The following is a 115,343-nucleotide window of genomic DNA, read 5'->3' on the forward strand; positions in this document are numbered from 1 at the left end:
ATGACTCAATACAATTGTTATTTAGTAGGTTTGATAACAACAAGGATCGAGTAAATTTTTTATTAAGCTTTTCTAACATTGCAGATTCTGTTATTTTTTCGGAAGCTGAAATAAGAAAAATAAAGTATAAATTTGACAGAAATCAAGAGATTCCGGATAGTCTTAAAGATCGATCTGACCGTGATATAGTAACTTATTTAAATGGTAAAGACCTTGGGGGATTAGTGGATATCTCAGATGAAGAATTTAAAAAGCTTTTGTTGCTGGATGAAGTTGAAATCTTCTATAAGTACAATTGGCAAAATATAAAAAATGGAGGTTATTCAGTTAAATATAATTTCTCAAATTCTATTTATAATAAAAGTGGTGTTGATGGAAATTTTAGATCAGAACCATACTTGTTTTTATCTGATACAGTAAAAAAATTATCTAATATAGATAGATTAAAAAAGGAATTAGCGGATACAATAGACGATCTTAAAATAACGAAACTTAAAGAATATAACATATTATAATGGATTTTTCAAATAGTACAATATTAAAAGCAATAGTTCACGAAATAGGGAATAAATTTAGGGATGAAGGAATTCTTTATTCTGAGGCGGATCTCGATGTAGAAAATGATGATACGCAATTATTGTTTTCTAGGTATCTTTTGGGATCTTTTAAAGGAACTGAATTTTATAATTTTTTTCATTCGACTGATTTAGATATGAATGAAGTCTATTCGTATGTTAAAAATATTTTTAAAAATAATGAAGAATTTAAAGAACAGTCTAAAAAGATTTCGCTCCATCTTTATAATGAGTCAACCCATCCAAAAATAAATAAGGGAGAAATTTATATAGTATACTTTCAAGATTGTAGAATTGATGATGAATTAATTGATGCAGTCGGTTTGTTCAAATCTGAAACAAAAGAAATGTATCTAAAAGCCCAGAAAAAACATGCTAATTATGTTTTAGCTTCTGACAAAGGGATGAATGTAGATAAACTAGATAAAGGTTGTATAATTTTTAATACTGATGCAGATAGAGGATATAAGATTGCTTTAGTGAATAGTTCTCGCTCCGAAGATGCTCAATATTGGAAAGAAAAATTTTTGAATGTTGTACCTGTTCGTGACAACTATTACTCAACTAAAAATTATCTTTCTTTAGCTAAGTCTTTTGTAACTAGTCAATTAACGGATGAAACTGAAGTAAGTAAGGCTGAGAAGGCTGATTTGCTAAATAAATCAGTAGAATATTTTAAAAATAATAGCCAATTTGTAGAAGAGGAATTTACATCAACAGTTTTTCAGAATTCTAAGGTTGCCGATTCTTTTAAAGAATTCAAAGAGAGTCATGAGAAACAAGGAGAAATTCTACCAAAAGATTTTGAGATTTCTCCACAAGTTGTAAAAAAGCAGGCTAGAGCTTTTAAAAGTGTTATTAAACTTGATAAAAATTTTCATATTTATGTACACGGCAAACCTGATTTAATTCATAAAGGATTTGATGAAGAAAGTGGAAAACATTTTTATAAAGTGTTTTTTGATAGTGAAACATAATTAAGTATATAATTATTGTCGACATTTTAGCAATCAATCTTAATATTTAAATTAGATAATTTACTCTTTATAGTTTAATTATCTGATGATTATTCAATAATATTTTTTTTAAGGAAAAAGAGAAAAAAGAGAGCAGTTTAGGAAGGTAGGGCAGCCGCAAGTGAATTGCTATAAATCCCGAGGGGGTTAAGTATTTTTTCACCGCTTTATCGAAATTACATTTATGACTGAATAAAAAAGATAAAATGAATTGCCCAAAATTTATTCTCGTGATAGAAGAAATTTCTTAAACGCAACAATATCGGATTCGCTTATTGAATAATATGTTTTAGCAAAATCGGTTAGAGAAAATCCCATAGCTTCCAAAATTAAGATTAATGTTGTTGATTTAGCTACAGATTTAGCATTAAGAATGTTTGAAACAGTAGCTTTTCTAATATCTCCCTCATCGGAAATTTTTCCGTAACTTTTTACAATAATATCCACATCATTCTCATTATGAGGATAATTTTTATTGCTTTCTAATAACCTTCTCAGGCTAAGTGCAGTTTTTAATTTTATATTTTCTTCACTAATTTTTTTCACATTGCAATTAACCATATCTAAAATAAATAATCGGTACGCTTTGGCGTACCGATTATTTTTAATATATTTGATTTTGTAACTAGTCAAATAGTAACTTTTTTGTTAAATTTGCGATTCTTCAATAAAAAATTTGAAGCATTCGCTTTGAATCTCGTATAGGAAAACTGGCGTTTTTAAATTACCACGAGATGATAAGTGCAAATGCTCACGCCATAAAGGGCGTGGGCTCACTTATTTGTGGTAAAGGTACCGCCAGTACCTCCTATACAATAAGCTGAGTTCCGCGCCTCTTTTTTTTGGACATACCTCAACTTCTCAAAGCAGTCTCCTTAGATATTAAAGAAACGCAGCCTTTTTGTTTAACCTGTAAATAGTTTGAATATGATGTAGCTGTTAATTTATTATTTGTAATACCCGGCCTACTAGTTTTATTATTGTTGAATTAGTAAAAGCAAATGCCGGGTTATTACCCTATCGATTCTATATCTTGTAACATTGACAGGTTAGAAAATCATACCTTTTTTATTTTAAAATATTAAAATCATAAAACTTATGCCAATGAAATAATACTGTTATCATCTAAATTGAAAACTCAATATCAGTTTCAACAAAAATAAAAATGGCCCTCTATGACAGCGACCAAACTAATATAGAGGACCATAGTCAATCAAACCAACGTTTAACTAACCAATCCAATATTATGAATAATTTTTCATTTTACAAGGATAGGAAAGCTCTATATTGCCTAATTTTTATCTGGCTGTGTACGTCTTTCTTATCCTCTTTTGCCGCAAAGCCAAAAGGGCATTTCTATAACATTTTACAACAACATCAAATAGAGGGGGCTGTAAGTGACGGAAGTTCTCCCTTGCCGGGTGTTACAATAGCGGTAAAAAACAAATCAAATAATACTGTGATATCTGATTACAGTGGAAAGTTCTCTATTTCTACTGCTCCTTATGATACTTTAGTTGTTTCATTCATCGGATTTAAAACGGCTTTAATTCCTCTTGCGGGAAGGAAAAAAGTGGATATTTCGCTCCAGTATGATTCTACTACTCTTCAGGAAGTTCGTGTCAATACAGGCTATTATTCAGTTAAGGATAAAGAGCGTACTGGGAGCATTGCGAAAATTAAAGCAGGAGATTTCGACAAACAGCCTGTCAACAATCCATTAGCAGCAATGCAGGGACGTATGGCAGGGGTAAACATCACTCAAAACACAGGCGTGCCGGGTGGAGGCTTTAATATTCAGATCCGAGGTCTTAACAGTATACGGGGAGACGGCAATGATCCATTGTATATTGTAAACGGAGTTCCGTATTCTTCACAGTCATTAGGAGACCCGACTGTTTCGGCATCCGCTATTTCCGGTGTTACAAATCCGCTGAATAATTTAAATGTATCCGACATAGAAAGTATTGAGGTATTGAAAGATGCAGATGCAACAGCAATTTACGGTTCTCGTGGGGCAAATGGTGTGGTATTGATCACAACAAAAAAAGGAAGATCGGGAGAAACTCGTTTTAATTTAAATGCATTTACGACTGTCGGCAAAGTGGCAAGAAAAATGGATTTAATGCAGACCAACCAGTATCTGGCGATGCGTGCAGAAGCTTTTGCTAATGATGGTATCACTGAATATCCTGAAGGAGCTTACGATATTAACGGCACTTGGGATCAAAATCGCAATACGGATTGGCAGAAGGAATTAATTGGAGGCACATCATACATTCAAAGTATTCAAACATCCATTTCAGGCGGTAATAAAAATACACAATTCCTGTTAAGCGGAACTTATCACAAAGAAACAACTGTATTTCCAGGTGATTTTCATTATGGAAAGGGCTCAATAAACAGCAGCATTTCACACCAATCCGATGATAAACGCTTTAGCCTTAATTTTTCAGCCACCTATTCAGGGGATAAAAATGCACTGCCGGGCAGGGATTTAACCTCGCGGGCTTATACTCTTGCTCCAAACGCACCGGAGCTTTATAAAAGTGATGGCAGTCTGAATTGGGAAAACGGCACATTTATCAATCCATTGTCATTTCTAAATGGAACATATCTTACCACAAGCCAGAACCTTATTGCAAATGTAGTATTGTCTTATAATCTGCTTCCTGGTCTTCAGGTTAAGGCCAGCATGGGATATAACGATACCAGACTGTCCCAAAACGTAACCAGCCCACTAAGCATTTATAGCCCCTATGATACAAGTGAACATGAATCAACTCTATTTGTGTCTACCGGTACTGGCAGATCCTATATTTTCGAACCGCAGTTAAACTACCAAAAAGAATTGGGTGACATAGATCTAAATTTCTTGGTAGGCACAACATTCCAGAGCCAAAAAACGACGAAACTGGCACAATCTGCCTTTGGATTTGCAAGTGATGCCCTGCTTAACAGTTTGGCGGCGTCCAATACGGTGACTGTACTGAATCATGAGGTAACGCAGTACAATTACAATGCATTATTTGGCAGACTCAACATCAACTGGCAAAAAAAGTACATTGTGAACCTAACAGGTCGTCGCGATGGTTCAAGCCGTTTTGGCCCAGATAATCGTTTCGCTAATTTTGGCGCTCTTGGCGCAGCTTGGCTGTTCTCTAATGAAAATATATTCAAACAGAACAATTCTATAATTAGTTTTGGGAAGCTCCGCGGGAGTTATGGCATTACCGGCAATGATCAGATTGGAGATTACCAGTATCTGGATACCTATAAGGTTTCTCCTTATTTGTATGACGGGGTGGTAGGACTTTTACCGTCTCGTCTTTACAATCCTGATTTTGGCTGGGAGACAAACAAAAAACTTGAACTCGCATTGGAACTCGGATTCTTAAAGGATAATATTTTCCTTTCTGCTGCTTGGTTCCAAAATCGCTCATCCAATCAATTGGTCGGGGTGCCTCTTCCCGGGACGACAGGTTTTTCTTCTATCCAATCAAATTTTGATGCTACCGTGGAAAATACCGGTGTGGAACTGGAACTTCGCACGACCAATTTGAAGGGCAGGGATTTCTCATGGACAACTGCAGTAAACCTTACTGTACCAAAAAATAAACTGGTTTCTTTTCCAGGGCTTGAAAGTTCAACGTATGCAAACCAACTCGTAGTTGGTGAATCACTTTTTATCAAGAAAGTTTTTAATTACACTGGTATAGATCCTCAAACTGGGGACTACACTTTTCAGGATTTTAATGGCGACGGACAGATAACCTATCAAGACGATCGTCAGACAATCGTTGATACTTCTCCAAAATATTATGGAGGTCTAAGTAACCAGTTGACTTATAAAAATTGGTCTTTCGATTTTTTATTCCAGTTTGTAAAGCAGATCGGAAGGAATTATCTCTACACTTCAGCTCTGCCCGGATCCTTTGTAAATCAGCCTGTAGCTATGGGAAATCACTTCCCACAAGACGGCACGAGTGCAGTGTCGCAGCAGTACACCACTGGTCAGAATAGCACATTACTCGAAGGGCATTACAATTTGATTGACAGCAATGCAGCATTCAGTGATGCATCTTTTGTGAGACTAAAGAGTTTGACACTCATGTATGTAATACCATCAGCATGGTCAAAAACCTTTACAGGAAAGGTGTACTTACAGGGGCAAAACTTATTAACCCTCACTGATTTTCGCGGAGCTGATCCTGAAAATCAGTCTGCTTCGGCACTTCCACCATTGCGCCAGTTTACAATGGGCATTCAGCTTGGCTTTTAATTTAATCATCATCACATGAAAACAAGATTTAATATTATAAGAATAATTTTTGGAGCTGTATTTTTCAATCTTACAGCCTGCGAAGGCTTTACCGAAGTAGATACGCCGCAATCACAGCTGACGACCCCTGCTGTATTTGAAAATGTTAAAACCGCTGATGCGGCTATGGCTGACATTTATGCCCGTCTTCGTGAGGAAGGAATGGTTGCGGGCACGCTGAATGGACTGTCGAGTCTTTTATCAAACTACTCTGATGAAATGCAGTATACAGGTTCAAGTGTCGAAATTATGCAGTTCAATAACCATACAATTACGCCTTCAAACAGTTTAATAACAGGATTATGGAACAGCACTTACAGTGAAATCTATGCTGTGAATCTTATGCTGGAAGGACTGCAGAATTCAAAGTCATTAAAAGAGAATGAGAAGGCGCGATTATCTGGTGAAGCACTGTTTATCCGTGGATATCTTCATTTTTATCTGGTAAACCTCTTTGGTGATGTTCCCTACATAAAAACTACTGATTACAGCGCCAATAAAGCAGTCTCAAAAACAGCCCAGGAACAAGTGTGGCTCAATATTATAGATGACGTAACTGAAGCTGAAAAATTATTAACTGTTGAATATCCTTCCCAAGAAAGAGTCAGAGTAAACAAAGCAGCTGCCTCCGCTTTTCTATCAAGAATATACCTTTATCGTGAAGACTGGGGCAATGCAGCGGCCAAGGCGACAGCTGTAATTAATAATCCAAAGTACATATGGATTAATGATCTTTCAAAGGAATTTCTGCGCCAGTCCACTGCGACAATCTGGGCACTTCATCCAGGAACGGCCGGGCTTAATACTAAAGATGCACGTACCTTTATCTTTTCAAGCGGACCACCTTCCAAGCCGTCATTGTCTGCTTCATTTACAGCCAGTTTTGAATCTGGTGATCTGCGCCGTATTCAGTGGGTGCGCACCGTTTCAAATGCCACTGGCTCTTGGTATTCATCATACAAATACAAACAGCCTTTAGGCACTGCCTCTTCACAGGAATACACCATTTTGTTTCGATTAGCGGAACAATACCTGATTCGTGCAGAAGCCAATGCTCATCTGTCACATATATCTGATGCCAAGGCTGACTTAAATAAAATTCGCAGTCGTGCCGGTTTGGGGGATACAGCCGCAGATACGCAGACAGAATTATTGGACGCAATCGCAAAAGAGCGACGTTTTGAGCTTTTTACAGAACAGGGGCATCGATGGCTCGATCTGAAACGTACAGTAAAGGCAGCAACTGTGCTGAGTCCAATAAAACCGGGATGGAAAGACACACAGATGATCCTACCTCTTCCGCAATCAGAACTGCTGTTAAATCAGAATCTGCTGCCTCAAAATCCAGGTTATTAAAATGAGGACGTTTTTCAACAAAGCCGGATATTGGATAGCGCTGCTTTTTACAGCGTTATCCCTGTATGGACAAAAGCAAAAAAAGCTGGTAACTGCTGCTGACTATGCAAAATGGAGCTCCATACAAGCAGAGACATTATCCCCAGATGGCAGATGGATTTCTTATAATCTGCATTATGATTACGGCGTAGATACCTTGTTTGTACAGGATATAAAATCTGCTAAGCGACTGTCATTTCCTAAATGTTCTGATGCGCGTTTTAGCAGTGATGGCAGGTGGCTCACATTTTCAGATCCGGAAAAAGGATTAGTTTTGAATGACCTTATCACCGGTAATAAACAGTATTTCAAGGATGTGATTCGTCACGAATTCAATAGTGAAGAAAATTTCCTGGCTTTATTAAATAAGAATGGTTCATCTGATTACTTGACGATAATTGCGTTATCCACCTGCAAAAAATATAATTTCAATGATGTCATAGAGTTCATTATCAATAGTTCTGGCATTTTGGCTATAAGTACTGGTTATGAAGTGCGACTTTTAAAACCGAAAAATGGATTTATAGAAAAGACCATTGCACAGGATGAGGATGCAGGATTTAAAAAACTATTCTGGAGCAAGAGCGGTGAATTTCTTTCTTTTCTTCAGGAGATTAAAAACCCGCAGCAAACTGCCAAAAATCACAGAATATTCTATCATGATACAGCATCGGGGACAAATGCTATTCTTGACAGCAGGGAAACAGAAATATTGTCGATGGAGAATATAACCCCATATGGAGCAAGTTCTGCGCTGAGGTTTTCAGAAGACGGTAAAAGTATATTTTTCAGTTATATCAGCCCTGAACAGGAGCAAAAAACTACAGCTTATGAAATATGGGATTCTGCTACAGCGCTGGAATATACCCAGAACAAAATGTCTGGAGATCCTAATCGCTTACCAAAAACGGCTGTATGGACGCCTTTTAATGGTAAAATTTTGAAGATCGGAACAATCGAGAATCCACAAACAATCCTTACCGCTGATCGAAAACATGCATTGTGTTACAATTTGTTGAAATATGAACCGCAATACGAGTACTACGCTCCGGCTGACATGTATGTAAAAGATATCCAGACAGGAGCAGAGCATCTAATTTTAGAGAAGCAGTCAACAGCAGTTGGAATGATAGGAGGTTCTTCCACTGGAAATTTTATACATTATTTCTGCAATGGCAATTGGCAGGGTTTCGATATTGCTAAAATGCAGCATATTAATCTAACAGAAAATCTCCCAGTCTCTATGATTGATAGTATTCAAAATGATGCGGGTCCACCTGCGCCGTATGGCAGTCCGGGCTGGTCCTCTGATGATAAATATTTTATAGCGTATGATCAGTACGATATCTGGATGATTGAGGTCAGTTCAAGACAAGCCAGAAGAATTACCAATGGAAGAAAGCATAAGATTACCTATAGAATTTGTCTGGATCTATATCCCGTTATCAAAAAGCCTACTCAGGATGAATTTTTGATCAGAAAATTTGATTTTTCCTCGGGTTTGGTTTTGCAGGCTGTTGGCAGAGATGGATCCAGCGGCTATTATAAATGGAATACCGATGGCAGATTAGAAGAATTGGTGTTTGGGAATTCCGGAAACAGCAGGATGCAAAAAGCAAAGAATGCTGAACAGTACATCTACATCCAGCAGTCAGCTTCAAATGCCCCAAAATTAATGGCTGTTTCAGGAAAGCAGAAAAGCAAAGTACTCTTTCGATCCAATACTCATGCCCCTAAATTCAAATGGGGAACGGCTGAGATGATCGCTTACAGCGATAAAAAAGGCAAAAATCTTCAGGGGATTCTTTACAAACCTGCAGGGTACATAAAGGGAAAGAAATATCCGATGGTAGTTCATGTTTATGAAAGACAGTCCCAGGAAATTAATAATTATTCTATACCCACAGAATATGGGCCGATTGGCTTTACACCGTCAAGCTATTTTCTGGATGGTTATCTGGTGCTGTTGCCGGATATACATTATAAATTGGGAGAGCCTGGAAGGTCTGCCCTTAATTGTGTGCTTAGTGCGGTGGACATTGTAAAACAGATGGGAATTGTTCAGGAAAATCATATTGGAATTATCGGCCATTCCTTTGGAGGTTATGAGACTTCGTTTATCATTACCCAGACCGATGTTTTTGCTACAGCCGTCTGCGGTTCGGGACTTATGAACACTATAAGCAGCTATTTTGTGCATTCAGCTGGCATACCGCGTTCAAATGCATGGCGGTTTGAATCGCAGCAGGGGCGAATGCCATTTTCACCTTTTGAAAATTGGAAAGCTTACGAACGAGACGCGCCATTTCCAAATGCAGCGAATTGCAGAACACCGCTGCTGAGCTGGGCTGGGAAAAAAGATCCGACTATCTTCTGGACACAGTCTGCCGAATTTCATATGGCACTTCGAAGACTTGGAAAAAGGAATATTTTTATTCTTTATGAGAATGAGGCGCATACTATTGCCACCCCTGAACTTCAAAAAGACTTGACAATAAAAACTAGGAACTGGTTTGACTATTATCTGAAAGAACAAAAGGAGGCACTTACAAATGGCATCCCTTAAATCTATAATTACTAAAGCAGGAGATTAAAAACCTCCTGCTTTTTTAAAATTAGTTAATTGATTTTTCTGTATAATTCGACGTTACATTCAGTCGGACTGCTCATATTGAACAATTGCTGTCCTCCAGAACTAACTCTACAAACATTAGGATTTTGTATCGTGCTACATTGTACTGTTGTAACATCACAATCCTCTAAAGGGTTATGCCCATAAACATCTATCAGTTTTCCTTTTTCAGGAACAGCTGAAAATGCAAAGGCCCCAAATACAGCAAATGCGATTGCTGATATTGAAAGCGCCGGTCTTAAAACTTTATTATTCATAATATTAAAATTTAATGTTAACGGTCTACTCTTTTTCAGGTTTTCGACCTTCCCCTGGACTGTACAGTTTATTTTAAAAGCATAAATGCTGATCTTATCTTGATGGGTAAAAGGGCTTGTAATAGTTGGTTTTTAATTTTTCAACTGTGAGATGTCTTCCATTGAGCGAAACAATCCTGTCGTTTAAAACCACAAATTCATCCATTGTCCGACCCTCTAAATTGTATACATAAAAACTAAATGCATAAGTGTTTTCTTTTACATTATATACATCTATTATGGAAGCCTGTTTCCACATAATTTCAGGTTCGTATTTTCCAATGAGAGCTGCATTGACAAAAAGATAATTGCCGAAAGTTGCAGTGAGTTTATTCACTAGTTTAGGCTGTCTGGCCAGAGTCTTGATGTTTTTTGACTTAATGCTGGCTACCGAAACCTGTGCTCGCGAAGTCGTATCAATGGTATGCCCCGAAGTATGACTTCCAATCTTAGAGTCAATTATCAGAAATTCATTTCTATAGGCATACGTATAAATTATCTTATCCAGATGGGAATTATAAAGCAATGATCCGTCAGTATCAAATACACCGTCTACCTGTTTCTGCAGCAGCCCGCCGTTAAGTTTTAATGCTGTATTGTTATTAAAATTAAAAAGTCCCAGCGTATTGTTTTTTGTTTTAGAATCTATGGCCCTGATAACTGCTTTGTTATTATCAATTGGCTTTAGGATAGAAAAATATGCTTTTCCATACATCTTAAGCTCTGCTTTCCATGAGACAGTATCTCCAATAAAAATGCAGGGCACGCTCCCGTCGCTAAAATAAAAATAGGGGGTATTTACAACAAGACGCGGTACAGTATAAGGAAAATTATATTTTGGAAGATTGATATGAATTGTCTTTTTTTCAACAAGACTCGTATCAAAAATAGTCACTGCCAGCGGTTCAGCACGATTGCCTAAATAAATCTGTCCTTTGTCATAACCGGCAATATAATAGGCTGCGTGTGGAAGCAGGATTGTTTTTTTGCCAGTAGTCGGGTGTTTGGGAAATCTCCGTACAAAATTATTGCGGTGATGAATTATGTCTTCTGATAGTATAAAGAGCAAAGCAACAAGACCAATGCTAAATAATGTAGTCACAGAAAAGGCACTGGCCAGTGCAGCAGGTTTTGAAATAAGATGCACTTTTGGCACCATACCGGCCAGTATCAGAATACCTGCTGCGGCCAGGATCATGAAAACAAAATTAAAAATAAAATGCTCCTGCCATCCCATCTTTTCTAAAATTCCTCCACAGGAACATGGAACAAATGGGCTGTAATTTAAAATGATAAAAATGTATGCGGTAAAAATGGTCATTAAGCTGAATGCGGCCCACAGCGCCAAGAACCGCGTTGAAGAAAACAGCAGTAATCCAGCAATCAGCAGTTCTATAATTGGTACAACCCATGATACAATTCCTGCAAAGGAACTAACCAGCGGTGACTGTCCTAATTGAACCTGAAAATTTTCAAAGTCGAGCAATTTACTTATTGCCGCATACACAAATAACAGGATATATAGAAAGGAAATTACTTCTATAAAAATATACTTATGCTGTGGGCTAAATTTCATGGCGATGTAATTGAAAAATTATAATGTAAAATTCTGTAAATTAATTGGTTAAACTGTTGTCGATTTGGGATTACAACTTGTCAATAAAGAATTAAATTCATACTATAATCGACAATCTTTAAAATCTTCTCTTTAATGATCCTCATTTTATCAGTTTTAATAGGAGTAGAATGATATGAATTACTCCGACTGATTATTACGAAAAATGATCCAAAAATTTATCAAAAGCTATCAAATTTATACTCTTCTCAAATCTAAACGCAAATAAAAGGCTGGCAAATCCCAGACTAATTGCTGGAAAAAAAGTGCTTATTTATAATATTAGAAGCCTATGAATAGCTTTATTGAATATCAGATATTGAGAATCTGAAAGTATGTCCAGATTTTATAACTGAGTGAATAAAGAACTTATAAAAAAAGAAAGCCGGAAGATAAAACTATGGATATAACTAATAAACGCCGACTTCGGAGGTGTTTTCCAGCCCCCGGCAGGGCAAGTGGTTTTGAGCTGCGGAAAGTATTTCAAGCAGCTCAAAACACAACTTGCTATTTTCTCTCGAAAATATTATTGCAATAGTTTTAATTGAAAGGGCTTGATGCCCTTTTTAAATTTAGCAGGTATTTCATGCTTTATAATTAATTTTTAAAATCAACCTTTAAGGCTTAAAAAAAACATAATAGTATTGGCAGTTCTAACTTCAATCTTTTCTAGTAGATTCCAAATATCTTAAGTTTAGTTTTTCTCTGAATTGTAACTATATTGCTATGTACAATAAAATTTACATACTCATTTACAACTGCTCATACTTATTTGGTTATGTGCATAAGGCTAAAAGTATAGACAGATGTACAGCTATTTGTAAACCTGTGAGCAAATGAAGTTGTAGAACTGTACTGATGTAGATATGTATTTACAGTTTTACTCTTTTACATATTTATGCTTTTACGTAAAGACATAAATGCTCCTTTATGTAAATACGCAAATAAGCTTTCAGTTAAAGCCTTATCTACCTGTATAAAACCATACATATATTTCCAAAAGAAACAGAAAAACGGAAAAAAGAAAAAGAAAGCAATTTAAAAGGACGGGATGCAGACAGACCAAAAGGAAACGGAATAAGTCCCGAAGGGTGTTTTGTGCGCACGCGAGCAAAACATTATGCCGTAGTCTTTTGGTCAGGCTGATCCAGCACGTCCTACCTTGGTTTTCTTTTTATTGTTTCTTTGATTAAAAAAATAAAGTTACATGTAAAAATATCTATCCTTTCTTTTGAGACACATCAGGCCAAATGCTTCCAAAGATTTCCAAATCTAAGAGGAGTTACTGATAATAAAATATATTGGTTTTTATTTTTAAATAATAACTAGTACGTATAGGAATGGAAAACAAAAGTACAGCCAATCCCCGTAAAGGTGGCAGACATCCTAAAGATGACCCTGCTGTCCATCGCTATTCTATCAGTCTTACCGCTGAGGAAAATGCACGATTCCTGATTCTTTTTGAGAGCTCGGGCATGAATGTTATGGCACATTTTATTACAGCGTGTATTTTTCAAAAAGGGATCAAGACAGTTAAGATTGATAAAGCAACAATGGATTATTACATACTTCTAACTGCCTTATTCGGACAGTTTCGGGCTATTGGGGTTAATTACAATCAGGTTGTGAAGATTATGTACCGTAATTTTTCCGAAAAGAAAGCTCCCGTGTATCTCTACAAATTGGTAAATCAAACAATGGAATTTGCTCTTTTAGCTCAAAAGATAATACAGCTTACAGCGGAATTTGAAGAAAAACACCTAAAAAAATGATAGCAAAAATAGGAAGAGGAAGCAGTTTGTACGGAGCATTAGCCTATAATTATCAAAAACTTGAAAAAGAAAGTGCACAGGTTTTGTTTACCCAAAAGATAATCCAATCCCCTGATGGTAATTATTCCGTAGAACAGCTCTCCCGTTCTTTTGAATTACACTTATTGGCTAATCGTAAAACGGAGAAACCTGTACTTCATATCTCCTTGAACCCAGATCCGAAAGATAATGTAAGTAATACTGATTTTGAGAATATGGCACAAGACTATATGAGTCAGATGGGCTACGGAAATCAGCCTTTTGTCGTATTCAAACATACTGACATTGACCGTACGCATATCCATATCGTATCTGTCTGCGTGGATGCGGAGGGGAGGAAAATATCCGATAAATTTGAAAAAAGGCGCTCGATGGCTGTCTGCAGGACGCTGGAAAAACAATACGGTCTTATATCAGCTATAGAAAAAAAGCAAGAAGCGCACGACCAAATATTTAAGTCTGTTGATTTTAAGGCTGGCGATATAAAAAGCCAGATGGCTTCGATACTGCGACATCTGCCTAAATGTTACCAGTTCCAAACTTTTGGGGCGTATAATGCATTGCTTTCTCTTTTTAAGATTACTGCCCAGGAAGTGAAAGGCGAATATAATGGAATTCCAAAACTGGGATTGGTATATTTTGCGTTAAATGAAAAGGGAGAAAAAATAAGCATTCCCTTTAAGGCTTCGCTGTTTGGTAAAAGTGCAGGATTAGCACAGCTGCAATCCCACTATGAGCGAAGCAGGATAAATCTAAAAGATAGTCCGCCTAAACAATCAGTTAAAAGCAGGATCGAATCAGTAATGCAGTCTGTTTCTAACGAATCTGAATTTAAGAAAAAACTATTAGAACAGGGTATGAATTTCGTGATACGCCGAAATGCTGAAGGGCGTATCTATGGCATAACTTTTATCGACCACAAATCCCGCAGTGTTTGGAACGGATCAGAGCTTGGCAAAAACCACTCGGCCAATTCATTTAACGACTGGTGGAATAATAGTAGTAAACCAGAAAATCCCGTACATAAAAGCTGTGGTTCCGAAAAAGATGTTATTATGAAAACAGAAATAGACCAATCGCCTAACATGCCTGACTTTTTAAGAAAGGAAAATATATCCCATACTTATGAACAAAACAGTTTTGACGTATTGGGCGGTTTATTGCCACACGCACAGACAGAGGATTACGAGGAACAGGCATTTGACAATAGGATGAAACGAAAGGTTAAACGCAGAAGATTGTAGGTATAAATTTGCGTTTCCTTCTCATAAAAGAACAACCTGAACTCAATAAAAGAAAGGCTGCAAAAAAATCCTGTGATTTAGTATTTTAATCAGTCTGCGATCTTTTTTAATTTTTTATTTCAACAGATAACCTACCTTCAGGCATCACCTGAAAAACAAATTGGTATAAACGTTATGCCATTGAAAGACAAAGAAAGCAAACAATGACTATAGTCCGATTGACTTCAAAAAGCATTTTTATATTTGTCTTATAAATACATACGTAAGTTTTATAGGTGCAAATATTTCATGTATATAACAAGGAGTAAAATAAACGCAGCAGTGTATATTTTCATTTACAGGATGGTGACTAAATTTTAGAGACAATGAAAAGTGGTAAGCTAATAAAGTGCTTGAATGTTATATTAAAATTTGATGAAAGGCTCCGGTTAGTAGAACAGCTAATTAGTGTAAGTGACCGGGAAAACAAAATGCAATCCATTTCTTCAAATGAAAAATGTAAATCCTGTTATAACAAAATTGACTTTGCCCAGCTGTTTTATGTTTTGATGGATGAAGGTTTATTGTTTTTTGATACTGCAGACCAAAAAAATAATAGAAGCAAGTTTCAGTTTTTTCTCGAAAATAATTTCACATATGCCGGCGATGAGGGTGGGCAGTCGAAAATTAAGTCGATCAGCAGACAGTTCTCCGAATGTAAAGGCTATACCTATAAGGTAAAACAGATTAAATTTTTAGATGAATTTATTGCAGTAATGCAGGAGCGTAAGAGAAGGCTGGAGAGCTGGTAGAATGGAAAGTAGAAAAAACTAATAACTAAGTAAAAAACTCACCAATGATGAAGAAAGAAAAGTGGCAATCTTATGTAATGAAAGTGAAGGAGTTGATAGAGCCTGTGCTGGCAAAAATGGAAACAATTGATTCAAAAATCAGCCAGGGGAAAGTTTTGAGACCTGAATACTACAGAAATGAAGATTTAAAAAAGATATTTGGGCTGTCCAATAACACTATTATTAAATACAGACAGACCGGAATTCTGCCCTATACTAAGCTGGGAGACATTTTTTTATATGACAGCGGCAAGATCGATAAAATACTGAGAAGCAACCAATCATAACCCACCATTTATCCAGTTACCCAGATTTAAAAAGCAACACAAAATAGAGAGGGTAACCACAATGGTAACTGTTTTTCAAGCAGGGTTCGATTCCATTCCAAATGAAAAATCCTTTAAACACTGATGTTTAAAGGATTTTTATTTTTTAAAGTCACTTTTCGGACTTTATTTGGCGGAGGAAGAGGGATTCGAACCCCCGGACCTGTTACAGTCAACAGTTTTCAAGACTGCCGCATTCGACCGCTCTGCCATTCCTCCAGTAAGACGCAATCATTTTCTCATTGCGGGTGCAAAGATAGGATGTTTTTTCGATTGCAAAAATTTTTTTGATAATATTTATTCAGAAAATAGTAATAAATCCTAAAGCAAGTAAAACATTAGAGTGATCAAAAAGTGTGTCATATTGTTGATATAAAATTTAGGATAATAATTAAGAATAAAATTAAGTTTGTTAAACAAAAAATGTATCCTTGGTTTTTTAAAATATGTCAATTATAAGTTGATGAGTAAGAGATAACTCAGCGCTCCAGATTGCGTGTGGAACGGATATTTTTACGGTTTCAAAGATACTTGGGCATAGGAATTTCAAGACAACGCAGATGTCCGCTAGAGTGATCGACCAGAAAAAGAGGGATGTAGCAAATCGGATTTTGCTGAAGTAGATTATGCTTTATTAGAAATAAGAAGGTTCGATTGTTGGCTATTCCTAAAAGAAAAGGCTGCCAAATGGCAGCCTTTCGTATACTTTGTAAAAACTAGGGATGAACTTCGACTGTACTCTTAACTGTTCTTTTTTTTGCAGTTTTTGACTGACCTGCTGCAGTTCCTTTTTTTAAAGTTTTTTTCTTCATCTTCGTCTCAATTTTTAAGGCTTTGTTATCGAAAATTTTTCCATTTGGCATTTCGATATCCACCGTTTTGTTATCTAAAGGTTCGTTATCTAAAGATTCGTTGTTAAATGTTTCATTAACTAACGTTTGATTATCTAATATTTGTTCTTCAAATATTATTTCTTCAAGTGATTCATCTTCAAATGACACGTGTTCAATTGTTTCGACATTTGCTGAAGCATCTGTCTGGTGCTGTTCTGTCGTTGCGATGATTTTATCGAAATGTTTAACAGATTCACAGTCATATCCTATTTCTAGGAGAAGGGAAGCTAAGAGTACAATAATTGTATGAACGTTCAAACCAGGTATTTGTCTGGTTCAATTTTATATTGCAAAAGTACGAAAAAGTTTTCATATTTGCAAATTGATTAACTGTTTGAAACAGCAGATTTTGAGGGTTAATGGGTTAAATGCTTGGTTATTATTGGTTTGAATCCAAAACGGAAACGGCAAATTATCAATTCTAAAATCATTTTATGGAAACACCGGCAGAAGCGTACAGGAACCTGCAGTTTGCGAGTGTGGGAGCGATGAAGAGCTGCACCTGCATCATCATGCTGGACAAGGCCAACTATAAAGCCCATGGAACAGGCGTATTTATTCAGATTCAGGAGCACTATTTCCTTGTATCGGCCGCCCATGTTATGGATAGGCACGGAGAGTTTTTCATTTTCCTGTCCCAGGAGTATGAAATAATCTATCCGGGAGGCGATACCTACATCAATCGGACAGAGAATCGCGAAAAGGATGAGCTGGATATTGCAGTCCTCCGATTGGACGACGACTGCCTGCCGCATATCAAGAGGTCCTACAGTTTTGTTCAGGCCGAGGATCTGGCCGTCAACCACATCTTCCAGCCTTGGGAATATTATTCATTTCTGGGGTTTCCCGCCAGCAAGGCAAAAGTCAAATATAAAACAGATATTTTCGGTATCACTATACTATTCCATTTCACAGCTCCCATCGGAGCCGAGTATTACGAAGAGTTTGGACGAAATCCTTACGTGAACGTTGTGGCGACGTATAATAGAAAACAGGTGTATGACGGCAGCAAAGGAACTTACGGCACGGGTCCGGACCTATACGGCATCAGTGGATGCGGCTTATGGTTCACCGATCCATCGGATCTAGCAGCTGGAATTATAAAACCTAAACTGACTGCGATAATGACCGATTGGTCCACTAAAAATAGAAATATAATAATTGGGACTCGCATTGATGTCGTCACGGCTATGATCAAGAAATTTCTGGATATTGATTTTCCGGATTCGAGCATTCTAAAGATACGTTAATTTAATACTCTTGTTGTTTCCTGCTCGAAGGGATTAAATTAGACTTCAGGAATGCCGAGACCATTGGAGATTTCAAGATGACTAATTATTCATCAGGACTATGGTAGGTCTCGAAGACTGTTCAGGAGAAACATGCTATTACGGAACTTTTAGCAGTCGAACTTTAACAATATTTCTTAATTACGAAAACCGCAGTAGAAATACTGCGGTTTTTTTATGTGTACTGCTTGCCATTACTGGGCAGCTACTGAAATATTTGCATTAGTTCAAAGCATGAAATTGGATGATAAAGTTAGGTTTATACGTGAATCAGATCAAATCCATAATTATAGTTGATTTTGCGTTTGCCTTTCTCGTTTTCTATCCAGGCTTTTTCTTGATGGCTAATGTCTTTAATTTGGCTAGCATTACATTTTGAAAATGTAGACGCAATCGTCTGTAGTGATTCTAATTCAATTTCATTAAATAAATCTTGATTAAATGATTTTGTTGGCGGTAAAACAAATTTCTCCCCAACGTACTCTCCAAAAGCCTCAATTTGAGTATCAACCATTCTTTTGTTTGTTATATAATCAAACAATCCATTAAATCGTACAGGAACAGGACCATAATTATGAGCCATGTATCTAGCCCCACTTATTGAATAGGCAGATTTTTTATAATTTAAAAAATCTGCATAAAACAAAAGTTTGTTCATTGTAGTTACAGTTGGCTGTAGCTTTTCAGAAAAATATACTACCATTTCAGAAAATTTCTGAATGTTGGGTTTTCTATATCCAGAAAAAACATTTGGCAGCATATTTTCAAACAGCATGCTTACGTATTTATTCTCATCTGAGCAAGCCTGTTCAATTTCTATTGCTGCATCTACTTTAGCAAGCACTTTGGCTTTTTCACCATCTTCCAGATCACTACTTCTAAGGACCAGATTTCTAAATATATTTGAGTCTTCTGATATTGTCTGAATTAAATTAGCATTAGCCATACTAGGAACTTCTCCCTTTTCATAATTTCTATAGCTGTTAGGTCCAAATCCTAATATTTGGGACATCCTATTTGCGGATAACCCATATTTTTTTCGGATGCTTATAATTTCATCTGCAAAAAGAATGTTATGTTTGGCTCGGTATTGATTGTAAACTTGATTTAGATTCATCTCATCTAATTCTGTTGTAGTAAACAGCTCATCGCTGTCTTCGCAATAATAACCTAAATGAAAATATTCAAACTCTTCTTTACGGAAAACCAGACGGCTTGTGCTGGCTCTCAAGGTCATTTCCTTGCCTGTAATTGGACTTTTCATAATTTTTCTATTTCTTGTTTAAACGGGAATTCCATAGGGTCCTCTGCCTTGTGAAATGAAATGCAAATGGCATTATTGGTGGCGCTTGATATGGTTAGTTTGATGTAAACTTCTTGTTTTTTAATAATTTTTCCAAAAACCCATAATTCCTTTCCATTAAATTGGGTTTCAGGTAGTGGTCCTTTGCAATAATCTTCAACTTCTAATTGAGCAATTATTTCTTTTCTGGAATTAGCGGTAATTCCTAAGTCTGCTAAATCCTGCACGCTGTTTTTGGGTCTATTGACAAAAAATATATCCCATGTCTTTATTATTTGTTTGAGTTCCTGTAAAAAAGACTTGACAATGGCTTTAGTAGACATAATTTTGATTTTACAAGTCGCAAAAATATCTATTAATATTTAAAAATACAACTTTATAGTTGATTATTAATAAATAAATAATAATTATGCCACTTTAAAGTTAGTTATTTTTATTGAATTTTCCAAATAAAAACATCAAATTTGAATAGTGAATTGTATAGCATAAAAATCTAATACAGTTTTGAACTTAAGCTTAAGGAGTACTGTTTTTACTAAGGTTTTGCTTTTTGCAAATGTACTGTGCGAAATAAATCGACTTGTGACTTCACTTAGACAACAGTCAATTGTGGATATATACAATTTGTTTTTGTAAAAAAAAACATTGAGAAGTAGAAAATAAAAACAGGAGCTTCAGACTCCGCAACATAAAGATAACTTGGTTAATTTCCTAAAAAAAGAAATATACATCCGATTCGAAGCTGAACTCCAAAGCCACTGATTTTGCAGACTTTTTATTTTGTCAAAAATCATTGTACCACGATTATCGCATGAAACTTATACAGGAGGAAAATTCTCCTTAACTTTTTATGTAAAAAAAGTATGAAGTCCAAGATTATATTTATTTTTTGATTGGAGGAAAATTGGGTTCCCTCACGTTAATTTCAAATCTTAAGAGTTGTTTGATAGGAAAAGGATATATTTTATTTAACTATTCTTAAAGTTGCGATGTAACTAGTTTTTATGGAGTCCTTTTCTTAAATACAAGATTACTGAAAGAAGGATACCAAAAAAGATTATTCCATGGGAAAATGATTTTTTGACAGCCATATAAGAGATTAATAATGCAGCAAATAATATTTCTCATTTCTTAATCAAGTGTAAAAGTAATTACACATATTTGCAATTTATTTTTTTTGGATGATTTTGCTAGAATAGTATTTTTTAAACCAATCGGGATATGATTTTTGATCAAGTTTATCCCATACTTTTTCCCCTTCTGCGTTTAATTTAAAATGCGCAAACATTGTCTGGTCGTGACCATTTTTAGAATTGTCAAAAAAATAACATTGATAACAATATTGTGCTGCTTCAAACAATAGATCCATAGATCGATAGTATCTTGATCTAATCTTTTGTTCATCCACGTCATGTCCTTTCTGAGCAACTCTAACCTCCTTGACGCGATAAACATTAATTTCAGGATCTTCGGTTGAAACAAAATATAAATATACTTTATATCCAGCTTCTTTCGCTTGTTTGATTATTTCGACTTTTCCCTGATGAGAAAATACCGTTTCAAATGAGAATTTTTTTTCTTCGGAGAGTAATTTTTTCCTCAGGTAATCTGCAATAATTTGCGCTATTCGTTCATAAGGATTATCCTCTTTTTCTAAAGCAGCCTCCTTTATAACAGTAAGCTTGTTTTTTTGTATGGATATACATTTTTCAAACCTGCTTTTGTCAAAATCATCGTTAATTAATCCTGAATCGAAAACGATTTGATAAAACTCATTTTCATCAAGTTTTATTTCATATTTTGAGAAACCGCATCCCTTTTTCAAAAGGTCTTTGGCAATATCATCCGCATTTATGTAAATGCCAAAATCTAATTTTACTCCCTCTTGAACATCTGTATTAATAATTTTCCTAATTATACTGCTTTTTCCAGATCCATTCGGACCAGCAAAAATCCTCAATCTCTTAGTCATCTAATCAAGAATAAGTTCTAAATCCTGGTTGTTGTTATCAAGTTCTTTCATTTTTTCAATTCTTCCATCAGAAAACTTTTTGACAACCCATCCATCATGGGCTTCTATAACATAACCATTTACTCGCATAGCAAATTTTGCGCCTTCTTGAAATGCACTTCTTGATTTTCGGGAAACCATTCTAGTGCTTATATATTTTATTTTTTTTGCTTTTCTCATAATGATGCAATTTACGCAAAAAAGATCATTGCCCAAAATTTAGTTGTTTTAAAAATTTGAAGGTGATATAAATTTTAGAATAGTCATATCGTACTTTTTCAAATAATAACAAATAAAACTAGTCAAAGTTTACTGGCCATAAATAAAATTTAGGAAATGATTTAATTAAAAACTAAACTTTTTGAAAGTGAAAAAAAGAAAATCACATACATTTGAAATTGCAATTTTCTGATCAGCATTTTTTGAGGGACTATTTTTGTCGAATCCCCAATCACAAATACCTTTGATCAAAATCCATTCTTTGGATTTATCTTGACAGCTTGATTGCAGTCCTGCGCCTTCCATCTCTCCGCCGATAGCTTCCGGAAAAATTTCTTTCAGCTTTTCTACAAACTTTTTAGAATCGGCTAAAGTCCCGCCTGATAAAATCTGTCCAAATTCCACTTCATGGGAGGAAAAGACCATCGCGGCATTATCAAAACGGTTAAGTAAGGTCGGACCTGCTGGAATTCTGTGTCCTCTTGCTATTGTAACTTCTTCGGAGATTTTCTGTGAATCATAATCCTGAAGTTCCCTAGATACCAGTATATCTCCGATTTTCTGTTTATCCTTTCGCAGACCAAACGCAATCCCGATCATAATGATGAAATCCGGGTTAAGGTGCGTTATGGAATTCATAATTGAAATTGCAGATCCACCACTCTTAGAAGATCCCATTTCTGTGAGTTTGATCATTGTTATATCGATGTTATTAATTATTCCATAGTGCCAGAAAGTCAAGGTGTCCTTTGTTGAGAATCTGGGTTCCAGACCTTCAGTTTCCATCCTTGTCTGAAATTCTGTCGTTTCAATTTTGGTTGTGGTAACGACCAAAACTTTTTTGGTTATTTGCGGCTGGCTATTAAGTTTTCCTTGATTCTTTACTTCAGGTTGGATTTTCAAAATGTGCTCATTAATATTGCTGATATAGAATTTCTTCTGCGACTGTGAGATGTTAGTTATAAGTCCTTTCTGTAATGGGAAAATTAAGTGCTCTAAGTTTTCAGATTTGATTTCTTGTTCAACATTGAAGTATTCGACACCTGTGAATTTGGTAAGAATTAGTGCCGGGATATTGAGTTTTGCCTCTTTGTAAAACTGAATTCCATTTGTTTTCTTGCAGCCTTCATCAAGCTGATAATCTAAAAGAACTCCAGTAAATTTATTAACCTGCAATTTTTCAAAGTAATCTTCAGCCTCCTCACAGACAAGTGTTTCTCCAGAAAATAATTTTCGAAAATTCTTTCTCAATAAATCATGTTCATCAATATTTCCAGGATAGATTTCAATATCATCATAATTTTCCATTAAGATATTATGCAGTACTTTGTAATCATCATAATTATCTTCAATAAGTAAAAGTTTTATCATATGTTTTTTGTATTAATTGGGATTTGAATTTCAAAATTTTCTCCGTCTAGCAATAAGATGCAGTTTTCACGATATAATATTTCGGAGATAGTGTTTATCAAGCTTATTCCTTTTTTCTCTTTACGATTATACATTGAATTTTCTAGCTGTGTTTTTGTCTTTTTGTTTTTTGATAGAAGATTATACAGGTTGTTTTTCACTGTTAGATAGGAACAGGTTTTACTGTTTTTTATGCTGATCTCTATTTTTAGTCTTCGATTGTTTTCAACATATGCATTATAGGATTTACGAATGTTGTAAAAAATTTCAAATATTAGTTCTCTATAGAAAAATTCATAAAGCTGAATTTCATAATCATCTTCGATCATAACGATAAGATCTACATTAGTGATATCTATTCTGCTATGATTGTTCAGCTCCATATTAAATATCAGCTTCGAATACAATGTTATCATTTTTTTAAACTCAACTCCATTTATTGTAGTTTCATATAAACGTAACTCATGTAATGTACGCTGAAGATTATTATCCTTAAGGAATTCAGCTATAAATTTCAGTAGTAAATGTTTATTAAGAATTAAAGTGCCTAGAACTTCAAACTTGTTCTGTAAATACTCGTCATCAATTTCTGTTACTGCTCTTTTATACTGATTTACATAGGTATCAAAGCTATGCGTTATAGCTTTATTAATAATAGTTTGGTTCTGTTGTTCAATATAGGCTCTAAGGCTGTCATTATTGAGTTGATTATTTATAAAATTTGTTAAGTCGTTTCTGAGTAGCAGCAACTGCCTTATCCTTTTGGGATCGAATCGTATAAATTTAGAATCTTCGGGCACTGTAATGTTATCATAGAAGCAAAGCACAGCAATAGGAACTGCTGCAAACTTTTTGCTTTTGTATTTTTTTATCTGCGTAATTCGCAGATAGTAATAATTCCGAAAGTTGGCATCTTCAATTTCAAACAAATTATTTACATTATCGTTGTTTAGGGTTTCATTTTCAATAAATACATATTTGCCATCAGTATTATAAGACAATTCGAAGGAAGAAAGCGATCTGTCACTTTTTTTTTCCTTTATGCCATTAAAAACATGATATAGAATACTTTTGGAATTTATATCAGATGTCTTAAGAAAGCTGCCTGAGCTAGTATAAAAATCTCCTACGATACTAACATCATCTTCTTTTGTTTTTTCTGAAGCTTTGTTTTTGTATTTTACAGCAAAAAACGCACCGCCGTTTTCAATATTCAAAATCCTACTGCAGTAGTTTAATATCGTCTCAATTTTTTGTTTTATTGTATTTGTACTGCTTCCATTATCCGATCTATCAGAAATAAGGGCAGATTTAAGTAATAGCATATTGGAAAATGATTCAAACATAGGAAGATCATTTGTGAAAGCTATTTGTTGAGGCGATTCTTTTTCAATTCTTGACAGCATTTTTGAGGTATATGCAAAGCTGTAATTTTGTGCAAAATCAAAAAGTTCTCCTTTAAAAATTGCTGTTTTGGTTATGCTCTTAAGATCATGTAGTGAAATTTTTAGATTGCTCTTTTTGAGGAATTTTTCTGAAGAGCTATTGAAAATGAATGTATTTTCAAGAACGAGCATCCTTAATAAGTTTATATACCCGGGATCATAATTGTTTTTTAGGTTTTTGCTGAATAATGCTATCTGTCTGTCGATGATAGCTTTTACATTTATGACTGTCTGTAAAGCTTTAGATTCATGGTCAATTATCAGTTCTTGCAAGAGACCAATATAATATACAATCAGCTGATGCTGATAAATGGGTTTTTGCTCGCCTTCAGAAAGTATATTTTTGGTAGCTGACTCCAATTTTTCATCAAACAATGAAGTGAGAGGGTGAGGGTCAGGAACAAGATTGTAATATTTAATTAATTTGTAGATCTTAATTCCTTCGAGAATTTTTTCAATTGCCGAAAGGATTTCAATGGAATAAATATAGTTCATCTTAAGCTTTGTACCTCTTTTGAGCAAAAACTTAAACTCATGGTATTGGCTGTAACGTGTTGGTTTTCCGTTTATCTTAGCTTGAAAAAAATCTTCAGGTATCACCTTGTCGAAGCTTAGTATATAATCTGCTAGTTTCTTAAGGTCAATCAACACCCACGAAAATGCAATCTGTCTGATATTCTTAAATTGTATAAATGGCTCGGAGCAGCAGATTTTGTAGAGACTATTTTTCAGTTCATATTTATATTCAGGATGGTCATAAAGAAAAGATTGGACCGCTTTTGATTGTTGAAGTTCTTCTATCAAATTATGCGCACTGTTTTTATCATTACTTTCAAAGATATTTGCTATAAATAGCTCCCTAACGTATTTACTAGAAGAGGAATCATAGCAGAAAATCTTATTGAATTCGTTCAATACTATAAACTGGAAGAAAGCTTTAGAAGTAGCATAACTCTCAAGGTTGTGAAATGTTTTAGATAGATCGACAGCTTTAAAGTCATTTTCTTTAATTTTAAAATGAATCCTCATTTCATCCAGTACCGATTTGTCCGAAAGGTCTTTAAATTTTTCAGTTAGTTTAATATACGGATAGGTTTTGCGATGTAAAATGGGCGCGACATTTATACTTGTAAAGCTATGAACCTTAAACTCTTCATTTTCATTGAGTTCGTAAAGCTTTTTATTGTTGTAAAAACCTGCTCGGTTAATAAGGGTGAAACAAAGATCAATTCCCAGAAGTTTTTTCTTTCCTGTAACGCTTTTTACGTAATAATTTATTTCCGAGAAAGTATTTGTGGTAAATAAAATGTCATCTACAAAAATTACATAGTCTGCAAGTTCCAGAATTCCCGAATAAAATGTCTTAAAATTATATAAATAGTCTTCTGATGGATTGTATTGTATAATTGTTGCCGTCTCGGAAAACAACATTTCATTGACCAAATTGACAAAACCTGAATTAGAACCTTTTGAGGGCGTGATCAGGACTATATTCTTTTCATTCAAAAAGTGATACTCATCTTTTTTTAAGCGAAGCCAGTTTTCGATTGAGTCTTTGTTTTTTTTGAGGAATATTCCAGCTCGTATATAATAAATAAAATTATTACCATGTTTAACAAAATGTTTTCTATATACGATAGGTTCCTTTGACGGTCCTGGTTTAAAAAGATGATAAGCGTTATCGTCCTTTTCTTTTAAAACTGCTTTTGGATAGTTAAATATTAGATTTGGCGTTACTGGATCTGTTTTGGTTTCAAACAGACATTTTTCATCTGCCTTAATCAAGGGATAACATAGTGAACATTCATTTATTTTCTGCCATTCTGTTGGTAGGCTGATGAAATATTTTTGATAGATTTTTTCTGCTGGGAAATCGAAATTTTTTATTTTTATCAGTTTTGAATCAACAGATACTTCTTCCCAACCGAATCCATGTTCGATGCTTTTCTCTGCGATAACCACGGAGTTTTCAAGATTTCTGTTTGTAATTATCAAACAGTTGATTATTGGATTGTGGAAAATAACGTCTACATTTTTAAATTGCACTTCACTAAGGATTTCCCGTACTTCATTTAGGATCTTAACTGATGTGGAGAAGGTTGTGCTGATTGGAAAAATGGATATAATGTTCTTTCCTATATTTTCTGGATTTTTAAGAAATAGGCTGTCTTTTGTAAATATTTCATGGTTGAAGCAGACTTGTTCCAAGCCTCGCAATTTAAGATAATCATTAAGCATTTTACGAACATTGCTTACAAGAAGCTCGCTATAGTTTTCGTAGCCGAGCAATGTAATTGTTTTTTCCTTTAACCCGGGTGAAGGAATTTTATTTATATCATCGATCAACTTTTCAAACTGCAGTACTACGTAGCGTGCTATTAAAAAAGCGAAACGATTGGTATAGAAGCTATTGTAGAAAAGCCTTTTAGTGTAGTAATAATCGGATATATGAAGATTAGAACCCAATTCAAAGTGTGAGTTTGTAATTTTATATCCGGTAATTTTTCGAAAGTATGCCTCTTTGTTAATTTTCATTTACTGTATCATTAATTTCGACATTCACTAAAGACCGCAAAGTTTCCTCAAACAATGTTTCTCCATTTTTGTTTCTTATTAAAAGTTCAAAATTTAGTAGTTTTTTGCTTGTTGAGAACATCTGACTGGTAATTATACTGTGATCAGCTGGACCATAAACGACTTGGTCACTAGTTAATTTGGATAGATTTTCGTGATAAACCCCAATCTCTTCATTTATTTTTCTAAAGAAAGAATATTCAGTTGAACAGAGCATGCTATTAAACCAAAAAATATCGCCATTAAAATTATCAATTGGTAGAAAGAATAAAACATACCTGTCAACCTGCCAAAAGCCGCTGCTAATATGGTTATCAAAAATTCGTAGAATGTTGATTATTTCCAGATATAAGTCAACATTAAAATTAAAAATAATAATATCTTTCTGGTAATCTGCAGCAAATTGCAGACTTGCTAGAAATCTTACCCAGTCACTGGAATTATTTAAAATTTCTCCTAATAACGATGCATCGATGAGTAAAATGTCATCCTTTAGTGCTAGTGCATTGCATTCTGATTTTAGAATTTCAATTTTTGAATATTTATCAAATCCGTCATAGATTCGATTAATGGAGAGATTTTTTAGTCTAGTACCATCTGCAAATTCGTGGAGTTCCCTATACACGGAAGACGATGATCCTGATTTGTCGTTTTCATCAGTTCCAGAGCTGGTTTCTCGTTCGAACATTTCTTTTAGAGGAATTATAAAATTATAACTTGTGCCAACTGCAAGAAAATTATGGTTGGGCTCATTAACTATACTCTGGTTATCTTTAAATAAAAAGAAACCTACCGTGTCATCGTTATCTATACTGTTTGATGCAAGGCTAACAAATGCATTTTTTTCGTAAAGTATAGTCTGTGAAAATATGAGAAGCCCTAATCTGGCTTTTGTTCTGTTTATCTGGTGCATTAATTTGATCGAATCGAAATTAAAAAGGTTGTTCAACATATAGTTGCCAATTTGATTAAGATCCTTTTTATAGGCATCAATTAGATCATCTTTAAATTCGCTATCACTACTTTGCAGATTATTTATTTCATGATCTAAAGTTGCGGAATAAGACTCTATTACGCTTTTAAGTCCAGAGTCAATAAGATTGATATCCATAAACTTATGTCTGTCCTCATATCTTTTGAGCCATTTTGGAGTAATGTTTTTTAACAAACTAATTTTTTCATGTGAATAAGATCTTGCGGTAAGCATCCCATATCCTGAATTGCGCTCGTATGCACTGTGCTCAATGATATTTTTTGCAAGTTCTTTCAAGCCATATGAAATATCTTTAACATAGTTTATGATGCGTATAAGATTATAGATATATACTTCAATGAATTTGGATTTAAGATATTTTTCAGATGTTTTATTGTTTAGATGACTTTTAGACTTCTTTATTTCATCGACTGATAAAAGACTTTCAATCTGAGTGTACATAGCGGAAATACTTGTAGGGATTTTAAATAATTCACTGTTTTGGATGATAAGTGAAAAAAAGTAGCATTCCACATCACTGAACTGAAAAACGCCATTACTTTGAAGTGTAGCTAATACTCCCTCACGGAATAATTTTGTATTTTGTTTGTCATGTTGAGTTTCAATTATAGTTTTACCAATTTGATAATCATTTTTTCTTCCTATTGTTAAATTAATGAAAAAGGGTAAGATAAATAACTCTGAAAGAGATTTGATAAGATACAGGCAACTTAACTGACGGGAAGACCAATTCTCAATTTTTCCAATCTTAAAAGAATACTGATCTTGAATGAACGAATGTACAGTTTCTTTCTGCTGTTCTATCAAGGATAGCTGTGATTTGTTTTCATCGATAAGGTTGGAAATTTCAGTACTGTAATCATTTAAAGCGGTTTTCTTTTCAAAAAGGTCAGTAAATGTTTCCTGGCAAATAAAAATAGGAGGTATATAGGATGAGGACTGTAAAATTTTCTCGCTGTTAAATACGGTACCTTTTTTAAGAATTTTAAAGATTTCTCGTTGGCAGCTAATTAATAGATGTGTACGATGTTGCGTAAGTTTGAACAAATATGCATTTGAAACTCCCGTTTCAACAAAATTTACAAAATCAATTTGTATATTCAGATTTGGAAAATCCTCTTTTATTAATACCAGATAAGATAAAAACATAAGGTCAAAATCTTCATCATCACTAAAGTTATTATTTAGAATATTGAATTTTAGTATTCTTGAAGCTACAGTAAAACCTGAACCTTTTTTGGCCTTTTCTTTTTGTAGAAGTTTATATTCCTTAACAAATTCTTCAATAAATGTCGCATCGATAGAAGCATTTACATTAATGATAATATCAGATGTAAATTTGTATTGGGAAACAAGATTTAATGACATAATAGCGATTGTGGCAAAGATTAATAATAAAAAAAATAATGGACTAACTCTGCTGTATATACAGGGAGAACAAAAGAGTATAGTAGTTTTTCTGCTAAATTTTTATTCAATGTTTAAAAATTTAATTAAAGATATATTAATTTCTAAAAATATCAATTTCCATAATACTTCTTTGTCTTTAAAATTTGTAAAGTTTTTTTTGACAGATACTTTATTTATTTTTTATTAAATATTAAAAACCTTAATTAATTGCTCAAATAATTCTTTTACGTTTACATTTCCAGCACCCATTTCTTTAAAAATTTGTTTATCTGGTAAATCTGTTTTTACAGTTTCAGCAAAATTTGCTATATCTGCTTTTACACTTATAGGAATTGTGAAATTATCTTCAGGTGTTAATAATAATAACAATCTGAATACATCCATTTTGTGCTTACGTAACTGTCTTTCATCAATCTTTTCTCCATTCTCTTTTCGGGTTTTATAATCTAGGAATGCTTTTGCTTTTAATCCTATTAAAGCCTCTGTATTGGCTAAATGGATGCCGTTATCTAATTGGCTGTGTTTGATTGTAAAATTGTAATAATCATTATCCATTAATATTGCTGAAAGGCTTGAAATTTCGGTATCTACTGGAATTGGCGTTAGATGTGCTTGTTCTTCTAAATCTAACAAATCTTGAATTCTTGAAAACAATTCAATTTGAAATGGAAATTCTTCTGCTTGAGGTTTTTGAAAACGATAGTATTTTCGGTCTTCTTCACTTTTTTCTTTTACTTCATAGTTTCCTTGTTTAATAAACTCCCAAAAGTGAGTTACAAATTCAGAATTTAAAGCTTCGATTACTAAAATGATATCGATGTCTTTTGTTGCTCTTGGTGTAAGTCCTACATTATTAATAACAATATCACAAGCGGTTCCGCCAATGATAATATAGTTGTCTGTGAATTCTTTAAAGTGTTCTCTGAAAATTTCTAAACCTCTTACCATATGTATTTTTCAATTATTTGCTCTAATGCCATATCTGTTCGTTCGTCAATAAATCCGTCTTTTAAACTTAAATATAAAGACAGTGGATCTACATTATTTTTCTTTGTTATTCCTTTTGTGATTAGTTCCGGATTGTATTTCCAAACTTCTAATGCAAAATTTCCACTTTCATTATTCAGATTAACTAACTTATTGTTTTTCTCTAACTCGTAAAATTGTTTTTTCTCTATAGCAAAATATTCTAATGCACTTGGATTCATATCCGTATATTCTTCTAGTGCAGTTGTATTAGATTTTAATAATCCTTTTGGCTTTTCATCAACATAAACAGTTTTCATAACTGGGTTAATTAATAATCGTTCACTATCCCCCCAAAGCTTTTGCAGGTCTTTTTCGAAAATAATATTCTTTTCTTTTGTTCCTTCAACTTTCACTATCGCTAATCTTCTCAGATTTTCTATTGCTTTAGTTATTCCCATTTGGGTGTATTGTAACTTTTCTGCTAGTTCTTTGAATGTATATTGGCTTAAGTTATCGTCTTTGTGTAAAATTTGATATAGTAAGATTAGCTGAGATGAAGGCAGTAACAAGAAAGATTTTTTAAACTCCTTTTCTTTCTCGTAATCTTGAATATCTATTAATAATTCTGTTAGATACATTTGCTTCCCAGGAATAATGAAACTGATTTTATGCTCTATTAGTCGTTTACGATTTAGTGCGGTTATAGTATCAGTAACTATAATTATTCTTTTTTCAAGCTTTTTTTGAATTTCTACTATTTGCTTTCTCAATTGGCTTGCATTGAGAGTATCTTCTTTATTAAGTTCCAATAAAATTAATTCGTGATGACTTAAAGTAGTGCTATAGAATTTAAAATTGCTCTTGAATATAAAAGGCAATTTATTTAATTGTTCATTTTGCAACTCCTTTATTTCGAGTTTTACGCCAAGTATTTGTTGGATATAGTCTTTTAATTTTTCCATAATAAACTAGAATAAACTAATAAAATTGATAATAAACCATTAAGGTTTATTGTGCAAATATAGGTTTATTATATTGAAAATTACTTTATTAACGAGTGATATAAACTGATTTTTGTATTAAAAAAATCAGTTTATATCAAAATAATAGCTTTATCATTAAATCCTGTATTTTCATTGTATTTAATATATCCTAGTTGATTGGTTATTAGCTTTGTATTTCCAATCTCAAAATCAGCAAGGTTGACGTGGTGGTGTCCGTAAATCCAATAATCAATATTACTATCTTCAATGAGTTTGTCTAATTCCGAAGCAAAAGCTTCGTTGATATTGCTATTGGCATATTTCTCAGGATAGTTAATAAATGTTGGCGCATGATGGGTTACAACAATTGTTTTTTTATTTGATTTTTCATTTAATGCGTTTTGTAAAAATTCTACACTTTTTTGGTGTAATAGATTGTAATCATCAACATTTAATAATCTATCAGTACAATTAATTACTTTAAAATCGGAAAGGCTTTGTTGAATTACCCAGCGCCTTGTTTCTGAAATATTTGACCAAAGGGTAGAAAAAATAATATTTACACCTAAAATTTCTTTCATACAGTTGTTTACTAAAATTATGTTCTCTCTGATTTGGATATCTAAAGAACCACTTTTTTCAGCAATGTTATAATAGTAATATTCATGATTTCCTGGTATCCAGAAAGTCATTTTGAAATTACTAGAAATATAATCGAAGAAATCTTGATGTTTATCAATTATAGCAAATGGAACTATATCTCCAGCTAAAATTAGAATATCGGCTTCTGGGTTTATAGGATTGTCAACTATGTGTTTTTTGTTCTCTGGGAACTCTAGATGAAGGTCTGAACAGTATTGGATTTTCATTTGCAAAATAGGTTTTATTTTTAATCAACAATAGTTAATTTATCAGAATCGCTTTTACAATTTAATATTGTTTTGAAATATAATACATATTGCATTGTTGTATTAGAATTAGTAAACATGGTCAATTAAATAAACTAAAAAAGGATATACATTTTTAGTATCCATTTCAATTGCGTCCGCACTGCGGACGCAATTGGAAATATATTACAAAACTTATGATATCTTTCAACTCGTTTTTTTGCTCCAAATGGATTGAAGTTCTTCAAGATTCTTCAAATTCAGAAGTCTTGTGGTAAGCGAATGTCACCTAAACTTGGATTTCAGTTTTTCCATGTCTTCCATAATATTAACATCCAAAACTTTTGCGTAATGCTGTGTCTGTTTGGTGTTCGTATGTCCCATCATCGCTGATACGTTTTCCAGCCTTACTCCATTCCCTAAAGTGACAGTGGTGGCAAAAGTATGTCTGGCAACATACCACGTAAGATGTTTATTAATGCCGCAGACATCAGCAATTTCCTTAAGATAGGCATTCATTTTCTGATTGGAAATTTTTGGAATAAGACCTTTCTGCTGGTTTTTATATTTAGAAATAATTTTATCAACAGTAGGCAGTACCGGAACATTGGCTCTAATGGCAGTTTTAGCCCTGCTGGTCATAATCCATAAATTTCCAGTAGAATCTGCGGATAAGTTTCTTTCGGTCAGTTCCAAGGCATCGACAGGGGCGTAGCCAGTATAGCAGCTAAAAAGAAATATATCCTTAACCTTTTCCAAACGCGGAGTTGAGAATATTTTATTCTCGATTGTATTCAGTTCCAGCTGGGTTAAGAAAACAGCATCTTTTACGCTTAGCCTTCCGTCATAAATGTTGAATGGGTTTTTTATGATCAAATCCATTTTAATGGCGTAATTGCAGGCAGTTTTATACATTTTCATATATTTTACCACCGAATTGTTTTTAATACCTGTCTGCTCTTTAAAACTGCTCTCATATTTAAGGTACTGTTCCAGTTTAAAGACAAACGAGCTTGATAGCTCAGATGCGTGCATATCTTCCTTTTTATAGTTACTATTGATGAAATCCAAAAGTAAATCTTTTGCTCTTTTATACTTCTGCAGTGAAGCGGGTGCGCGCTCTCCAGTATTTACTCTTTTGCAGAAGAATATGTTGTATGTATCCATAATCTCAATTATGGTCGGACCTTGAGGCTGGCCGATTTTGACTTTTCCTGTAAGTTCAGCTTTTAGCAATTCCAGATCAACGTCAGGGTCAATTCTGAAGAGTTCTGTAAACTTCTTTTCGGCGTTCAGCTGCATGAGATCAAGAGAGCTTTTGATTACCTTTTCTTTTTCTGCCTTCAGTGTATTTTTCAGATGGTTTGTCTGAATCCATCTTTCTTTCGAGATGAATTTTCCCGAGGCGATTGTAATTCTTTTGTTTTTATAGGAAAGTCTTAGAATAATAGAGGATTCTCCGTCTCGGTTAACCCTCTCGGATTTTAGCAAGAAAATTGTTTTTAACATGTTATCTAGTTTTAAAATTAATAATCAAATTGAATTAAAAATTTTAAGAGAGCCCATTGATACCAGGGAATTCCCGGGGAATTCTTTTTATTTTGGTCACCAATTTTGTAAAAAGTGACCCAAAAAAAAAGTGGGTACTCATTGGGTGACTACTTTTTGATAAAACATGTGCTTTTTGAAAAGTGTGTAAAAACGAAAAAGCCTTTAAACACTAGTGTTTAAAGGCTTTTGACTTTTAAAGTTTCTTTTGAAACTTCTACTGGCGGAGAAAGAGGGATTCGAACCCCCGGACCTGTTACAGTCAACAGTTTTCAAGACTGCCGCATTCGACCGCTCTGCCATTTCTCCAGTATGTCGCGATCATTTTGTGATTGCGAGTGCAAATATAGTGCGTTTTTTCGATTGTGAAAACTTTTTTTGCGCTTTTTTTAAGTTATTTTTCAAGTGTCTAATTATCAGTATTTCCGAAAAGAGGTTTTTGAAGAAATTATTCTAAATCGTCTAAAATAGGCACTGGTTTTTTGTTTTCATCAACAGCGACAAATGAAAAAGTTCCTGAAACAACAGTTTCGCGAAGTTCTGAATACATTTGTTCCATGAAAATATCAACGTGAATTTTACAACTCGTTCTTCCCACACTGATTACTTTTGCAACCAATTCGATTAAAGTTCCGGCTGGAATTGCTTTTTTGAAATCAATTTGACCAGTTGAGATCGTAACAACTTTCTTTCTACTGAATCGTGTAGCGCAAATAAAAGCGACTTCGTCCATAAGATGAAGTGCAGTTCCTCCAAATAAAGTGTCGTAATGATTTGTTGTACTCGGAAAAACAGCTTTAAAAATACGTGTCTCAGATTTTACAATTCTTTCTTCTATTGTTCCCATAATTTAATAGCTAACGTATTCAGTAATTTCTAATCCGTATCCAATCATACCAACACGTTTTGTTTGTTCTGTATTTGATACTAATCTAATTTTGGAGATATCCAGATCGTGTAAAATTTGAGCTCCAATTCCGTAATCTTTACTGTCAATAATTATTTTAGGTGCTTTTAAAGTTCCTTGCGACTGTAATGCTTTAAGTTCAGAAATTCTGTTTAATAAATTAACAGCTGTCATATCCTGATTGATAAAAATAACAGCGCCTTTACCGTTCTCGTTAATCACCTTAAACATATCGTCTAACTGTTGTTCGGCATTATTGGTTAAAGTGCCCAATAGGTCATTATTTACCTGTGAAGAGTGAATTCTCGTTAAGATTGGTTCTCCCAGATTCCATGTTCCTTTTGTTAAAGCAATATGTATTTGTTTATTTGTAGTTTGCTCGTAAGCTCTTAATCTAAAAGTACCAAAACGGGTTTCGATATCAAAATCTTCTTTTTTAACAATCAGGCTATCGTGCTGCATTCTGTAGGCAACCAAATCTTCAATCGAAACTAATTTTAAATTGAATTTCTTTGCCACTTTTACCAATTCAGGCAAACGTGACATTGTTCCGTCTTCGTTTAAAATTTCGCAAATCACACCAGCCGATTTAAATCCCGCCAATCTTGCAAAATCAATAGCAGCTTCTGTATGCCCGGTTCTTCTTAAAACACCACCTTGTTTAGCAATTAGAGGAAAAATGTGACCAGGACGTGCTAAATCATGTGGTTTTGTATTTGGGTCAACTAATGATTGTACCGTTTTAGATCTGTCAGCAGCTGAGATTCCTGTAGTAACTCCATTTCCTTTCAAATCTACAGAAACAGTAAAAGCAGTTTCCATATGATCTGTATTATTGGTAACCATGGCACGTAAATCAAGTTCTTTACAGCGGCTTTCTGTAAGTGGCGTACAGATTAATCCACGACCGTGAGTAGCCATAAAATTGATCATTTCCGGAGTAACTTTTTCGGCTGCAGCCAAAAAATCACCTTCGTTTTCACGATCTTCATCATCGACTACAATGATTACTTTACCTTGACGAATATCTTCTATAGCTTCTTCAATGGTATTCAGTTGTATTTTTGTTGTTGACATAATTATTGTTTGTTTTGAGCAGGAAAGAACCGCTCAGCAATTTTTTGAAATAGTTGTGATATGGGAGTTGTTATGGCATCAAAGTTTATTAATCCGTTATCGTTGGTAGCACGATAGGTTAATAGTACAGCCAATGGGGATAATATAAAAGAAGACATCCACGATCCCATAAACGGAGACATACCACCTTCTTGCGAAAGCCTTTTTCCAAAAGTATTGATAAAATGGAATGTAATAAAAATTAAAACGGCAAAAACAATAGGTAAGCCAAGTCCTCCTTTTCTAATAATAGCTCCTAATGGCGCTCCAATAAAAAACATTAAAAAGCAGGCAAAAGCAATTACGAATTTCTCGTATAAAGCAGTTAAATGTTTATTGATTTCACGTTGCTTGTCTTTTAAGTCTTTTTGAGTTGTTTCTATAGAATAGATGTTGCTGGTTACATTGCTGCTGGCCATTTTTAAAACATCTGATTTCTGTTTGTTAGTAGTATACAAAGACAAAAGATCATTAGGTAAAGGTTTTTTCTTTTTGTCTGTTTTTATTGGTATAGATGGTTTTTTGATACCTACACGCTGATTTATATTTTCTGAAAAAGAGATAATTTCGTTGTTCAGATTTTTATTTAAAGAATCTAATGTATAACGAAGTTCGTTCACATTAAGCATTGTATTGGTGCCGTTAATATTTTCTTTGTCTTCGTCAACTTTATTTAACTCAGACAAATCAATATTAATGATTTGCTTTTTGAATTCTCCCTTTATAAAAGGTAGTTTCGCACGATCTTCATATTTTTTTGGAGTAACATCCTGATAGTAATAACCATCATTCAAGACCAGTTTTAAAATGCTGGATTTTTCGTTACTCATTAATTTACCGGTTTTTGCCTTAATTACTGTTTTGTTTTCGCCAATATTATTAGGCTTTTCGTGAATTGTAACTCCGGTTAAATTGTTTCCGTTTTCACCTGATTTTTTATTGACTTTAATATTGTAAAAACCAACATCATTAAACTGACCTTCGGCAATTGCCATTGCAGGTTTTGCCTGTGCGATGTTTTTTCTGAAATTAATAAATTTATATTCAGCATACGGAATCACATTATTGGCAAACCAAAAGGCTACAATACTTAAAAAGAAAATAAAAATTACAAGACCACGCATTGCTCTTTGTAATGATATTCCGGATGATTTCATAGCGGCGAATTCGTAATTCTCAGCTAAATTTCCGAAAGTCATAATAGATGCTAATAAAACCGATAGTGGTAAAACTAAAGGGATTATTCGCGGCATTGAGAATAAAAGAAATTTTATAACCAACATCAGATCCAGATCTTTACCTGCAAGTTCAGAGATAAAGAGCCAGACAGTTTGTAGTATGAATATAAAAAAAAGGATTACGAATACCGTAGTAAACGTAATCAGAAATGTTTTTAGTAAGTATTTGTCTAAAATTTTCAACCTCGTAATTAATCTAATTTATTGATGTAGTATTTTGGATATTTGCTCGCTACAAAGGTAAATTGATTTTTTGATAAAGGCTGATTGGTTTTAAAAGAATTAACGGTTAAAGTAGTTTTTGTTCCGTTTTTTCCTGTTTCAATCAAATTGTAGATGTGTTTTGTCTGAACGTCAATGCCTAAAAGAATTTCTTTTCTTTGATCTTTAGCACTTGTTGGAGCTAATTTGATGTATTGAATTTTTCTTCCTTTAACATTTTGAACAATATCCATATTGTATTTGTAGCCGGAATTAAAGAATGTAAGCATTTTTGAAGGTGTAATAGCATTGTCATCCTTTTCGTTTACTTTAGAAACAGTAACTTCTTCGTCTTCCGGGTTAATTGTGTATGTTTTTTGTCCGTCGAATATTTTAGTAACACCCATAAAGTTCAATACATATTGATTTCCTTTCATGGTTACATTTCCTTTACTGTCCTGATTAATATTTTCTTTTGCGTTGTTCAGAGAATATTTAAAATCAATAACAATATTATCGTAGCTTTTTATTTTAGTAGTTACTTCGTTCAATAAATCTTTGGCTTTTTTATCCTGAGCCTGAATAGAAGTGAAGCTCAAAAGCAATACGATTGCCATTTGAAAGCACTTTTTAGTCATCTTAGTAATAGAATTGTTTTGGATTTCCTGAATTTTTTTCATGATGGGATTAATTTTGTTCATTATTAAAAAATTGATCAAGAGCACTTAAATCGGTGATGTTCACACTTCTTGCTTTACTGCCTTCAAACGGACCAACAATTCCGGCTGCTTCCAGCTGATCGATTAAACGACCGGCTCTGTTGTAGCCTAATTTTAGTTTTCTTTGCAATAACGAAGCAGAACCTTGTTGTGCGTTGACAATAATCTCAGCAGCTTCTCTAAATAAGGTGTCTCTTTCGGAAATATCCACATCAAGATTAATGCCAGTTTCCTCTCCAACAAACTCCGGAAGCAAATAAGCAGTAGAATATGCTTTTTGTGAACCAATAAAATCGGTAATCTTTTCAACTTCTGGTGTGTCGATAAAAGCACACTGAACACGAGTTACATCATTTCCATTTGTGTATAATAAATCTCCTCGTCCAATTAACTGATCTGCACCTTGTGTATCCAGAATAGTTCTTGAGTCAATTTTTGAAGTTACTCTAAAAGCAATTCTGGCAGGGAAATTGGCTTTGATTAAACCTGTAATAACGTTCACCGATGGTCTTTGTGTTGCAATAATTAAGTGAATACCAATCGCACGGGCTAACTGTGCCAGACGCGCAATAGGAATTTCGACCTCTTTTCCTGCGGTCATAATTAAATCTGCAAACTCATCGACTACCAAAACAATGTAAGGTAAAAAACGATGTCCGGCTTCAGGGTTTAATTTTCGGGATTTAAATTTCTCGTTATATTCTTTAATATTACGAACCATCGCATCTTTCAATAAAGAATAACGATTGTCCATTTCGGTACAAAGTGAATTTAAAGTATTCACAACTTTTGCATTATCTGTAATAATAGCATCTTCTGTATCCGGAAGTTTGGCTAAATAATGTCTTTCAATTTTATTAAAAAGAGTAAGCTCTACTTTTTTCGGGTCAACCAAAACAAATTTTACTTCTGCTGGATGTTTTTTGTATAAAAGTGAAGTCAGGACAGCATTTAATCCAACAGATTTTCCTTGTCCGGTAGCACCTGCCATTAGCAAGTGAGGCATTTTGGCAAGATCGACCACAAATGTTTCGTTCGAAATAGTTTTTCCTAAAGCAATTGGCAATTCCATTTCAGCTTCCTGAAATTTAGCTGATCCAATAACGCTTTTCATGGAAACCATAGTTGGGTTTTTGTTCGGAACCTCGATACCAATAGTTCCTTTTCCCGGAATTGGCGCAATAATACGAATTCCCAGTGCCGAAAGTGATAACGCAATGTCATCTTCTAAACTCTTAATTTTAGAAATTCTGATTCCTGCTTCAGGTACAATTTCGTATAAGGTTACCGATGGACCAACGGTTGCTTTAATCTGTGCAATTTCGATTTTATAGTTACGAAGTGTATCTACAATTTTGTTTTTGTTTTCTTCTAACTCTTCCTGATTGATCGTGATTCCTCCGGTCGAATATTCTTTTAATAAATCGATGGTTGGAAATTTATAATTGGATAAATCCAATGTAGGATCAAATAGTCCGAAATCCGCAACAAGGCGTGAAGCCAGATTTTCTTCGATAATATCTTCTTCTTCTGCTTTTTCGATAACAAATTCTTCTGTATGGTGTACAGGAGGAGTTATCGTTACCGGATTAATATCCATTTGAAGTGGTTTTAAAACCGGATTTAAATCAATTTCTGATGCATGATTGATTGTTGGTTTTAAAGCTTCTTTGTTGATCTCGAATTGGCTAACATCGGTTTTTAAGTGAATGTTGTCTAATTCCGGATCTTCTTCGATGGCAAATTCTTCTAAGTTATAAGCGCTTTCTGCCTGTTGTTGTGGTTTTAAAGTACCTAATTCTGATTTGAACTCTTTTTTGGTTGAATCAAAATAAGACTGGATTTTCTCAGGAGATAATTTGATTTTAAAAATCAAATAAATAATCACTCCGAAAAGTAAGGTAAGCAAAGTACCTGTTTTTCCGATATAATCCTGTAGAAATAAATTTAATTCATATCCGATTGTTCCGCCTAGTTCAGGAGCTGAAGTGGCAAAAAATCCAAATAAAACAGAAACAATAATAATGGCAAATAGGTCCCAAAACCAAATACTTTTGAGTTTTTTAGTAGACATTTCTAAAGCCAGAAACAGTCCGGTTAAGAAAAATAAACGGATTAATATAAATGAAGCAAGACCAAAACCTCTGTAAACAATAAGATCTGCGAGGTAAGCTCCAAATTTTCCGAGCCAGTTTTCAACTATTTCTGTACGATCGCCCAGTTGGCTTACAGCACTTTGATCTGTTTGCCATTGTCCGTTTACATAAAAAGAAATAAATGCAACTAACAATGCAACGGAAAAGAGTACCAAAAGGCAGCCCAAAACAAAACGTTGTTGCTTATTGGGTTGCCAGGATATTATATTCCTGGGTTTTGATTCGTTTTTTTTATCTACAGTTTCTTTTTTTGTTTTTGCCATTCTTGCGTTCCTTGCCTAGATGAATTTTGGAATATAAATTATTAAGCCGATTGCTATTGCTGTCATTGCAGCAAAAAATACTGCTCCTGCAGCAATATCTTTAATAAATCCGATACGTTTGCTGTAGTCAGGATGAATAAAATCAGCAATTTTTTCAACGGCTGTATTAAGTCCTTCAACAGCTAAAACCAAACCAATTGCTAAGGTTTGGCAAAGCCACTCGGTTTGTGTAATGTGAAAATAGAACCCGGCAATTGTCATGATAATTCCCAATGAGAATTGCACCATGATGCTGTGTTCTGTTCGAATAAGTTTTACAGCTCCATTAAAAGCATATGTCATGCTTTTTAAACGACCTGTAACAAAAGTATTGTCTTTTTGAAATTCCATTTATAGGTATTATAGTGCTGCTAAAGCTGCTTCGTAATTTGGTTCGTTTGCAATTTCTGCAACTTGTTCAGTGTGTGTGATTTTTCCGTTTTCGTCAACAACAATAATAGCTCTTGAGTGTAAACCTGCTAAAGGTCCGTCAACGATTTCTAAGCCATTTGTTTTACCAAAAGATCCTTCCTGAAAATCAGATAAGTTTACTACATTTTCTAAGCCTTCAGCTCCACAAAAACGTTTTTGAGCAAATGGTAAGTCTCTTGAAATACACAATACAGTTGTGTTTTCTAAATTGCTGGCACTTTCGTTGAATTTTCTAACAGAAGTAGCGCAAGTTCCTGTGTCGATACTTGGGAAAATATTTAAAACTAATTTTTTTCCGGCGAAGTTACTTAATGAAGCAACTGATAAATCGTTTTGTACTAATTTGAAATCAGCTAGTTGTGATCCAACTGTTGGTAACTCTCCTGATGTATGAACTGGATTTCCTCCTAATGTTATTGAAGCCATGATGTTTGTTTAAATTAATGAGGCTCAAAAGTAAGGATTAATATTTGAATCTAAAAGTATTTGTTATGGGTTTAAGTAGAGATTAAGGATGGTTTTTGGATAGCCACGAATTCACGAATTTGCAATTTATTTCTAATAATAACTTTTGTTTTGGCAGAATATTGTTCTTAATAGTTTTACTCTCAATTTTATCATTCCGGGGAACAGGAATCTCCGTTAGAGACTCGACAAAGATTGACAAAAAAGATTGTGAAGATTCCTGTTCCCCGGGATGACAGGATTGCGTGGAATAAGCTAATAAAAATATTTACTGCGACTAAAAACCGAAAACATCTATTGAAACCGATTGCCCGCGAGAGGGATGGGAGCTGGCTACCGAAGTAGCACGGACAGCCCGACAGCATTAGAGAAAGGGGCGAATACAGACAAAGTTGGTTAGCCCCTTTTTCTAATGGTGGCTCGCCCTGATGATTTTAGATTTATCGTAGTTGTTGATAAAAGAAAGAACAGATAAAATTAGAAACTAAAAAAAAACGCTCCCTTGGAATGAAAGCGTTTTTTGAGTCATGTTTTTTTGTTTTTCTTAGGAAAAGAGGCCGATTATTTATCGATTGAACCTAAAACACGTTTCATAAACGCGTTTAAAGCTTCTTTTTTATCTGTGCCCTGAACGACCATTTTATGAACTTCAAGTGCACCGTACATATTAGATATTAATTCGCCAATTACATCTAATTCTTCGTCTTTTAAAGACGGAATCTCAGTCATTGCTTCCAGAACTTCGATCGTTTCAATGATATAATCCTGATCGTTTTCTTCGATGAATTGGGTTAATTGCTTTATTACAGGTAATTTCATTTTTTTTGATTTTTAGATTGTTGGATGATTGGATTTTTAGATAAAGATTCGAAAAATCTAACAGTCTAAAAATCTAAAATCTGTTTATGCGATAGCGTTTACCAGATCAATTAAAACTTCTTGTTTGTTGGTTTGTGTTTCACCAACTAATTGCCCGTTTACGAAAGTTGCAAATGTTGGCAGGTTGCTCACATTAGCTAATTTTCTTGATTCAGGAGAATTTTCTGCATCAACCAAAACAAAAGTGATAGCTTCATTTTCTGTTGCTAGTTTTTTGAATTTTGGTTTCATAATACGGCAATTTCCACACCATGAAGCTGAATATTGTACTACTACTTTTTCGTTTTTAGCAACTAAATCTGCTAACGTATCTTCGTTTAAGTCGATTAACATTTGTTTATTTTTTAAGGTTCAAAGTTACAAAGGCTCAAAGGGACAAAGTTTTTGGAAACTTTGTATGAAAGTATTTTGCAAAACCAGATTGTTTTGTATTTTAACCTTTGTATGTGTTTAATTGAAAGGATTTTTTTTAAGTAACAAAAGTTCAGGGGCAAAGTCTTAGACTTTGTTTATTAGTAGCAAAAAAGCCTTTGCCACTTTGTACCTCTGAACCTTTGTACCTTTATAAAAATTAATTAGCGCTTAAGTATTCAGCAGTACTAACTCTGTCTGCAGACATAGCTTCTTTACCAGCTTCCCAGTTTGCAGGACAAACTTCACCTTTAGTCTGGATATGAGTATAAGCGTCAACCATTCTTAGGTATTCGTTTACGTTACGTCCTAATGGCATATCGTTTACACTTTCGTGGAAGATTTTTCCAGTTTCGTCAATAAGGTAAGTAGCTCTGTAAGTTACGTTTGAACCTTCGATGATTACTGAATCAGTGTCTTCGCTGTAGCTTGTAGATTCGATATCAAGAATACCTAAAATGTTAGCTAAGTTACGGTTTGTATCAGCTAAAATTGGGTAAGTAACACCTTCGATTCCACCATTGTTTTTTGGAGTATTTAACCAGGCAAAGTGAACTTCGTTTGTGTCACAAGAAGCACCAATTACGATAGTATTTCTTTTTTCAAATTCTGGTAATGCAGCTTGAAAGGCGTGTAATTCAGTTGGACATACAAAAGTGAAATCTTTTGGGTACCAAAACAATAATACTTTTTTGTTGTTGTTTACTGCTTCTTCAAAAATGTTGATTTTTAAGTTGTCACCCATTTCTGAGATAGCATCTACTGCAATACTTGGGAATTTTTTTCCTACTAAAGACATATTTTTCGTTTTACGTTAAAAATTTATTTCTGGTGCAAAAGTAGGACATAAGTACAGGTTCTTACAATAAGATGTGATTATAAAAATTTATAAGTTGATAAATTTTGATTATTTAATGTTTTAACTTATTGAATTTCAATGTTTACGGGTAAAATGCCTTTTGAACTATTTTTTTCTAAAAATTGAATTCCCGCAGTTTTTTGAAATTCTTCAAAATCCTGATATGCCTGAATCAATCCTGAAGCCTTTTTAAGATTTGGGATTACAGGTAAAACATACGGATTTCCGAAAACGTAAACAATGCATTTTTTGGTTTGAAGCAAATCAGAAAGCAATTCTAAAACTTCATTACCAATTTCGAAATTATTCATTGGTTTTGCTTTTGGAACAAATAATGAAATCAAAATTGTTTCGAAATTTTCTAATTCTTTTTGGATTGCTGTAATATCTGAAACCTCAGGGTTCTCAAAAGCAAATTCTGGTGATTCTAATTTTGAGCTTAAAGTTTTAAAGAAAGTGTTTTCGGTATTTTTATATAAACTTAGTTTGGCAAGTTTGTTTTTTTTCTGCGCTTCAAAAGCCAACTCTGAATTTGAATTATCAATAATAGTTGTAATTGCATTTTGAGCGATTTCAAGATTTAGTTCTGATGTTTTTTCGAAATCTAATTCGCCTGAAGCCGCAGTGTTTCCAGAAAGGATTCCAACTTTTTCTTTGGCTTTCATGATTCGGCTATAACTTTCGAATATACGGTCTGGTGATGCATTTTTAAAAATGGCTTCAATTCCTTCGGGAACATTTTCGGCAAAGCATAAAACATCGTTTCCGGCATTGAAAGCTTCCCATTCCAGTTGGCCTTTTGTTTCATACAATTTAGAAACGCTGTGCATGTTTAAGGCATCAGAAATTACTAAGCCATCGTAACCTAATTTATCACGCAAAAGATCCTGAATAACTGCTTTTGATAAGGTTGCAGAAGTATCTTTCCCATCGTTTAAACTTGGCACGGCCAAATGTCCAATCATGATCGAATCGACATTGTTTTCAATTCCTTTGATAAACGGATACAATTCGTTCTCCATTAATTCTTCCAGCGTTTCGTTTAAAACCGGTAATCCTAAATGCGAATCGACATTAGTATTTCCGTGTCCGGGAAAGTGTTTCAGGCAGCCTAAAACGCCAACTTCTGACATTCCCTTTAGATATTCAATAGAAAAATCGGCAACTTTTTCTTTATTTTCACCAAAAGAACGATACCCAATTACAGGATTATTCGGGTTGTTGTTGATGTCTGCCAAAGGCGATAAATTATACTGAATTCCGGCAGCTTTAAGATCTAAACCAATTTGTTTTCCTACCTCGTAAACCAGATTGGATTTGTTTTCCGGTAAAGCGCCAAGTGTAATGGCGTATGGATATTGCGGTGTTTTTTCGATGCGCATTGCCAAACCCCATTCGGCATCAATACTAATTAAAAGTGGGGTAGAAGCTGCTTTCTGATAACGAACAATTAATGCTTTAATTTTTTCGTAGCTGTCATCATTAAAAACAACTTTTTTCTTGCTTTCGTAATTGGTTGCAGCGCTGGCACGACTATGAAAAAAGGTCAGTCCGCCAATATTGTGTTCTTTGATTAAACGTTCAGTTTCCTGAATATTTTCTTCGGTATCGTTAATAAAAACGGCAGGGAAAAAGAATTGTCCTATTCTTTGGCGTAATGCTTCGGCAGTAATTTTCATTATTATAAAGTCTTTTTCATACAGACACTATTATCCATTTTTTCGTAAGGCGGATAATTTGGAATGATGGTGTAATTTAATTTTTGGTATAAGTTGATGGCTTCCGGCTGATTTTTACCGGTTTCTAAAATGGTATAAGTATAACCTACTTCTTTTGCCCAGATTTCTAATGCTGCTAAAACAGCAGAGGCAATTCCTCTTTTTCTGTAATCAGGATGAACGTACATTCTTTTGATTTCGGTCTTGTCGCTTTCTTTTTCGCGGAAAGCACCACAACCAACAGGAATGTCATTTTCGTAATAAACAATAGTATGTTTTATTTTATCGGTTTTATTGAACTGATTGTAAAAAGCGTGATCGTCTCCATCTCTAATCGCTAAATCTTTATCTAATAAAGCAACCAGATTTATAAAATCGATATCGTCTGAATTGGTTCGTTTTATTGTAATCATATGTCAGTTTATGTTTTTTACTTAAGGAACATTTCCTGTAAACCAATCAAAACCTTCAATTTTTGTATATTCGGCAGGGATTGAATTTAGTTTTTTTATGTCTTTTATATTTTTGCTGTATGCTTTGTTTTTTGAAACAATTATTTTTCCGGTTTTTTTACCTTCTTTATTGGTATCATAATAAACGTATTCTAAAGTATCAACTGTCTCACCATTCCACTTATATTTATAGATTTCAGTTGCTCCAGGATGACCATATTGAATTCCTCTAATTATTTTCTCTTTAGGAGAAAAACTCGGATTAATAAATTCAAAACCTTTTGAGAATTCTTTTTTATCTTTTCTGAGCAAGTAAATGTCGCTAAATGCTTTTAAGCAGCATCCGGTTGCACCATACCAGTTTACAACAAAATCTTTTAAGCCATCTCCATTAATGTCTCTGATGGTGTCATTCGTATAAGTTAAAGCCCATTGCTGATGAGAGAGGACTTTTTTGAATGTATTTCCATCTTTCGAATAAATATCGATATATAGATCATCAGGTCCTAACCTTCGGATAATAAGATGGGAATTATTTTTTGAAAAATAGTGATCTATATTTATTTCAACCTGAATATCATATTCGTCATCAGGTCTGACTTTATATTTCTTTTCAAATTTGGTTTGGTTAATTTCCAGAGTGGCAATTCTCAAAGCATTAGATAAAACGGTATCCAATTTTAAGCTATCTATTTTTTCCTGTTTGTCAATTTCAGCTCTTTTCTCTAAACGTTTTTTTTCACTTTCCTCAAATGTTTTTGTAACAGGTTGTTTTTTATCCGGCAGTTTATTTTTCTTTTCATTAGTCTGTCCACAAGATAATAGTAACATCATAATGAATGTTGTTATGTAAACCTTTGCTTTCATCCTTTTGCCAGAGATTTTGAGATTGGTGTTTTATTTTAATTTTGCTTTCTTTTGTTTGGCTAATTGTTTTTTGGTTTCAATTGCTTTTTCTAATCTATTTTTAAAACGAAAAAGCTTTGGTAAGCCTTCGAGTCGGTCTTCGAGGGTTATTTCTTCATAAACAATAATGGCTTTTTCTAAAACCCTAATCTCATTATCGAGGTCGGTTTGGTTTTTGTAGATGGTTGCCAATCGGTCATAAGGATGATTTCCTTTAAAACCTTCACTAATATTTTCTTCGTATAACGCAATTGCTTTTTCAATTTCTCCTGCTTTTTCCAATTCAATTGCTTTCAGGTTTCGTTCAACCTGGATGTTTTCATTGATTTCCATGGGCGTTATATTATATAGCTGTTATTCTGTTTTTTTACCAAAATCTTTTGGGAAATCTAAAAATCTGGAAAGCACCAAACCTGGAATTGTTGCCAGTAATACCCAAATAAAGAAATTTTCGTAGCCTAAATATTTTTGTATAAAACCACTTAACATTCCCGGCAACATCATTCCTAATGCCATAAAACCTGTTGCAAGTGCATAATGTGCTGTTTTTGATTCTCCTTCGGCAACATGTATTAAATACATCATGAAACCTGTAAAGCCAAAGCCATACCCAAATTGTTCCAGAATTACAGTAATACAGGTATAAAGGTTAAGAGGTGAATTGATTTCGAAAAAATACAGGTTTAAATGCAGGTGAAAAATTTCCTGAGGCTGAAAATGGGCTAACCCAATAAAACCAAGAATAGGAAGATGCATGGCCAGAAACATAGGAAGCATCCATTTGGTAAGACCATGTTTGGAGATGGCAATACCACCTAAAATACCACCAATTGTTAAGGCAAAAATTCCTAAAGTTCCATAGATTATTCCAACGGCTTCAGTATCTAATCCCATTCCGCCCAGTTCTTTCCCGTCGAGTAAAAACGGACTTAACATTTTTAGTAATTGAGATTCACCAAGTCTGAAAACAAGGATAAAAGCTAAAATTAATCCGATTTGTTTTTTTTGGAAGAAACTGATGAATATAGTTCCAAAACTTTGATGATTGGCTTTATCTGTACTTTCGGATGCATTTATTTCGTTTTTTGGAGTAAAGATGAAATTGTAAACGGTAATAAATGTCATCAGTAAACCAACAAAAATCATGGTATACGACCAGGCTTTTGTATTGTCTCCGTATTTATGTTCAAGATAACCGGCAAACAAAACAATTAAACCATTTCCGGCAAGCATCGAAAGTCTGTAAAAAGTACTACGAATTCCCAAGAAGAAAGATTGTTGCTCTTTTGGTAAAACCAATAAATAAAATCCATCGCTGGCAATATCATTTGATGCCGAAGCAAAAGCAGCAACCCAAAAAATAGCCAGTGTCATCATGAAAAAGCCATTTGCAGGGATCGTAAATCCTACTAACAAAAAGGCAATCGAAATAAGCAATTGCATCGATAAAAACCATTTTCTTTTGGTTCCTGTAAGTTCAATAAACGGACTCCAAAGCGGTTTTATGACCCAAGGCAAGTATAATAAACTGGTATAAACGCCAATATCTTCGTTTGAAATTCCCAGATTTTTGTACATAATTACAGAAACTGAGATGATTACGGCATAAGGCAAACCGGATGCAAAATTAAGAAGCGGAATCCAAAACCAGGGTTTATTATTATCTGTTTTCATTAGGCTGTGCAGGTGAATAGATTTTAAATGTCTTTTTTAAGTCGATAGCAGTTGGGGTACTTTCGTTTGCAAAATAATCAATAAATGTTACAGCACAAGCTTTATACTGATTCATTTTTTCGACAGGAATTGAAAATAAAAATGTTCCTTCGTTTTCGCAAACGGTAATCTTATCTATAATTTTGGTTGCATCGTTAATGTCTATTTTCGAAGTACTTTCTCCGCCATAAACTACCATATAACGTACTTTTGTATTCAACGGCGCTTTTATGTTAAATGCATAATGAATACTGTCTTTTTGATATTCATTGACAACCGGAATATCGATAACAATATGTTTTAAATTAGGTACCGGAGCAGGAAGCGCAGGATATTTATATTGGTTTTCTTCTAAAAGACGTACCACATCAAAGTTTTTGTTCATGAACCATTTAGAACTAAAATAAGCACTTCCGCTTACTTTTTTAAAGCTTCTGGCAAAATCAACCTGAGTTGGAATTTCGGTAGCAAAGTTCCAGCTTTTGTCATTATCGCCTCTAATTTTATACGAAGCATGTCCTATATAAAGAGCGGTATTGTTAGAATTTTCAGACCACCATTTTACTAATTTTGAGTAAGAAGCTCTCGGGTTGTTCATACTCCAATACAATTGAGGCAAAATATAATCGATCCATTTTTGATCCATCCATAAAAGAGGATCAGCATACAAATCGTCATAATTAGATGTTGATTGCGTCTCAGAACCTTTAGGATCCATAGATTTATTACGCCAAACACCAAACGGACTGATTCCGAATTGTACCCAAGGTTTGCTGGCTTTTATAGTTGTTGAAATGGTATGCACAAAATTGCTCACATTGGCACGACGCCAATCCGAAAGGCTTAAACCTGAACCGTATTTTTTATACGATGCGGAGTCATTAAATACTTTTCCTGAAACAGTATAGGGATAAAAATAATCATCAAAATGTATCGCATCGATATCGTATTTGTCTACAACTTCTTTTACGACTTTGGTCAAATGTTCCTGAACTTCAGGCAACGCAGGATCATAATAGATTTTTCCGCCGTATTCGATCATCCATTCCGGATGCTTAAAAATGTCATGATTTGGACTCAACTGTTGTTTGTTTAAATCGAAAGTTGCACGATACGGATTTAGCCATGCATGAAATTCAAAACCTCTTTTGTGTGCTTCGTCAATCATCCATGCCAATGCATCGTAATACGGATTAGGCGCCTGACCTTCTTTTCCGGTTAAAAAGCGGGACCAGGGCGCAAATTCAGATGGATAAAAGGCGTCACCCACACTTCGAATCTGAACAATTACGGCATTGTAGTTTAGTTTTTTATAGGCATCTAAAATCTCCAGATAATCTGCTTTTTCTTTTTCAACGCCGTCTATAGCCGTTTTTGGCCAGTCGATGTTGACCACAGTAGCAATCCATACCCCTCTGAATTCGTTTTTAGGGTATACGGTTTTTTCCTGCGCATTGGAATTCCATCCAAAGAAAAATAAATATAGAATAGAGAAAAGTAGTTGCTGATTTTTATGCATTTCAATCTTTTTTAACAGAAACCAAAAATAGTTTTTTTAGCGGACTATAGTAAATAATTCAGAAATTATAATTTGAACGTTAATTTATAGTGATTTTGTATGATTAGAGGGAGTTTTTTTATTAGGTTTTGTGGATAGAAGCATGTGGTTAAAAGAGAAATAAGTCAAGTTGAGGGTTTTTTTGTGTTATTATATTTTGAGTAATAAAAAGGAATAGAGTAGTAGCGTATGAAATTTATAAACCAAAATTTAAAACATGTAAAATTTTAGTTGCTGATATTCCATGTTTGCTGATATATTGTAAATCAATTCTATATTTGCCTAAGGAATACTGTTAATTAAGATAAAACATGAAATCAACTTTAGCTTATCTGTCGCATTTTTTATATTGGGTTTGGTTTGTGTTTTATCTTTTTTACACTATTGAAGAAATTACAAAACTTAAAAGGATATTTGTAGGTGAAGGAAGATTTTTTATGGTCGTTTCAACGTTTCTTTTGTTTTTTGCAGGGTTAATTTTGTTTTTGTTTACCATTACTTATAAGATTCCAAATACTCTAAATAAATATTTTCAATCTGCTGCGCTTATTGTTGCTGCTATGTTGCTGATTTTTTTCTTTATTACTTTGAAAGGAAATAGTGCGTTAATTGTGCATTACTAAATTTTGATGAAATCTGCCTTAGAATGGAAGAGTTAAATGGTATTCCCGCCAGAACTTTGACTGACTTAAAAGATAAACTCTGGTACTTGAAATAAGATAATTATAATTCCTTTATTCATATTTTCTGTTCATAAGCAAGATACACGCGTTGATATACAGATCATAATAAATTAATTGAACAAAAAACCTCGATTTTGATCGAGGTTTTTTTGTAAAAAAATATTAGAAATTACTCCACAACCAAATAAGGACATAAAATCTCAGCTAATTCATTTAGCCAGTAAAAGCTGTTTTCTAAGTTGGTGATTTCGTTTTTAAGAGTTTCGTGTTCCCGCATAATTCCTAAAGCGAGGATAAAGTTGATATGCCTTATGGCTTTTGCCATACGTTCTGGCTCAATGGTTTGATTGAAAAAAGTCATTAGCCGAATTTCGGCTTCTTTTGAAAGGGTGTTTGTACTCATAACTTAACGTTTAGGAAATATAAAACCCGTGTAGCTAAAGGTGTCCTACGCCGTTAAGAGCGTTGCGGTTGTTTCCAATACCGCCACCATACCACACGGGCAAAAGTTTTTTCTGAGTTCATAATCTTAACGTTTAGGACTGCAAATATATCAAAAACGAAAGGATATATAGTAGGAAAAATAATATATAATGATTTATGTCTAAATAGATCTTTCAACAAATGATCTTTTGAAACCTAAAGCCCTAGCCCTGATAGAAGTGGAAATCCTTTTGTGGTGGGGTTCACCACAAAAGATTGAAACGGATAGCAGGAATAGCTTCTAAATAAAATTCAGGCTTTTTAGTTTTATTCTGAAAAAAGGATAGGAGGTTTTTTATGTGCTAACTCATTTTAAGTTTTCTTCAAAATATATTTTTTTGTTTTAGCATCGTTAAAACAGGTATCAATAAATGGACTTTTCCAGATATAGGTGCTATTTTTTAGAGTTAAAACACCAAAATCTTTAGTTTTTTCTAAAGCCCAACTATCAGTATTATTATAGCTTTTCTTAAAAGTTAATTTTAAAGTATTGTTGTTTTCAATAGCAGAAAGCTTATAAGAGTGATACAATTGATACCCTTCAGCTGAATATAGTACAGAATCTTTATTAATTACTATAGATAGGTAATGTGCATCTCTCCAATCTTCACTATCTTCATTTAGTGCGAATGAATAAGTTCCGTACCATTTTTTCGAAATAGTTTTTTTTGTAATACTGCTATTAGCCTTAGTATTAGTTATTTTTTCTCTTTCAGATTCTTTACAGCTTATAAATAATAAAAGAAAAATTAGAATAATATTCTTCAAAATCTTTGAAATGGGTTTTAAAGAAATTTGATGCTTTTGAGAGTATCCATCTGGGTATGGATTTGCTAAAAAGTAAATTCTGTCCAGTTTCATAGATTTACGGGTTTATAACTCAAATATATATTTTTAAATTCCAAATCTCAAATTTCGAAAAAGAAAACCTTTGAACCTTTGTCCCTCTGCAACTCTGAACCTAAAAAAAACTATTTTTGTATTTCAAAAGAAAGCAATAATGTCAATAGTTAAGGAGTTAGAACAATTAGCAACATCGTTAGAAGGAACACTTTTATACGATGATCTTCATAAAACGCTTTATTCGACCGATGCTTCGGTGTACAGAATCAGACCCAAAGCGGTTGCTGTGCCTAAAACAATAGAAGATATTAGTAAACTAATCCGGTTTGCAGCGCAGCATCATATCTCGATTACGCCAAGAACAGCTGGAACTTCTCTTGCAGGACAAACGGTTGGTGACGGAATTGTGGTCGATGTTTCGAAAAACTTTACTAAAATCCTGAATTTTGATCCGGTAAAAAAAACGGTTACGGTTCAACCAGGCGTGATTCGCGATGAACTGAATTTATTTCTGAAACCTCATGGCGTGTTTTTTGGTCCTAATACTTCGACCTCTAACCGTTGTATGATTGGCGGAATGGTGGGAAATAATTCTTCGGGAACAACTTCGATCAGGTATGGCGTTACACGCGATAAAATTGTTGAAATTAAAGGGATTTTGAGTGATGGTACTGAAGTGGTTTTTAAGGAATTGACTTCGGCAGAATTTATCGAAAAAACCAAAGGTGATACTTTAGAAAATAAAATATATAAAAGTATTTACGACGAACTTTCGGTAAAAGCAACGCAGGAAGAGATTGTAAAGGAGTTTCCGAAACCGGAAATTCACAGACGAAATACGGGTTATGCTGTTGATATTCTGTTAAAATCAGAATTGTTTGGCGGCACAGAACCCACAATTAACCTCGGGAAACTACTTTGCGGAAGCGAAGGAACTCTGGTTTTTACAACCGAAATTACGTTAAAAGTAGACGATTTACCGCCTGCTCATAACATTATGGTGGTGGCGCATTATCATAGTATTCAGGAATCGCTGGAATCTGTTGTAGTGGCAATGAAACATCATTTGTACACTTGCGAAATGATCGATGATACGATTTTAGATTGTACAAAAACAAATCGCGAGCAGTCTAAAAACAGATTTTTTTTGGTAGGTGAACCCAAAGCGATTATGATGTTTGAGGTCGCTTCGAATAATGCCGAAGATGCCGAAAATCAGGCAAATGCCCTGATGGCCGATTTAGAGAAAAATAACTTTGGTTATGCTCTTGTCAAGATTTACGGAGCCGATATTGAAAAAGTAAATGAACTTAGAAAAGCCGGTCTGGGGCTTTTAGGAAGTATTGTTGGAGACGATAAAGCAGCCGATTCTATCGAAGATACAGCAGTAGAATTGAGCGATTTACCAGCTTATATTGCAGAATTTTCGGCAATGATGCTGCGTCACGGACAGGAAGCGATTTATTATGCACATGCTGGTGCGGGGGAATTGCATTTACGTCCGGTTTTGAATTTGAAGAAAACATCAGACTTAAAATTATTTAGAACCATAGCAACCGATGTGGCGATTTTGGTTAAAAAATACAGAGGCTCTTTAAGCGGGGAACATGGTGACGGAATTGTGCGTGGAGAATTTATTCCGTTTATGATTGGCGAAACTAATTATGAATTGCTGAAACGAATCAAGTTGGCGTTTGATCCGAATTCGGTTTTGAATATCGGGAAGATTGTAAACGCTTTAAAGATGGATGAAAACCATCGTGTGGTTTCGGGTAGGGTAGAACCGGATATTAAAACGTTTCAGGATTTCTCAGACAGTTTAGGAATTTTGCGTGCTGCCGAAAAATGCAACGGATCCGGAGATTGTAGAAAATTACCATCGGCTGGAGGAGCGATGTGTCCGAGTTATCGTGCGACCAAAAATGAAAAAGAAACTACACGCGCCAGAGCTAATGCATTACGTGAATATCTGACGTATTCTGAAAAAGAAAATAAATTCGACCAGAAAGAACTATACGAAGTTTTTGAGTTGTGTGTGAGCTGTAAAGCCTGCGCAAGTGAATGTCCGAGTAATGTAGATGTGGCAACTTTAAAAGCTGAGTTTTTATATCAATACCAAAAAGCAAACGGATTCTCGACCCGAAACAAGATTTTTGCTCACAATGCAAAACTGAATAAAATGGGAAGTTTGTTTCCGTCGATCACTAATTTTATTTCGAATCAATCATTTGTCAAAAAGACAATGGGCATTGCGCCGGAAAGACAGGTTCCGCTTTTGGCGAAAAGGACTTTCAAGAAATGGTACGAAAATCATAAGCCACAAAATAATAATTTCCCAAACGGAAAAGTCTATTTGTTTAATGATGAATTCACGAATTATTATGATGTGAATATCGGGATTGATGCTTTTGAACTCTTAACCCAATTGGGTTATGAGGTTTTGATTGTAAATCACGAAGAAAGCGGAAGAACTTATTTGTCTAAAGGCTTTCTGGAAGAAGCAAAAAAAATAGCGGATATTAATATAAGCATCTTCAAAGATTTAGTTTCTGCAAATACGCCTTTAATTGGGATTGAGCCTTCGGCAATATTAACTTTTAGAGATGAATATTTACGCTTGGCGGATGATAAAGAAAGCGCAGAAAAAGTGGCGAAAAGCGCCTTTACAATCGAAGAATTCTTTAAAAGAGAAATCACCAATGGAAAAATAACACCAGATTCATTCTCAGAAGAAATTAAAGAAATTAAAATTCACGGACATTGTCATCAAAAATCGTTGAGTTCTGTTGAAGCAACTTTTGCCATGCTGAATTTGCCTAAAAATAATACGGTTACAATTTATAATTCAGGTTGTTGCGGAATGGCGGGTTCTTTTGGTTACGAAAAAGAACATTATCAGGTAAGCATGCAAATGGGAGAAGATACATTGTTTCCAAAAGTACGATCAACTGCCCAAAACGTAAAAATTGCCGCAGCAGGAACCAGCTGTCGTCATCAGATTTATGACGGAACAAGCAGAGAAGCACAACATCCGGTGAGTATTTTAAGAAGCTGTTTGCGTTAAGAAATAGCACGCAGATTCTACTGATTAAAGCAGGTTTAATTTTAGATTTAGTTTGTAAAGAATCTGCGCACATCAGCTTAAATCTTTTTAAATCTGCGTGAAAAATCATTTTAAATCTTTATCAACAAACAACGTAAACCGTAAAAAAAACTCAGCCTCATTATTCAGGAGAATAACAAGGCTGAGAAAGATGACACGTTTAGATTATTTGGCTCCCGGAGGACAATGCTCTCTAATGTATTTTGCAAAAGTATCTGCAAGGTGTTTTCTGGTTCCTTCTCCTTCGTATATGCTATGAGAACGATTTGGATAAACCATTAAATCAAACATCTTGTCATATTTGACCAATTCGTTGATTAAAACTTCGGCATTTTTATAGTGCACATTATCATCACCCGTTCCATGAATGTATAATAAATTGCCCTTTAGATTTTTTGCATGTGTAACCGGCGATGCTTTAGCATAAGCAGCTTCATTTTCGTCTGGTAAACCCATGTATCGTTCAGTATAAATATTGTCATAAAAGTGCTGATCAGTTACAGCTGCAATCGCAATCCCGGTTTTGTAAATTTCAGGAAACTGAAACATCAGATTTAAGGTAACTGCGCCACCGCCGCTCCATCCGTGTATGGCAACTCTGGCAGGATCAATAAAGTTCCATTTCAAAACTTCTTTAGCAGCCATAGCCTGATCGTGAGTGTTGATAATTCCGATGTTTTTGTAAATCGATTTTCTCCATTTTGTACCTTTCATTACCGGAGTTCCGCGATTATCCATTGCAATTCCTATATATCCTTCAGGAATTAAAGAAGCTACCAATGGATAAAAATAAGGCTCATCATTTGCTACAGCTGCCATAGGTTCTCCATAAACATAGAAAAACACAGGATATTTTTTAGTAGCGTCAAAATTCAAAGGTTTAGCCATAATTCCATCTATTTCTATTCCGTCGATGGTTGTCACTTTAAATTTTTCTAATGAATAATTGCGTTCTGGTGCCAAAAAAGAATCTGCTGCCGCAGGTAATATTTTTTTATGACCCGATAAAGCTACCAGACGTTTGTTGTAGTCGCGATTGATATTCGAATTGATGTGTTTGGCGTATTTGGCATCTGTAGAAAAACTATATTCATTTGTTCCTTCAAATTCTTTTGGAGTAACTCGTTTTGTTTTCCTGGTATTTAGATTTGTTTCGTACAAATAACGCTGTGTCGCATCGTTTGGACTGGCAATATAATAAACAGATTTAGTTTCCTGATTGTAAGCTTTGTAATAGGCGTCGAAATTTTCAGTTGTAATTAATTCTTTCTTTTTGCCATCGCTGCTAATCTTGTAAATATGCATCCAGCCATCAGCATCAGAACTCCACAAAAACGATTTTCCGTTATCTACAAATTGACACGGAAAAACATCATATTCTCCCGAAGAAATATCAAATACATCAATCCATGAATCTGACTTTTCCTGATAGATCAAGCTGGTTGTTCCTGATCTTGCATCGCAGTTATAGATAGAAGCTTGGTTTTGATTTCTGTTAAGCTGAATTACCATGATATTTTGATTGCTAATCCATTCCATTCGAACCAAATAATTATTGTCAGGTTCTCCGGGAATATTGAGCCAGTTTGTTTGTAAAGAGGCAATATCAATTACACCAATTTTTACTGATGAAGGTTTTTCTCCGGCTTTAGGATATTCCACCGGAACAGTAAAAGGATAAAGAGCATCAGTATTATTTATCATCAAATGAAATTTGGTTTTTGAAGCATCTACACGCCAGAACGAAATACTTTTTCCGTCAGGACTCCATCTAAAACCGTCACGTGCTGCGAGTTCTTCTTCGTAAACCCAGTCAAAAGTACCATTGATGATTTTATCAGTTCCATCTGTAGTTAAAGGAGTTATTTTTCCTGAGTTTAGATTTTCAAGATAAATATTATGCTGAGAAACATATGCTACATTTTCGTTATCATTAGAGAATTTAGCAAACATCAATGATGACTTTTCTAAGCTGGTTCCTAATTGTCTTCCTTTTCCGGTGTTTAGGTCAAAATACCAGTAATCTCCTTTGGTATTGGCTCTCCAGACTTTTTTAGAATTGGTAAAAACCAACACCTTTGTTTTGTTTGCATTCCAGACCAATTGTTCTATTTCTCCGGAAAAACCAGCTTTTTTTAATTGATCTTCCGTGAGAATAGTATTCTTTTGATTTAGTTTGTCAACATCATAAACGACAACATTGTTTTGAGCATTAACCCAAAAAGAATGGGAGTTTGGCAGCCAGTTTAACTGATTAATATCAATATTTTCCTGTGCCAAACTATTCAGACAGATAAATAATAATAGTAAAAAGAGTTTTTTCATTATAGGTATGATTTAAAAGTTATAATTGTGTTTGAGTTAAGTTTAAAGACATTCAGTAAATATCCAACAACATCATCGTCTTAAATTTTCGGCAATAAAATTTTGATAAAAATACTATAAGACAATATTGGTAATTTGTATTATGTTACGCTTAAATAATGCTAAGTTATCTTGTTTTGGATTAATATATTATTGTTTTGGTGTTTTTTTGATTTATAAAGTAGTAATTCATCATTTACACCTAATTGAAAAAAATCTTCATAGACGAATTTAGACATACAGTTGAATTAAAAAATGGATGCTGCTTTAATTTAACAGTTAAAATCTGTAGGTAAAAAAACTTTGCGAGTAAGTGTCTTTGCTGCAAAAAAAAGTCTCGTTAAAACAAAATCGTTTTATATATTTGAAATAAGGATAATTTTTGCATTATTTGCAAAATAAAAGCATAAAGTCCGAAAGAAATTAATTTTAAATTAGAAAATTCAATATGGCATTATCAGGTTTATTCCGAAAAAAAACGGTAGAAGATATTCTGAAACAAGTTGCAAAAAACGAGGCAGATGGTCATAATGCATTAGGAAAGCATTTAACGACCAGAGATTTAACTGCTTTTGGAATTGCAGCAATTGTTGGGGCCGGTATTTTTAGTACCATCGGAAAAGCCAGTGCAGATGGTGGTCCCGCTGTTATTTTCTTGTTTTTATTTACAGCTTTGGCCTGTAGTTTTGCTGCTTTTGCTTATGCTGAATTTGCCTCGATGGTTCCCGTTTCAGGAAGTGCATATACCTATTCGTATGTTGCTTTTGGAGAGCTTATTGCCTGGATCATTGGCTGGGCTTTAATCATGGAATATGCCGTAGGAAATATAACGGTTGCCATATCCTGGAGTGATTATTTTACAGGTTTGCTCCAAAGTGGCGGAATTCATCTCCCGCAATGGATTCAGATGGATTATCTAACTGCTTCAAACGGATTTAAAGATGCCACAGCTTTAATGCAGGGCGGAAAATCATTCGAAAATTTAAGTACAGCTTTACAATCAGCTTATACGGCCTGGACAACCGCACCTACAATTGGTTCTTTTCATTTTGTGGCTGATTTACCTGCTTTGTTTATTATTATCCTAATTACAGCCTTGGTTTACAGAGGAATGAAAGAATCCCGTAACGCCAGTAATTTAATGGTGGTGGTAAAACTTTGTATTGTTCTTTTGGTTATTGCAGTTGGAGTTTTTTATGTAGATGTTAATAATTGGAACCCATTTGCACCAAATGGAGTAAGTGGAGTTTTAAAAGGAGTATCCGCAGTTTTCTTTGCTTATATTGGTTTTGATGCTATTTCGACCACTGCCGAAGAATGTAAAAACCCACAACGTGATTTACCACGCGGAATGATGTGGGCCATTATTATTTGTACCCTTTTATATATCGCCATTGCCTTGGTCTTAACCGGAATGGTGCGCTATAACGAATTAAATGTTGGAGATCCTCTGGCGTTTGTTTTCGATAAATTACACCTAAAATGGATGTCAGGGATTATTGCAGTCAGTGCAGTAGTAGCAATGGCAAGTGTATTATTGGTTTTTCAGATGGGACAGCCTCGTATCTGGATGAGTATGAGCCGTGATGGTTTATTGCCAAAGAAATTTTCTACCGTTCATCCAAAATTCAAAACACCATCGTTTGCTACCATTGTAACCGGTTTTGTAGTAGCGGTTCCGGCTTTGTTTTTAAATTTAACAATGGTAACAGATTTATGCAGTATTGGAACTCTGTTTGCATTTGTTTTAGTTTGTGCCGGAGTTTTGGTTTTACAAAATAAGCCTGATATTCCAAGAGGAAAATTCAAAACACCTTATATCAATTCAAAATTCATTCTTCCGGTTTTAATGATTGCCGGATTGTACTACGCTTTTACGTTCAATAATAAAGCTACAATGGCTTTTATAAACAATGAACCGCAAATTTACGATGCAACTTCAATTGTAACTTCTTTAGATAAATCTGAATCTGAACAGGTATTCAACTATCTAAAAAGTATCGATATTCACAACAAAACTGCCGAAACCTCAGATTTAGAACATTTATTAGGACAATACCAGGATAATGAAACAAAATATGCCGAAGTAGTAAAAGGATTGCCAATCAGCGATTCAGATAAATACGAATCCGGTTTTAGCTTATTCAAACACAAAATCCCAATGTGGATTTTCTTATTCGTTTTAGTTGGATTAGCCGTTTGGGCATTTAGAAGAAACTTGTCTTTAATTCCGCTTTTAGGACTAATATGTTGTTTATACATGATGGCCGAATTAAGCGTATGGAACTGGATTTATTTTACCATCTGGTTACTAATCGGATTGTTGATTTACTTTACTTATAGTAGAAAAAACAGTAAGCTAAACTTTGTTGAGAAAATATAAGGTAAGCGTTTATAATACAAAAGCCGTTATGAAAATCGATCAGAACGGCTTTTTTTATTTGTTATATTTCACAGATTAAAAGTATTTTTTACGCAGATTAGGCATTATTGTCTTTAATAAAAATTGCCACAAATTCATGAATTAATTGTTTTAAAAATTCGTGAATTCGTGGCAAAAAATCTCCAAAAAACCTGTTTAATTCTGTAAAAGCTACAGGCTAAAAATTATAAAACGCCAAGCTCAATCATACAGGCTTTCATCATTTCGTAAGTACGGTCAATATCGTTATCCAAACCAATAGAGAATCGGATCAAACCATCAGTTAGTCCCATTTCATGTTGCTCTTCTAACGGAATCTCGCTCGAAGTCGAAGTTCCAGGTGCGCTGAACAACGTTTTGTAAAAACCTAAACTTACTGCCAGATAACCTAAATTTCTCGCCTGCATTAACTCCATTAATTCATTGGCTTTTGCCAAAGAACCCACATCAATTGTCATCATACCTCCAAAACCATATTCCGGATTAATCATCGTTTTGTACAATTCATGACTCGGATGACTTTTTAATCCCGGATAAACCGTTTTTAAACCGTCTTTTTCAAATTTATCAGCAAGAACATGAGCGTTATGACTGTGTTGTTTAATACGGATATGAAGCGTACGCAGATTTTTCATCACACTTGCAGATCGCAAACTATCCATTGTAGGCCCTAAAAGCATACTGGCGCCAGTATTTACATTTTTCAGCGAATTGATAAACTCTTTTGATGCACAAGTTACACCGCCAACCGTATCACTGCTTCCGTTAATATATTTCGTCAAACTGTGAATCACGATATCAGCACCTAATTTTGCAGGCGAAACAGATAATGGTGAAAACGTATTATCAACAACCAGTTTCAAATTGTGTTTTTTAGCAATTTGAGCTAAACCGGCAATATCAGCCACTTCTAATAAAGGATTACTAACTGTTTCACAGTATAAAACTTTCGTTTTTTCTGTAATTGCAGCTTCAACAACATCCAATTTTGTAATATCAACAAAGCTCGTTTCAATCCCAAATCTTGGTGTAAAGTTTTTTAAGAAAGCATAAGTTCCTCCATAAATAGTTCGGCTCGAAACAATGTGATCGCCCGCACCGCACAATTGCAAAAGAGTAGGCGTAATCGCTCCCATTCCCGAAGCTGAAACATTTGCTGTCTCCGTTCCTTCCATCGCTGCCAAAGCCTGATCCAGATATAAATTACTTGGCGACGAATGACGAGAATATAAATAACAGCCTTCCATATTTCCTTCAAAAGTATCAAACATCGTTTTAGCCGAAAGAAAAGTATAAGTCGAAGAATCAGAAATCGACGGATTCACACCGCCAAATTCACCAAAGTACTGCAAATCCTGAATTTTATCTGCTGGGTTAAAGTCTTTCATATGTTTATGGTTTGTTGTTTATTGTTTATCGTTTGTCATTGCTATTGAAATTGTCATTGAAATTGCTATCCTGAATGAAGTCGAAGGATTAGGAGCTATTTCCTGCTATCCGCTATATCTTTTGTGGCGAACCCCGCCACAAAAGGATGCCGCTTCTATCAGGGCTAGGGGACTCATTTTCAAAATAAATTCTATTCAAAATAAGATCTATTTAGAAAAAAAATCAACTGAAAAAGTTATAATTAGATTTTAAAACTATAAAAATGTATTTATTATGATTTTTAATCTAAATTTGATCTTTAAATCATAATTAAGTAGATTTTCTTTCTCTTCAAAAAGCGACCAACTATCAACCATAAACCATCAACTAAATATGACCTTAGACGACACCGATAAAAAACTCCTGGTTTTACTGCAAACCGATAGTAAAAAAACAACCAAAGAATTGTCTTTAAAACTCAATCTTTCGGTAACAGCGGTTTACGAACGCATCAAAAAGTTAGAGCGCGAAGGAATCATCAAAAACTATGTAGCTCTAGTCGATAAATCCAAAATCGACAAAGGATTCGTAGTTTTTTGCCATTTAAAACTCATTCAGCACACTAAAGAATTCCTGACCAAATTCGAAAGCGAAGTCATCAAACTAAACGAAGTTCTGGAATGCCATCACGTAAGCGGCGATTATGATTATATTTTGAAAGTATTAGTAAAAGATATGGAAGCGTACCGGGAATTTTTAGTAACCAAATTAACTTCGTTGCAACACATTGGAAGTACACAAAGTATGTTTATGATTAGTGAAGTGAAGAACTCAACGGTGATTTCTTTTTAAAAGGTTCAAAGGAGCAGAGAGGCAAAGGTTCAAAGGTTTTTTTCTTTGAGGCTTAGTCCCGATAGCCATCGGGATTGTGGTAAAAAGTTTTAACATAATTGAATCATTATAAATCTTAAATTTGAGTTTAAATAAAAGCAAAATGGAAACGAAAGAATTAAGACGTAAGCTTATAAAAGATTTTGGCAGATTCATTGAAGATGATTCAAAATTAGAGATTTTGGAAAGTGTTTTTGATGCTATAAATCATGACGAAAAAGATTCAATTGTTCCTGATTCGCATTATAATTTAGTTGCGGAAGAAAGAGAAAAATATCTGTCTGGAGAAATACAGGCAAGTTCGTGGGAAGAAACGGAACAACGCTTGAATGCTAAGTATGGTTTTTAAAATTAAAATTTTGCCATTAGCAGAAAAAGAAATTGAAGAATCTATTGAATTTTACGAAAGCAGAAGTACAGGTTTGGGAAAACAATTTCTAACTTATTTAAGATCTTATCTCAAAGTTTTAAAAACAAATCCCGAATTATTTGAAATTAAAAGACAACCGGGTTATAGAGAAATGACTTTGGTTAAATTTCCATTTGTTATCATTTATGAGATTATCGGAAATGAAATAATTATTTATTCAGTATTTCATACTTCAAGAAATCCTAAAAAGAAACCTTGATTTTAATTCGCAATATTTATTATAATTTTTAATGTAAAAATGGTCATGCAGGAATGGGAACCAATATCTTTAGATGAACTTTATATAGAGATTTTAAAAACAGAAAAAGATTTGAGCGAAGAATTGAAGAATTTCTGGAATTTAACTAAAATCTATCCAATAAAATGGAAAGAAAAAGAATTCGGAGAAATGGGAGGAGGGTTCTGGGTTGTCGCTATTTGTGGTTCTCAAGTAATATGGTATAATGATATTGAGGAAGGCTTTAATATTTCTACATATAAAATATTTGGAGAAATCGAAAAATATTGGTGTAATCAGGATGAACTTGTTTGGTCAATTACTAAGCTATATGAAATGATTAAATCGGCTCAGTATTTAATGAACGGATTTCGAGGTATTCAAGAAAGTCTGCAATAAGAAAGTAAATAAAAAACTTTGCGACTCTGCGTCTTTGCGAGATTGAAAAAAACAAAAAAACTTTGTGTCTTAGAGCCTTCGTGGGAGAAAACCTTCCTCCAAAATTTCCCATAAAAAACATTGAAAATTAAACTTTAAACAAAACTTTATTCCTTAATTTTGTATCGCTAAAAATAAAATAGACAAACTATGAGTTCATTTGACGTAGTCATTATAGGTTCAGGTCCTGGAGGATATGTATCAGCAATTCGTTGCGCACAATTAGGTTTTAAAACTGCAATTGTAGAAAAATATAATTCATTAGGCGGAACTTGCCTTAACGTAGGTTGTATTCCTTCAAAAGCATTATTATCTTCTTCTCATCATTATGCTGAAATTGCTCATTTTGCAGACCACGGAATCGAAGTTTCTGGCGATGTAAAAATCAATTTAGAGAAAATGATCGCGCGCAAACAAGCCGTTGTAGATCAAACCGTAGGTGGAATCAACTACTTAATGGATAAAAATAAAATTACTGTTTTCAATGGTTTAGGTTCTTTTGTAGACGCAACGCACATTGCAGTTGCAAAAGCTGACGGAACATCAGAAACTATCGAAGCAAAATATACTGTAATTGCTACAGGATCAAAACCATCCTCTTTGCCGTTCATCAAAATTGATAAAGAAAGAATCATCACTTCTACTGAAGCTTTAGCTTTAAAAGAAGTACCAAAACATTTAGTAATTATTGGTGGAGGAGTTATCGGAATCGAACTTGGACAAGTTTACCTTCGTTTAGGGGCTCAGGTTTCTGTAGTAGAATTCATGGACAGAATCATTCCTGGAATGGACGGTTCTCTTTCTAAAGAGTTAACTAAAGTATTGAAAAAACAAGGAATGAAATTCTACGTTTCTCACAAAGTAAAATCAGTAGAAAGAAACGGCGATGCTGTAGTGGTTCAGGCTGAAAATGCAAAAGGAGAAACAATCACTCTTGAAGGAGATTATTCATTAGTTTCTGTTGGTCGTCGTCCTTACACAGACGGATTAAACGCTGACAAAGCCGGAGTAAAAATCTCAGACAGAGGACAAGTTGAAGTAAACGACCATTTACAAACTAATGTTCCAAATATCTACGCTATTGGTGATGTTGTTCGTGGAGCAATGTTAGCACACAAAGCGGAAGAAGAAGGAACAATGGTTGCTGAAATTTTAGCTGGTCAAAAACCACATATCGATTATAATTTAATTCCTGGTGTAGTTTACACTTGGCCAGAAGTTGCCGCAGTTGGACAAACGGAAGAGCAATTGAAAGCTGCAGGTGTGAAATACAAATCTGGAAGTTTCCCATTCAAAGCGTTAGGACGTGCAAGAGCAAGTGCTGACTTAGATGGATTTGTGAAAATCCTTGCTGATGAAAAAACAGACGAAGTTTTAGGAGTTCACATGATTGGGGCACGTACAGCAGATTTAATTGCTGAAGCGGTTACTGCAATGGAATTCAAAGCGTCTGCTGAAGATATTTCAAGAATGAGCCACGCGCACCCAACTTTCGCGGAAGCGGTAAAAGAAGCAGCATTAGCAGCTACTGAAAACAGAGCAATACACGTATAAAATTTACGTAAAGCATATTTTAAAAAACACCAATCCTGAGATTTCAGGATTGGTGTTTTTTTATGGCGTCCTATGGGACATTTTTATTTTCATTTCTACTAACATTTAGTTCCTAACAGAGTTGGATAAGTGCAAATTTTATCTAACGATATTTATCCTTCTGAGATTATATATTGGCAGAAAAAATAGAATTCAACACCTTCTTTGTCCCATAGGGACTACATATTTATAGTTGATAAAAATATTTGTTCATTAGATAAATTATTAAAATCTAAAAGCTCCAGAGGAGCAAAATATTTATAACAAAGAATTACCGCAAAGATTCCAAGCTCTAGCGGAGCAAAATATTTATAGCAAAGAATTACCACAAAGATTCTAAGCTCCAGCGGAGCGAAATATTTATAGCAAAGTATTGCCGCAAAGATTCTAAGCTCCAGCGGAGCGAAATATATCGATTATAAACATGTCGTTCCGGAGCTTTACGTCGACTGCAATAAATTATGCAATAAATTATGCAATAAATTATGCAATAAATTATGCTATAAATTATGCTATAGATATTTTGCTTCTCCGAAGCTTTTTATAGGTAAGGTAAATTTTGTATAAAGGCAATTTTGATAAAATTTTTAATCGTTAGAAAATATAAAATCAAATAATAATTCTGTAAAATAGTTCTCATGATCTCATAATATCTTTACATACACAAAAGATACTATTATGAAAAGTAAATATATAGCTCCGGTTTTAGTTGGAGCAGGAGTAGCACTTGCGCTTTATTCCTGCGGTTCAACGATTCCTAAAAAAGCAGTTGCTGTCACTAATTTCGACAAAGCAAAATATTTAGGAAAATGGTATGAAATTGCCAGATTGGATTTTAAATATGAAAAAGGTTTAAACAATGTCACAGCCGAATATACTGCAAATGATGACGGAAGCATAAAAGTAGATAATAAAGGCTACGATACTAAAAAAGACAAGTGGAAGGAAAGTATTGGAAAAGCTAAATTTGTCAAAGCCGACAATATCGGAATGCTAAAAGTGTCCTTTTTTGGACCTTTTTATGCCGGATATAATGTAATTGCTGTCGAAGATAATTACAAATATGCACTTGTCGCCGGCGAAAGCTTAAAATACATGTGGATACTTTCCAGAGAAACTACAATTCCCGAAAGTATAAAAGCAAATTTCCTCATTAAAGCCAGAGAAATTGGATATGAAGTCTCAGATCTGGTTTGGGTAAAACACGATAAAGTAAATTAGTAAAGATTTTAAGGTTGAAATTTTTATTAAAAAGCAAACCCGATACTTTTTATGAGTATCGGGTTTGTCTATTTTGGTGTGAAAATAAATTATCTGGTAAAAACACTTTTATAATTATCCCAATATCTGTAAATCAAGAATAAATTGCCCAGAAATAGTAATGCTGCAATTGGCAAACCTTGAGGAGCTAAAAAATAATTGATAAACAAAATGTTTACCGTAATAGGTAAGATCAAAATATTAGCCAGTGTTACATATCGACCTGTTACAAAAGCAATTCCGCAAAGTAATTCTATTGATTTTGCTAAAGGCATTATATACGTCGAAGCCATTAAACCAACATTAAAAGCCTTGAAATTTCCTGTTGTTTCTGGTTCAGGTGCCAGGTGAAAAAAATAACTAATAGAGGCAAAAAGCAGTAAAAGGCCAATTAAAACTCGGACAATAATCGTAGCAATTTTCATAATACTTAGGATTTTAAATAGGTTAAAAAAGTATAATTATTTTTTTGGAAAAACGATATAATCTGAATCCTCAATTAAAATGGTATTGAATTTTGAAGCTTTCTATTGAGGATTTTACAATCTAATTAATCCTATTTTGGGATTAATACAATGCTATATCAAATATAACGAATTTTTTCTTATGAAATTGCTGCTTTATTAACACTTTTCCTATTTCTTAATGTATTTTTTATAAAGAAAAAATCCACCAAAACCAATCAGAATAAAAGGCCAAAGATTGATTAGAAATACAAAGATTCCTTCCAGAATATACCAGCCACTTTTTAGAGAATCCAGAATTTGAAGCCCCAAATTCGGCTTATAAGCATTGCTGTCTTTTTCGCTTGCCATGATTTCCTGTCTGATCGTTTCATTTTGGTACAGTTGCAAAGTAATAGTGCTAAAATTTACCTGATCCTGCAAGGACAAATTATCAATAGTATGATTGTCATTTGCTTCTTTTTGATTGGCAAGCGTATTTTCTGCCTCAATAACATCATTGATTTTTTTACCCTTAGTATCAATAGCTTTTTCTACTCTTTTTTCGGTTACAGAACTTCTTTTTTGTGAAAGCTGATTGGCTAACATTTTCAGCGAAACGTCATCGGCTTTAATTACCCTGAAATCAAGAAAATCAATTTGTTTGGCAATAGTTTTAATCACAGTATCAAGTTGAGTGTTAGGTACTCTGATAGTAATGTTGTTTTCGACTGTATATTTTGTAGTTTCAAGTGTGCTGTCCTGACTGATTTTGGTTTTTATCTGATCGTGAATATTGCTTTGTAAATTGGTATATGTAACAAAACCTCCAAACTTTTGAGTAGCATTTTCAATTGCATAAGTAGACTTGACGACATTTTTGACCTTAAATTTAATATCAGCAGTTCGAATAAATTTCTGTTTACTGTTTTTATCGACCACTGCTGCCGATGATGAAACAGCAGTACTGTCAGCTGTCATTTTGTAATCTGCGATATCTGCTGTCGAAGTAGAATCTGCTTTTTTGCAGGAAAATAGTAATGCGATGATTACCACAGAAGTCAATCCTAATTTTGCAATTGTTTTCATAAAGGTTATAAAATTTGATTAATAAATAATAGTTGGTCTGCTTATCAGACTGTTTTGTATACCACAGTTTAAACCGTAAAATTTCTATAGCGAACAATAAAAAGAACTTTATTATCGGTATAATTTGCAGCAATTTTTTTAAGAGTAATTTTTAAATCAAATAGCAGGAAAAGTTTTCATAATTAGTACTAATTCGATATACTAAAAAGTGTGCCAATAATTTTTGAGTATTATTTTATTGAAGGATTTTTTTTGTCGTAATTTTGAAATCTAAAATTTATTTATTTTTGAGAGTTTCTATTCATAAACATATTTCAAATCCAGAGCACTTTAAACAACAACTTTTAAGCTGGTCGCAACAATTTCGCGAAGTAGTTTTTTTAGATAGTAATTCCTATCCGCAAGAATATTCCAGTTTTGATTGTATGTTGGCTGTGGACGCTTTTACGTCTTTAAAAACCGATTTTCATAATGCTTTTGATGATTTAAAACAATATCAGCAAACCACAAAAGACTGGCTTGTAGGGTATTTATCGTATGATTTGAAAAATGATGTCGAGGATTTAAAATCGTCTAATTTTGATGGCTTAAATTTTCCGGATTTGTTTTTCTTTCAACCCAAAAAGTTATTCATTTTAAAAGAAAACCAACTTGAAATTCAATATTTATTGCTTTGTGATGATGAGGCAGAAGATGATTTTGAGGAAATTGTACAAAATGAAAATGAGTCTTTTGTTACACTGAGCAGAGTCGAAGTACAGCAGCGTATTTCGAAAGATTTATATGTTGAAAAAGTAGCAAAAATGCTGGATCACATCCATAAAGGCGATATGTATGAGGCTAATTTTTGTATGGAATTTTTTGCTGAAAATACAGTGATTAATCCATTGGAGAAATTTCAAAAACTAAACACAATTTCGCAAGCACCGTTTTCGGTTTTCTTTAAAAATCATAAACAATATTTGCTTTCGGCATCACCGGAACGATATCTGAAAAAAACAGGAGAGATTTTGATTTCACAACCCATAAAAGGAACTTCAAAACGATCTGCAGATCCTGTAGAAGACGAGAAATCAAAACAATTTCTGGCATCAGATGCAAAAGAACGTGCAGAGAATATCATGATCACAGATCTGGTTCGAAATGATTTATCGCATACAGCACAAAAAGGCTCTGTTGAAGTTGTTGAACTATGTCAGATTTACTCGTTTTTACAAGTGCATCAGATGATTTCAACCATAACATCAAAATTAGATCCTCAATATACACCAACAGATGTTTTAAAAACGACTTTCCCAATGGGAAGCATGACGGGAGCTCCGAAGATCTCAGTAATGAAAATCATCGAAAACCTCGAAGAAACCAAACGCGGTTTGTATAGCGGATCAATTGGTTATTTTACACCCGAAGGAGATTTTGATTTTAATGTTGTAATTAGAAGTATTTTGTACAATCAGGAAAATAAATACATTTCATTTTCTGTTGGAAGTGCCATTACATCACAATCTGTTCCGGAAAAAGAATATGAAGAATGTTTGTTGAAAGCAAAAGCAATGCACGAAGTTTTGCAATAATTTTTTCACCACAAATTGCATGAATGAGCACGAATTATTTTTATTTTATAATTCATTTTTTAATTAGTGACAAAAAGAATTAAAACGATTTTGTTTCACGCTGATTCTACAGATTAAAGCAGATTTGGTTGGATTTTATTAAATTTAATTTGCGTAAATCAGCTAAAATCTTTTTAAATCTGCGTGAAACTCATATAAAAGATTGGTACAAATCCTTTTAATCTGTGGCAAAAAAATAATAATTCGTGAATTCGTGGCGAATAAAAAAATAATATTCCGCTTAACATTTCATTTAAGAATAGATCGAATTTAATTTTTTACATTTATCGAATGTTTTTAAAATTTCAAAATCATATCACAACCAGATTTCCATTTCTGGTCAACAAGAAACTCTTTCTGGCTGTCAGCGGTGGAATAGATAGTATGGTTTTACTGCATTTGCTGAAGCAGTTACCTTATGAAATTGCTGTTTTGCACTGTAATTTCCAACTTCGCGGATTAGAAAGTTTTGGCGATCAGGAATTTATTCAAAATTATTGCAGTCAAAATAAAATTCCTTTTTTTACCACCCATTTTGATACAGAAGCTTTTGCTAAAGATTATAAACTATCGACTCAGGTTGCTGCCCGCGAATTGCGTTATAATTGGTTTTATGAGCTTTTAGATACAGAAAATTTCGATTATATCTTAACAGCACATCATGCCGATGATAATCTGGAAACTTTTATCATCAACTTAACGAGAGGAACCGGATTAGAAGGCTTAACCGGAATTCCGGAACAAAACGACCGAATCATTCGTCCGCTTTTGCCTTTTTCAAGAGATGAAATTCAGCAATATGCAAAAGAAAATAAAATCGAATGGCGGGAAGACAGCAGTAATGCTTCTAACAAATATCTTCGAAACAAGATTCGTCATGATTTAGTTCCTGTGCTTAAAGAAATCAATCCGAATTTTTTGAATGCTTTCCAGAAAACACAATCGTATTTACAGGAATCTCAGGAAATGGTCGAAGATGCTTCGATTATGATTTATCAGCAAGTGGCAAAAGAAGCAGGTGAGGATATTCATTTCGATTTAAATCAGCTTAAAAAATTACCCAATTATAAGTCATATCTGTATCAATGGTTAAATGAGTTTGGTTTTTTGGCCTGGAATGATGTTTATGATTTGGTCGACGGACAATCAGGAAAGCAGGTTTTTTCAAACGAATTTAGATTATTAAAAAACAGAGATACCTTAATTTTAAGTCCAATTTCTGAAATATCAGAAAAGGAAGAATTTGAAATTAATGAAAACGATAAAGTAGTTAATTTTCCCTTAAAATTAAAGCTTTGTCAAGTAGACGACATTACAATAGATTCAAATAAAGCTATATTTGTCGACGCTGAAAAAATCCAGTTTCCTTTGATTTTACGTAAATGGAAAGAGGGGGATGTTTTTCATCCTTTTGGAATGCACGGAAAGTCTAAAAAAGTGAGTAAGCTTTTTAAAGATGAAAAACTATCACTGATAGAAAAAGAAAAAACATGGATTTTGTGTTCAGATGACCAAATTGTATGGGTTGTTGGAATCAGACAGGATGAACGTTTTAAAATTAAAAATACCACAAATCGAATACTTAAAATAGAATTACAATCATGAACTTTAATCAATACCATCAAGCGATAATGTCAAAAAGTATCTGGAATAAAACCATTGTGTTTTTATTGTTTTTCCTGTTTGCTTTTGCAAAAGGAAATGCTCAGATTCTGGAGCCGGTAAAATGGACTTCTAAAATCGAAAAAAAATCGGGAAACAATGCTGTTTTAATTTTTGATGGAACAATTGAAAAAGACTGGCATATGTATTCGCAGTTTACGCCGGATGGCGGACCGCTTGCGCTGGAAATTACATTTAAAAATCAAAAAGGAAACTATAACTTAGTTGGAAAAGCCAAAGAAGGAAAAACCAGAACAGCCTTTAATGATGTCTTTGGTGTAAATGAAACTTTCTTTGAAGGTAAAGCACATATCGAACAGGAAATCACGATTATTAACCCAAACTTAAAAACGGTTGATGTTGACTTTGATTTTCAGGTTTGTAAAGAAGTATGTATCAATTCAAGTAAAAAATTCTCAATTGCAATTCCGTCAACTTTTAAAATGGATGCTGTTGATGCAGTAACGGAATCTAAATTAGACGAAACAAAAGTTGCCGTACCTGTTGATACAGCAAAAACAGCTGTAGAGGCTGCTAAAGTTGAAACTGCAAAAACAGAAGTTGCCGAAGCTCCTGCAAAAGAAGAAGTTCCTGTACAGGCTCCTGCAAGAAGTTTATGGTCAATCTTTTTTATTGCTTTTATCTCAGGATTTGCAGCCTTGTTAACGCCCTGTGTTTTCCCAATGATTCCAATGACAGTGAGTTTCTTTACAAAACAAAGTAAAAGCAGGGCAAAAGGAATTCGTAATGCTATAATTTACGGACTTTCAATTATTGCTATTTATGTTATTTTAGGATTAATAGTAACGAAAATATTTGGAGCCGATGCACTGAATGCTTTATCTACAGATGTTTGGTTTAATCTGATTTTCTTTGTAATCCTGATCATTTTTGCAACTTCATTTTTGGGGGCTTTCGAAATCATGTTACCTAATTCATGGGCAAACAAAGCAGATCAGCAAGCAGACAGAGGTGGAATAATTGGAATCTTGTTTATGGCTTTGGCTTTGGCAATTGTGTCGTTCTCTTGTACCGGACCAATTGTTGGAACGTTATTGGTTGAAGCAGCTTCAAATGGAGGAATTGCTCCAATTGTTGGAATGTTAGGATTCTCATCAGCTCTGGCTTTGCCGTTTATGTTGTTTGCAATGTTCCCGGGCTGGTTAAATTCATTACCAAAATCTGGCGGATGGCTGAATACGGTAAAAGTAGTTTTAGGATTTTTAGAATTGGCTCTGGCATTCAAATTTTTATCAAATGCAGATTTGGTTTTACAGTTACACTTTTTAGAAAGAGAAGTTTTTATCGCAATCTGGATTGCTATTTTTGCTGCTCTGACTTTGTATCTGTTCGGAAAAATTACCTTGCCACATGATAGTCCGTTGCATCATATCTCGGTAGGAAGATTGTATTTAGGATTACTGACACTTGTATTTACCGTATATTTAATTCCGGGACTTTGGGGAGCACCGCTAAAATTAATCAGTGCATTTCCGCCACCACCGCAATATAGTGAAAGTCCGTTTGGAGTAGGAGGTTCTGCAAATTCAAATGATAGTGCCGAATCTGTAAAAGGTTTACCCGCCGGAGCAGAATTAGGACCACATGGTATTATGGTTTTTCATGATTATGAAGACGGGTTAGCCTATGCAAAATCAATTAATAAACCTATTATGCTTGATTTTACAGGTTATGCTTGTGTGAATTGCCGAAAAATGGAAAACAATGTTTGGTCTGAACCAACTATATTACCGATACTAAAAAATGATGTTGTTTTGATTTCTCTTTATGTTGATGATAAACGTGAATTGCCTGCTGAAGAACAATTTGTAACAAAAGCCGGAGATAAAATCATTACAGTTGGTGATAAATGGACTGATTTTATGATCTCAAAATATAAAACGAATACACAGCCATTATATGTAATAACAGATTTAGAAGGAAAGAATTTAAATACTTCAAAACCAACAATTAGTTATGTAAATGCAGATGAATATCTAAATTGGCTGAAAGAAGGAATTGGGAATTTTAAATAGTTTCTTTTTTAGAATAAAGAGGATAGAACATAGAAAAGAAAGTTCTGTATTCTAAAATCTAAAATTATTACAGGTTGAAATTAATTCAAATAGAAATCCCTCTAAGTCTAAACTTAGAGGGATTTTTTATTAAGGCAAAAAGGGGGGAATTATTTCTTATAAAAATTCTCCGTGTTGAGAAATATCTAAACCTAGTTCTTCTTTCTCTTCTGTAACTCTTAGAGGTGTAATTTTATTGACAACAAAGAATAAAATATAAGAACCTACAAAAGCGAAGATTGAAACTACAACTAAAGCTGTTAATTGGTTTAGGAATAAAGTTGGAGTTCCAAAAATCAAGCCCTGATTATCTCCAACAGCCGGATTAATTGCTTTTGAGGCAAAAACACCTGTTAACAGCATTCCTACCATACCACCAACACCATGGCAGGCAAAAACGTCAAGAGCATCATCGATTTTTCCTTTAGGAAATTTGCTTACCACAATGTTACTTACAATGGCAGAAAAAGCTCCAATAAAAATGGCGTGAGGAATGCTTACAAAACCTGCGGCAGGAGTAATGGCAACAAGACCCACAACAGCTCCAATACAAGCACCAAGTGCAGATAATTTATGACCTATTATTTTATCAAGGAAAACCCATGCCATTGCAGCAGCTGCGGCAGCTACAGTAGTAGTTCCTAAAGCCTGAACTGCTAAACCGTTTGCTCCTAATGCAGAACCTGCGTTAAAACCAAACCATCCAAACCATAATAAACCAGTACCTAATAATACATAAGTAATTCTGGCAGGATTTACTTTTTGAATTTTTCTTTTTCCTAAGAACATCGCTCCGGCTAATGCAGCCCAGCCAGCACTCATATGTACTACCGTTCCGCCAGCGAAATCTAATACTCCCATTTTAAAGAAAACGCCATCAGGATGCCAGGTCATGTGTGCTAAAGGAGAATATATAAAAATGATAAATAAAACCATAAACAATAAATAAGCCCAGAAACGTACACGTTCTGCAAAAGCACCTGTGATTAAAGCAGGTGTAATGATGGCAAATTTAGCCTGAAATAATGCGAATAACATAAACGGAATTGTTGGGGCAAGACTCCATGCAGTGCTGGTTCCCACACCTTCGAAGAATAAATTAGCAGATGGATTTCCAATGATTCCTCCAATAGTAGGTCCAAAAGCTAATCCAAAAGCAACAACAACCCATAAGATAGTAACAATTACCATTGCCATAAAACTTTGCAGCATGGTGCTGATAACGTTTTTCTTACCTACCATTCCTCCGTAGAAAAATCCTAGTCCGGGTGTCATAAGCAATACAAATGCAGTTGCTACAATCATCCAGGCAGTGTCTCCTGTGTCAAACTTAACAGCTTCGGCCGGAATTGGATTATCAGACAGGATAAAGTTTGATATAAAGGTTAGTACCAAAATAGTGATAAGAATCACACTTAAAATAATTTTTCGCATAGTTATTTAGTTTTAAATTTTTCATAAAAGTATAAAATCAATTAATGCCCCTATAAAAAATAGAGTATAGTGTTTGATTTTTATCAATTTTAAAATTTAACCCCCTTAAATTTATATGTAATTGTTAAAAAGAACTTAAAATTTACAATTTGTTAATCCAAAAACTGAATTTTAAGCTATTTAAAGAGTTTGTTAACGAAAAAATGAAAGAATATTTCTAATTTTAAGAGTAATGATGTGTAAATGAGTAAAGACTGGATTAAAATGTTTAGAATTTTGAAATAAAAAAGGCATCAGATGAGTTTTTCAAATGATGCCTTTTGTGTAAAAAAAGTTTAATTACTTCTGGTTGTACTTTGCTTTGAATTTGTCATTCAGTTTTGTCTGGAAAGTCTCTAAATTAATTTTTCTGCCCTGAATAAAAGCAGTTGTCAATTTATTTGTTCTCATATCCAGCGCATCACCTTCAGAGATAAAAAGTGTTGCATCTTTCCCGGTCTCTAATGTTCCGCATAAAGCATCAATACCTAATAATTTTGCTGTATTTGAGGTGATTAACTGAACAGCTTTTTCTTTGTCTAAACCAAAAGCAGCACAGGTTCCTGCTAAAAACGGAAGGTTTCTTACGCTCATACGTTCATGATCTCCACTGTTTTCAAGTCCAACAACAATACCTTTATCCGTTAGGATTTTAGCCATTTTATAAGGAAGGTTTACATCCTCATCAGCACTTGTTGGCATATCATGAACACGTCTTAATAAAACGCCAACATTGTGTTTTTGTAACACATCAGCAGATTTATAAGCTTCGAAACCACCAACAATAACAATTTTATTTATTTGATTGTCTACCGCTAACTGAATAGCGTCTACAATTTGTTTTTCCTCATCTGCGTGTATGTACAGGGTTTGAGATCCGTCAAAAAGCCCTTTTGTGGCTTCCAGAACAATGTTTCTTTCTTTTGCTGTATCTTTATTGTAGGCTTTTGCGTTTACAAGAAAAGCGTTAATTTCTTCTACTTGTTTAGGATAATCTTTGTTTGCTTCGATTATTCCGGGTTCAAACCATGATCCTGACCTTTTAAAATTGGATGGGAAATTAAGATGAATTCCGTCATTTTCTTTTAAGATTGCATCTTTCCAGCTCCATGCATCCAGTTGTACAACTGAAGAAGTTCCTGAAATCCTGCCTCCTCTTGGAGTAATTTGAGCCATTAAAACCCCATTTGGACGAACGGTTTCTACTACTTTAGACTCTGAATTATAAGCAATAATACTTCTTACATTTGGATTAAAATCACCAATTTCTTCCTCGTCATCTGATGATTTTACAGCATCAATCTCTACCAAACCAAGAGTAGTGTTTGGCGCAATAAATCCAGGATAAACGTGTTTTCCGCTGGCATCGATTGTAGTGTCAAACGCACCGGCAGCAAGCCTGATGGTTGTCGCATCTGCAACAAGCGTAATTTTTCCGTCTTTAAAACCAATAGCACTATTTTGAATAACTGTTCCGTTTCCTAAATGGGCAGTAGCATTTAAAATCAAAACCGATTTGGTTTGTTTTTGAGCCGGTATTTGCTGTGCTTTTATTTGTACCGAAGCACAAACAGCGAGCAGTATTATATATATGTTTTTATGTATCATCTTATCTGTTTTTAATCTTTGAATTTTCTAACGCCTTAATTACTGTTCCATAGTATCACAGTGATATTCTTTTTTCTCTTTTCTTGTAGGCTGTTGTGTGTTCATTCCTTTGTTTTTTTCCTGTAACATTTGTCCAATCAGCAAACTTCTTTCTTTAGCAATAGCGTTTTGTTTTTCGGCATCTTTTTCGATATCAAAATACACTACACCATCAATAATAGTTTTTTCAGCTTTGGCATAAATAGACAAAGGATTTTCGCTCCAAAGCACTACATTCGCATCTTTACCTACTTTAAGAGATCCTACTTTATCATCAATATGTAATAATTTAGCAGGGTTAAGGGTTACAAATTTCCATGCATCTTCTTCAGAAATATTTCCGTATTTAACTGCTTTTGCAGCTTCCTGATTTAATCTTCTTGACATTTCGGCGTCATCAGAATTGTAAGCAACCACCAATCCTTCATTGTGCATAATTGGTCCGTTAAACGGAATAGCATCATTTACTTCAAATTTATAAGCCCACCAGTCAGAGAAAGTCGAAGCTCCAACGCCATGTTCTTTCATTTTATCGGCTACTTTATAACCTTCAAGAATGTGTGTAAAAGTATTTACTCTGAAATTGAATTTCTCTGCAACATTCATTAACATTAAAATCTCAGATTCTACATAAGAGTGACAAGTAATGAAACGCTCTTTGTTGATGATTTCAGCCAGGGTTTGTAATTCCAAATCCACTCTTGGTGCTTTTCCTTTTTTAGAAGCAGCGTTGAATTTTTTCCAGCTTTCGTCATATTCTTTGGCACGTTGAAAATAATCTGTGAAAACCTGTTCAACACCCATTCTCGTTTGGGGAAAACGTGTTGGATTATCAATTCCCCAATTGGCTTGTTTTACGTTTTCTCCCAAAGCAAATTTGATAAACTTAGGCTGGTTTTTGTATAACATTTCATCCGGAGAAGATCCCCATTTCCATTTTACAATCGCAGAACGTCCACCAATAGGATTAGCAGATCCGTGTAATAATTGAGAAATTGTTACACCTCCTGCAAGATCTCTGTAGATATTAATGTCTTCAGAGTTTACAACATCCTGAATTGTAACTTCGGCAGTAGAGTTATGACCGCTTTCGTTTACACCTCTTGAAATCGCAATATGTGAGTGTTCATCGATGATTCCGCTTGTAATATGTTTTCCTTTTGCATCAATAACAGTTGCAGATGCATCTGAAAGATTTTTACCTACAGCAGCAATTTTTCCGTTTTTAATTAAAACATCAGTTTCAGTTAAAACCCCTTCTTTTTCATTCGTCCAAACAGTAGCATTTTTAAATAATAAAGTTTGAGCCGTTAATTTTTTTGTATCACCAAAAGCAACGTTAGGGAAAGTTGTTGGAATAATAACATTTGGTTTATCTGCTTTAGCTGAATCTTTTACAGCTACAAATGCACTGGTTTTTAAGGCTGTCCATACCAATTCGTCTCCGTTTGATAACACGGCTTTACCGGATAAATTTCCAGGGTTTTCTATAAATCCTGTTAAGCGGCTATAGTTTGATTTGATGGTATCTGCAGGTTTAATTAAAAGTGAAATCCAGTTTTTAGAAACAGAAAAAGTATTTTTTAACTTTTTAGCATCAGCTGTTGTGATTTCAGATTTTGGAGCATCAACCGTTCCGTCAATTTTCCATTTATAAACATCTTTTCCAACAGTTAAGTCGTAATTACCACGAATATCTTTTGCATTTACATCATTCACTACATATTTTGTTCCCTGAACCCAGTTTTCGTATAAAACCGTTTTCTCGTCAAAAACTTCACCAGATGTAATGATAAAATTGGCATAACTGCCAGTTTTTAAACTTCCAACTTCATTGCTTTTTCCTAAAATAGCAGCCGGAATTGTAGTTAAAGCTTCTAAAGCTTTTGTTTTATCAAAACCATATTTGATGGCTTTCAGTAAATTAGGTTTAAAATCTTCGGTCTTTTTTAATTTATCAGTAGTCAAAGCAAAAACGATTCCGTTGTCTGAAAGCACTTTTAGGTTCGTTGGTGCCTGATTCCAGAAACGCATATCAGCCAATTCAATTTGATTGGACAAATACGGATTAGAAACATCATAAGCTTCAGGGAAACTTATCGGAATGATATATTTTGCATTTGTATTTTTGATTTCTTCGATTCTTTCGAACTCATTTCCGCTACCTTTTAAAACATAGCTTAAACCAAATTCTTTAGCGATTTTGGCAGCTCTTAAACTGTTTAATTTATCTTCGGTAGCAAAAATCTGAACTAATTTTTCATTGTTTGCCAAAGCCTCTAATGATAAATCTTTAGTTTCAGAATTTCCTTTTTTGTACCAGTCTAAATCCAGATACATTTGGCGTAACAAAGCCATCATACCCATCAAAGAGCTTGGATAAGCCTGATTTGTTAAAGCACTTCTTGTAAAAGCAAAGTGATTGGTTACTTTATTGGCGATAATTTGTTTGTTGTTTTCGGTATTATTCAGCGCTACTAAAATTCCCGTTCCCTGAGCAATTCCGTCAGGAATGTGTGTACCTACAACACCAAAACCTGCTTTAAGCAATTCTTCGGCTTTAGGCTGGTCGTATTTAAAAGTTTCATAAGTGTTTACTTCCGGGCGTACACTTTCGTTCCAGTAATAACCCACTCTTTTTGTGTCATACAATGGGTTACGATCACGTCCGCGAGTGATGTTGGCTTTTGGTTTTTCAACTCCAAAACTAGTGTAGATGTCAATAAATGAAGGATAAATAGTTTTTCCTGCAAGATCGACAGTGATACTGTTTTTAGGAATTGTAACATTGTTTCCAACAGCAACAACTTTTCCGTCCTGGATTAGTAAAGTTCCTTTTTCAATTTTTTGAGTTGGAGTTACGTAAATAGTGGCATTGGTAAAAACAGTGTAGTTCTTGCTTTTGTTCTGCACACTTTCATTAATTGGGAAATAATCTTGAGCATACGTTTTTGTTAAAAAAACACTCAAAAAGAGTAGTAGTAAGGCTTTTTTCATAGTTAATTTGCAATTTTGTTGCTAAAAATATGAAATATATGTTATGTAAGTTTTATTTTTCTGAATGTTTTTTCTTTATTTATATAAAATTTTAATTAAACCGTTGATAAGTAGGACTTCCACAGTATGATAAAAAAAAATAATACAATAAAATGGGGCATTATTGGTCTGGGAAATATTGCCGGTCAATTTGCCAATGATTTATTACTGACAGAAGATGCTGAATTAGTAGCAGTTGCTTCGCGAAATAAGGATAAAGCAACTGAATTTGCAAAAAAATACGATTGCGCTAAAACATATGATTCTTATGATGATTTGTTTGCAGATGATCAGGTTGCTATTGTATATATTGCAACACCGCATAATTCTCATGCTGATTTATCGATTAAAGCAATGCAAAGCGGTAAACATGTTTTATGCGAAAAGCCCATGGCATTATCGTATTCTGATGCTTTTCGTATGATTGAAGCTTCAAAAAAATATAAAGTCTTTTTTATGGAAGCCTTCTGGACGCGTTTCATACCCTCTGTTCAGGATGCTCTGGAAAAGATAAATCAGGGAATCATTGGCAATGTAAAATATGTAAAAGCCGATTTTGCCTTTACAGCAAATGAAAACGAGGGAGGAAGACTTTTTGATAAAAATCTGGGCGGTGGTGCTTTGTTTGATATTGGAGTATATCCGTTGTTTTTGTCTTATATTTTGCTTGGAATTCCGGAAGAAATCTTATCCAAATCGGTTAGTCATGAAAACGGAATCGATCTTCAGACTTCTATGGTATTGCAGTATAAATCGGCACAAGCAGTTTTGCATGCTTCGATAGTTTCAGAGTCTGATATGAAAGCGACCATAAGCGGAACAAAAGGAGTAATTGTACTTAATTCGCCATGGTTTGTCGCCAATGGATATTCTTTGCTGAAAGATGATCAGGAAACAACTTTTAGTTTTCCAACCTTAGGGAAAGGTTACACACATGAAGCTATAGAATGCCACAATTGTATCAGAAATCAACAAATTGAAAGTAAACTTTGGTCACATCAGAATAGTCTGGATTTAAGTAAAATTGTGAATGAAATTAAAAATCAAATTGGATTAGAATTTTAATGAATAAAGTTTAGAGTAAAAAAGTATAGTTTGTAATTCCTGTTCTCAAAAAGAGAAAACAAACTAATTCTGCCATTGATTCTGGAATTCCATTAAATTTGCAAATTAAGAGTGAGAGATTCAGAAAAGATCTTACTTAAAGAAAATATATTATTTGTAGCTTAAAATCTGTCTGAACCTGAGGCTATTTTTTTGCATAAAATTTATACACTTTCAGATGAAAAAGATATTTTAAAACCAATTCATCTTGAAAATAGTATTTTACTACAATTATTTAGAATCATGGAAAAAGCTATTGAAACATATTTGAATTCTTTAAGATCCTTTTGTCCGGAGCTGACAGATCAGGAGCTTGATCTATTTGTTTCAAAACTGACTTTCGTCGAATTAAAAAAGAAAGATTATTTTCTTAAAGCAGGTACCCTTCAGAACGCAATAGGATTTATTGCGAAAGGATTAGTTCGTTCTTCTTACATCGACTTTAACGGAACCGAAATAACAGTCGGGTTTTATGCAGAAGAAGATTATGCCACACATTATCCGGCATTTATTACTCAAAAGCCCAGCAATTATTCGATTCAATGTCTTGAACCAACCATTTTTGCGTGTCTTTCCTATGAAGATATTCAATGGATGTATCAACAATCTCCTAATATCGAAAGATATGGTCGTCTCGTTGCTGAAGAAATTTTAAAAAGACAGCAGGAACGAATCGAAAGTTTCATTTTTCAAACTGCAGAGGAACGATATCTTCATTTTATGAAGAATCATTCAGCATTATTCAACAGGATTTCTCTTTCCCATCTTTGCAGTTTTCTGGGTATTGAAAGACAATCTCTTACCCGTATTCGTCAAAAATTAGCGCATAAATAGTTTTTGACACATTTGTGTCAGGTTGCACTTCTTTTTCTTTGGCAATTTTGCAGTATAAAATTAATCACTGCAATGATTTGCATTTTAAAACAACTTAAAAATTAATAAAAGTTGAATTAAAATGTCTCTTGCTAAAAAAGAAAAAATCATGATACATCAAAAAAAATTGAGCTCAACATCAGCTCATTACAATTCAGAAAAAGGCTTTAAAATCCATCTTTTAGTTTTCTTATTGACAACACCAATTATTTGGTTAATCTGGTATTTAACAGACAGAACATACATCTGGCCGCTTTGGTCTACACCTGCCTGGATGACGGGAGTTATCTTTCATTGTCTTGGAGTATATTCTTTTAAAAATTCTAAAAACAAGAAATAATGGAAACTCAGGGAAAAACATTCAGACGTATTGTGACAGGTCACGATTCTGACGGTAAAGCAATTATCATAAATGATGCTCCTCCAGTAAATGCACATTTGGTAGGAGGACAAGGTGGACCAACATTTTTCGAGGTTTGGCATACAGTAGAAACTCCTGTTTTAATACATCCACAACCCGATGAAACCGATGAAGTCAATTTAATCCTGCCACCGCCTAAAAACGGAACAAGAATCAGGGTCATAGAATTTCCGCCTGAAGGTGACGAAATAAGAAATTTAACGGAAAAAGAAGCGGGCGAAAAATTCAAATTGATGGGAGACGAAAAGGCTTCAACTTCATCAGGAGGAGCTCCTCATCCATTGATGCACCGTACAGAAACTTTAGATTACGGGATTGTTCTGGAAGGAGAAATCACGATGATTCTGGATAAAGAAGAAACGACAATCCATTCCGGAGATATTGTAATTCAGACAGGAACAAATCATGCCTGGGCAAACAGATCAGGGAAAAATTGCCGAATGGCATTTGTACTGATTGACGGGCAGTTTACAAATAATTTTAATCTGAAAAACTAAATATTATGCGTTTAAAGCCACTACCTCCGGAAAATTTAAATTCAGAGTTACGCTTTGTGCATGACGAAATTTCAAATCTTATCACAAAAAGTCAGGGACAAGCATCCATGATTAATAGTGAAGGAGCTTTATTAGGGCCATTTCCGGCAATGCTGCACTTTCCACAATTTGGAATCCCGGCTTTGAGCTTTATCAGAACTCTTGACACATTTGCAACATTAGATAAAAAAGTTCGTGAAGTCGCAATTTTAACAGTCGGAAGCACCTTTGGAGCCCGATTTGAGTTGTATGTCTACGAAATTATGGCAGAAGCATTTGGCTTTTCTAAAAATATTGTGGCATCACTTTCGGCAGGGATTCGCCCGGAAGGATTGAGTGAACAGGAGTCTATCGCTTATGATATTGCATACACTTTGACTCATGGAAAAATTGTTTCCAATTCAGGATATAATCATGCAGTACATGTTTTAGGAAAAGAAGCCGTCGGAGAACTTTTTTTTCTAATTGGAAGTTACAGCTTTATCGCTATGATTTTAAATGGATTTGATGTTTCAGCTCCCGAAGTACACAATATGAAATAATCATTTAAAATCTATTACCAATTAGAAATGAGTATTTCAGTTAATTCGATTAAAAAAATAAAATAAATACCACTTAACTTCTTCGATTATAAAAAAGTAACCTATGAAAGCATTAGTAATTGGAGCTACAGGAGCCACGGGAAAAGACTTGATAAATGTATTATTAAACGATCCGGAATATACCGAAATTGTAGCTTTTGTACGGAAAACAAGTAATACGAATCATTTTAAATTAAAAGAAATTTTAACTGATTTTGAAAATTTAGAAAGCATAACTGAATTTATCAATGGAGATGTTTTGTTTTCATGTCTTGGTACAACTTCAAAAATGGCCGGATCGCAAGCAAATCAATGGCATATTGATTATGAAATCCCATTGAATTTTGCAAAAATTGCCAGAAAAAGGGATATTTTACGTACCGTACTTCTCTCAGCCTATGGCGCTTCAGTAAACAGCAAAGTCGTTTATTCTAAAATAAAGGGCAAACTGGAAGAAGATATCGAAAAGCTTTCCTTCAATCAGTATATTATTTTCAGACCGGCAAGTTTATTACGGAAAGAAACAGATCGCAGAGACGAACGTATTATTATTTCTGTTTTAAAAATGCTAAATAGTTTTGGTATATTGAAAAAATTCAGTCCTTTACCAACAGACATTCTTGCTGAAAAGCTCGCTAAATCTCCTAAAACCCTTCCAAATAGAAAGTGTATCGTAGAACTGGAAAATATTTTGGACTTCTAATTTTGTATTAAAAATCAAATTGAATTAAACCTTTCTTAATTCAATTTGATTATTTTTTTAGAGTAGACTTTTGCTATTTTTTAAATTAATAAAAATCACAATAGTAAAGCCATTCTCCGGTTTTTTTGTTTTTGGCAAAATAGAAATTGCCATTATCTATAATGTTTAAATGTGCTTTTTCATCAGAAGAAATCTGAAATACAAATTCAAAATCTTCTCCATAATCAATTCCTGACTGGCAATAACTTGCATATCCTCCAATTTTATGACCATAGCTGTTTTCAAAAAAATCGTAATAAGAGCCAATAGTGCCGGAGTCTTCCAGTTCAAGTATTTTGTCTGTGATTTCATCTGAAACTCCTGAAGCATCTTCCCAAACAGGAAAGTCTTCTTCGATTAATTGGGGTGATAATGGAAATGGTTTTATAAATGAGGTATTGTTCTCTAAATCTTTAATAACAATTTGATCTGTGTTCTTATATTCCCGTAAAACCCAATTATTTCCATTTGGAGTTAAATCCATTGGGAAATCCTCAGCAATAAATACAGTAATGATTTTGGTTTCCTGTAGAATTTCAGGAACAAAAGGCAGTTGATCAAAACACAACTGAAAGAGAGGAAGCATCTGGTTTCCGTTATTGTCTAAAGGAATTTCTTCATCTTGATGATATAAATATACTCTCCCAATCCAGCTTTCAGTAATAGAATTTTCCGGTTTGAATCCACCTGTGATAAATTCAGTTGCTTTTTTTGCAAGCTTGATTTTTATGTTTTGAATGTCCTCCATTGTCTAGTTTACTTATTATTAAAATCTTATAAAAGAGATAATTTTATAAAATGTTAAAGTAATAAAATATTTACAAAAATAATTTTTTTTTCTCACAAATTAGATACTTTTACTTTTCAATAAAGACCAAATATGTTAGTAAAAGTTTACGGAAGTGCCGTTTTTGGAGTGGAAGCAACGACTATTACAGTCGAAATGGCAATTATAGACTAGTTGGTATTAAAATAATCAAAATAGGATTTTGAAATGATAATCACGGTCGGGTCGATAATTTAATTACTAAGATGATTTGTATTAAAATATTAATACATTTGACTTTGATAAAAATAATGGATTTGTAAGACTAAAATTTTCTAAGATGATTAAAAAGACAACAGTATTATTAATGTTAATCATATGTTTTTATTCTTGTGGTAAACAAGAAAAAAGCAACATAACTACAGAACCAAAATATGAGTATGACCCGAATTCAGAACAATACTCAAAAAGTTCTTCCGATACTGTAGTTCAATATGAAAATACAAATGTTGAAAAAGTAGAACTTACACCTGATGAACAATTTGAAGTGTATCATTATATTTACTCAAATGGAATTGTTACTAAGGCAGAAGTGAATGTACTCTTTGTTGATGGTAAAAAAGATGAATTACAAATAATTATTGATACACCTGATGGTCAAAGTGTGGAAATTAACCTTGTTCATCCAGTAAGCTTAGGTATAATAAAAGGTATGGATAGCTACGTATACACCTCCACGTCTGACAATAATAAAGAAGTTAATGTGTACTTTCACAATGGACGTAAAATGATGGGTATGACCTTAGGTAATCAAAGTGTTGTTTTTATGAATACTCGAAATTATAAAGAGTAAAATCTGATTTTTGAATTTTAATACATACTAATATTGTTTCACTATGAATAATGAAGAAATAACACACGAGTTGCTACTTAAATTTAAAGGAATTAAAATGGGTGCTAAAATCCCTTTAGCAGAACAGATAAAAGATATTGTTGGTGACCCAAAGTTCGATACTACGGAAGCAATTCAATATATCGAAGATAGTGGTTACTTTGTTTTTTTAAACTCAAATGTAGTAACTTTAAGTGACGATGGATTTGAATATGCTAATAGAATGCACTAATGTTGAATTGTTAACTTTGAATTATAAATGAAATAACCATATATCGAAATTTCATATATGGTTATTTTGGTTTATGCTACCTTATGGTTGGGTACGAATCCATTTGTACTTAGTACTTTTTCATTTGTTACATTAGTATAATCACTCGCATCGTTAAAAAAATCCGTATGGTAAACATAATCATTCACATAGTTTGGTAGTGTTATGTTGTAGTTAAGTACATCCTCATACTCCATAATGATTGCATCGTGAAACCTATAGTTTTTGATTGGCAGTATACTAGAATAGTTATCTATTAGTTTCTTTTCGTTTCGGGTCATAACTTCATAGAATGAACCTTTAGGAACTTGTGCTGTTAACTTGCTTAATTCTTTTGACTTCATCTCTCCATAGCCAGCATCCAAATATATTTCGTACGCTTTAGTAAGTGTTAACTTATGATTGTTTAAGCAAGAGTTGTACATTTTCTTTGCTTCATTCCTTGTTATGTTTCGTTTGTTCATTAAGTTTTTATACACATCCATTGCGAGCCCTGTATTTAAAATGCTATCTACAATTTGCGGATTAGCACTAGTTAAGTCAACACTAAGATACTTAATCGGAACGATACATCTAAATGCACTTGGTAGCTGTGTTATTGAATGGTACTCTCTGTTTTTAACTTCTTTGACAACTTCATTCTTACCACCTGACCACAGGAATAACAAAGCGTGAACCATCTTTTTAACTAGGTGTTCTTTGGTGTTTGTATTGGTTAATGTTTCGCCACTATCTAACGTTTTGTATCTATTCTTAATCACATTATTTAGCCAAATTATTTCAGTATCATTAAGTACTACTTTTGCATCCTTTATTTGTTTAACTATATGGGTAGTTGTTGTACGTATGCGGTTCTTCTTGTCGGATGTATTTGCGTTATAAATGTCCTCATCATAAAAGTATTTATAGATTAGTATTTCGCGTTCAATGTTGGTCGGCAGTGTTCCTTTTTTGGCTTTATGCACCGCATACAACAAATACCATTCTTTGATTAACAACCAACTACCACTTAGCTTTTCATTGTATTTTTCTTGCTTATGTAGGCTTTCTGCTTTACGTTGTTGTACGTCCGTTAGTTGTTCATATAAGTATGTAGTAGGATGGTTAACTCTTAAAAACAAGTTGAAAGAACCATACAGTTCATTTGCCTTTAATCGCTTATTGTCTAGCATACTAACTAAATTAGTATCACTTTTTTTGATTAAGATGCTTGTTAAGTACTCAAGTGCTAGACTAGTCGTAAACGATGGATTGTCTTTGTATGTTAAGTTCTTTTTGATTGTTAGATAACTATACACCAAACTCTTTTCATCTAGTTGTAGTAGGTTTTTAATTCTTTCTTGAAATAGTGTCGTAGTGCTTTGTATAACGATGTCATTAACATAAGTATTGTCATATTCAACAACCTCAAAGTTGTTACTTTTAAGTGTCTTAACCATAAGACTTGGCGTGTACTGTACATAGTCATTCGCAACTTGGATTGCTTCGGCTCTACATTGAGAACGGTTAACGTATAAGGCGTTTAAACTGTAACCTGTATTTTGTTCTAAGTTCTCGGTTGCTTCGTTAATGCTCCTTTCCGCAATTGCTATTGCTTTGTTTACATCGTTAAGTGTAGTTACTATGTTAGGTTGATTTTTGAATGCTCTAGCGTTAATGTATAGTGCATTGTGAATGTTGGCACGTCCACGTCCGTACGCTTGCATCAGGTTGTTAATGTTAATCTTGTTTTGTGGCATTAGTTCCTCGCTAACAAATATCATACTGCAATCTACGTCGATGTCAAAACCCGCATAGTATGAACTACTAACTATCAGTACTTGTGTATCACTTGCAAAGTTAATACCATCTTGACCACGTTCGAATGGTGCTAGTTTTACCTTTAGTGTTTCGCCTGTTAAGTTATGTACTTTTAAATCCTTGAATGATTTATGATAACGACTATTGTTTGTGAACAACACAACCATACGACCCTGAGCCACCTCGTCATAGATAAATGGTTTTACATCGTTAATATCATATGAGTAGGCTAGTTTTTTCTTTGGTTGGTCGGCACGTTCAATCTTGTAAATGTCAATATTGATATTTTTAGGTATGTCAAATAGATTGTAGTTTGGTGTTGCAGTACTTAACTTAAATTTGGCTATCCATTCGTTGAATATGATTTCCATTAACTGACCTACACTATCTCGGAACGTTGCATCAGTTGTATAAACATGAAACTCATCTACAAATACATTGAAAGTGCGTAGCTTGTCATATAGTTCTTTGTTGGTGTTTCTTATTATACAAATCTGGTCGGGTGTGGTGTTAATGATTAAGTTGTTATTGTCTTCATTATCTAAATAATCGCCAACGTCTTTCCATTTGTCCTTTGAACTTGCATAAATGAATACTTGTCGGTCGCTAGTGTATTGTTTGCCCTCTTTGCCTTTAATCATTCCTACGTTTGGCGATATGATTAAGCAGTGCGATTCTGTGTAGTTAAGTAGTGCAGTTGTTCCACCAACACCCGTACTACCTTTTATTATGTATGTGTTTCTTTCGAAATTTGTTATTAACTCTTTAGCTGTTCCGCTTACATATTTTGAATTAAATTTAATTGTTTTAACATTCTCTAACACCTTTATATTTGGTATTTATGACTTAACTAACAATTTGACTTTTTAGAAAAAAGAAGTATATTTGTTAATAGGTAATTAAGTCTTTTGCTCATTGTTGTTAGCTACTACTAACAAGATTTAAAATCAGTAAATGAACATTATTTTATAGGTATCTCAAACCCAATATTGAAGAGTGTAACAAGTAGTTACGCTCTTTTTGTTTTTAGTTTAAAGCGATGTAATCAATGTAAACTTTCCTAATCCTACGCATCGCTAAACATCTTGTTTGCTTTATTCCGTTGTACTTATCACTACTTGTACTTGGTAGTTGGTGGACTGTATCTAACCAATAATCCTTGTACATTCTTAATGCGTTATTGTAGTCATAAAAGATGTTTAGAAATGCTAAGAATAGCATTGCATCTTTACGCTCCTGTAGTGTTAATGTTGTAGGTTCTACACTTAGACCCCATTTCTTTTTTGGTTCACTCATTTTGATTTTAAATTTTTTTCCTTTCGTTATATTACAATTATACTCACGATAGAAAAAAAATCAAGTGAATTCAATTTTTTTAACATAATTTAATATTTTTGTTACGTTCATAACATTTTGTTACGGTGTGTTGTAAGCGATTTTTGAGTCGTCTGTGAGGGCGATGTGATAATTTGACCTCAGCGTACGGATACTTAAAGCGTTGCTAAGTACTGTAATTGCTAGGTTATTCAAAAAATAATGATAACGTCCTGACGAGATGTGTATAAAGAAAAACTGTCAGGACGGCAACAAAAAAAGGAAAGGAGCAAGTACCAACTCGGCTATCGTTTGCTTTTCGTTAGCCCCCGCCCCCCTAGGTTAAGAATTTAAGTTTTGGTTGGTCGAGTTACCCGCTAGTTATATGTGTACATCGGGGGGGGGGGCGTATATGTACACTCGTATAGGTTCGGTAAAATTTCGGATAGATTTTGGCTGTTTATTGTTCCTTTTTGTTCTTCTCGGGATGTACATTTGCCTGTAAAAGCAATTGTTATTTTAAGAGAATCACGGTTAATAGTATTAAAAAAGTAGTTTATAATGGATGGTCGTACAAACAAAGTGTAGAAAATGCTTTCGAAATTCAAGATAGGTAAAATTGCTACTTAGTTGTTAATCAATAGTATCTAAAAACTTTTGTTAACTCTATAAAAGAAGAACAAGCACGTATAAAAAAAACAAAAGTCTAAATCCTATTTTTGTTTATTCAATTACATAGTTCATTTAAAAGTGTATGTATTTAGGGTGGTTGTAAAAATACAGTTCAACACCTAGTTAATCCATTATTTAATGTGTTATTTTTTGACCGCAAAAAAAGTATACTTTATTTGCATACATCATATTAATAATTTAGCTTTGCTCTGTTCAACAAAACAAGATACAATTATGCAATGTCGTTATATTAGAATCTCTAGCGGTACACAAAACACCATAAGACAAGAAAAGCAAAAATCTAATGAAAAGGTTTACATCGATGTTATTAGCGGTGCTGTTGCTTTTAATGAACGTCCGCAAGCTAGTGAACTAGTTAAGGATATTGAAGCGGGTTTAGTAACAACTTTGAATGTAGAAAGTATTGATAGAATTGGAAGAGATGCATATAATATACAAACGGTTATTAACTACCTAAATTCTAAAGGTGTTAATTTGAAAGTTGATAATCTTGGTATTGAATCATTTGTTAATGGTAAACCTAACCCAATATTTAAAATGATAACAGATGTACTAGCTAACGTTTCTGAATTAACTAGAAATAATATAAAGGAAGCTCAGGCACAAGGCATCAAAATTGCAGTGGCACAAGGTAAATTTAAAGGTCGTGTTAAAGGTTCGGGTGCTAGTGATAGTGAAGTGTTAGAAAAGTACAAAGTAGTTGTTAAAACACTTAATAATCATTCCGATTTATCTCTGAGGAAAGTAGCTAGCATAAGTAATGTTAGTTTGGCTACTGTACAAAAAGTTAAACGAATCTTAGATAATCAGTAATTAATTATCATACATAATTAATAAAAGCTACCACATGGTAGCCTTTATTGTTTAATGTCATTGTATTAGTTCTAAATATTTATAACCATTGCAACCAAAACAAATACCATTTAAGTAGTAATGGTATTCATCCATATAACCACTTCCATTACATTTAGGACATTTTGTTAGATTAAGTTGTTCTGTCATAGATTCATCACTATAAACGGGAATTTTATTTTTGTCGTGTGTATCTTGGTGGCAAGTACTGCAAAGTGTTATTAATGCATCGTCATTATATTGCCAAGCTCTACAGGTTTGTATATAGTATTTATGGTGAACGTGTAAAATTACAGGTTTATCGGCAGGTTTTAATTCGTATTCAAGATTCTCTGTGTATTCAGGAATTGGCAAACCTAATGCATTTGCAATACTTTCTATGGTTGGTAACAAATCATCATAAGCTTTTCGCATACTAATTTTCTGTTCCTTTTCTTCTTGTTCTGTACTTTCCCTGCAATGAATTCTATTTTTTACTATGGTTGGCACTTCAAGACAGTTAGTGCAAATATTGCTATCACGTTTCAGTATTGTTAAACGTTTTTTTTGCCATTCCAAAGAAGATAATTCATCTTCATACGTTATTTTTTCACCCAAATTTAATTTTTCTTCAACAATGAAATTGAATGGCTTTAAGTTCATATTTAAATTTTTAGCCTAGTTGCCTTTTAATAGTCTTTTGTCTTCATCAGTAAGTGTTCCATCCCTTAATTTATCAATTACAATATCCTTTCTTGAAAATAATTTATCAAGTTCGTCTTTCGTTACATTTGGCTTTAAGTATTTGTAATAGGTAGTTACGCCAAGTGTTTGTTTATTTTTAAACTCGTCATCAAATTTGATAATACTTCTAATTGGTTCTCCTTTCGCACCAATAATACTCTTACCGTCATCACTTAACTTGTATTTTGGTTTACCGTCTATCATTTCTTTTTCAACTATCTCACATTTTTCTTGTACAGTAAGTCTTTTTAGGTCGGTACTGTCAGTTTGTATAGCGTCTTGCTTGTACTTAACTCCATACTCTTTTTCAAAATCCTTAATGTATTCTTTGTGAGTAGCTTCTAGGTTTGCTTTCTCATCTTTGATTTTCTTTTCTAGTTCCTTGCGTGCTTCTTTTGCTTCCTCTTCATTTTCAATATCTGCAATATCTTGCTTTAATTTAGCTTCTGTATCTGCTATTAATTTAGCAATTCTTTTTTCCTTTGGTGTTAATGCCTTTGTAGTTTCAGTAGTTTCCATATCTTATTATTGTTTCTTTTTTTATTGTAATTTTAATAGAATATTTGAAAGTCTTAATTCTAAATCATTTAAAGTTTCTTCGTCATTATTTGGATTTGTCTTAGCAAGTTTTATTGTCATCAAACTAGAATTTATAGAATGACTTAAGTTATTGCTATCTACTTTTGATTCAAAATCTCTTTCAATTGATTCTACATTTTCTATTAATATCTCGATACTTTCTTTACTCATTTTATTTTATTTTTTGGTTATTTAACAAAGATTAATAATTATTTTCATTATTTCCAAATTATAAATCACATTCATTAATATATAATCGATTTTCTCTTGGTATGTTGTAGAACTTTAGTATAGGTATTAATCCCGTAGTATCTTTTGACTGTTCTACCAAATACTCAAACTCTTCTTTTATGTCTTGTATCTCGGTCGTGAGTATGTTGTTCTTATAGGTTGGGTCGTTGATAAGATGAAGTGCTGAAAGATATTTGTATGTTTTCTCATTTCGACCACCATACTTACGAACACCATTTGCAAATACAAATAATTTTAGTCTTTGATTGGTGTAAGGTACACCGTTAATCTTAATGGTTAGGTTTGCCAATATATAGCCGTTTCCTAAATCATTAATAACTATTCCTTGTACGAACTGTTTGAATATATTTTTTAACTCGTGTCGGTTGTGTTGTGCTTTGACTATCATATCTCTACTTGTTGCTTCGATATTGAAGTTTTGGATAGTTGTTGTCTTTGAAAAAATATCTTTCGTTAAAAGTCCAATTTTGTTCTTTATCAAATCAATCTGAGTTAATATATCATTTTCCAACTTTGTATATAAACTAAAATTTGGGTTTGCCGAAAGTGTCATAGTTGTTAAAAGGTTTTCAAGTTGTTTCTGTTTTGCAGTTAATTCCTTTTCCTCATTTTTAAGTAGCTGTTCATTTTGCTTTAGTTCTTTTTTAATTTGGTTTAACATTTCGTTTGGGTTCTCTAGCGTTTTTAATAATGCATCACTATTAAGGATTAAACTGTAAATAATGGTTTCGATTAAGCTAATGTTAATACTTCTATTTTTACATCTTTTTTTAAGACTTGAAGTGCATCGATAAACGGCATCGCCACCAAGTACATAACGCCCCATATAAACACGTCCGCAACACCCACAACGAATAAGGTCTTTAAGTAGATATTCGTGTTTGGTTAATATATTTCTTGTGTTCTTTGTTTTAAGTAATTCGTTACAAAAGTCAAACACCTCAACACTTACTATTGGTTCAACTTTTATTATTTCATCTTTATACTTTCGCTCACCTTTGTAAATTGGGTTAATTAATATTTGTCGTACTACTACATCAGTCCATTTGATTTCATTGCCCTCAATAGTTGGTATTGATTTATTGTAGTTATATACTTTGTTTGGGTTTCTTTTTGCGTGTGTGGTTGGCACTTGCATAGTATTAAGAGTTTGCGCTATTATACGTGTTCCGATTCCACTTTGATAACTTTCAAATATTTGTTCAATGATTAACCTTTCATCTCCATCAATAATAACATAACCGTTTGAATCGCTTGTATAACCGTATGGTTGTACGCTATTGGATGTTTTCCCTTCCCTTGCTCGCTTCATTTTACCGCTTGCCATCCTTGTTTTCATTTGTTCACTTTCCAAATCACTGAACTCCATTAGCACCTGTAATATGATGCTAACAATGATGTTTCTTTTCCCGCTGTTATCGATTGTAGCTTGTTTTATACTATCAATCCATAACGGTATGTTTAACTCGGTTAGCTTGTCAATTATCTCACGTGTATTTTTTGGATTCCGACCTACACGGCTTATCTCTGTACAGTAGATAATTTTGTATGTTTGCGGTTCATTTTCGACTGTGGTTAACAACCGAATCATTTCGGGACGTTCCTTTTGGTATCCGCTGACCATTTCCGCAAATACATCTATTTGCTCGTTAGTGTATCCGTGTTGTAAGGCGATTCTTGTAAGGTCTTGTATTTGCCTTTCATAAGATTGCTTACCGTCAGCAGTTGAAACCCTTGCGTATATTGCCACTTTGTCCATTTTGTACAGTTTTTAGAATATTGCAAATATATACCTACTAGTTTAAAATAACAAATGAGGTACATATGGATAAAGGTATTGGTTATCATTTAGTTGGATTGCCTGATAATGCGATAAAAGAAAGCAGTTACCGAATTGCTGCTGCATTAAAAAACAACGGATTAAGTTTACCCGGAAAAAAAATCACGATTAATATGGCTCCGGCTGATCTTCGCAAAGAAGGTTCTGCTTATGATCTCACTCTGGCAATGGGAATTTTAGTCGCTTCAGATCAGATTAAAGCGCCCAAAATCGAAGAATATATCATTATGGGAGAACTTTCGCTTGACGGAAGTTTGCAGCCTATTCGCGGTGCATTACCCATTGCAATAAAAGCAAAAGAAGAAGGTTACAAAGGATTTTTTCTTCCTGTTCAAAATGTAAAAGAAGCTGCTATTGTAACAGGATTAGACGTATATGGAGTTACAAATTTGCAGGAAGTAATTGAATTTTTTGCCGGAAAAGGAACACTTGAACCTACAGTTATTGATACCAGAGCCGAGTTTTATAAAACACTGGATTTTCCTGAATTTGATTTTTCAGATGTTAGAGGACAGGAAAGTATAAAACGTTGTATGGAAATTGCCGCTGCCGGAGGTCACAATATTATTCTGATTGGTCCGCCCGGAGCCGGAAAAACAATGCTGGCCAAACGTGTACCCAGTATTTTACCGCCTATGACTTTGCGTGAAGCCTTAGAAACGACTAAAATTCATAGTGTTGCCGGTAAACTGAAAGAAGTAGGATTAATGAATCAGCGTCCTTTTAGAAGTCCGCATCACACAATATCGAATGTGGCACTTGTAGGCGGAGGAAGTTATCCGCAGCCGGGCGAAATCTCGATGGCACATAATGGTGTTTTATTTCTGGACGAATTACCGGAGTTTAAACGAGATGTTCTCGAAGTAATGCGACAACCGCTGGAAGATCGTGAAGTAACCATTTCGCGTGCTAAATTTACGGTAACTTATCCTTCGTCGTTTATGCTGGTGGCAAGTATGAATCCAAGTCCGAGTGGTTTTTTTAACGACCCGAGCATGCCCAATACTTCATCACCACACGAAATGCAGCGTTATTTAAGCAAGATTTCAGGACCATTATTGGATAGAATTGATATTCATATTGAAGTAACGCCGGTTCCGTTTGAGAAATTAGCCGATGACCGAAAGGCAGAAAGCAGTGTAGAAATTCGTAAGAGAGTTACTGCTGCACGCGAGATTCAGACGAAACGATTTGAGAACATAGAAAATGTACACTATAATGCACAAATGAGCAGTAAATTAATCCGCGAATATTGTGTACTCGACGAACAATCCAAAGAACTGTTAAAAACGGCTATGGAGCGACTGAATCTTTCTGCACGTGCCTACGATCGAATTTTGAAAGTTGCCCGTACAATAGCAGATTTAGATGATGCACCAAGCGTAATTTCGCAACATATTGCAGAAGCTATTCAGTACAGAAGCCTGGATCGTGACGGCTGGTTAGGGTAATAATTCTAAATTTAATTAGTGACTCTAAGCTAATTTTTAAGCTCATTGAATCTGAAATATTAGTATATTGGAAAAATATATCACCCAAAATAATTTTGCACAAATAAAAATTTATGGACTTAAAGACATTAACAGAAAAAGTGGTAATGGTATCAGATCAGTATGAGAAAAACTGTAATATAAAAAGAGATGAGGATTGGTATATTTTAAAATTACATGAAGAGATAGGGGAGTTGACTCAAAATTATCTTTCCTACACACTTAGAGGACGAAACAGAAATCTAACGCAAGACGAATTAAAAAAGAATATGTCAAATGAACTGGCAGATGTTCTTGGGCAAATTTTATTGTTTGCGAATCATCATAACATTGATCTTGAAAAATCTATGGAAGATAAATGGTTTTCCTATTTAAAATCCCGATAATAATCGGGATTTTTTCTGTTAAGCTTATTCAAATTTTAGACTTGCATTTTTTGACATGAGATAAGAAGTAAGTTTTTTTATTTTACCCTTTTCCATTTCAAAAACATCACAAAATACGGCATCTAAAGTATTACCGTTTTTCATTTTTCCCTGTACAGTGCCTTCGGCAATTACAATATCGTCTTCTTCTACCAGTTTTATAATCTGGATTGTAGGACTTCCAACAAAATTGTCATTTTCGATTTCCTTGTCAAAAGCTTCTTTACCAATATGCTGATAAATCCCGGGCATTTCCCAAACAATATCATCAGTCAGGCAATCCAGGATTCTTTTATGATCACTTACCTGAAAAGCGTTCATATATTCGTATACGGTTTGTTTATTTGGTGTCATAATTATTTTTTAAGAATGATTACGAAATTTTTTGAGTTTTATAAATTTAAGAATTTAAATTATTTTTTAATCAAAATATTGATCTTTAGTTGATTAAATTTTTTGAAGTTGAAATTAAAAAATCAATTACAGATTTTTAGACACATTCCAAAAACTCATTTTTCGTCGTGTAACAAAACCTAATTTTTCATAGAGTTTTATAGCTCCCAAATTGCTTTCAACAACATGTAAAAACGGAGTTTTGTCCTGATCGAATATTCTGTTCACTACATGTGTAATCAATTGTTTGGCATAACCTTTTCCGGTATGGTCCGGATGAGTAATAATAGCACTTACTTCTGTATAATGATCCATTTTCATTCGTTCGCCTGTAATCGCAACTAACTGATTGTCCTTGAAAATTCCGAAATAATCTCCCAGTAATACGGTTTTGTTTTTAAAATATCCGGGCTGAACCAGATTAACAAGATTCAGTAATTCTTCATAATGCTGATCTGTTAGTTTTACAATCTCAGTTTCGATTTCCAGTCGAATTTTTTCATCAATAACCATTTGAAGACAAACTAATTCCTTAACTATTTTTAAGGAATCAGTTAATTCAGGTCTTTCACCAACAATAAAGAAATTTTCGGTTAATGCTGCATATTTAATTGTGGCTTCTTTAGTGGTTTCGGGATGTATAAAACCTCCAAATGGACCATAATCAGGATGGTAAAATAGAGTTCCGTTATAATCAACTGCAAATGCTTTATGAGTTTCTAACAACGAATTCCAAACCGGATTGTTTAATTTGTGTTCTTCTGTAATTTTCATTTCCAAATCTGTTGTGTGCTTTATTCCTTAATTGGGTAAAAGAATTTAAAAGAGTTTGCAGTTGCCGGATGCAAAATCGTACCGTGATTTTCAAGAGGGAAATAATCAAAATACACTTTTATGTTTTTGCTTTTGGTAGCTTTGATTTTTTCTGCAAGCAAATTAGCGTCTACTTCCATAACTCTCGGAATCTGTGTAGGTGTAAGTCCTTCTTTTCCAACGGCAATATAAATATCCGTTTGCTGACTGAAATTTTCCTGAAAAATTGCACTGTCAAGATTTAATATTGAGCCATTATTCCACCAGATACTTGGACTCACGATAACATATTTATTAAAAAGAGTTGGCTTTTTCAGTAGGATTTCAGTTTCTAATAATCCGCCTAAAGATTGTCCAATAATGGTTTTAGAATTTGTTGTTTTGTATTTTTTATCAATAAAGGGCTGTAATTCATTTTCGATAAAAGCGATAAACTTATCAGAATGCCCTGTTGTTGGAAATCTGGTTTTATCATTTTCAACAGTTGTTGGAAAGGTAAAATCTCTTCTTCGGTCTACAGTTGCAATTCCTACCACAATTGATTTCGGAACCTGATTGATCCATTCAAAACTATTAAATTGTACTAAACCTGCTATATGTATAAAATCTTCATTGGCAGAACCATCCAACAAATAAATTACAGGATATTTGGTTGCATCTTCGGCTTTATAGCCTTCAGGAAGGTAAATGTTCAGGATTCTTTTTTCGCCCAGTTCTTTCGATTGAATTTCATCGATAACACCCAGGACAAAAGGTTTTGTGGTTTCGGTCGATTTTGATTTATTAGTCTGGCTAAAAAGCAGAGCAGAAGTAAAAAGCAATAAACTAAGTGTGATAATTTTATTCATTTTTGGGTATTTAATAAGCTGTAAAGGCCTTTTTTATTGGGGTTAAACGAGGATTTATTTATAACGAAAATACGAATTAAATCTGAAAAAAAATCCCGCCTTATCTGAGGCGGGATGGTATAAATAAAATTGAAAAGATGTATTAGGCTCTTGAAGCAAAAACCTTGTCCAGACCTTCCAGAGCCATTGTAAATCCTTCTTTGAAGCCCATTTCTATTATTTTTTCTATATCGGCTAAATTATCATGTCTAATCGCAATATCAACAACCGTAAGATCTCCTTGTTCAGAGAAGCTTACATCCCAGTCAGAACGTGGAAAATCTTTATTTATATTTCCCTGACTGTCTGCAAAAGCGTCCAGGTATTTAAAATTTGATTTTGGAGTTATCGAAGTAAAATCAGCCAGAGCCCAGTGTTCTTCGCCTTCTGGTCCCACCATAGCATAAAGTCTTTGTCCGCCTTCTTTAAAATCCATGTTTTTTGTTTTAGATTTCCATGGAGCAGGAGCCCACCATTGATCCAGTATTTCAGCTTCTGTCCAGGCTGACCACACATGATCCAGCGAAGCATTAAATTCACGTTTTACATTTACAGTTTTGTTTTCCTTATCTACAGAAAAATTCATTAAAAGGTTAGATTTCATATTATTAGATTTTAGGTTTATTACTATTTGAATTTATTTATCGAATTGTATTTTATTTTCTTGCTTCAAAAATTTTATCGAGACTTTTCATCGTAACTGTAATTCCTTCTTTAAAGCCCATTTCAATTAATTTTTCTAACTCAGACAAGCTGTCTCGTTTAATTGCAATATCAACAAATGTCGAATTATCCTCTTCAGAGAAAGAGACACTCCAGTACGAACTTGCAAATTCTGAATTTGGATTCCCTTCTGAATCACAAAAAGTAGAAGCGTATTTAAAATTTGTTTTTGGAGAAATCGAAGTATAATCAAAAGAACTCCAGCGTTTTTCGCCTTCCAGACCAACCATAGCGTACAATCTTCGTCCGCCTTCCTTAAATTCCATACTTTTTGTCTGAGACTTAAATGGGGCAGGAGCCCACCATTGGTCTAATATTTCAGCTTCTGTCCAGGCTGACCAAACATCTGACAAAGAAGCATTAAACTCACGTTTTATGTTTACCGTTTTGTTTTCTTTATCAACAGTAAAATTCATTAAAAGATTAGATTCCATTTTCTTTAGATTTTAAATTCATTAATACTTGATCCAGTTGGCTGAAACGGCTTTCCCAAATTTTCTTGAATTGTTCAAGCCATTCGTCTACTTCTTTCATTTTTTCGATTTTGAGCTGATAGTAAATTTCTCTGCCCAATTTTTTTTCGTCCAGTAATTCACATTCATTTAAAATTTTAATGTGTTTAGAAACAGCTTGTCTGGTCGTATTAAATTGCTCAGCAATAACATTAGGCGTTAATGCATTGGTCGCAACCAAAACTAAAATTGCTCTTCGGGTCGGATCGGCAATTGCCTGAAAAATATCTCTTTTCATTTTTTTAAATATGAATTACGCAACTAATCAGTTGCAAATATACGCAACTTTTTGGTTGCGCAATAAATTTTTATGATTTTTTTTAACTTAAAAGAAAAAAGACGCATTTTAGGTGCGTCTTTTATAAATTGGATATGTATTATTTATGATGTTTGAATCAATAAAAGGAAAAATTAAATTTTTATAATTTTAAAAGTTTGTACAGCTTTGTTGACTGAAATTTTTGCGATATAGGTTCCTGGCACTACTTGTGACATATCAATTTGGTCGCTACTTGCATTTATATTTTTATTAATTATTTCCTGACCGAGAACATTGAATATTTTTATGTTTTCAATATTGTTTTGGTAATTTAAATTTAAAATATTTGTCACAGGATTTGGATAAACAGTAAGTTCTGCTAAGTTGAAAGTTGGTGTGCTTAAAGTTTTTGGTTTCCATGAAAATGTAGTACCCAATGTTGGTTTAATAGTTGACTGATTTGTAGAACAAGTATAACTAACACTTTTTCCAGCAACTGTAGAGTTCCAACTATTGTTTCCAGCGGTTGTTCTGATATTATAATCAGTACTATCAGTACCACCTAATCCAACTTGACAAGACGAACCAGAGTAAGTAAATTGCATGGATCCATAAACAACATCGACTATATTTGACGTTTCATGTAATATAATTTGAAAATCAAAACTAGAGTCAGTAGGTGAGTAGTATCTATAATTTTCCCATTGTACAACCAATGAACGATTAGGTGCGACTCCAATGGTTGCAATTCTTAAACTTGAATTCAAGGTTGGTATGTTTTGATTAATGACCCCGCTTAGATCAGCATGTAATCCAGCAATTCTGTTTCTTAAATAAGGAGGATTTGAAGTATAAGTAGATGATAAGATAGAATACAAGTGCGTGCTTGGAGTCGTTCCCATATCAACTGAAGGAGTAAGTGAACTTTGTCCAAATGAAATCCAACCGTTAGTTGAAACTCCTACTCTGTCAAAAACAATTCCGTTAAAAGTAAAATCAAAGCCTATAGGGAATCCTGGTCCGGTTTGTACTGAACCACCAAGAGCTGAACCTACAAAATAATAATCTTCATTTCTAGTAACTCCTAAAATAGTACCAGTTTTAATTGATGTATAAGTACCAACACTTTGAGAAAACTCATAAGAACTAACTTGTGCAGTAGTTTTAAAAAAAGAAAGAGCTAATAATAAGCTAAAAGTAATTTTTTTCATATATGTATTTGACTTAAATTTCAGTAAAAATAGAATTTTAAATTAAATTAAGAAGAATTAAATTACTTTTTTATCCAGGGCTTTTACTGTAAAATTATCCTCTAAATTTATTCCTGACAATAATGTCTTTAATTCGGGTTTTTAAATCTTCTCCTGTATCATAAACCATTTGTTCGTTGTTCGGAAACGGAACAGCGCGTTTATTAAAGTAGTTGGCATAACTGTCTTCGCAGGCATTTCTGTCTCCTTTATAAGTGGAGTAAATATTCTCAAAAATAAACTCGCTTGTTACCGGAAACGATTGTAATAACTGATTGGTTCTTACATCGACATAATCTACTTTTGCTGTAACCTGACAAGATTTAAATTGTCTGAATTCGTATATATTAGCACGTAGTGTTCTGTAATTATCAACTTTGATCTCTTTTCCTAAACTATCCTTAACGGGTCTTCCGCGGCTGTCTAATAATGTTTTTACACCATCTTTAACCTGTCTTTCCTTAATGAATTCTTTCTCTTTAATTTGTTCCGGCGAAATATTTATTTGTCTAAAATTGATTACCAGACTATAATCGTACGTTACATTTTTTTGTCTTGCACTATGATAAACCGTCCATTTATCATTTAAACCATAAGTTTTAAAATCCAGTAAATCATCCTGAAGCATTTTCGGAATCACCATATTGGTTTCGTTTGTTGCATAAACATCTACAAAATCAGTCCCTTTAAACTGTGCATCATCCATCAGTTTTTTGGTGTTTTTATATCCCGGATTGATACTTTCTAAATAGAAAAAGTCATCATAAGCCTTTCTAAAATCCATTTTATTATTAGATTTCAAAAGTGCCGAAGCATTTTCATATAAATATTTCGAAAGCGCATTTTTACTGCTCACGATTTGATCAGAGTAATTATCAAACAAAAAAGTGGCGTTTTTTCCCTGTTTCAATAAAGGCAACGGCAATAAAGGTCTTATTTTCTCCTGACGATTATTAAGTTGTAAATACGTATTGTAAATACGCTCAGCATTTGCCGGATTTGCCTCTTTCGACATCATTTCAAGATTACGCATATCCCTGTCTTTTGCCTTTGCAAAGGCTTCTTCAAGCAAATACACATAATCCTGTTTTCCTTTTGAGTCTTTTTTGGTTCGCAATGCTTCAACCGCACGATTTATGGCGCCGTCGTAATCACCATCGCTTAAAAGCGATTGAGTGGTTTTTACGCCACATGAAGAAAGTGCTAAAAATAATATTGAAAACAGTATAGTAATTTTTTTCATCCTAAAATGTCCATTGATTTTGAAGGTGTAAATATATTTCTTTTAATTTTCAACAACTATGCCTTTTTTTAATTTATTTTATGAAGCAGAAAAAACGGTTTTCATAACAACCTTCAGTCCCGCTTTCGCCTTTATCTCTCCATTTCATTACGAGGATACCGGCTCTATCGGGGCTAGGCCAGGCGATTATTATTCAGTAGCAGAAATATAATTATTATTCTCTTTCGGCAATTGCCAAACTCCCGTTTACACTTAAAATAATCACATTTTTGCTTTTAGGGTTCACTATAATATTGGCTTCATCTTCGTATAAAAACGAAATCCAGTATTTACAAATTAAACTCCATGTGGTTTCTATCCCTGAAGATTTGTTCCAGAAAAAGAAAACAATGTCTTCCGCTTTCCAGTTTGTCAAAGGTTTTACATTTTCTTCGAATGCTTCAATGGTATTATTGTTCCAGTCTTCTTGCCAATTGTATTCTTTTTTAATCTCATTTTTTATTTTCCAGTCTTTGAGATCATTTACAAGCATCAGGTGATGTTTGGTTTCAGAAACATATTCCGTCCAAAGTTGAGCACAATAGTAATCTGTTAAAGCTTTTATTTGAGGTTTATCAGCAACAGCCAGGACAGGATAACAATATTCTTTTCAAAATAATAGAATTTTTCCAGAGCTTCGTATTTATTTATACTCTTTTCCATTAAAAATTAGTTTTGAAGTTTCTTTTTTAATGGTTTCTTTAGAAACACAATCATCCTTTACAGGAGTGTTTACAGTTTTGACAATTTTAGTTTTGACTATAATATTATTAAAGTTATGGGTTTGAACCTTGTCCATATCAAAAGCCGAATTACTTTCTTGAAATTCTCCTGCACAATTGGTATCCCATTCTCCGCTGTAATTCGAAACGGTGTAGTTTTTAAGAACCTGTTTCAAAGAATTTTTATCTGTAATGTACAAGGATAAATTAGTTTCGCCAAAAGGATTGGGCTTACTGCTGCCATTATAATCGACCCTGATTCCAAAAGCTCTGGTCGTTTTATTAAGAATGTATAATCCGGTATCAATCGAAATGCCGCTTAACACAAAAGCATCAGATGTCCATGCGCCTGGTTCAACAGATTTACAAATTATTTTTCCTGTTGTATTGTTGATTACGACGATATAAGCATCTAATACAAAATAAGAATGTCCTTCATTATCCTGTTCATTGACCTGATATTTAGGAATCACCAAAACACTTTTATCTTTATCATATGGTAATACTTTTTGGGTAAAAAGTTCCATATTTACTTGGCTTTCTTTTAGCTTGAGCTGGCTTAAAACAGTGTTGAGCTGGTCATCATTTTGTGAAAACGAAATTTGAAAACACAATACTAAAGCAAAGAGATATTTTTTCATCGTTTTACATCTTCTATATTGATTAAATTGAATTTTTTGATTGCCGGATTAAATTCATAGTTCAAAGTATTTCCTTTAAAACAGCTTTTCGATTCTTCGAGTAAAGAATTTATAATGTGTAATTTTTTTGTGCCAATAAATTCGTATTCAAAACCAATGTAATTGTCTTTAAATGATTCTAGGCATTTCTCATCAGTTTCATCAATTATTAAAGTCGTTAAAAAGTGGTCAAAAACGTCTTTAAATGGTATATATGTTAACTGTCCGTTTAAGTACTCGAATGCCATAAACTGATTTCCATCACCAACGATATCATCAGTAAGTACAATATAATTATTGGGTTTTATTTTGTAGATCGACAAAATCCAGCTTCCGTCAACAACTCCAATCCTAATTGTGTTTGGTTGTATAAGTGCAATATTAGAAAAATGATCCCTTGACGGGAGTGTATAGTTGTTTTTTTGTATTTTCCGGACATATTCAATTCTGTCTGCTTTTTGCCATTCCCAGCTTGCCATTGAACTGTCTGGCAAAATGGTAAGAATGTCTAATAGGTTTTTATGCTCGAGATAATTAATTCTTAAAGTGTCCGGTTTTTCAATATCATCATTTTCTGTTTCAGCCTTTAAGGTATCTTGCAAGTTTTTATTAATGATATTAGGATCCGGTTTTTCTTCATTCTTTTTACAGGAAAATATAAGCAGAAAGGAAAGGGATAGTAGTAATTGTTTCATCTTTAGAGAATCATTAATTATTGTAAAAAGCTGTATTATGCTAATTGTCCCAATTTCCCATTGCGTTTTCGTTCCAAAGTTTTTGGGCAAAATCTTTGAAAACCTGAGGTGCTTTTTTAAAATTTTCATCAAATTTATACTCGCCTCCCATAAACTGTTTTTTGCCATTGTCATCAGTTCCAACCTGCACTTTATTTTCACCACGCATGGCAAATTTCTGATTTCCTTCATACATGATGATTTTTACATTTGACGGGTCAACACCACCTTGACAAGCAGTTTTGTACATTAACCAGGTTTCGGCAACTCCATTATGGTTTAAATCAGTGATCTGAAAAGTGTTTTTAATAAATGAAACGTCAAGATCAACTGGACAATCTGCAATAAAATCATAAACTTTCCAGATTTGTTTTGTCTCGTTTCCTGAAACTATATAATGATAGGCAAATAATTCGGCATCAGCACTATTGTCAAATTCATGTTTGAATTTTTTATTGATATGATATCCGGTTTCTGTTGTAATAACAATATTATCGCCTAAATTATCTTTCCAGCGAACAGCATTTTTTATAAAACCTTCGTATTTTATTGAACCTGGAAATTGTGTTGAATCTATCTTTTGAATCTTTAAAACAAAAGGTTTTTCATTGATTGCAGCCTCTTTTAGAGTAACGGTATTTTCTTCTTTTTTATCTTTTTTACAGCCCAAAAAGAAAACGATAGTAAGTAGTAGAATTGCAATGTTTTTCATGGTAAGTTATTTTGGCTTTAAAATGATGTGTTTTATGCTGCTAATAGTTTCCTGATCAGTACAATTTGTCCTAAGTGATAATAACTATGCTCAATCATCGCGTCAATATTTCTTCTGTAAGTTCCATATTTTTCATCAACAAAGACCTGATCTAATTTTTCTTCGGGCATTTGCTCAATAAAAAAGGTAAACTCTTCGGCGGAAGCCCAGAATTTAGTTAAAAAAGTATTCCATTCTTCCTGCGAATGAATAGGAGGAAAGTCGAAACTAAATTTGTCTTTTATATCGAGTGTACCGCCTTTAAAAACACTATTTATTCCGTTGATATAGTAATGAATGTGCTGTGCTAAAACCGAAATAGTATTTAAGTTTTTTACGGGAGTTGTGGCAATTTTCCAGTCTAAATTTTCCAGCTGATGTTTGTAATTGGTATTGGCAATCCAGGTTCCGTTTAAAATAGTTTCTTTAAAACGATTTGCAATTTCAAGAGTACTTTTCATAATCTAAATAGTTTTAAATTAAATTTGATAAATCTGTTTCTGCTCAATTCATTCCTGTTTTCTTCAGGTAAATGATTATTTTTTACATTAGAAAACTAAAGTATCAGGTGACTTTATTTAATTTCAGCCTTATAATAAGAATACAAGTTTTTGTTCTCAACTTCTTTATAACCCTTTATAAAGAAAACCTGATCGGTTTTCCAGATGATTTTTTCAATTTTAAAATTGTCTGATTCATAACTGGCAGCTTCAGTTAAATATTTTTTTGGATTTGTTTTATCGTTGATTTTCAAAACTCCAATTTGACAATTTTGACTTTCATAAACTGGGTTGTAATAATAAACAAAATATTTATTGTTTACGGACGGAATTGGCAGCATGACATTTCCGCCAACAAAAGGTAGAATATTGTATTGATAATCATTCGTATAATCTAATAAAAATAATTTTCCAAAGCCTAAATATTCTGAAGTTGAGCTATCTGCAATTGCAAACAACTTTAAATTTGTATAATAGCCTAATAACTCAGAAGCACTCCTATTTTCTTTGATCGCATAATTTTTATATTTTCTAAATTTATATTTTTTATGTTCAGTTTGAATAAAGAAAAAATCACCACTTTGCTCGGGTTCAATATTTTCTAAGTATTTTGTTGTTTTAAGTTGGTTAAACTCTGTTTCAGAAATAGAGTCAACAACTAATTTTGGAAGCTTTTCATATGTATAATAATAACCAATTGTTATTTCTTTGCTTGTATCCAAAACAGTTTCTCTTGATACAGAATCCTTATTTTTGATGTTAGAGTTCGTCTTGTTTTCTTTATTACAGGAAATTAAAATAAGAAATGCAAAAGGTAGAAAGATCCGCTTCATTGAAATTGATTTTAAAATGTATTTAGTTCAAAGAAAAATATTAATTAAGAAGTTTTTAAATTGCTTCTATGCAAATCTATTCCTGTTTTCTTCAGATAAATGATTATTTTTTACATTAGAAAACCAAAGTGTCCGGTGACTTTATTTAATTTCAGCCTTATAATAAGAATACAAGTTTTTGTTCTCAACTTCTTTATAACCCTTTATAAAGAAAACCTGATCAGTTTTCCAGATGATTTTTTCAATTTTAAAATTGTCTGATTTATAACTGGCAGCTTCAGTTAAATATTTTTTTGGATTTGTTTTATCATTGATTTTTAAAACTCCTATTTCACAATTTTGGCTTTCATAAACTGAGTTGTAATAATAAACAAGATATTTATTGTTTACTGATGGAATTGGCAATTCAACACTTCCGTCACCAAAAGAAGCAATATTATATTGATAATCATTAGTTGCATCTAATAAAAATAGTCCTCCAAAGCCCAGACTTTCTGAGGTAGAATTTTCTGTAACTGCAAACAATTTTAAGTTGGTATAATAACCCAATAACTCATAACCACTCCAGCTTTCTTCGCCACCATAATCTTTGTATTTTTTAAACTTGTGTTTTTTACGCTCAGTCTGGATATAGAAAAAATTGCCACTTTGTTCGGGATTAATTTTCTCTAGGTATTTTGTTGTTTTAAGTTGGTTAAACTCTGACTCAGAAATGGAGTCAACAATTAATTTTGGAAGCTTTTCATATTCTTCATAATCACCAAGACTTACTTTATTGGCTGTATCAGAAACAGTTTTTTTTACTAGCGAATCTTCAGTTTTTATTGCTGTTTCAGGTTTTATGTTAGAGTTCGTCTTATTTTCTTTATTACAGGATATTAAAATAAGAAAAACAAAAGGTAAAAAGATCTGCTTCATTGAAATTGATTTTAAAATGTATTTAATTAAAAGACTATTAATTAAGAAGTTTTTAAATTGCTTCTATGCAAATCTATTCCTGCTGAACCCATTCGTATTTTCCGTTTTTCAGGTAAATAATCCCGCCTCCGCAGCTTTCTTCGGCATGAATAAAGATTCCGTCATTTGGCAGTTTTATTTTGTCTTCTTCTTTTATCTCTTCATCGCCCATAATTTCACCATCATCATTTACATTGTTCCAGACAATTTCTCCTTTTGGTGCTTTTTCAAAAATTCCGGCCCAGTCAATTTCGTCAAAACCTTGTTGTAAAACAGTATTTCCCATTCCGAAATAATCTGTTTTTGCTCCGTTTCCAAAAATGATTCTTAAACCACTTTTGTTATTTTTTGTGCTTCGTACAATTTCAACGGTTTCATTTTTCCCGTCACCATCTAAATCGCAGATAATTTTGTTTGTTTTGTGTTTGGTTGAAATTACGATAGTGTCACTTTCTTTAATTTTGGTCTCTTGTTTTGGAGTAACTTCAACAGAATCTTTTGTGGTAACTTGTGGTGTTTCTGTTTTGATTTCTTTTTTGCAGGAAACTGCGATTACAGACAGTAAGATTAAAACTCTAATTTTCATATTTAATTATTTTGGCATTGAAATATTTAGAATGCGAATGTAAAAAAATACGTACAGAAATATAGATTTTTTTAATCTGTAAAAATGGGCTGTATTATGCGGAGTAGCATTTTAACTTGTTTTTCTAATCTTTACCTGATATGCAATCTCCCAAAATATAATCGAAAGTACAGCATTGGTAAATATGGCTGTTTTAACTAAATAAGGATCATAATCTGAAAGTAAACGTAAATTAGAAAACTGTACTGCTAAGAATAATGCTGAGGCAGCAATGACTATAGATAAAATGATGTTTAGTAATGGTTTCCATTTTAATCCTAAAAAGGAATAAATGAGATTTAAAACAGCAAAACCAACGCCTAAGGTGATATACGGATCAGTTTTTAAAATTTGACCCAAAGAGAGAATAAATGAAGTAGAAGTAAGGTATAAGAAGAATAATATTGAATAAAACAGAATTCGTGTTTGTGGTTTCATTGTTGCTTTTTTTGTAAAATTATTGAAATAGGAGCATTCAGAATAATTCAGGCATTAGTATTTACTTTTCTGAAGCTTTTTCAAAAGCAAAAGTATGCTTAAAAGGTGAATGCTAAATGAAGTTTTCCAATTTTATATCTGTCGCAAATACGTTTTTTAAAATTCTTCTTTTTATTCAAATTCAGGAAATTGAGTATTCGATCCAGTTTCTGTTTTATTCCGGCCAGTATAAAACATTGAATTTGTGCCCATCAGGATCAGAAAAACCAAAGAAATATCCTTTTCCATAATCCTGAGGTTCTGCAAAAATACTTCCGCCCGCTTTTTTAACAACAATTAACCATTGGTCTACCTCATCTTTGCTTTCGGCAGAAAGCGAAAATATAATTTCATTTCCAAGTTTTAAGTCTGTTGCTTCACCATTTACAGCCCATTTAAATCGCTCTTTTACAAAAAAATGGATGATAAAATTGGCATCTCCAAAAAGAAAACTTCTAAGCTCTTTGTTGGTATTGTGTCCGTTTGGTGTAAATCCTAAATCGCTGTAGAATTTGGTTGTTCGGTCTAAGTTTTCTACAGCTAAATTGGCCCATATTTTTTTCGTTTTCATAAGGTTCATTTTAAAAAATTAGAATTTAATTGTAGCCGTTAAAAAAATAGCATACCAGTAAATTTATGAATTTTATAAGTTATGAATAAGAAAAGAATTGTGTTTTTTGATTTTGTAAAGTGTTAAATAGCTTTTACTTAGAGTCAAAACAATAAAAAAGTTTTTCAAATAAGGGTTTGTTTTTATGGTAAAAGTGCTTCTATTTTAGTTTCTGATTTTTCCTTAATAGTGCTGTCCGGACGAAAACTCCAAATAATCAGAAACTTTCCTTTTGCAAGATATTCTTCGGGATGTTCATCAGTTGGCTGACCGTCTTTTCCCCATAACAATCCTTGCAGAAAACGATCACCTTTGAACGTGTGCTCAAACTCAAAATATAGTATAGAACCGCGATCTGTTTTACTTTTAAAACTCTGAATGGCTTTACTTTTTACAGTTCCCACAATATTACTGTAGGTTTCTATATCATTATAAAAAGTGCAGGCCTGAGGCGTAATACAAATATTACCGTCGCTTAAAATATAAGTTTTAGGAATTTCTTTGGGTTTTAGTTTTAAATCGGCTAGGGCTTGACTGAATAAATTTGTTGTGAATAGTAGGAATAGTGTTGATAGGGTAATTGTGAATTTCATTTGTTTTGGGTTTGATTTGGAATGATAAAAATAGGATTTTATTTCTCAAATGTTCTATAATTCTTTTGCCAATACCTTTCTATAAAACTCCATTTGTCTTCATTTTTAGGAATATTTTTGAGATAAGGAAGCTTTTGAATTAATTTCATAGCTTTTGGGCTAATTATTTTATAAACAGATATTGATTGGGGATTTTTTTCAACCTCAAAATCACAACCGTGCCCTAATATGTAACCGTAATTTATTAGCTTAAAGTTTTCAATTTTACTTAAATGACTTTCCCAGTTTAGGTCAGAGCAACCCGCTTTATTATATGAATAATAAAATGGAACTCCTTTAATTTTTTGGATATCAAGCTCACAGTCCTGAATAAGAATGAATTTTTGAAGTTCTTTATTATATAAGTAATTATCACATTGATTTGGAATGTTACTAACAAAATAAATACGAATATCATCATATCCATCTTCGTTAATATCTAAATATTCGATATCAAAATAGTAATCGGCAGGCTTTATGATTGTATCACCATTAATAGAGGTAAGACAATAAAAAGATTTATTTCTTGATTTTTGAATGTAATAATGCTTATTAATGGCTAAAGTATCGGTTAGAAAAATATCCGAATTTAATTGCCGATTTTCTTTTTTAATTTCAGAATTCTCTTTTTTGTTACTAAAATCAGTTTTGTTATTTGAATTGAAATTACAAGCAGTAGATAAAACAAATAATGCGAAAAGCAACAACTTCTTCATAGAAATATTGTGGTTAGTAGATTAGCATTTACAAAAAAAGCACAAATTAAAGAGATATTTGTGCTTTCATAAATTTTATATGTAAAGGAATTATTTTCCTTTTAGTAATTTTTCTAAATATTCTACTTTGTCTTTTTCAGCCTGAACCAAGCGTTCGTAAAGTTCTACAACTTTATCAAGTGGATTGAAATTACAAGAATTATTAGTTATGAAACTTCCCGTAACAGATTCATGAAAAGTATTAAAATAGTTAAATACATTTTCTTCTGAAAAATTTTCAATCGCTTCTACAGTAACGCCAAGTGCTTCGGCGATTTTTTCAAGCTTTTCTTTGTCAACTATTTCGCTTGTTTCAATACTGGAAATAGTTTGCTGGCTTAATCCAATTGCATACGCAAGGGCTTCCTGCTTCATACCTTTAAGTTCTCTGATTCGGCTGATGTTTCTGCCGATATGTTTTAGTTTTGATGTCGTGCTCATATTTCAAAGGTATTTAATTTTTTCATTATTTAAATGAAAATAAAATATGTTTTTTCTGATAGAATTGATTTTCGCTTTTCAAAGCTTTTATCTCTTTCGTTTACGTTTTTCGTTAATTGAAACCTGATTAGATGGAGTTAATTCCTTTAAACATTCCTGATAAATTTCTTCTCGCCATTTCTTGAAAAGATCAATTAAAAGAAAAAATAATTCTTCGGTTGGATTTTCTGACTGCATTTTTTTGAGCAAAGTTCCTATTGTAATATTATGTGATTTTCCGTAATGATTAATAACATAATTCTGCCGGGTTTCATCTTCTAAGAACATATCAGCATAATAATGTTTTAATACGACATGGTCGAGATTTAAGATCTCTAAAATTACAGTTTTAATTTCAGAGGGCATTTCGCATTCAAACTGTTTTTCGAATTTGTCTTGATTTTTTGTGTAAAAACTTATCTCAGCTTTGCATTCAAAAATGATATCAATATAAATTCCTAATCTTAATAATCTTTCGGACCATCCATCAAAATGATCGTATGAAAGAATATAATCTTCATGTAATTTGAAATTTCCTGTTGTAGAGTCTATTCTACGAATGTTAAGTACTTCAAAGTTCATTTAAGAGGTTTTGCAAAAGAATAAGGAAAGGTATTAAATAAATTTTAATTCGAGATTTTGTAGAGTTATTTGCGAAGATTTACTTCGTCTGTTCGCTATCGCTCGAGTCTCCTTTGTCGAAATGATAAACTGTGTCGATAAACTCTACGAAAACAAGCATTGTGGTTACTTTGAGCGGGCTTCGACTTCGCTCAGCCTGACAATCGGTTTCAAGAAAATCTATGAAGTCTAAAGTCTAAGAAGTCTAAAAGATCTAAAAAAAAAAATCCCGCTTCAATTAAGAAACAGGATTAAAGTGATATTCTCTTTTTTTCTATTGTTAAACCGTAGCAGCAACTTCTTGCGGTAACGGAATTTGGTTTTTAAGTAAATCTTCGAATGTTTCGTGTGCACGAATCAAGATTCCTTTTCCGTCTTTCCATAGGACTTCGGCTGGTTTGTATCTTGAATTGTAGTTGGATGACATAGAGAAACAATATGCTCCTGCGTTTCTGAAGGCTAAAATATCGCCTTCGGTAATTTCAGAGATTCTGCGGTTGTTGGCAAAAGTATCGGTTTCGCAAATGTATCCTACAACAGAGTAAAAACGCTCTTTTCCTTTTGGATTTGAGATGTTTTCGATATAATGTTGTGAACCGTAAAACATTGGACGGATTAAGTGGTTGAAACCACTGTCGATTCCGGCGAAAACTGTTGATGTTGTTTGTTTTACTACGTTTACTTTTGCTAAGAAGAAACCTGCTTCGCTCACAAGGAATTTTCCTGGTTCGAAAATCAAAGTTAAATCTCTGCCGTATTCTGAACAGAATGAATTGAATCTTTTAGATAATTTTTTACCTAATTCTTCGATGTCGGTTTCGATATCGTCTTTTTTGTAAGGCACTTTGAATCCGCTTCCGAAATCCAAGAATTGTAAATCTTTGAAATGTTTAGCAGTATCGAATAAGATTTCAGCTGCATACAAGAATACTTCGATATCTAAGATATCAGATCCTGTGTGCATGTGAATCCCTACAATGCTCATTTTTGTGTTCTCTACAATTCGTAAGATATGCGGAATCTGGTGAACAGAAATTCCGAATTTACTATCGATATGTCCAACAGAAATATTAGCATTTCCGCCCGCCATTACGTGTGGATTAATACGAATACATACCGGAATATGTGGATGTTTTGTTCCGAATTGCTCCAGAATAGATAAGTTATCAATATTGATTTGTACACCCATTGCGGCTACTTCTTCGATTTCTTCCAGAGAAACGCCGTTTGGTGTAAAGAAAATTTTGTCAGGGTCATAGCCAGCATGAAGTCCTAACTGAACTTCCTGAATTGATACAGTATCTAAACCAGACCCCATGTTCTTTAATAACTGTAGAATCGCAACGTTTGACAATGCCTTCATGGCGTAATTAACTCTTAAGTTTTCTACCTTAGAGAAAGCTTTAGTTAATCTGTTGTACTGAGATTGGATTTTTTCAGCATCGTAAACATACAATGGACTTCCAAATTGGTCTGCTAACTGCAGTAAATCTTTTGCTTGCATTTTTAAATCATTTTGAGCAAAGTTATTACACTTTTGAGTAACTGCAAATTAATTGTAGAAAAATAACAAATTGTAACAAATTGTTTGTTTTTAAACAAAAACTTGCTTGTTTTCGAATTTTGTAACGTTGTAGGAGGTTCAAAGAGGCAGAGGTGCAAAGATACAAAGGTTTTTTGCCACGAATTCACGAATTTAACTTATTCTTAAATGCTATTGAAATTGTTTTTTGCCACAGATTGCACAGATTAAATGGATTTCTTTTTTATTCTAATTTTTAAAAGAAGCCGAATGTTTGAATTTAGCCCCGATAGAAGCGATATCCTCTTAGTGGAACGGAGAGATGAGAGATGTAGCCGAAAGCGGGAACTATGTTTGTTAAAATGCTAATTGTGATGCTTCAAAATATTCTTTTGCCACGAATAACACGAATTCCCACAAATTTTTATTTTCGCAAAATGCTAAAACATAGCCCGTGGTTTCAACCACGGGAAACGTTACGGATTTGAACGTAATCATATATTGCGTTCCCGTGGTTGAAACCACGGGCTATATTGAAATAGAAACCAGCCAGAAAAAAAAGAAATTAGAGTAATTCGTGAATTGCTTTACCTGTTCACTGTCGTTCGAGTTGTGGAAAAAAAAATATCGCAAAAAAACAAAACCCCTGAATATAAATTCAAGGGTTTATTAGTAGTTATGTTGTTTATCGGAATAAAGATTAAATAAAATGCTAAGAAAAAAAACTTAGAACCTTAGCATCTTAGTTTCTCAGAACCTTAAAATTAAAGACTCGGTAAATCTCCATTTCCTTTAGTAGGCAGGTTGGTAGAGCCCATTAAGAACAAATCTACCTCTCTTGCTGCTTCGCGACCTTCTGAAATAGCCCACACGATTAATGATTGTCCTCTTCGCATATCACCTGCAGTGAAAATGTGAGGAACATTTGTTTGATAATTAGTTGCTTTGTAATTGCTTCTAAAATCAGTTTCGATTCCTAATTGCTCGCTTAGTGTTTTCTCCGGACCTGTAAATCCTAAAGCCAATAAAGCTAAATCGCAAGGCCAGATTTTTTCTGATCCTTCTTTTTCGATTAATTCAGGACGCTGACCAGGAGTCATTTTCCATTGTACTTCAACTGTTTTTAATCCGGTTAATTCACCTTTATCATTAGAAATGAATTCTTTCGTATTGATTAACCAGTTTCTGTTACAGCCTTCTTCGTGAGAAGATGATGTTTTAAGCTGCAACGGCCAGAAAGGCCAAGGAGTTGTTTCACTTCTTCCAACTGGAGGTTTTGGTAAAATCTCAAAGTTAGTTACTGATTTTGCTCCGTGTCTGTTTGAAGTTCCAATACAGTCAGAACCTGTATCTCCACCACCAATAACGATAACGTCTTTACCAGTTGCTTTTACCTGATCCGGAATTGATTCTCCAAATAAAACTTTAGTTTGCTGTGTTAAGAAATCCATTGCCTGAACAACGCCTTTGCTTTCGATTCCTTTAGTTGGCAAGCTTCTTCTTTCAGTTGCTCCTCCGCATAAAACGATAGAATCGAATTGGTTTAATTCTTCTACACTAAAGTTAACTCCAACATTTACATTAGTTTTAAAAGTGATTCCTTCTGCTTCAAGGATAACAACTCGTCTGTCGATAATTTGTTTTTCTAATTTGAAATTAGGGATTCCGTAACGTAATAAACCTCCAATTGCGTTGTCTCTTTCAAAAACAGTAACCGTGTGTCCGGCTCTGTTTAATTGCTGAGCAGCTGCAAGACCTGCAGGTCCTGAACCAATAACGGCAACTGTTTTACCAGTTCTTGTTTTTGGTGCCTGTGGTTTAATCCATCCTTCGGCGAAACCTCTTTCTACAATGTTTTTTTCGATGTTTTCGATAGATACAGGATCTTTGATGATTCCTAATACACATGCTTTTTCGCATGGAGCAGGGCATAAGCGTCCTGTAAATTCCGGAAAGTTATTAGTAGATTGTAAAATCTCTAATGCACTCTGCCATTCTTCCTGATGTACCATGTCGTTGAAGTCCGGAATTAAATTCCCTAACGGACAACCACTGTGGCAAAAAGGAATACCACAATCCATACATCTTGAACCTTGTTCTTTTATTTTATCTTTTGCTAACGGAATAGTAAATTCGTTGTAGTTCGAAACACGTTCTGCTACTGCTACATTACTTTCGTCGGCTCTGTTATATTCTTTAAATCCGCCTATTTTACCCATGACTTTTTAATTAGATTTAGTTGTGAGATGTGAGAGGTAAGAAGCGAGTTGAAAACTCAAAACTTAGTACCTCAGAAACTTAGTACCTCAGAACCTTTTTTAATTAGCTATTAATTCTTCTATTTGTTTTTCTTCTGCAATTCGTTGTAATGCTTTTTTGTAATCAGTTGGCATTACTTTTACGAAGTGCTGTTGTTGGTTTTCCCAGTCTGCTAAAATTCTTTTTGCTAATGGACTGCTGGTATACAATGAATGATTTTTGATCAATCGTCTTAGTTTTGTAATGTCCTCTTCTTCCAACGGATCAAATGCAACCATTTCCATGTTACAAACTGTTGAGTCGAATTTTTTATTTGGATCGTAAACATAAGCTACACCACCGCTCATACCAGCCGCGAAGTTTCTTCCTGTTTTTCCTAAAACTACTACTGTACCACCGGTCATGTATTCGCATCCGTGATCTCCAATTCCTTCAACAACTGCTGTTGCTCCAGAATTTCTAACACAGAAACGCTCACCGGCCATTCCATTAATATAAGCCTCTCCGGTAATAGCTCCGTAAAGGGCAACGTTCCCGATAATGATATTGTCTTCAGGTTTGAAGGTTGCAGTAGGAGGTACTTTTACAATTAGTTTTCCTCCAGACAGCCCTTTTCCTAAATAATCATTACAGTTTCCGTGAATTTTAAATGACAATCCGTTTGTTGCAAAAGCACCAAAACTTTGTCCGGCAGAACCTTCAAAATCAACTAAAATAGTGTCATCAGGTAATCCTTGTGCGCCGTAGATTT

At 33.7% G+C, this 115,343-nt stretch carries 103 protein-coding genes, 2 tRNA genes and 1 pseudogene (2 of these 106 running past the window's edge); 33 read left to right on the forward strand and 73 right to left on the reverse strand.

What is annotated here, in order from left to right; genetic code table 11:
• Both A4F88_RS14890 and A4F88_RS14895 read left to right on the forward strand, forming a co-directional pair.
• Positions 1-515, forward strand: partial view of a PD-(D/E)XK nuclease domain-containing protein gene (locus A4F88_RS14890; RefSeq protein WP_068843440.1) — the 3' portion only. 2,161 nt of this gene lie to the left of the window's left edge; only the last 515 of its 2,676 coding nucleotides appear in the window; its start codon lies beyond the left edge, outside the window; its stop codon occupies positions 513-515.
• Complete coding sequence (locus tag A4F88_RS14895) at positions 515-1,552, forward strand: nucleoid-associated protein (RefSeq protein WP_068843441.1); 1,038 nt, start codon at positions 515-517, stop codon at positions 1,550-1,552. The genes A4F88_RS14890 and A4F88_RS14895 overlap by 1 nt, the downstream gene beginning before the upstream one ends.
• Positions 1,553-1,813: 261 nt before the next feature.
• Here A4F88_RS14895 and A4F88_RS14900 read toward each other — a convergent pair whose 3' ends face one another.
• On the reverse strand, positions 1,814-2,224 hold the full coding sequence (locus tag A4F88_RS14900) for a hypothetical protein (protein ID WP_143154963.1): 411 nt from the start codon (positions 2,222-2,224) through the stop codon (positions 1,814-1,816).
• A gap of 532 nt (positions 2,225-2,756) precedes the next feature.
• On the opposite strand from A4F88_RS14900, the gene A4F88_RS14905 reads away from it, so the two are divergent.
• The 3 genes from A4F88_RS14905 to A4F88_RS14915 are packed head-to-tail and all read left to right on the forward strand — an operon-like array spanning position 2,757 to position 9,873.
• Complete coding sequence (locus tag A4F88_RS14905) at positions 2,757-5,873, forward strand: SusC/RagA family TonB-linked outer membrane protein (protein ID WP_245179130.1); 3,117 nt, start codon at positions 2,757-2,759, stop codon at positions 5,871-5,873.
• Between the two features lie 15 nt (positions 5,874-5,888).
• Positions 5,889-7,268, forward strand: a complete 1,380-nt coding sequence (locus A4F88_RS14910; RefSeq protein ID WP_068843444.1) for a RagB/SusD family nutrient uptake outer membrane protein — start codon at positions 5,889-5,891, stop codon at positions 7,266-7,268.
• Position 7,269: 1 nt separating this feature from the next.
• Complete coding sequence (locus A4F88_RS14915) at positions 7,270-9,873, forward strand: S9 family peptidase (RefSeq protein ID WP_068843445.1); 2,604 nt, start codon at positions 7,270-7,272, stop codon at positions 9,871-9,873.
• A 53-nt stretch (positions 9,874-9,926) separates the two neighbouring features.
• On the opposite strand, the gene A4F88_RS14920 is transcribed toward A4F88_RS14915, so the two are convergent.
• Positions 9,927-10,196: a hypothetical protein gene (locus tag A4F88_RS14920; protein ID WP_068843446.1), complete on the reverse strand. Its 270-nt coding sequence runs from the start codon at positions 10,194-10,196 to the stop codon at positions 9,927-9,929.
• A gap of 94 nt (positions 10,197-10,290) precedes the next feature.
• Positions 10,291-11,811 carry a MauE/DoxX family redox-associated membrane protein gene (locus tag A4F88_RS14925; RefSeq protein WP_068843447.1) on the reverse strand — a complete coding sequence of 507 codons (1,521 nt, stop codon included), beginning with the start codon at positions 11,809-11,811 and terminating at the stop codon, positions 10,291-10,293.
• Between the two features lie 1,379 nt (positions 11,812-13,190).
• Between A4F88_RS14925 and mobA the strand changes: the two genes are divergently transcribed.
• The 4 genes from mobA (at position 13,191) to A4F88_RS14945 (ending at position 16,022) form a co-directional block, all read left to right on the forward strand.
• On the forward strand, positions 13,191-13,622 hold the full coding sequence (gene mobA, locus A4F88_RS14930; RefSeq protein ID WP_068843448.1) for a conjugal transfer protein MobA: 432 nt from the start codon (positions 13,191-13,193) through the stop codon (positions 13,620-13,622).
• Complete coding sequence (gene mobB, locus A4F88_RS14935; RefSeq protein ID WP_068843449.1) at positions 13,619-14,905, forward strand: conjugal transfer protein MobB; 1,287 nt, start codon at positions 13,619-13,621, stop codon at positions 14,903-14,905. Before mobA ends, mobB begins: the two co-directional genes overlap by 4 nt.
• A 365-nt stretch (positions 14,906-15,270) precedes the next feature.
• Positions 15,271-15,696 carry a hypothetical protein gene (locus A4F88_RS14940; RefSeq protein WP_068843450.1) on the forward strand — a complete coding sequence of 142 codons (426 nt, stop codon included), beginning with the start codon at positions 15,271-15,273 and terminating at the stop codon, positions 15,694-15,696.
• 44 nt (positions 15,697-15,740) lie between these two features.
• Positions 15,741-16,022 (forward strand): MerR family transcriptional regulator, encoded by a 282-nt coding sequence (locus A4F88_RS14945; protein WP_068843451.1) that lies wholly within the window; start codon positions 15,741-15,743, stop codon positions 16,020-16,022.
• Between the two features lie 170 nt (positions 16,023-16,192).
• Here A4F88_RS14945 and A4F88_RS14950 read toward each other — a convergent pair.
• Positions 16,193-16,280 (reverse strand) — tRNA-Ser (locus tag A4F88_RS14950).
• Positions 16,281-16,777: 497 nt separating this feature from the next.
• Positions 16,778-17,212, reverse strand: a complete 435-nt coding sequence (locus tag A4F88_RS14955; RefSeq protein ID WP_068843452.1) for a hypothetical protein — start codon at positions 17,210-17,212, stop codon at positions 16,778-16,780.
• Between the two features lie 176 nt (positions 17,213-17,388).
• Here A4F88_RS14955 and A4F88_RS14960 point away from each other — a divergent pair, with 176 nt between their 5' ends.
• Positions 17,389-18,204 carry a hypothetical protein gene (locus A4F88_RS14960; protein WP_068843453.1) on the forward strand — a complete coding sequence of 272 codons (816 nt, stop codon included), beginning with the start codon at positions 17,389-17,391 and terminating at the stop codon, positions 18,202-18,204.
• Positions 18,205-18,502: 298 nt separating this feature from the next.
• On the opposite strand, the gene A4F88_RS14965 is transcribed toward A4F88_RS14960, so the two are convergent.
• The 28 genes from A4F88_RS14965 to A4F88_RS15105 all read right to left on the reverse strand — a co-directional run bounded on the left by A4F88_RS14965 (position 18,503) and on the right by A4F88_RS15105 (position 49,989).
• Positions 18,503-19,507 (reverse strand): type II TA system antitoxin MqsA family protein, encoded by a 1,005-nt coding sequence (locus A4F88_RS14965; RefSeq protein WP_068843454.1) that lies wholly within the window; start codon positions 19,505-19,507, stop codon positions 18,503-18,505.
• On the reverse strand, positions 19,504-19,869 hold the full coding sequence (locus tag A4F88_RS14970; protein WP_068843455.1) for a type II toxin-antitoxin system MqsR family toxin: 366 nt from the start codon (positions 19,867-19,869) through the stop codon (positions 19,504-19,506). Before A4F88_RS14970 ends, A4F88_RS14965 begins: the two co-directional genes overlap by 4 nt.
• An 845-nt stretch (positions 19,870-20,714) precedes the next feature.
• A complete protein-coding gene (locus tag A4F88_RS14975) occupies positions 20,715-21,518 on the reverse strand; it encodes an ATPase (protein ID WP_068843456.1) in 804 nt (267 codons plus the stop codon).
• Positions 21,519-21,737: a hypothetical protein gene (locus A4F88_RS14980; RefSeq protein ID WP_068843457.1), complete on the reverse strand. Its 219-nt coding sequence runs from the start codon at positions 21,735-21,737 to the stop codon at positions 21,519-21,521.
• 165 nt (positions 21,738-21,902) lie between these two features.
• The gene (locus A4F88_RS14985; RefSeq protein WP_068843458.1) at positions 21,903-23,147 is read right to left on the reverse strand and encodes a 5'-methylthioadenosine/S-adenosylhomocysteine nucleosidase family protein; all 1,245 of its coding nucleotides are present in this window, start codon (positions 23,145-23,147) and stop codon (positions 21,903-21,905) included.
• Positions 23,144-27,166, reverse strand: a complete 4,023-nt coding sequence (locus tag A4F88_RS14990) for a hypothetical protein (RefSeq protein WP_068843459.1) — start codon at positions 27,164-27,166, stop codon at positions 23,144-23,146. The genes A4F88_RS14985 and A4F88_RS14990 overlap by 4 nt, the downstream gene beginning before the upstream one ends.
• Entirely contained in the window at positions 27,156-29,567 is a 2,412-nt protein-coding gene (locus tag A4F88_RS14995; protein ID WP_068843460.1) for a hypothetical protein, read from the reverse strand. Before A4F88_RS14995 ends, A4F88_RS14990 begins: the two co-directional genes overlap by 11 nt.
• A gap of 225 nt (positions 29,568-29,792) precedes the next feature.
• Positions 29,793-30,557, reverse strand: coding sequence for a hypothetical protein (locus tag A4F88_RS15005; protein ID WP_068843462.1), 765 nt, complete (start codon positions 30,555-30,557; stop codon positions 29,793-29,795).
• The gene (locus A4F88_RS15010; protein WP_068843463.1) at positions 30,551-31,540 is read right to left on the reverse strand and encodes a MarR family transcriptional regulator; all 990 of its coding nucleotides are present in this window, start codon (positions 31,538-31,540) and stop codon (positions 30,551-30,553) included. The genes A4F88_RS15005 and A4F88_RS15010 overlap by 7 nt, the downstream gene beginning before the upstream one ends.
• 131 nt (positions 31,541-31,671) lie before the next feature.
• Entirely contained in the window at positions 31,672-32,430 is a 759-nt protein-coding gene (locus tag A4F88_RS15015) for a metallophosphoesterase (RefSeq protein ID WP_068843464.1), read from the reverse strand.
• Positions 32,431-32,733: 303 nt separating this feature from the next.
• Positions 32,734-33,957 (reverse strand): site-specific integrase, encoded by a 1,224-nt coding sequence (locus A4F88_RS15020; RefSeq protein WP_068843465.1) that lies wholly within the window; start codon positions 33,955-33,957, stop codon positions 32,734-32,736.
• Positions 33,958-34,217: 260 nt separating this feature from the next.
• Positions 34,218-34,305: transfer RNA gene (locus tag A4F88_RS15025), tRNA-Ser, on the reverse strand.
• A gap of 139 nt (positions 34,306-34,444) precedes the next feature.
• A complete protein-coding gene (locus A4F88_RS15030) occupies positions 34,445-34,843 on the reverse strand; it encodes an acyl-CoA thioesterase (protein WP_068843466.1) in 399 nt (132 codons plus the stop codon).
• A gap of 3 nt (positions 34,844-34,846) precedes the next feature.
• A complete protein-coding gene (gene ribB, locus A4F88_RS15035) occupies positions 34,847-35,980 on the reverse strand; it encodes a 3,4-dihydroxy-2-butanone-4-phosphate synthase (protein WP_068843467.1) in 1,134 nt (377 codons plus the stop codon).
• Positions 35,981-35,982: 2 nt separating this feature from the next.
• Positions 35,983-37,440 (reverse strand): LptF/LptG family permease, encoded by a 1,458-nt coding sequence (locus A4F88_RS15040; RefSeq protein ID WP_068843468.1) that lies wholly within the window; start codon positions 37,438-37,440, stop codon positions 35,983-35,985.
• A gap of 8 nt (positions 37,441-37,448) precedes the next feature.
• The gene (gene lolA1 / locus A4F88_RS15045) at positions 37,449-38,075 is read right to left on the reverse strand and encodes an outer membrane lipoprotein periplasmic chaperone LolA1 (RefSeq protein WP_483413842.1); all 627 of its coding nucleotides are present in this window, start codon (positions 38,073-38,075) and stop codon (positions 37,449-37,451) included.
• 70 nt (positions 38,076-38,145) lie between these two features.
• A complete protein-coding gene (locus tag A4F88_RS15050; protein ID WP_068843469.1) occupies positions 38,146-40,596 on the reverse strand; it encodes a DNA translocase FtsK in 2,451 nt (816 codons plus the stop codon).
• A gap of 15 nt (positions 40,597-40,611) precedes the next feature.
• Positions 40,612-40,986, reverse strand: a complete 375-nt coding sequence (locus A4F88_RS15055) for a diacylglycerol kinase (RefSeq protein WP_068843470.1) — start codon at positions 40,984-40,986, stop codon at positions 40,612-40,614.
• A 9-nt stretch (positions 40,987-40,995) separates the two neighbouring features.
• Positions 40,996-41,493: a thiol peroxidase gene (gene tpx, locus A4F88_RS15060; protein WP_068843471.1), complete on the reverse strand. Its 498-nt coding sequence runs from the start codon at positions 41,491-41,493 to the stop codon at positions 40,996-40,998.
• A 600-nt stretch (positions 41,494-42,093) separates the two neighbouring features.
• Positions 42,094-42,351 (reverse strand): DUF6952 family protein, encoded by a 258-nt coding sequence (locus tag A4F88_RS15065; RefSeq protein ID WP_017495510.1) that lies wholly within the window; start codon positions 42,349-42,351, stop codon positions 42,094-42,096.
• An 84-nt stretch (positions 42,352-42,435) separates the two neighbouring features.
• Positions 42,436-42,744 (reverse strand): thioredoxin family protein, encoded by a 309-nt coding sequence (locus A4F88_RS15070; RefSeq protein ID WP_007805605.1) that lies wholly within the window; start codon positions 42,742-42,744, stop codon positions 42,436-42,438.
• Positions 42,745-42,982: 238 nt separating this feature from the next.
• Positions 42,983-43,621: a peroxiredoxin gene (locus A4F88_RS15075; RefSeq protein ID WP_053471125.1), complete on the reverse strand. Its 639-nt coding sequence runs from the start codon at positions 43,619-43,621 to the stop codon at positions 42,983-42,985.
• 125 nt (positions 43,622-43,746) lie between these two features.
• The gene (locus tag A4F88_RS15080) at positions 43,747-45,360 is read right to left on the reverse strand and encodes a glycoside hydrolase family 3 protein (protein WP_068843472.1); all 1,614 of its coding nucleotides are present in this window, start codon (positions 45,358-45,360) and stop codon (positions 43,747-43,749) included.
• Between the two features lie 2 nt (positions 45,361-45,362).
• Complete coding sequence (locus A4F88_RS15085) at positions 45,363-45,812, reverse strand: GNAT family N-acetyltransferase (RefSeq protein ID WP_068843473.1); 450 nt, start codon at positions 45,810-45,812, stop codon at positions 45,363-45,365.
• Positions 45,813-45,833: 21 nt separating this feature from the next.
• Complete coding sequence (locus tag A4F88_RS15090; protein ID WP_143154966.1) at positions 45,834-46,685, reverse strand: XAC2610-related protein; 852 nt, start codon at positions 46,683-46,685, stop codon at positions 45,834-45,836.
• Between the two features lie 63 nt (positions 46,686-46,748).
• Positions 46,749-47,090: a hypothetical protein gene (locus A4F88_RS15095; RefSeq protein ID WP_068843475.1), complete on the reverse strand. Its 342-nt coding sequence runs from the start codon at positions 47,088-47,090 to the stop codon at positions 46,749-46,751.
• A 21-nt stretch (positions 47,091-47,111) separates the two neighbouring features.
• Complete coding sequence (locus A4F88_RS15100) at positions 47,112-48,431, reverse strand: MFS transporter (RefSeq protein ID WP_068843476.1); 1,320 nt, start codon at positions 48,429-48,431, stop codon at positions 47,112-47,114.
• Positions 48,418-49,989 (reverse strand): glycoside hydrolase family 10-like protein, encoded by a 1,572-nt coding sequence (locus A4F88_RS15105; RefSeq protein ID WP_068843477.1) that lies wholly within the window; start codon positions 49,987-49,989, stop codon positions 48,418-48,420. The genes A4F88_RS15100 and A4F88_RS15105 overlap by 14 nt, the downstream gene beginning before the upstream one ends.
• Before the next feature lie 350 nt (positions 49,990-50,339).
• Here A4F88_RS15105 and A4F88_RS15110 point away from each other — a divergent pair, with 350 nt between their 5' ends.
• The gene (locus A4F88_RS15110) at positions 50,340-50,651 is read left to right on the forward strand and encodes a hypothetical protein (protein ID WP_068843478.1); all 312 of its coding nucleotides are present in this window, start codon (positions 50,340-50,342) and stop codon (positions 50,649-50,651) included.
• Positions 50,652-50,880: 229 nt separating this feature from the next.
• Here A4F88_RS15110 and A4F88_RS15115 read toward each other — a convergent pair whose 3' ends face one another.
• Entirely contained in the window at positions 50,881-51,114 is a 234-nt protein-coding gene (locus A4F88_RS15115) for a hypothetical protein (RefSeq protein ID WP_068843479.1), read from the reverse strand.
• A 392-nt stretch (positions 51,115-51,506) separates the two neighbouring features.
• On the reverse strand, positions 51,507-52,055 hold the full coding sequence (locus A4F88_RS15120; protein ID WP_068843480.1) for a hypothetical protein: 549 nt from the start codon (positions 52,053-52,055) through the stop codon (positions 51,507-51,509).
• 139 nt (positions 52,056-52,194) lie between these two features.
• On the opposite strand from A4F88_RS15120, the gene A4F88_RS15125 reads away from it, so the two are divergent.
• On the forward strand, positions 52,195-55,101 hold the full coding sequence (locus tag A4F88_RS15125; protein ID WP_068843481.1) for an FAD-binding and (Fe-S)-binding domain-containing protein: 2,907 nt from the start codon (positions 52,195-52,197) through the stop codon (positions 55,099-55,101).
• Between the two features lie 204 nt (positions 55,102-55,305).
• On the opposite strand, the gene A4F88_RS15130 is transcribed toward A4F88_RS15125, so the two are convergent.
• Complete coding sequence (locus A4F88_RS15130; protein ID WP_068843482.1) at positions 55,306-57,465, reverse strand: S9 family peptidase; 2,160 nt, start codon at positions 57,463-57,465, stop codon at positions 55,306-55,308.
• A gap of 487 nt (positions 57,466-57,952) precedes the next feature.
• Between A4F88_RS15130 and A4F88_RS15135 the strand changes: the two genes are divergently transcribed.
• On the forward strand, positions 57,953-59,887 hold the full coding sequence (locus A4F88_RS15135; RefSeq protein WP_068843483.1) for an amino acid permease: 1,935 nt from the start codon (positions 57,953-57,955) through the stop codon (positions 59,885-59,887).
• Positions 59,888-60,111: 224 nt separating this feature from the next.
• On the opposite strand, the gene A4F88_RS15140 is transcribed toward A4F88_RS15135, so the two are convergent.
• On the reverse strand, positions 60,112-61,314 hold the full coding sequence (locus A4F88_RS15140; protein WP_068843484.1) for an aminotransferase class I/II-fold pyridoxal phosphate-dependent enzyme: 1,203 nt from the start codon (positions 61,312-61,314) through the stop codon (positions 60,112-60,114).
• A gap of 373 nt (positions 61,315-61,687) precedes the next feature.
• Between A4F88_RS15140 and A4F88_RS15145 the strand changes: the two genes are divergently transcribed.
• The 6 genes from A4F88_RS15145 to A4F88_RS15170 all read left to right on the forward strand — a co-directional run bounded on the left by A4F88_RS15145 (position 61,688) and on the right by A4F88_RS15170 (position 66,084).
• A complete protein-coding gene (locus A4F88_RS15145; protein ID WP_068843485.1) occupies positions 61,688-62,146 on the forward strand; it encodes an Lrp/AsnC family transcriptional regulator in 459 nt (152 codons plus the stop codon).
• A 142-nt stretch (positions 62,147-62,288) separates the two neighbouring features.
• Positions 62,289-62,534 carry a hypothetical protein gene (locus A4F88_RS15150; RefSeq protein ID WP_068843486.1) on the forward strand — a complete coding sequence of 82 codons (246 nt, stop codon included), beginning with the start codon at positions 62,289-62,291 and terminating at the stop codon, positions 62,532-62,534.
• Positions 62,535-62,544: 10 nt separating this feature from the next.
• Positions 62,545-62,814: a type II toxin-antitoxin system RelE/ParE family toxin gene (locus A4F88_RS15155; protein WP_245179134.1), complete on the forward strand. Its 270-nt coding sequence runs from the start codon at positions 62,545-62,547 to the stop codon at positions 62,812-62,814.
• A gap of 45 nt (positions 62,815-62,859) precedes the next feature.
• Entirely contained in the window at positions 62,860-63,231 is a 372-nt protein-coding gene (locus A4F88_RS15160; RefSeq protein WP_068843694.1) for a hypothetical protein, read from the forward strand.
• A 189-nt stretch (positions 63,232-63,420) separates the two neighbouring features.
• Positions 63,421-64,824 (forward strand): dihydrolipoyl dehydrogenase, encoded by a 1,404-nt coding sequence (gene lpdA, locus A4F88_RS15165; protein WP_068843488.1) that lies wholly within the window; start codon positions 63,421-63,423, stop codon positions 64,822-64,824.
• A 717-nt stretch (positions 64,825-65,541) separates the two neighbouring features.
• Positions 65,542-66,084, forward strand: coding sequence for a lipocalin family protein (locus A4F88_RS15170; protein ID WP_068843489.1), 543 nt, complete (start codon positions 65,542-65,544; stop codon positions 66,082-66,084).
• 89 nt (positions 66,085-66,173) lie between these two features.
• Here the strand turns inward: A4F88_RS15170 and A4F88_RS15175 are convergent, their stop codons facing one another.
• Both A4F88_RS15175 and A4F88_RS15180 read right to left on the reverse strand, forming a co-directional pair.
• Positions 66,174-66,548, reverse strand: coding sequence for a DoxX family membrane protein (locus A4F88_RS15175; protein ID WP_068843490.1), 375 nt, complete (start codon positions 66,546-66,548; stop codon positions 66,174-66,176).
• A gap of 210 nt (positions 66,549-66,758) precedes the next feature.
• The gene (locus tag A4F88_RS15180; RefSeq protein ID WP_068843491.1) at positions 66,759-67,655 is read right to left on the reverse strand and encodes a DUF4349 domain-containing protein; all 897 of its coding nucleotides are present in this window, start codon (positions 67,653-67,655) and stop codon (positions 66,759-66,761) included.
• Positions 67,656-67,942: 287 nt separating this feature from the next.
• Between A4F88_RS15180 and A4F88_RS15185 the strand changes: the two genes are divergently transcribed.
• From A4F88_RS15185 to A4F88_RS15195, 3 genes are all read left to right on the forward strand, one after another.
• On the forward strand, positions 67,943-69,229 hold the full coding sequence (locus tag A4F88_RS15185) for an anthranilate synthase component I family protein (RefSeq protein ID WP_068843695.1): 1,287 nt from the start codon (positions 67,943-67,945) through the stop codon (positions 69,227-69,229).
• A 330-nt stretch (positions 69,230-69,559) separates the two neighbouring features.
• On the forward strand, positions 69,560-70,873 hold the full coding sequence (tilS, locus tag A4F88_RS15190; protein WP_068843492.1) for a tRNA lysidine(34) synthetase TilS: 1,314 nt from the start codon (positions 69,560-69,562) through the stop codon (positions 70,871-70,873).
• On the forward strand, positions 70,870-72,966 hold the full coding sequence (locus A4F88_RS15195) for a protein-disulfide reductase DsbD family protein (protein WP_068843493.1): 2,097 nt from the start codon (positions 70,870-70,872) through the stop codon (positions 72,964-72,966). The genes tilS and A4F88_RS15195 overlap by 4 nt, the downstream gene beginning before the upstream one ends.
• 156 nt (positions 72,967-73,122) lie before the next feature.
• Here the strand turns inward: A4F88_RS15195 and A4F88_RS15200 are convergent, their stop codons facing one another.
• The 3 genes from A4F88_RS15200 to A4F88_RS15210 form a co-directional block, all read right to left on the reverse strand.
• Positions 73,123-74,439, reverse strand: coding sequence for an ammonium transporter (locus A4F88_RS15200; RefSeq protein ID WP_068843494.1), 1,317 nt, complete (start codon positions 74,437-74,439; stop codon positions 73,123-73,125).
• 339 nt (positions 74,440-74,778) lie between these two features.
• Positions 74,779-76,086 carry an amidohydrolase family protein gene (locus tag A4F88_RS15205; RefSeq protein ID WP_068843495.1) on the reverse strand — a complete coding sequence of 436 codons (1,308 nt, stop codon included), beginning with the start codon at positions 76,084-76,086 and terminating at the stop codon, positions 74,779-74,781.
• A gap of 39 nt (positions 76,087-76,125) precedes the next feature.
• A complete protein-coding gene (locus A4F88_RS15210) occupies positions 76,126-79,122 on the reverse strand; it encodes an amidohydrolase family protein (protein WP_068843496.1) in 2,997 nt (998 codons plus the stop codon).
• Between the two features lie 126 nt (positions 79,123-79,248).
• Here A4F88_RS15210 and A4F88_RS15215 point away from each other — a divergent pair, with 126 nt between their 5' ends.
• From A4F88_RS15215 to A4F88_RS15240, 6 genes are all read left to right on the forward strand, one after another.
• Positions 79,249-80,226, forward strand: a complete 978-nt coding sequence (locus A4F88_RS15215) for a Gfo/Idh/MocA family protein (RefSeq protein WP_068843497.1) — start codon at positions 79,249-79,251, stop codon at positions 80,224-80,226.
• 192 nt (positions 80,227-80,418) lie between these two features.
• Complete coding sequence (locus tag A4F88_RS15220) at positions 80,419-81,099, forward strand: Crp/Fnr family transcriptional regulator (RefSeq protein WP_209442830.1); 681 nt, start codon at positions 80,419-80,421, stop codon at positions 81,097-81,099.
• 148 nt (positions 81,100-81,247) lie between these two features.
• A complete protein-coding gene (locus A4F88_RS15225; protein ID WP_162268798.1) occupies positions 81,248-81,478 on the forward strand; it encodes a 2TM domain-containing protein in 231 nt (76 codons plus the stop codon).
• Positions 81,478-82,056, forward strand: coding sequence for a cupin domain-containing protein (locus A4F88_RS15230; RefSeq protein ID WP_068843499.1), 579 nt, complete (start codon positions 81,478-81,480; stop codon positions 82,054-82,056). The genes A4F88_RS15225 and A4F88_RS15230 overlap by 1 nt, the downstream gene beginning before the upstream one ends.
• Before the next feature lie 5 nt (positions 82,057-82,061).
• Positions 82,062-82,637: a carboxymuconolactone decarboxylase family protein gene (locus tag A4F88_RS15235; RefSeq protein ID WP_068843500.1), complete on the forward strand. Its 576-nt coding sequence runs from the start codon at positions 82,062-82,064 to the stop codon at positions 82,635-82,637.
• 103 nt (positions 82,638-82,740) lie between these two features.
• Positions 82,741-83,379 carry an NAD(P)H-binding protein gene (locus tag A4F88_RS15240; protein ID WP_068843501.1) on the forward strand — a complete coding sequence of 213 codons (639 nt, stop codon included), beginning with the start codon at positions 82,741-82,743 and terminating at the stop codon, positions 83,377-83,379.
• 85 nt (positions 83,380-83,464) lie between these two features.
• Here A4F88_RS15240 and A4F88_RS15245 read toward each other — a convergent pair whose 3' ends face one another.
• Positions 83,465-84,166 (reverse strand): DUF1963 domain-containing protein, encoded by a 702-nt coding sequence (locus A4F88_RS15245; RefSeq protein WP_068843502.1) that lies wholly within the window; start codon positions 84,164-84,166, stop codon positions 83,465-83,467.
• Positions 84,167-84,524: 358 nt separating this feature from the next.
• On the opposite strand from A4F88_RS15245, the gene A4F88_RS15250 reads away from it, so the two are divergent.
• Positions 84,525-85,037: a hypothetical protein gene (locus A4F88_RS15250; protein ID WP_068843503.1), complete on the forward strand. Its 513-nt coding sequence runs from the start codon at positions 84,525-84,527 to the stop codon at positions 85,035-85,037.
• A 43-nt stretch (positions 85,038-85,080) separates the two neighbouring features.
• The gene (locus tag A4F88_RS15255) at positions 85,081-85,308 is read left to right on the forward strand and encodes a hypothetical protein (RefSeq protein ID WP_068843504.1); all 228 of its coding nucleotides are present in this window, start codon (positions 85,081-85,083) and stop codon (positions 85,306-85,308) included.
• 71 nt (positions 85,309-85,379) lie between these two features.
• On the opposite strand, the gene A4F88_RS15260 is transcribed toward A4F88_RS15255, so the two are convergent.
• Positions 85,380-87,971: a hypothetical protein gene (locus A4F88_RS15260; protein ID WP_068843505.1), complete on the reverse strand. Its 2,592-nt coding sequence runs from the start codon at positions 87,969-87,971 to the stop codon at positions 85,380-85,382.
• Between the two features lie 1,312 nt (positions 87,972-89,283).
• On the opposite strand from A4F88_RS15260, the gene A4F88_RS15270 reads away from it, so the two are divergent.
• Positions 89,284-89,967 (forward strand): recombinase family protein, encoded by a 684-nt coding sequence (locus A4F88_RS15270; RefSeq protein ID WP_245179135.1) that lies wholly within the window; start codon positions 89,284-89,286, stop codon positions 89,965-89,967.
• A gap of 57 nt (positions 89,968-90,024) precedes the next feature.
• Here A4F88_RS15270 and A4F88_RS15275 read toward each other — a convergent pair whose 3' ends face one another.
• Genes A4F88_RS15275 through A4F88_RS15290 form a run of 4 tightly spaced genes read right to left on the reverse strand, consistent with a single transcriptional unit; the run spans position 90,025 to position 93,319 of the window.
• A complete protein-coding gene (locus A4F88_RS15275) occupies positions 90,025-90,648 on the reverse strand; it encodes a hypothetical protein (protein ID WP_068843508.1) in 624 nt (207 codons plus the stop codon).
• 15 nt (positions 90,649-90,663) lie between these two features.
• Positions 90,664-91,248 carry a hypothetical protein gene (locus A4F88_RS15280; RefSeq protein ID WP_068843509.1) on the reverse strand — a complete coding sequence of 195 codons (585 nt, stop codon included), beginning with the start codon at positions 91,246-91,248 and terminating at the stop codon, positions 90,664-90,666.
• 21 nt (positions 91,249-91,269) lie between these two features.
• On the reverse strand, positions 91,270-91,479 hold the full coding sequence (locus A4F88_RS15285) for a hypothetical protein (RefSeq protein ID WP_068843510.1): 210 nt from the start codon (positions 91,477-91,479) through the stop codon (positions 91,270-91,272).
• A 58-nt stretch (positions 91,480-91,537) separates the two neighbouring features.
• On the reverse strand, positions 91,538-93,319 hold the full coding sequence (locus A4F88_RS15290) for a recombinase family protein (RefSeq protein WP_068843511.1): 1,782 nt from the start codon (positions 93,317-93,319) through the stop codon (positions 91,538-91,540).
• Between the two features lie 47 nt (positions 93,320-93,366).
• Here A4F88_RS15290 and A4F88_RS15295 point away from each other — a divergent pair, with 47 nt between their 5' ends.
• On the forward strand, positions 93,367-94,851 hold the full coding sequence (locus A4F88_RS15295) for a YifB family Mg chelatase-like AAA ATPase (protein ID WP_068843512.1): 1,485 nt from the start codon (positions 93,367-93,369) through the stop codon (positions 94,849-94,851).
• Positions 94,852-94,964: 113 nt separating this feature from the next.
• The gene (locus A4F88_RS15300) at positions 94,965-95,276 is read left to right on the forward strand and encodes a MazG nucleotide pyrophosphohydrolase domain-containing protein (protein WP_068843513.1); all 312 of its coding nucleotides are present in this window, start codon (positions 94,965-94,967) and stop codon (positions 95,274-95,276) included.
• A 24-nt stretch (positions 95,277-95,300) separates the two neighbouring features.
• On the opposite strand, the gene A4F88_RS15305 is transcribed toward A4F88_RS15300, so the two are convergent.
• The 25 genes and pseudogenes from A4F88_RS15305 to gltB form a co-directional block, all read right to left on the reverse strand.
• Entirely contained in the window at positions 95,301-95,669 is a 369-nt protein-coding gene (locus tag A4F88_RS15305; protein ID WP_068843514.1) for a nuclear transport factor 2 family protein, read from the reverse strand.
• A gap of 126 nt (positions 95,670-95,795) precedes the next feature.
• A complete protein-coding gene (locus tag A4F88_RS15310; protein WP_068843515.1) occupies positions 95,796-96,482 on the reverse strand; it encodes a GNAT family N-acetyltransferase in 687 nt (228 codons plus the stop codon).
• Positions 96,483-96,502: 20 nt separating this feature from the next.
• Positions 96,503-97,369 (reverse strand): alpha/beta hydrolase, encoded by an 867-nt coding sequence (locus tag A4F88_RS15315; RefSeq protein WP_068843516.1) that lies wholly within the window; start codon positions 97,367-97,369, stop codon positions 96,503-96,505.
• Between the two features lie 142 nt (positions 97,370-97,511).
• Entirely contained in the window at positions 97,512-98,012 is a 501-nt protein-coding gene (locus tag A4F88_RS15320; RefSeq protein WP_068843517.1) for an SRPBCC family protein, read from the reverse strand.
• Positions 98,013-98,064: 52 nt separating this feature from the next.
• Positions 98,065-98,565 carry an SRPBCC family protein gene (locus A4F88_RS15325; RefSeq protein WP_068843518.1) on the reverse strand — a complete coding sequence of 167 codons (501 nt, stop codon included), beginning with the start codon at positions 98,563-98,565 and terminating at the stop codon, positions 98,065-98,067.
• Entirely contained in the window at positions 98,555-98,881 is a 327-nt protein-coding gene (locus tag A4F88_RS15330) for an ArsR/SmtB family transcription factor (protein WP_068843519.1), read from the reverse strand. The genes A4F88_RS15325 and A4F88_RS15330 overlap by 11 nt, the downstream gene beginning before the upstream one ends.
• 173 nt (positions 98,882-99,054) lie before the next feature.
• Positions 99,055-100,113, reverse strand: coding sequence for a T9SS type A sorting domain-containing protein (locus tag A4F88_RS15335; RefSeq protein ID WP_068843520.1), 1,059 nt, complete (start codon positions 100,111-100,113; stop codon positions 99,055-99,057).
• A 94-nt stretch (positions 100,114-100,207) separates the two neighbouring features.
• Positions 100,208-101,395 (reverse strand): COG3014 family protein, encoded by a 1,188-nt coding sequence (locus A4F88_RS15340; protein WP_068843521.1) that lies wholly within the window; start codon positions 101,393-101,395, stop codon positions 100,208-100,210.
• A 214-nt stretch (positions 101,396-101,609) separates the two neighbouring features.
• On the reverse strand, positions 101,610-102,023 hold the full coding sequence (locus A4F88_RS15345; protein ID WP_082815783.1) for a DUF2947 family protein: 414 nt from the start codon (positions 102,021-102,023) through the stop codon (positions 101,610-101,612).
• A gap of 54 nt (positions 102,024-102,077) precedes the next feature.
• Complete coding sequence (locus tag A4F88_RS15350) at positions 102,078-102,797, reverse strand: PA3715 family protein (RefSeq protein WP_068843523.1); 720 nt, start codon at positions 102,795-102,797, stop codon at positions 102,078-102,080.
• Positions 102,794-103,531, reverse strand: coding sequence for a hypothetical protein (locus A4F88_RS15355; protein ID WP_068843524.1), 738 nt, complete (start codon positions 103,529-103,531; stop codon positions 102,794-102,796). The genes A4F88_RS15350 and A4F88_RS15355 overlap by 4 nt, the downstream gene beginning before the upstream one ends.
• Positions 103,532-103,571: 40 nt before the next feature.
• On the reverse strand, positions 103,572-104,282 hold the full coding sequence (locus A4F88_RS15360; protein WP_068843525.1) for a M949_RS01915 family surface polysaccharide biosynthesis protein: 711 nt from the start codon (positions 104,280-104,282) through the stop codon (positions 103,572-103,574).
• Positions 104,283-104,314: 32 nt separating this feature from the next.
• Entirely contained in the window at positions 104,315-104,782 is a 468-nt protein-coding gene (locus A4F88_RS15365) for a DUF1572 domain-containing protein (protein WP_068843526.1), read from the reverse strand.
• A gap of 113 nt (positions 104,783-104,895) precedes the next feature.
• Positions 104,896-105,654: a hypothetical protein gene (locus A4F88_RS15370; protein WP_068843527.1), complete on the reverse strand. Its 759-nt coding sequence runs from the start codon at positions 105,652-105,654 to the stop codon at positions 104,896-104,898.
• A 141-nt stretch (positions 105,655-105,795) separates the two neighbouring features.
• Positions 105,796-106,572 (reverse strand): hypothetical protein, encoded by a 777-nt coding sequence (locus tag A4F88_RS15375; RefSeq protein WP_068843528.1) that lies wholly within the window; start codon positions 106,570-106,572, stop codon positions 105,796-105,798.
• Between the two features lie 73 nt (positions 106,573-106,645).
• Complete coding sequence (locus tag A4F88_RS15380; protein WP_068843529.1) at positions 106,646-107,197, reverse strand: hypothetical protein; 552 nt, start codon at positions 107,195-107,197, stop codon at positions 106,646-106,648.
• Between the two features lie 111 nt (positions 107,198-107,308).
• Positions 107,309-107,674, reverse strand: a complete 366-nt coding sequence (locus A4F88_RS15385; RefSeq protein ID WP_068843530.1) for a hypothetical protein — start codon at positions 107,672-107,674, stop codon at positions 107,309-107,311.
• 214 nt (positions 107,675-107,888) lie between these two features.
• Positions 107,889-108,284, reverse strand: a complete 396-nt coding sequence (locus A4F88_RS15390) for a VOC family protein (RefSeq protein ID WP_068843697.1) — start codon at positions 108,282-108,284, stop codon at positions 107,889-107,891.
• A 182-nt stretch (positions 108,285-108,466) separates the two neighbouring features.
• The gene (locus tag A4F88_RS15395) at positions 108,467-108,916 is read right to left on the reverse strand and encodes a hypothetical protein (RefSeq protein WP_068843531.1); all 450 of its coding nucleotides are present in this window, start codon (positions 108,914-108,916) and stop codon (positions 108,467-108,469) included.
• 38 nt (positions 108,917-108,954) lie between these two features.
• Positions 108,955-109,671: a hypothetical protein gene (locus A4F88_RS15400; RefSeq protein WP_068843532.1), complete on the reverse strand. Its 717-nt coding sequence runs from the start codon at positions 109,669-109,671 to the stop codon at positions 108,955-108,957.
• Positions 109,672-109,761: 90 nt separating this feature from the next.
• Positions 109,762-110,151 (reverse strand): helix-turn-helix domain-containing protein, encoded by a 390-nt coding sequence (locus tag A4F88_RS15405; protein WP_068843533.1) that lies wholly within the window; start codon positions 110,149-110,151, stop codon positions 109,762-109,764.
• Positions 110,152-110,238: 87 nt separating this feature from the next.
• Entirely contained in the window at positions 110,239-110,772 is a 534-nt protein-coding gene (locus A4F88_RS15410) for a hypothetical protein (RefSeq protein WP_068843534.1), read from the reverse strand.
• 319 nt (positions 110,773-111,091) lie between these two features.
• A pseudogene (gene lysA, locus A4F88_RS15415) lies at positions 111,092-112,318 on the reverse strand (diaminopimelate decarboxylase); the annotation flags it as partial.
• A 779-nt stretch (positions 112,319-113,097) separates the two neighbouring features.
• Positions 113,098-114,552, reverse strand: coding sequence for a glutamate synthase subunit beta (locus A4F88_RS15420; RefSeq protein ID WP_068843536.1), 1,455 nt, complete (start codon positions 114,550-114,552; stop codon positions 113,098-113,100).
• 99 nt (positions 114,553-114,651) lie between these two features.
• Positions 114,652-115,343: the 3' end of a glutamate synthase large subunit gene (gene gltB, locus A4F88_RS15425; RefSeq protein WP_068843537.1), read on the reverse strand. The gene runs 3,826 nt beyond the window's last position; the window shows 692 of its 4,518 coding nt (coding positions 3,827-4,518); its start codon lies off the right edge, out of view — the gene reads right to left on this strand; the stop codon is at positions 114,652-114,654.

It is taken from the genome of Flavobacterium chilense, from assembly GCF_001602525.1.
In the GTDB taxonomy this organism is placed as follows: Bacteria; Bacteroidota; Bacteroidia; order Flavobacteriales; family Flavobacteriaceae; genus Flavobacterium; species Flavobacterium chilense.

Excerpts from the sequence above, each read along its gene's own strand:
- A4F88_RS15420 (WP_068843536.1), bottom strand. The coding sequence starts at position 114,552 with ATGGGTAAAATAGGCGGATTTAAAGAATATAACAGAGCCGACGAAAGT.
- A4F88_RS15020 (WP_068843465.1), bottom strand. The coding sequence starts at position 33,957 with ATGTTAAAAACAATTTTCTTGCTAAAATCCGAGAGGGTTAACCGAGAC.
- ribB (WP_068843467.1), bottom strand. The coding sequence starts at position 35,980 with ATGTCAACAACAAAAATACAACTGAATACCATTGAAGAAGCTATAGAA.
- A4F88_RS14915 (WP_068843445.1), top strand. The coding sequence starts at position 7,270 with ATGAGGACGTTTTTCAACAAAGCCGGATATTGGATAGCGCTGCTTTTT.
- A4F88_RS15080 (WP_068843472.1), bottom strand. The coding sequence starts at position 45,360 with ATGAAAATTACTGCCGAAGCATTACGCCAAAGAATAGGACAATTCTTT.
- A4F88_RS15175 (WP_068843490.1), bottom strand. The coding sequence starts at position 66,548 with ATGAAAATTGCTACGATTATTGTCCGAGTTTTAATTGGCCTTTTACTG.
- lolA1 (WP_483413842.1), bottom strand. The coding sequence starts at position 38,075 with ATGGCAATCGTATTGCTTTTGAGCTTCACTTCTATTCAGGCTCAGGAT.
- A4F88_RS15105 (WP_068843477.1), bottom strand. The coding sequence starts at position 49,989 with ATGCATAAAAATCAGCAACTACTTTTCTCTATTCTATATTTATTTTTC.
- A4F88_RS15230 (WP_068843499.1), top strand. The coding sequence starts at position 81,478 with ATGGAAACTCAGGGAAAAACATTCAGACGTATTGTGACAGGTCACGAT.
- A4F88_RS15015 (WP_068843464.1), bottom strand. The coding sequence starts at position 32,430 with ATGAAAATCCAATACTGTTCAGACCTTCATCTAGAGTTCCCAGAGAAC.
- A4F88_RS15370 (WP_068843527.1), bottom strand. The coding sequence starts at position 105,654 with ATGAAGCGGATCTTTCTACCTTTTGCATTTCTTATTTTAATTTCCTGT.
- A4F88_RS15275 (WP_068843508.1), bottom strand. The coding sequence starts at position 90,648 with ATGAACTTAAAGCCATTCAATTTCATTGTTGAAGAAAAATTAAATTTG.
- A4F88_RS14985 (WP_068843458.1), bottom strand. The coding sequence starts at position 23,147 with ATGATAAAACTTTTACTTATTGAAGATAATTATGATGATTACAAAGTA.
- A4F88_RS15170 (WP_068843489.1), top strand. The coding sequence starts at position 65,542 with ATGAAAAGTAAATATATAGCTCCGGTTTTAGTTGGAGCAGGAGTAGCA.
- A4F88_RS15385 (WP_068843530.1), bottom strand. The coding sequence starts at position 107,674 with ATGAAACCACAAACACGAATTCTGTTTTATTCAATATTATTCTTCTTA.
- A4F88_RS14975 (WP_068843456.1), bottom strand. The coding sequence starts at position 21,518 with ATGACTAAGAGATTGAGGATTTTTGCTGGTCCGAATGGATCTGGAAAA.
- A4F88_RS15115 (WP_068843479.1), bottom strand. The coding sequence starts at position 51,114 with ATGAGTACAAACACCCTTTCAAAAGAAGCCGAAATTCGGCTAATGACT.
- A4F88_RS15205 (WP_068843495.1), bottom strand. The coding sequence starts at position 76,086 with ATGATACATAAAAACATATATATAATACTGCTCGCTGTTTGTGCTTCG.
- A4F88_RS15210 (WP_068843496.1), bottom strand. The coding sequence starts at position 79,122 with ATGAAAAAAGCCTTACTACTACTCTTTTTGAGTGTTTTTTTAACAAAA.
- A4F88_RS15085 (WP_068843473.1), bottom strand. The coding sequence starts at position 45,812 with ATGATTACAATAAAACGAACCAATTCAGACGATATCGATTTTATAAAT.
- A4F88_RS15145 (WP_068843485.1), top strand. The coding sequence starts at position 61,688 with ATGACCTTAGACGACACCGATAAAAAACTCCTGGTTTTACTGCAAACC.
- A4F88_RS15325 (WP_068843518.1), bottom strand. The coding sequence starts at position 98,565 with ATGGAATCTAATCTTTTAATGAATTTTACTGTTGATAAAGAAAACAAA.
- A4F88_RS15310 (WP_068843515.1), bottom strand. The coding sequence starts at position 96,482 with ATGAAAATTACAGAAGAACACAAATTAAACAATCCGGTTTGGAATTCG.
- A4F88_RS15335 (WP_068843520.1), bottom strand. The coding sequence starts at position 100,113 with ATGAAAAAAATTACTTTTAGCTTATTATTAGCTCTTTCTTTTTTTAAA.
- A4F88_RS14910 (WP_068843444.1), top strand. The coding sequence starts at position 5,889 with ATGAAAACAAGATTTAATATTATAAGAATAATTTTTGGAGCTGTATTT.
- A4F88_RS14965 (WP_068843454.1), bottom strand. The coding sequence starts at position 19,507 with ATGAAAAGTCCAATTACAGGCAAGGAAATGACCTTGAGAGCCAGCACA.
- A4F88_RS15090 (WP_143154966.1), bottom strand. The coding sequence starts at position 46,685 with ATGATGTTACTATTATCTTGTGGACAGACTAATGAAAAGAAAAATAAA.
- A4F88_RS15070 (WP_007805605.1), bottom strand. The coding sequence starts at position 42,744 with ATGTTAATCGACTTAAACGAAGATACGTTAGCAGATTTAGTTGCTAAA.
- A4F88_RS15030 (WP_068843466.1), bottom strand. The coding sequence starts at position 34,843 with ATGGGAACAATAGAAGAAAGAATTGTAAAATCTGAGACACGTATTTTT.
- A4F88_RS15290 (WP_068843511.1), bottom strand. The coding sequence starts at position 93,319 with ATGGACAAAGTGGCAATATACGCAAGGGTTTCAACTGCTGACGGTAAG.
- A4F88_RS15340 (WP_068843521.1), bottom strand. The coding sequence starts at position 101,395 with ATGAAAAAAATTACTATACTGTTTTCAATATTATTTTTAGCACTTTCT.
- A4F88_RS15225 (WP_162268798.1), top strand. The coding sequence starts at position 81,248 with ATGATACATCAAAAAAAATTGAGCTCAACATCAGCTCATTACAATTCA.
- A4F88_RS15095 (WP_068843475.1), bottom strand. The coding sequence starts at position 47,090 with ATGGAAATCAATGAAAACATCCAGGTTGAACGAAACCTGAAAGCAATT.
- A4F88_RS15405 (WP_068843533.1), bottom strand. The coding sequence starts at position 110,151 with ATGAGCACGACATCAAAACTAAAACATATCGGCAGAAACATCAGCCGA.
- A4F88_RS15195 (WP_068843493.1), top strand. The coding sequence starts at position 70,870 with ATGAACTTTAATCAATACCATCAAGCGATAATGTCAAAAAGTATCTGG.
- A4F88_RS15240 (WP_068843501.1), top strand. The coding sequence starts at position 82,741 with ATGAAAGCATTAGTAATTGGAGCTACAGGAGCCACGGGAAAAGACTTG.
- A4F88_RS15055 (WP_068843470.1), bottom strand. The coding sequence starts at position 40,986 with ATGGAATTTCAAAAAGACAATACTTTTGTTACAGGTCGTTTAAAAAGC.
- A4F88_RS15375 (WP_068843528.1), bottom strand. The coding sequence starts at position 106,572 with ATGAAGCAGATCTTTTTACCTTTTGTTTTTCTTATTTTAATATCCTGT.
- tilS (WP_068843492.1), top strand. The coding sequence starts at position 69,560 with ATGTTTTTAAAATTTCAAAATCATATCACAACCAGATTTCCATTTCTG.
- A4F88_RS15250 (WP_068843503.1), top strand. The coding sequence starts at position 84,525 with ATGATTAAAAAGACAACAGTATTATTAATGTTAATCATATGTTTTTAT.
- A4F88_RS15125 (WP_068843481.1), top strand. The coding sequence starts at position 52,195 with ATGTCAATAGTTAAGGAGTTAGAACAATTAGCAACATCGTTAGAAGGA.
- A4F88_RS15300 (WP_068843513.1), top strand. The coding sequence starts at position 94,965 with ATGGACTTAAAGACATTAACAGAAAAAGTGGTAATGGTATCAGATCAG.
- A4F88_RS14905 (WP_245179130.1), top strand. The coding sequence starts at position 2,757 with ATGGCCCTCTATGACAGCGACCAAACTAATATAGAGGACCATAGTCAA.
- A4F88_RS15100 (WP_068843476.1), bottom strand. The coding sequence starts at position 48,431 with ATGAAAACAGATAATAATAAACCCTGGTTTTGGATTCCGCTTCTTAAT.
- A4F88_RS15245 (WP_068843502.1), bottom strand. The coding sequence starts at position 84,166 with ATGGAGGACATTCAAAACATAAAAATCAAGCTTGCAAAAAAAGCAACT.
- A4F88_RS14925 (WP_068843447.1), bottom strand. The coding sequence starts at position 11,811 with ATGAAATTTAGCCCACAGCATAAGTATATTTTTATAGAAGTAATTTCC.
- A4F88_RS14990 (WP_068843459.1), bottom strand. The coding sequence starts at position 27,166 with ATGAAAATTAACAAAGAGGCATACTTTCGAAAAATTACCGGATATAAA.
- A4F88_RS15010 (WP_068843463.1), bottom strand. The coding sequence starts at position 31,540 with ATGGAAAAATTAAAAGACTATATCCAACAAATACTTGGCGTAAAACTC.
- A4F88_RS15110 (WP_068843478.1), top strand. The coding sequence starts at position 50,340 with ATGAAATCAACTTTAGCTTATCTGTCGCATTTTTTATATTGGGTTTGG.
- A4F88_RS15130 (WP_068843482.1), bottom strand. The coding sequence starts at position 57,465 with ATGAAAAAACTCTTTTTACTATTATTATTTATCTGTCTGAATAGTTTG.
- A4F88_RS15355 (WP_068843524.1), bottom strand. The coding sequence starts at position 103,531 with ATGAAACAATTACTACTATCCCTTTCCTTTCTGCTTATATTTTCCTGT.
- A4F88_RS15005 (WP_068843462.1), bottom strand. The coding sequence starts at position 30,557 with ATGGTAAGAGGTTTAGAAATTTTCAGAGAACACTTTAAAGAATTCACA.
- A4F88_RS15135 (WP_068843483.1), top strand. The coding sequence starts at position 57,953 with ATGGCATTATCAGGTTTATTCCGAAAAAAAACGGTAGAAGATATTCTG.
- A4F88_RS14940 (WP_068843450.1), top strand. The coding sequence starts at position 15,271 with ATGAAAAGTGGTAAGCTAATAAAGTGCTTGAATGTTATATTAAAATTT.
- A4F88_RS15360 (WP_068843525.1), bottom strand. The coding sequence starts at position 104,282 with ATGAAAAACATTGCAATTCTACTACTTACTATCGTTTTCTTTTTGGGC.
- mobB (WP_068843449.1), top strand. The coding sequence starts at position 13,619 with ATGATAGCAAAAATAGGAAGAGGAAGCAGTTTGTACGGAGCATTAGCC.
- A4F88_RS15350 (WP_068843523.1), bottom strand. The coding sequence starts at position 102,797 with ATGAAAAAATATCTCTTTGCTTTAGTATTGTGTTTTCAAATTTCGTTT.
- A4F88_RS15330 (WP_068843519.1), bottom strand. The coding sequence starts at position 98,881 with ATGAAAAGAGATATTTTTCAGGCAATTGCCGATCCGACCCGAAGAGCA.
- A4F88_RS14960 (WP_068843453.1), top strand. The coding sequence starts at position 17,389 with ATGGAAACACCGGCAGAAGCGTACAGGAACCTGCAGTTTGCGAGTGTG.
- A4F88_RS15395 (WP_068843531.1), bottom strand. The coding sequence starts at position 108,916 with ATGAAATTCACAATTACCCTATCAACACTATTCCTACTATTCACAACA.
- tpx (WP_068843471.1), bottom strand. The coding sequence starts at position 41,493 with ATGGCTTCAATAACATTAGGAGGAAATCCAGTTCATACATCAGGAGAG.
- mobA (WP_068843448.1), top strand. The coding sequence starts at position 13,191 with ATGGAAAACAAAAGTACAGCCAATCCCCGTAAAGGTGGCAGACATCCT.
- A4F88_RS15320 (WP_068843517.1), bottom strand. The coding sequence starts at position 98,012 with ATGAAATCTAACCTTTTAATGAATTTTTCTGTAGATAAGGAAAACAAA.
- A4F88_RS15140 (WP_068843484.1), bottom strand. The coding sequence starts at position 61,314 with ATGAAAGACTTTAACCCAGCAGATAAAATTCAGGATTTGCAGTACTTT.
- A4F88_RS14980 (WP_068843457.1), bottom strand. The coding sequence starts at position 21,737 with ATGAGAAAAGCAAAAAAAATAAAATATATAAGCACTAGAATGGTTTCC.
- A4F88_RS15255 (WP_068843504.1), top strand. The coding sequence starts at position 85,081 with ATGAATAATGAAGAAATAACACACGAGTTGCTACTTAAATTTAAAGGA.
- A4F88_RS15050 (WP_068843469.1), bottom strand. The coding sequence starts at position 40,596 with ATGGCAAAAACAAAAAAAGAAACTGTAGATAAAAAAAACGAATCAAAA.
- A4F88_RS15160 (WP_068843694.1), top strand. The coding sequence starts at position 62,860 with ATGCAGGAATGGGAACCAATATCTTTAGATGAACTTTATATAGAGATT.
- A4F88_RS15410 (WP_068843534.1), bottom strand. The coding sequence starts at position 110,772 with ATGAACTTTGAAGTACTTAACATTCGTAGAATAGACTCTACAACAGGA.
- A4F88_RS15215 (WP_068843497.1), top strand. The coding sequence starts at position 79,249 with ATGATAAAAAAAAATAATACAATAAAATGGGGCATTATTGGTCTGGGA.
- A4F88_RS15315 (WP_068843516.1), bottom strand. The coding sequence starts at position 97,369 with ATGAATAAAATTATCACACTTAGTTTATTGCTTTTTACTTCTGCTCTG.
- A4F88_RS15390 (WP_068843697.1), bottom strand. The coding sequence starts at position 108,284 with ATGAAAACGAAAAAAATATGGGCCAATTTAGCTGTAGAAAACTTAGAC.
- A4F88_RS15200 (WP_068843494.1), bottom strand. The coding sequence starts at position 74,439 with ATGCGAAAAATTATTTTAAGTGTGATTCTTATCACTATTTTGGTACTA.
- A4F88_RS15180 (WP_068843491.1), bottom strand. The coding sequence starts at position 67,655 with ATGAAAACAATTGCAAAATTAGGATTGACTTCTGTGGTAATCATCGCA.
- A4F88_RS15280 (WP_068843509.1), bottom strand. The coding sequence starts at position 91,248 with ATGGAAACTACTGAAACTACAAAGGCATTAACACCAAAGGAAAAAAGA.
- A4F88_RS15380 (WP_068843529.1), bottom strand. The coding sequence starts at position 107,197 with ATGAAAATTAGAGTTTTAATCTTACTGTCTGTAATCGCAGTTTCCTGC.
- A4F88_RS14895 (WP_068843441.1), top strand. The coding sequence starts at position 515 with ATGGATTTTTCAAATAGTACAATATTAAAAGCAATAGTTCACGAAATA.
- A4F88_RS15400 (WP_068843532.1), bottom strand. The coding sequence starts at position 109,671 with ATGAAGAAGTTGTTGCTTTTCGCATTATTTGTTTTATCTACTGCTTGT.
- A4F88_RS15365 (WP_068843526.1), bottom strand. The coding sequence starts at position 104,782 with ATGAAAAGTACTCTTGAAATTGCAAATCGTTTTAAAGAAACTATTTTA.
- A4F88_RS14945 (WP_068843451.1), top strand. The coding sequence starts at position 15,741 with ATGATGAAGAAAGAAAAGTGGCAATCTTATGTAATGAAAGTGAAGGAG.
- A4F88_RS15235 (WP_068843500.1), top strand. The coding sequence starts at position 82,062 with ATGCGTTTAAAGCCACTACCTCCGGAAAATTTAAATTCAGAGTTACGC.
- lpdA (WP_068843488.1), top strand. The coding sequence starts at position 63,421 with ATGAGTTCATTTGACGTAGTCATTATAGGTTCAGGTCCTGGAGGATAT.
- A4F88_RS15305 (WP_068843514.1), bottom strand. The coding sequence starts at position 95,669 with ATGACACCAAATAAACAAACCGTATACGAATATATGAACGCTTTTCAG.
- A4F88_RS15075 (WP_053471125.1), bottom strand. The coding sequence starts at position 43,621 with ATGTCTTTAGTAGGAAAAAAATTCCCAAGTATTGCAGTAGATGCTATC.
- A4F88_RS15150 (WP_068843486.1), top strand. The coding sequence starts at position 62,289 with ATGGAAACGAAAGAATTAAGACGTAAGCTTATAAAAGATTTTGGCAGA.
- A4F88_RS15065 (WP_017495510.1), bottom strand. The coding sequence starts at position 42,351 with ATGAAATTACCTGTAATAAAGCAATTAACCCAATTCATCGAAGAAAAC.
- A4F88_RS15285 (WP_068843510.1), bottom strand. The coding sequence starts at position 91,479 with ATGAGTAAAGAAAGTATCGAGATATTAATAGAAAATGTAGAATCAATT.
- A4F88_RS14920 (WP_068843446.1), bottom strand. The coding sequence starts at position 10,196 with ATGAATAATAAAGTTTTAAGACCGGCGCTTTCAATATCAGCAATCGCA.
- A4F88_RS14970 (WP_068843455.1), bottom strand. The coding sequence starts at position 19,869 with ATGTCTACTAAAGCCATTGTCAAGTCTTTTTTACAGGAACTCAAACAA.
- A4F88_RS14995 (WP_068843460.1), bottom strand. The coding sequence starts at position 29,567 with ATGTCATTAAATCTTGTTTCCCAATACAAATTTACATCTGATATTATC.
- A4F88_RS15120 (WP_068843480.1), bottom strand. The coding sequence starts at position 52,055 with ATGAAACTGGACAGAATTTACTTTTTAGCAAATCCATACCCAGATGGA.